At 73.0% G+C, this 113,420-nt stretch carries 102 protein-coding genes (1 of these 102 running past the window's edge); 56 read left to right on the forward strand and 46 right to left on the reverse strand.

Annotated features, from left to right (window positions below; translation table 11 throughout):
* Positions 1 to 95, reverse strand: partial view of an aldo/keto reductase gene (locus tag Aru02nite_RS04295; protein WP_203655044.1) — the 5' end (the start) only. 904 nt of this gene lie to the left of the window's left edge; 95 of the gene's 999 nt are visible here — the first part of the coding sequence; the start codon lies at positions 93 to 95; its stop codon lies beyond the left edge, outside the window.
* Between the two features lie 125 nt (positions 96 to 220).
* Here Aru02nite_RS04295 and Aru02nite_RS04300 point away from each other — a divergent pair, with 125 nt between their 5' ends.
* From Aru02nite_RS04300 to Aru02nite_RS04315, 4 genes are all read left to right on the forward strand, one after another.
* The gene (locus Aru02nite_RS04300) at positions 221 to 457 is read left to right on the forward strand and encodes a hypothetical protein (protein ID WP_203655045.1); all 237 of its coding nucleotides are present in this window, start codon (positions 221 to 223) and stop codon (positions 455 to 457) included.
* Positions 458 to 572: 115 nt separating this feature from the next.
* The gene (locus tag Aru02nite_RS04305) at positions 573 to 1,439 is read left to right on the forward strand and encodes a hypothetical protein (RefSeq protein WP_203655046.1); all 867 of its coding nucleotides are present in this window, start codon (positions 573 to 575) and stop codon (positions 1,437 to 1,439) included.
* A gap of 65 nt (positions 1,440 to 1,504) precedes the next feature.
* Complete coding sequence (locus Aru02nite_RS04310) at positions 1,505 to 3,745, forward strand: hypothetical protein (RefSeq protein ID WP_203655047.1); 2,241 nt, start codon at positions 1,505 to 1,507, stop codon at positions 3,743 to 3,745.
* Positions 3,742 to 4,620, forward strand: coding sequence for a hypothetical protein (locus Aru02nite_RS04315; protein ID WP_203655048.1), 879 nt, complete (start codon positions 3,742 to 3,744; stop codon positions 4,618 to 4,620). Before Aru02nite_RS04310 ends, Aru02nite_RS04315 begins: the two co-directional genes overlap by 4 nt.
* 411 nt (positions 4,621 to 5,031) lie before the next feature.
* Here Aru02nite_RS04315 and Aru02nite_RS36435 read toward each other — a convergent pair whose 3' ends face one another.
* From Aru02nite_RS36435 to Aru02nite_RS04335, 4 genes are all read right to left on the reverse strand, one after another.
* Positions 5,032 to 5,427 (reverse strand): NUDIX hydrolase, encoded by a 396-nt coding sequence (locus tag Aru02nite_RS36435; RefSeq protein WP_239076397.1) that lies wholly within the window; start codon positions 5,425 to 5,427, stop codon positions 5,032 to 5,034.
* A 394-nt stretch (positions 5,428 to 5,821) separates the two neighbouring features.
* Positions 5,822 to 6,040, reverse strand: a complete 219-nt coding sequence (locus Aru02nite_RS04325; RefSeq protein ID WP_203655050.1) for a hypothetical protein — start codon at positions 6,038 to 6,040, stop codon at positions 5,822 to 5,824.
* Positions 6,041 to 6,316: 276 nt separating this feature from the next.
* The gene (locus tag Aru02nite_RS04330) at positions 6,317 to 7,225 is read right to left on the reverse strand and encodes an aminoglycoside phosphotransferase family protein (RefSeq protein ID WP_203655051.1); all 909 of its coding nucleotides are present in this window, start codon (positions 7,223 to 7,225) and stop codon (positions 6,317 to 6,319) included.
* 28 nt (positions 7,226 to 7,253) lie between these two features.
* Complete coding sequence (locus tag Aru02nite_RS04335) at positions 7,254 to 8,474, reverse strand: GNAT family N-acetyltransferase (RefSeq protein WP_203655052.1); 1,221 nt, start codon at positions 8,472 to 8,474, stop codon at positions 7,254 to 7,256.
* Positions 8,475 to 8,548: 74 nt separating this feature from the next.
* Here Aru02nite_RS04335 and Aru02nite_RS04340 point away from each other — a divergent pair, with 74 nt between their 5' ends.
* Both Aru02nite_RS04340 and Aru02nite_RS04345 read left to right on the forward strand, forming a co-directional pair.
* Complete coding sequence (locus Aru02nite_RS04340) at positions 8,549 to 9,499, forward strand: ATP-binding protein (protein WP_203655053.1); 951 nt, start codon at positions 8,549 to 8,551, stop codon at positions 9,497 to 9,499.
* Positions 9,406 to 11,271: a helix-turn-helix transcriptional regulator gene (locus tag Aru02nite_RS04345; RefSeq protein ID WP_203655054.1), complete on the forward strand. Its 1,866-nt coding sequence runs from the start codon at positions 9,406 to 9,408 to the stop codon at positions 11,269 to 11,271. The genes Aru02nite_RS04340 and Aru02nite_RS04345 overlap by 94 nt, the downstream gene beginning before the upstream one ends.
* Here Aru02nite_RS04345 and Aru02nite_RS04350 read toward each other — a convergent pair.
* Complete coding sequence (locus tag Aru02nite_RS04350; protein WP_203655056.1) at positions 11,268 to 11,654, reverse strand: VOC family protein; 387 nt, start codon at positions 11,652 to 11,654, stop codon at positions 11,268 to 11,270. The two genes, Aru02nite_RS04345 and Aru02nite_RS04350, sit on opposite strands and share 4 nt — an antisense overlap.
* Positions 11,639 to 11,947, reverse strand: a complete 309-nt coding sequence (locus Aru02nite_RS04355; RefSeq protein ID WP_203655057.1) for an ArsR/SmtB family transcription factor — start codon at positions 11,945 to 11,947, stop codon at positions 11,639 to 11,641. The genes Aru02nite_RS04350 and Aru02nite_RS04355 overlap by 16 nt, the downstream gene beginning before the upstream one ends.
* Before the next feature lie 228 nt (positions 11,948 to 12,175).
* Here Aru02nite_RS04355 and Aru02nite_RS04360 point away from each other — a divergent pair, with 228 nt between their 5' ends.
* Positions 12,176 to 13,330 carry a serine hydrolase domain-containing protein gene (locus Aru02nite_RS04360; protein ID WP_203655058.1) on the forward strand — a complete coding sequence of 385 codons (1,155 nt, stop codon included), beginning with the start codon at positions 12,176 to 12,178 and terminating at the stop codon, positions 13,328 to 13,330.
* Positions 13,331 to 13,372: 42 nt separating this feature from the next.
* Here the strand turns inward: Aru02nite_RS04360 and Aru02nite_RS04365 are convergent, their stop codons facing one another.
* Both Aru02nite_RS04365 and Aru02nite_RS04370 read right to left on the reverse strand, forming a co-directional pair.
* Complete coding sequence (locus Aru02nite_RS04365; RefSeq protein ID WP_203655060.1) at positions 13,373 to 13,681, reverse strand: hypothetical protein; 309 nt, start codon at positions 13,679 to 13,681, stop codon at positions 13,373 to 13,375.
* A 176-nt stretch (positions 13,682 to 13,857) separates the two neighbouring features.
* Positions 13,858 to 14,385, reverse strand: a complete 528-nt coding sequence (locus tag Aru02nite_RS04370) for an SRPBCC family protein (RefSeq protein WP_203655062.1) — start codon at positions 14,383 to 14,385, stop codon at positions 13,858 to 13,860.
* Positions 14,386 to 14,495: 110 nt separating this feature from the next.
* Here Aru02nite_RS04370 and Aru02nite_RS04375 point away from each other — a divergent pair, with 110 nt between their 5' ends.
* The gene (locus Aru02nite_RS04375) at positions 14,496 to 15,059 is read left to right on the forward strand and encodes an ArsR/SmtB family transcription factor (RefSeq protein ID WP_203655064.1); all 564 of its coding nucleotides are present in this window, start codon (positions 14,496 to 14,498) and stop codon (positions 15,057 to 15,059) included.
* Positions 15,060 to 15,186: 127 nt separating this feature from the next.
* On the forward strand, positions 15,187 to 16,605 hold the full coding sequence (locus Aru02nite_RS04380) for an alpha/beta hydrolase family protein (protein WP_203655066.1): 1,419 nt from the start codon (positions 15,187 to 15,189) through the stop codon (positions 16,603 to 16,605).
* Positions 16,606 to 16,608: 3 nt separating this feature from the next.
* Here the strand turns inward: Aru02nite_RS04380 and Aru02nite_RS04385 are convergent, their stop codons facing one another.
* Positions 16,609 to 17,868: an erythromycin esterase family protein gene (locus tag Aru02nite_RS04385; RefSeq protein WP_203655068.1), complete on the reverse strand. Its 1,260-nt coding sequence runs from the start codon at positions 17,866 to 17,868 to the stop codon at positions 16,609 to 16,611.
* Positions 17,869 to 18,073: 205 nt separating this feature from the next.
* The gene (locus tag Aru02nite_RS04390; RefSeq protein ID WP_203655070.1) at positions 18,074 to 18,718 is read right to left on the reverse strand and encodes a CatB-related O-acetyltransferase; all 645 of its coding nucleotides are present in this window, start codon (positions 18,716 to 18,718) and stop codon (positions 18,074 to 18,076) included.
* A gap of 215 nt (positions 18,719 to 18,933) precedes the next feature.
* On the opposite strand from Aru02nite_RS04390, the gene Aru02nite_RS04395 reads away from it, so the two are divergent.
* Positions 18,934 to 19,506 carry a TetR/AcrR family transcriptional regulator gene (locus tag Aru02nite_RS04395; protein WP_203655356.1) on the forward strand — a complete coding sequence of 191 codons (573 nt, stop codon included), beginning with the start codon at positions 18,934 to 18,936 and terminating at the stop codon, positions 19,504 to 19,506.
* A gap of 426 nt (positions 19,507 to 19,932) precedes the next feature.
* On the opposite strand, the gene Aru02nite_RS04400 is transcribed toward Aru02nite_RS04395, so the two are convergent.
* Entirely contained in the window at positions 19,933 to 20,448 is a 516-nt protein-coding gene (locus Aru02nite_RS04400) for a GNAT family N-acetyltransferase (protein ID WP_239076398.1), read from the reverse strand.
* A 179-nt stretch (positions 20,449 to 20,627) separates the two neighbouring features.
* Between Aru02nite_RS04400 and Aru02nite_RS04405 the strand changes: the two genes are divergently transcribed.
* The 4 genes from Aru02nite_RS04405 to Aru02nite_RS04420 are packed head-to-tail and all read left to right on the forward strand — an operon-like array spanning position 20,628 to position 22,857.
* Positions 20,628 to 21,125: a VOC family protein gene (locus Aru02nite_RS04405; protein WP_203655072.1), complete on the forward strand. Its 498-nt coding sequence runs from the start codon at positions 20,628 to 20,630 to the stop codon at positions 21,123 to 21,125.
* Positions 21,122 to 21,463: a YciI family protein gene (locus Aru02nite_RS04410; RefSeq protein WP_203655074.1), complete on the forward strand. Its 342-nt coding sequence runs from the start codon at positions 21,122 to 21,124 to the stop codon at positions 21,461 to 21,463. The genes Aru02nite_RS04405 and Aru02nite_RS04410 overlap by 4 nt, the downstream gene beginning before the upstream one ends.
* A gap of 1 nt (position 21,464) precedes the next feature.
* A complete protein-coding gene (locus tag Aru02nite_RS04415) occupies positions 21,465 to 22,661 on the forward strand; it encodes an RNA polymerase sigma factor (protein ID WP_239076399.1) in 1,197 nt (398 codons plus the stop codon).
* Positions 22,662 to 22,710: 49 nt separating this feature from the next.
* Positions 22,711 to 22,857, forward strand: a complete 147-nt coding sequence (locus Aru02nite_RS04420) for a hypothetical protein (protein ID WP_203655076.1) — start codon at positions 22,711 to 22,713, stop codon at positions 22,855 to 22,857.
* Positions 22,858 to 22,990: 133 nt separating this feature from the next.
* Here Aru02nite_RS04420 and Aru02nite_RS04425 read toward each other — a convergent pair whose 3' ends face one another.
* The 4 genes from Aru02nite_RS04425 to Aru02nite_RS04440 all read right to left on the reverse strand — a co-directional run bounded on the left by Aru02nite_RS04425 (position 22,991) and on the right by Aru02nite_RS04440 (position 26,267).
* Positions 22,991 to 23,449 (reverse strand): dihydrofolate reductase, encoded by a 459-nt coding sequence (locus Aru02nite_RS04425; protein ID WP_203655078.1) that lies wholly within the window; start codon positions 23,447 to 23,449, stop codon positions 22,991 to 22,993.
* A complete protein-coding gene (locus Aru02nite_RS04430) occupies positions 23,446 to 24,243 on the reverse strand; it encodes a thymidylate synthase (protein WP_203655080.1) in 798 nt (265 codons plus the stop codon). The genes Aru02nite_RS04425 and Aru02nite_RS04430 overlap by 4 nt, the downstream gene beginning before the upstream one ends.
* A 1,389-nt stretch (positions 24,244 to 25,632) precedes the next feature.
* Positions 25,633 to 25,980 (reverse strand): YbaB/EbfC family nucleoid-associated protein, encoded by a 348-nt coding sequence (locus Aru02nite_RS04435; RefSeq protein WP_203655082.1) that lies wholly within the window; start codon positions 25,978 to 25,980, stop codon positions 25,633 to 25,635.
* Positions 25,977 to 26,267 carry a hypothetical protein gene (locus Aru02nite_RS04440; RefSeq protein ID WP_203655084.1) on the reverse strand — a complete coding sequence of 97 codons (291 nt, stop codon included), beginning with the start codon at positions 26,265 to 26,267 and terminating at the stop codon, positions 25,977 to 25,979. Before Aru02nite_RS04440 ends, Aru02nite_RS04435 begins: the two co-directional genes overlap by 4 nt.
* Before the next feature lie 524 nt (positions 26,268 to 26,791).
* On the opposite strand from Aru02nite_RS04440, the gene Aru02nite_RS04445 reads away from it, so the two are divergent.
* The gene (locus tag Aru02nite_RS04445; protein ID WP_203655086.1) at positions 26,792 to 28,255 is read left to right on the forward strand and encodes a hypothetical protein; all 1,464 of its coding nucleotides are present in this window, start codon (positions 26,792 to 26,794) and stop codon (positions 28,253 to 28,255) included.
* A 13-nt stretch (positions 28,256 to 28,268) separates the two neighbouring features.
* Here Aru02nite_RS04445 and Aru02nite_RS04450 read toward each other — a convergent pair whose 3' ends face one another.
* Both Aru02nite_RS04450 and Aru02nite_RS04455 read right to left on the reverse strand, forming a co-directional pair.
* A complete protein-coding gene (locus Aru02nite_RS04450; protein ID WP_203655088.1) occupies positions 28,269 to 28,451 on the reverse strand; it encodes a zinc ribbon domain-containing protein in 183 nt (60 codons plus the stop codon).
* Positions 28,452 to 29,009: 558 nt separating this feature from the next.
* Complete coding sequence (locus Aru02nite_RS04455; protein WP_203655090.1) at positions 29,010 to 29,594, reverse strand: TetR/AcrR family transcriptional regulator; 585 nt, start codon at positions 29,592 to 29,594, stop codon at positions 29,010 to 29,012.
* Positions 29,595 to 29,662: 68 nt separating this feature from the next.
* Here Aru02nite_RS04455 and Aru02nite_RS04460 point away from each other — a divergent pair, with 68 nt between their 5' ends.
* From Aru02nite_RS04460 to Aru02nite_RS04480, 5 genes are all read left to right on the forward strand, one after another.
* A complete protein-coding gene (locus Aru02nite_RS04460) occupies positions 29,663 to 30,778 on the forward strand; it encodes a serine hydrolase domain-containing protein (RefSeq protein ID WP_203655092.1) in 1,116 nt (371 codons plus the stop codon).
* A 231-nt stretch (positions 30,779 to 31,009) separates the two neighbouring features.
* Positions 31,010 to 31,708, forward strand: coding sequence for a class I SAM-dependent methyltransferase (locus Aru02nite_RS04465; protein WP_203655094.1), 699 nt, complete (start codon positions 31,010 to 31,012; stop codon positions 31,706 to 31,708).
* A gap of 6 nt (positions 31,709 to 31,714) precedes the next feature.
* Complete coding sequence (locus tag Aru02nite_RS04470; RefSeq protein ID WP_203655096.1) at positions 31,715 to 32,323, forward strand: chloramphenicol phosphotransferase CPT family protein; 609 nt, start codon at positions 31,715 to 31,717, stop codon at positions 32,321 to 32,323.
* 99 nt (positions 32,324 to 32,422) lie between these two features.
* Positions 32,423 to 33,367 (forward strand): ATP-binding cassette domain-containing protein, encoded by a 945-nt coding sequence (locus tag Aru02nite_RS04475; protein WP_203655098.1) that lies wholly within the window; start codon positions 32,423 to 32,425, stop codon positions 33,365 to 33,367.
* On the forward strand, positions 33,364 to 34,107 hold the full coding sequence (locus tag Aru02nite_RS04480) for an ABC transporter permease (protein WP_203655100.1): 744 nt from the start codon (positions 33,364 to 33,366) through the stop codon (positions 34,105 to 34,107). The genes Aru02nite_RS04475 and Aru02nite_RS04480 overlap by 4 nt, the downstream gene beginning before the upstream one ends.
* Here Aru02nite_RS04480 and Aru02nite_RS04485 read toward each other — a convergent pair.
* Positions 34,091 to 37,222 carry an ATP-binding protein gene (locus Aru02nite_RS04485; protein WP_203655102.1) on the reverse strand — a complete coding sequence of 1,044 codons (3,132 nt, stop codon included), beginning with the start codon at positions 37,220 to 37,222 and terminating at the stop codon, positions 34,091 to 34,093. The genes Aru02nite_RS04480 and Aru02nite_RS04485 overlap by 17 nt on opposite strands.
* A 281-nt stretch (positions 37,223 to 37,503) precedes the next feature.
* Here Aru02nite_RS04485 and Aru02nite_RS04490 point away from each other — a divergent pair, with 281 nt between their 5' ends.
* Together Aru02nite_RS04490 and Aru02nite_RS04495 are read left to right on the forward strand one after the other, a co-directional pair.
* A complete protein-coding gene (locus Aru02nite_RS04490) occupies positions 37,504 to 38,193 on the forward strand; it encodes a TetR/AcrR family transcriptional regulator (protein WP_203655104.1) in 690 nt (229 codons plus the stop codon).
* 26 nt (positions 38,194 to 38,219) lie between these two features.
* Positions 38,220 to 39,377 carry an FAD-dependent oxidoreductase gene (locus tag Aru02nite_RS04495; protein WP_203655106.1) on the forward strand — a complete coding sequence of 386 codons (1,158 nt, stop codon included), beginning with the start codon at positions 38,220 to 38,222 and terminating at the stop codon, positions 39,375 to 39,377.
* A gap of 22 nt (positions 39,378 to 39,399) precedes the next feature.
* Here the strand turns inward: Aru02nite_RS04495 and Aru02nite_RS04500 are convergent, their stop codons facing one another.
* Entirely contained in the window at positions 39,400 to 39,777 is a 378-nt protein-coding gene (locus tag Aru02nite_RS04500; protein ID WP_203655108.1) for an antibiotic biosynthesis monooxygenase family protein, read from the reverse strand.
* A 301-nt stretch (positions 39,778 to 40,078) separates the two neighbouring features.
* A complete protein-coding gene (locus Aru02nite_RS04505) occupies positions 40,079 to 40,252 on the reverse strand; it encodes a hypothetical protein (RefSeq protein ID WP_203655111.1) in 174 nt (57 codons plus the stop codon).
* Between the two features lie 296 nt (positions 40,253 to 40,548).
* On the opposite strand from Aru02nite_RS04505, the gene Aru02nite_RS04510 reads away from it, so the two are divergent.
* Positions 40,549 to 41,727: a winged helix DNA-binding domain-containing protein gene (locus Aru02nite_RS04510; protein ID WP_203655113.1), complete on the forward strand. Its 1,179-nt coding sequence runs from the start codon at positions 40,549 to 40,551 to the stop codon at positions 41,725 to 41,727.
* 15 nt (positions 41,728 to 41,742) lie between these two features.
* Here Aru02nite_RS04510 and glsA read toward each other — a convergent pair whose 3' ends face one another.
* Entirely contained in the window at positions 41,743 to 43,089 is a 1,347-nt protein-coding gene (glsA, locus tag Aru02nite_RS04515; protein ID WP_203655115.1) for a glutaminase A, read from the reverse strand.
* Positions 43,090 to 43,257: 168 nt separating this feature from the next.
* Between glsA and Aru02nite_RS04520 the strand changes: the two genes are divergently transcribed.
* Positions 43,258 to 43,893, forward strand: coding sequence for a maleylpyruvate isomerase family mycothiol-dependent enzyme (locus Aru02nite_RS04520; protein ID WP_203655117.1), 636 nt, complete (start codon positions 43,258 to 43,260; stop codon positions 43,891 to 43,893).
* Positions 43,894 to 44,096: 203 nt separating this feature from the next.
* On the opposite strand, the gene Aru02nite_RS04525 is transcribed toward Aru02nite_RS04520, so the two are convergent.
* Both Aru02nite_RS04525 and Aru02nite_RS04530 read right to left on the reverse strand, forming a co-directional pair.
* The gene (locus Aru02nite_RS04525; RefSeq protein WP_203655119.1) at positions 44,097 to 45,398 is read right to left on the reverse strand and encodes an FAD-binding oxidoreductase; all 1,302 of its coding nucleotides are present in this window, start codon (positions 45,396 to 45,398) and stop codon (positions 44,097 to 44,099) included.
* Positions 45,395 to 45,826, reverse strand: coding sequence for a nitroreductase/quinone reductase family protein (locus Aru02nite_RS04530; RefSeq protein ID WP_239076401.1), 432 nt, complete (start codon positions 45,824 to 45,826; stop codon positions 45,395 to 45,397). The genes Aru02nite_RS04525 and Aru02nite_RS04530 overlap by 4 nt, the downstream gene beginning before the upstream one ends.
* A 236-nt stretch (positions 45,827 to 46,062) precedes the next feature.
* On the opposite strand from Aru02nite_RS04530, the gene Aru02nite_RS04535 reads away from it, so the two are divergent.
* Both Aru02nite_RS04535 and Aru02nite_RS04540 read left to right on the forward strand, forming a co-directional pair.
* Positions 46,063 to 47,202 carry a sensor histidine kinase gene (locus tag Aru02nite_RS04535; protein ID WP_203655123.1) on the forward strand — a complete coding sequence of 380 codons (1,140 nt, stop codon included), beginning with the start codon at positions 46,063 to 46,065 and terminating at the stop codon, positions 47,200 to 47,202.
* The gene (locus Aru02nite_RS04540; RefSeq protein ID WP_203655125.1) at positions 47,199 to 47,864 is read left to right on the forward strand and encodes a response regulator; all 666 of its coding nucleotides are present in this window, start codon (positions 47,199 to 47,201) and stop codon (positions 47,862 to 47,864) included. The genes Aru02nite_RS04535 and Aru02nite_RS04540 overlap by 4 nt, the downstream gene beginning before the upstream one ends.
* Positions 47,865 to 47,897: 33 nt before the next feature.
* Here Aru02nite_RS04540 and Aru02nite_RS04545 read toward each other — a convergent pair whose 3' ends face one another.
* Entirely contained in the window at positions 47,898 to 48,281 is a 384-nt protein-coding gene (locus tag Aru02nite_RS04545) for a hypothetical protein (RefSeq protein WP_203655127.1), read from the reverse strand.
* Positions 48,282 to 48,584: 303 nt separating this feature from the next.
* Here Aru02nite_RS04545 and Aru02nite_RS04550 point away from each other — a divergent pair, with 303 nt between their 5' ends.
* Genes Aru02nite_RS04550 through Aru02nite_RS04565 form a run of 4 tightly spaced genes read left to right on the forward strand, consistent with a single transcriptional unit; the run spans position 48,585 to position 54,646 of the window.
* On the forward strand, positions 48,585 to 50,420 hold the full coding sequence (locus Aru02nite_RS04550; RefSeq protein ID WP_203655128.1) for a glycoside hydrolase family 15 protein: 1,836 nt from the start codon (positions 48,585 to 48,587) through the stop codon (positions 50,418 to 50,420).
* Positions 50,417 to 51,796 carry a glucose-6-phosphate dehydrogenase gene (locus tag Aru02nite_RS04555; RefSeq protein WP_203655129.1) on the forward strand — a complete coding sequence of 460 codons (1,380 nt, stop codon included), beginning with the start codon at positions 50,417 to 50,419 and terminating at the stop codon, positions 51,794 to 51,796. Before Aru02nite_RS04550 ends, Aru02nite_RS04555 begins: the two co-directional genes overlap by 4 nt.
* 54 nt (positions 51,797 to 51,850) lie before the next feature.
* Complete coding sequence (ilvD, locus tag Aru02nite_RS04560) at positions 51,851 to 53,590, forward strand: dihydroxy-acid dehydratase (protein ID WP_203655130.1); 1,740 nt, start codon at positions 51,851 to 51,853, stop codon at positions 53,588 to 53,590.
* 39 nt (positions 53,591 to 53,629) lie between these two features.
* Entirely contained in the window at positions 53,630 to 54,646 is a 1,017-nt protein-coding gene (locus tag Aru02nite_RS04565) for a C-terminal binding protein (RefSeq protein ID WP_203655131.1), read from the forward strand.
* Between the two features lie 362 nt (positions 54,647 to 55,008).
* Here the strand turns inward: Aru02nite_RS04565 and Aru02nite_RS04570 are convergent, their stop codons facing one another.
* From Aru02nite_RS04570 to Aru02nite_RS04585, 4 genes are all read right to left on the reverse strand, one after another.
* Positions 55,009 to 55,653, reverse strand: coding sequence for a nucleotidyl transferase AbiEii/AbiGii toxin family protein (locus Aru02nite_RS04570; RefSeq protein ID WP_203655132.1), 645 nt, complete (start codon positions 55,651 to 55,653; stop codon positions 55,009 to 55,011).
* Entirely contained in the window at positions 55,653 to 56,177 is a 525-nt protein-coding gene (locus Aru02nite_RS04575; protein WP_203655133.1) for a helix-turn-helix domain-containing protein, read from the reverse strand. The genes Aru02nite_RS04570 and Aru02nite_RS04575 overlap by 1 nt, the downstream gene beginning before the upstream one ends.
* Before the next feature lie 743 nt (positions 56,178 to 56,920).
* Positions 56,921 to 58,468 (reverse strand): carboxylesterase/lipase family protein, encoded by a 1,548-nt coding sequence (locus Aru02nite_RS04580; RefSeq protein WP_203655134.1) that lies wholly within the window; start codon positions 58,466 to 58,468, stop codon positions 56,921 to 56,923.
* Positions 58,469 to 58,521: 53 nt separating this feature from the next.
* Entirely contained in the window at positions 58,522 to 58,743 is a 222-nt protein-coding gene (locus tag Aru02nite_RS04585) for a hypothetical protein (protein WP_203655136.1), read from the reverse strand.
* Positions 58,744 to 58,889: 146 nt separating this feature from the next.
* On the opposite strand from Aru02nite_RS04585, the gene Aru02nite_RS04590 reads away from it, so the two are divergent.
* Positions 58,890 to 59,522: a TetR/AcrR family transcriptional regulator gene (locus tag Aru02nite_RS04590; protein ID WP_203655138.1), complete on the forward strand. Its 633-nt coding sequence runs from the start codon at positions 58,890 to 58,892 to the stop codon at positions 59,520 to 59,522.
* 16 nt (positions 59,523 to 59,538) lie between these two features.
* On the opposite strand, the gene Aru02nite_RS04595 is transcribed toward Aru02nite_RS04590, so the two are convergent.
* A complete protein-coding gene (locus Aru02nite_RS04595) occupies positions 59,539 to 59,946 on the reverse strand; it encodes a VOC family protein (RefSeq protein WP_308446253.1) in 408 nt (135 codons plus the stop codon).
* Between the two features lie 316 nt (positions 59,947 to 60,262).
* Positions 60,263 to 60,859 (reverse strand): hypothetical protein, encoded by a 597-nt coding sequence (locus Aru02nite_RS04600; RefSeq protein ID WP_203655140.1) that lies wholly within the window; start codon positions 60,857 to 60,859, stop codon positions 60,263 to 60,265.
* 148 nt (positions 60,860 to 61,007) lie between these two features.
* Here Aru02nite_RS04600 and Aru02nite_RS04605 point away from each other — a divergent pair, with 148 nt between their 5' ends.
* Entirely contained in the window at positions 61,008 to 61,319 is a 312-nt protein-coding gene (locus Aru02nite_RS04605) for a hypothetical protein (RefSeq protein ID WP_203655141.1), read from the forward strand.
* Here the strand turns inward: Aru02nite_RS04605 and Aru02nite_RS04610 are convergent.
* Together Aru02nite_RS04610 and Aru02nite_RS04615 are read right to left on the reverse strand one after the other, a co-directional pair.
* Positions 61,316 to 63,454: an FUSC family protein gene (locus tag Aru02nite_RS04610; RefSeq protein WP_203655142.1), complete on the reverse strand. Its 2,139-nt coding sequence runs from the start codon at positions 63,452 to 63,454 to the stop codon at positions 61,316 to 61,318. The two genes, Aru02nite_RS04605 and Aru02nite_RS04610, sit on opposite strands and share 4 nt — an antisense overlap.
* Before the next feature lie 585 nt (positions 63,455 to 64,039).
* The gene (locus Aru02nite_RS04615; RefSeq protein ID WP_203655143.1) at positions 64,040 to 65,692 is read right to left on the reverse strand and encodes a DUF8769 domain-containing protein; all 1,653 of its coding nucleotides are present in this window, start codon (positions 65,690 to 65,692) and stop codon (positions 64,040 to 64,042) included.
* 329 nt (positions 65,693 to 66,021) lie between these two features.
* Here Aru02nite_RS04615 and Aru02nite_RS04620 point away from each other — a divergent pair, with 329 nt between their 5' ends.
* The 3 genes from Aru02nite_RS04620 to Aru02nite_RS04630 are packed head-to-tail and all read left to right on the forward strand — an operon-like array spanning position 66,022 to position 70,730.
* A complete protein-coding gene (locus Aru02nite_RS04620; RefSeq protein ID WP_203655144.1) occupies positions 66,022 to 68,715 on the forward strand; it encodes a sugar-binding protein in 2,694 nt (897 codons plus the stop codon).
* Between the two features lie 57 nt (positions 68,716 to 68,772).
* On the forward strand, positions 68,773 to 69,744 hold the full coding sequence (locus Aru02nite_RS04625; protein ID WP_275408578.1) for an acetylxylan esterase: 972 nt from the start codon (positions 68,773 to 68,775) through the stop codon (positions 69,742 to 69,744).
* Positions 69,738 to 70,730, forward strand: a complete 993-nt coding sequence (locus Aru02nite_RS04630; RefSeq protein WP_203655147.1) for a beta-propeller domain-containing protein — start codon at positions 69,738 to 69,740, stop codon at positions 70,728 to 70,730. The genes Aru02nite_RS04625 and Aru02nite_RS04630 overlap by 7 nt, the downstream gene beginning before the upstream one ends.
* A gap of 4 nt (positions 70,731 to 70,734) precedes the next feature.
* On the opposite strand, the gene Aru02nite_RS04635 is transcribed toward Aru02nite_RS04630, so the two are convergent.
* The gene (locus Aru02nite_RS04635) at positions 70,735 to 71,874 is read right to left on the reverse strand and encodes a GntR family transcriptional regulator (protein ID WP_203655149.1); all 1,140 of its coding nucleotides are present in this window, start codon (positions 71,872 to 71,874) and stop codon (positions 70,735 to 70,737) included.
* Positions 71,875 to 72,145: 271 nt separating this feature from the next.
* Here Aru02nite_RS04635 and Aru02nite_RS04640 point away from each other — a divergent pair, with 271 nt between their 5' ends.
* The 3 genes from Aru02nite_RS04640 (at position 72,146) to Aru02nite_RS04650 (ending at position 75,308) form a co-directional block, all read left to right on the forward strand.
* A complete protein-coding gene (locus Aru02nite_RS04640) occupies positions 72,146 to 73,510 on the forward strand; it encodes an ABC transporter substrate-binding protein (protein ID WP_203655151.1) in 1,365 nt (454 codons plus the stop codon).
* 86 nt (positions 73,511 to 73,596) lie between these two features.
* Positions 73,597 to 74,442, forward strand: a complete 846-nt coding sequence (locus Aru02nite_RS04645; protein WP_239076402.1) for a carbohydrate ABC transporter permease — start codon at positions 73,597 to 73,599, stop codon at positions 74,440 to 74,442.
* Entirely contained in the window at positions 74,439 to 75,308 is an 870-nt protein-coding gene (locus Aru02nite_RS04650) for a carbohydrate ABC transporter permease (protein WP_203655153.1), read from the forward strand. The genes Aru02nite_RS04645 and Aru02nite_RS04650 overlap by 4 nt, the downstream gene beginning before the upstream one ends.
* Before the next feature lie 504 nt (positions 75,309 to 75,812).
* Here Aru02nite_RS04650 and Aru02nite_RS04655 read toward each other — a convergent pair.
* Positions 75,813 to 76,787 carry a GlxA family transcriptional regulator gene (locus Aru02nite_RS04655; protein ID WP_203655155.1) on the reverse strand — a complete coding sequence of 325 codons (975 nt, stop codon included), beginning with the start codon at positions 76,785 to 76,787 and terminating at the stop codon, positions 75,813 to 75,815.
* Between the two features lie 71 nt (positions 76,788 to 76,858).
* Between Aru02nite_RS04655 and Aru02nite_RS04660 the strand changes: the two genes are divergently transcribed.
* On the forward strand, positions 76,859 to 78,091 hold the full coding sequence (locus Aru02nite_RS04660; RefSeq protein WP_203655157.1) for an MFS transporter: 1,233 nt from the start codon (positions 76,859 to 76,861) through the stop codon (positions 78,089 to 78,091).
* 74 nt (positions 78,092 to 78,165) lie between these two features.
* Entirely contained in the window at positions 78,166 to 78,933 is a 768-nt protein-coding gene (locus tag Aru02nite_RS04665) for a hypothetical protein (RefSeq protein WP_203655159.1), read from the forward strand.
* A gap of 179 nt (positions 78,934 to 79,112) precedes the next feature.
* Here Aru02nite_RS04665 and Aru02nite_RS04670 read toward each other — a convergent pair whose 3' ends face one another.
* The 3 genes from Aru02nite_RS04670 to Aru02nite_RS04680 form a co-directional block, all read right to left on the reverse strand.
* A complete protein-coding gene (locus Aru02nite_RS04670) occupies positions 79,113 to 79,988 on the reverse strand; it encodes a hypothetical protein (protein WP_203655161.1) in 876 nt (291 codons plus the stop codon).
* The gene (locus tag Aru02nite_RS04675) at positions 79,985 to 80,494 is read right to left on the reverse strand and encodes a SigE family RNA polymerase sigma factor (protein ID WP_203655163.1); all 510 of its coding nucleotides are present in this window, start codon (positions 80,492 to 80,494) and stop codon (positions 79,985 to 79,987) included. Before Aru02nite_RS04675 ends, Aru02nite_RS04670 begins: the two co-directional genes overlap by 4 nt.
* Before the next feature lie 409 nt (positions 80,495 to 80,903).
* Complete coding sequence (locus tag Aru02nite_RS04680) at positions 80,904 to 82,115, reverse strand: cytochrome P450 (RefSeq protein ID WP_203655164.1); 1,212 nt, start codon at positions 82,113 to 82,115, stop codon at positions 80,904 to 80,906.
* A gap of 204 nt (positions 82,116 to 82,319) precedes the next feature.
* On the opposite strand from Aru02nite_RS04680, the gene Aru02nite_RS04685 reads away from it, so the two are divergent.
* Together Aru02nite_RS04685 and Aru02nite_RS04690 are read left to right on the forward strand one after the other, a co-directional pair.
* The gene (locus Aru02nite_RS04685; RefSeq protein ID WP_203655166.1) at positions 82,320 to 82,970 is read left to right on the forward strand and encodes a TetR/AcrR family transcriptional regulator; all 651 of its coding nucleotides are present in this window, start codon (positions 82,320 to 82,322) and stop codon (positions 82,968 to 82,970) included.
* 116 nt (positions 82,971 to 83,086) lie between these two features.
* Positions 83,087 to 84,031 (forward strand): phosphotransferase family protein, encoded by a 945-nt coding sequence (locus tag Aru02nite_RS04690; protein WP_203655168.1) that lies wholly within the window; start codon positions 83,087 to 83,089, stop codon positions 84,029 to 84,031.
* Positions 84,032 to 84,121: 90 nt separating this feature from the next.
* Here Aru02nite_RS04690 and Aru02nite_RS04695 read toward each other — a convergent pair whose 3' ends face one another.
* The gene (locus tag Aru02nite_RS04695) at positions 84,122 to 85,303 is read right to left on the reverse strand and encodes an ROK family transcriptional regulator (RefSeq protein ID WP_203655170.1); all 1,182 of its coding nucleotides are present in this window, start codon (positions 85,301 to 85,303) and stop codon (positions 84,122 to 84,124) included.
* Positions 85,304 to 85,603: 300 nt separating this feature from the next.
* On the opposite strand from Aru02nite_RS04695, the gene Aru02nite_RS04700 reads away from it, so the two are divergent.
* From Aru02nite_RS04700 to Aru02nite_RS04710, 3 genes are all read left to right on the forward strand, one after another.
* Positions 85,604 to 87,217 carry a sugar ABC transporter ATP-binding protein gene (locus Aru02nite_RS04700; protein WP_203655173.1) on the forward strand — a complete coding sequence of 538 codons (1,614 nt, stop codon included), beginning with the start codon at positions 85,604 to 85,606 and terminating at the stop codon, positions 87,215 to 87,217.
* Positions 87,218 to 87,290: 73 nt separating this feature from the next.
* Positions 87,291 to 88,319 carry an ABC transporter permease gene (locus Aru02nite_RS04705; RefSeq protein ID WP_203655175.1) on the forward strand — a complete coding sequence of 343 codons (1,029 nt, stop codon included), beginning with the start codon at positions 87,291 to 87,293 and terminating at the stop codon, positions 88,317 to 88,319.
* A gap of 55 nt (positions 88,320 to 88,374) precedes the next feature.
* A complete protein-coding gene (locus Aru02nite_RS04710) occupies positions 88,375 to 89,421 on the forward strand; it encodes a substrate-binding domain-containing protein (protein ID WP_203655177.1) in 1,047 nt (348 codons plus the stop codon).
* A gap of 3 nt (positions 89,422 to 89,424) precedes the next feature.
* On the opposite strand, the gene Aru02nite_RS04715 is transcribed toward Aru02nite_RS04710, so the two are convergent.
* Positions 89,425 to 91,785: a transglycosylase domain-containing protein gene (locus Aru02nite_RS04715; RefSeq protein ID WP_203655178.1), complete on the reverse strand. Its 2,361-nt coding sequence runs from the start codon at positions 91,783 to 91,785 to the stop codon at positions 89,425 to 89,427.
* Between the two features lie 1,175 nt (positions 91,786 to 92,960).
* On the opposite strand from Aru02nite_RS04715, the gene Aru02nite_RS04720 reads away from it, so the two are divergent.
* Positions 92,961 to 93,329 (forward strand): cupin domain-containing protein, encoded by a 369-nt coding sequence (locus Aru02nite_RS04720; protein WP_203655179.1) that lies wholly within the window; start codon positions 92,961 to 92,963, stop codon positions 93,327 to 93,329.
* Positions 93,330 to 93,567: 238 nt separating this feature from the next.
* Positions 93,568 to 94,374: an alpha/beta fold hydrolase gene (locus Aru02nite_RS04725; RefSeq protein WP_203655180.1), complete on the forward strand. Its 807-nt coding sequence runs from the start codon at positions 93,568 to 93,570 to the stop codon at positions 94,372 to 94,374.
* A gap of 12 nt (positions 94,375 to 94,386) precedes the next feature.
* On the opposite strand, the gene Aru02nite_RS04730 is transcribed toward Aru02nite_RS04725, so the two are convergent.
* Positions 94,387 to 95,769: a phenylacetate--CoA ligase family protein gene (locus tag Aru02nite_RS04730; RefSeq protein ID WP_203655181.1), complete on the reverse strand. Its 1,383-nt coding sequence runs from the start codon at positions 95,767 to 95,769 to the stop codon at positions 94,387 to 94,389.
* Positions 95,762 to 96,487 (reverse strand): TetR/AcrR family transcriptional regulator, encoded by a 726-nt coding sequence (locus Aru02nite_RS04735; RefSeq protein ID WP_203655182.1) that lies wholly within the window; start codon positions 96,485 to 96,487, stop codon positions 95,762 to 95,764. The genes Aru02nite_RS04730 and Aru02nite_RS04735 overlap by 8 nt, the downstream gene beginning before the upstream one ends.
* 302 nt (positions 96,488 to 96,789) lie before the next feature.
* Between Aru02nite_RS04735 and Aru02nite_RS04740 the strand changes: the two genes are divergently transcribed.
* The 3 genes from Aru02nite_RS04740 to Aru02nite_RS04750 all read left to right on the forward strand — a co-directional run bounded on the left by Aru02nite_RS04740 (position 96,790) and on the right by Aru02nite_RS04750 (position 103,207).
* Positions 96,790 to 99,933, forward strand: a complete 3,144-nt coding sequence (locus Aru02nite_RS04740) for a DEAD/DEAH box helicase (RefSeq protein ID WP_203655183.1) — start codon at positions 96,790 to 96,792, stop codon at positions 99,931 to 99,933.
* The gene (locus Aru02nite_RS04745; RefSeq protein WP_203655185.1) at positions 99,926 to 100,645 is read left to right on the forward strand and encodes an SWIM zinc finger family protein; all 720 of its coding nucleotides are present in this window, start codon (positions 99,926 to 99,928) and stop codon (positions 100,643 to 100,645) included. Before Aru02nite_RS04740 ends, Aru02nite_RS04745 begins: the two co-directional genes overlap by 8 nt.
* Before the next feature lie 102 nt (positions 100,646 to 100,747).
* Positions 100,748 to 103,207 carry a penicillin acylase family protein gene (locus Aru02nite_RS04750; protein WP_203655186.1) on the forward strand — a complete coding sequence of 820 codons (2,460 nt, stop codon included), beginning with the start codon at positions 100,748 to 100,750 and terminating at the stop codon, positions 103,205 to 103,207.
* Positions 103,208 to 103,270: 63 nt separating this feature from the next.
* On the opposite strand, the gene Aru02nite_RS04755 is transcribed toward Aru02nite_RS04750, so the two are convergent.
* On the reverse strand, positions 103,271 to 103,660 hold the full coding sequence (locus Aru02nite_RS04755; RefSeq protein ID WP_203655374.1) for a hypothetical protein: 390 nt from the start codon (positions 103,658 to 103,660) through the stop codon (positions 103,271 to 103,273).
* 112 nt (positions 103,661 to 103,772) lie between these two features.
* Here Aru02nite_RS04755 and Aru02nite_RS04760 point away from each other — a divergent pair, with 112 nt between their 5' ends.
* Positions 103,773 to 104,750 (forward strand): DUF2804 domain-containing protein, encoded by a 978-nt coding sequence (locus tag Aru02nite_RS04760; RefSeq protein WP_239076403.1) that lies wholly within the window; start codon positions 103,773 to 103,775, stop codon positions 104,748 to 104,750.
* Positions 104,751 to 104,813: 63 nt separating this feature from the next.
* Here Aru02nite_RS04760 and Aru02nite_RS04765 read toward each other — a convergent pair whose 3' ends face one another.
* Both Aru02nite_RS04765 and Aru02nite_RS04770 read right to left on the reverse strand, forming a co-directional pair.
* Entirely contained in the window at positions 104,814 to 105,626 is an 813-nt protein-coding gene (locus tag Aru02nite_RS04765; RefSeq protein ID WP_203655188.1) for a HEAT repeat domain-containing protein, read from the reverse strand.
* Positions 105,627 to 105,681: 55 nt separating this feature from the next.
* Positions 105,682 to 106,842, reverse strand: a complete 1,161-nt coding sequence (locus tag Aru02nite_RS04770) for an MFS transporter (RefSeq protein WP_203655189.1) — start codon at positions 106,840 to 106,842, stop codon at positions 105,682 to 105,684.
* Positions 106,843 to 106,888: 46 nt separating this feature from the next.
* Here Aru02nite_RS04770 and pdxR point away from each other — a divergent pair, with 46 nt between their 5' ends.
* The 4 genes from pdxR (at position 106,889) to Aru02nite_RS04790 (ending at position 112,222) form a co-directional block, all read left to right on the forward strand.
* Positions 106,889 to 108,298, forward strand: a complete 1,410-nt coding sequence (gene pdxR / locus Aru02nite_RS04775) for a MocR-like pyridoxine biosynthesis transcription factor PdxR (protein ID WP_203655190.1) — start codon at positions 106,889 to 106,891, stop codon at positions 108,296 to 108,298.
* A gap of 110 nt (positions 108,299 to 108,408) precedes the next feature.
* Positions 108,409 to 110,310, forward strand: a complete 1,902-nt coding sequence (locus Aru02nite_RS04780) for a S9 family peptidase (RefSeq protein ID WP_203655191.1) — start codon at positions 108,409 to 108,411, stop codon at positions 110,308 to 110,310.
* A 123-nt stretch (positions 110,311 to 110,433) separates the two neighbouring features.
* A complete protein-coding gene (locus Aru02nite_RS04785; protein ID WP_373324840.1) occupies positions 110,434 to 111,015 on the forward strand; it encodes an RNA polymerase sigma factor in 582 nt (193 codons plus the stop codon).
* Positions 111,008 to 112,222 carry a hypothetical protein gene (locus Aru02nite_RS04790; protein ID WP_203655192.1) on the forward strand — a complete coding sequence of 405 codons (1,215 nt, stop codon included), beginning with the start codon at positions 111,008 to 111,010 and terminating at the stop codon, positions 112,220 to 112,222. The genes Aru02nite_RS04785 and Aru02nite_RS04790 overlap by 8 nt, the downstream gene beginning before the upstream one ends.
* A 19-nt stretch (positions 112,223 to 112,241) precedes the next feature.
* Here the strand turns inward: Aru02nite_RS04790 and Aru02nite_RS04795 are convergent, their stop codons facing one another.
* Complete coding sequence (locus Aru02nite_RS04795) at positions 112,242 to 112,460, reverse strand: type 1 glutamine amidotransferase family protein (RefSeq protein WP_203655194.1); 219 nt, start codon at positions 112,458 to 112,460, stop codon at positions 112,242 to 112,244.
* 395 nt (positions 112,461 to 112,855) lie between these two features.
* On the opposite strand from Aru02nite_RS04795, the gene Aru02nite_RS04800 reads away from it, so the two are divergent.
* Positions 112,856 to 113,332, forward strand: coding sequence for a hypothetical protein (locus Aru02nite_RS04800; RefSeq protein ID WP_203655195.1), 477 nt, complete (start codon positions 112,856 to 112,858; stop codon positions 113,330 to 113,332).
* Positions 113,333 to 113,420 lie beyond the last annotated feature (88 nt).

The following is a 113,420-nucleotide window of genomic DNA, read 5'->3' on the forward strand; positions in this document are numbered from 1 at the left end:
CCGCCGATCGCCCAGCAGCCCATGCCCAGGGCGCTGACGGCGAGCCCGGACCGGCCGAGCCGACGGGTCGTGGTGACGGGGTGGTCGGTGGTCATGTCGCGCTCCTGTTTCTGGACGCCGTGTCGCCGCCATCGTGCAACCTGGACCCCGCTCCAGGTCAACCACGGCCCCACCGTCCGGCCGATTCCCCGGTACGCAAACAAGGTGCGACGATCGCCGAATGTTCCGCCGTTCGATCACCCCGTGGCGTACCACGTCCGTCGGCGTCGGCTGGTGTGTCATGGGTCTGTTCATGGAGGCTTTCAGCGTGCCCAACCTCGAACCGTGCGGCATCGTGGCCGGACTGCCGGCGTTGGCCGTCGGGGCGTTGGCGATCGTGCGCGGCGTCCAGCTGCGGCGGGCCGGGTTCGGGTGGGACGACTCCGTTCCGCCCGCCACGTTCTGGGACGAAGACTGAGCTGGGATCGCGTGCCACACAAGGGTTTCCGGCGCTCGACCCGGCACACCCGGCGGTACGCGGCGGGCAACGCCTACAGTGGTCGGGGAATGCTGGTCCGGCGACGGGGTGCGTGATGACTGGGACGGACGAACCGCTGGCGGCGTGGCGGCGGCAGATCTTCTTCCGCCTGATGTACCTGGCGGACGTGGCGCTGGACGGCGAGGACGTCGACCTGGACTTCGGCGCCGACTCGCTGCGCGCGCTGGGTCGGGTGCTGGTCGACCGGTTCGGCGCGGGGTCGGCGCTGCCGGAGTGGTCGTTCGTCGAGGCCGCCGCGACGTACGTCGGGGAGTCGCTGCTGCGGCTGGCGGGCGGATCCTGGGGCTGGGCGGACGATCCGGACGGCGGCGCGCCGATCGTACGGGCGGATCCGGCGCTGGGGCTGGCACCGGTGGCGCCGGTGGCGCTGGTGATGGCGGCGGCGGGTGACGGCGGGCGGCTCGCCGCGCAGTACGAGGAGTGGCGGCGGGCGGTGTCCGCGCGGGAGACGGCGCGGCCTGGCTGGCATCCGGTCAAGGAACCGACGAACGCGGACGCCCCGTCGTCGGACTCGGCGCACCTGCGCGGCTGGCTCGCCGAGCGGCGCGCGGCGTTCCCCGACTGGGCGCGGCGGTACCCGGAGGTGCGGTGGGACTTCTCGCCCGAGTCCCTCGACGCCCTGGAAACGGTGCTGCGGCGGGAGGTGCGGTCGCCCGAGGCCCTGCACGACCCGGCGGCGCGCGCGTTCCGGGACGGTGCGGCGTGGTACCTGGGCGAGGTGCTGCGGCTCGGCCTCGGCGGCGAGTGGTGCTACGACGACCGGCTCGCCGCCGACGAGACGTTCGAGTACGTGGAAGGGGTGGGTCCGACGGAGAGCGAGTCGATCCCGGCGGTGTGGCTGGAGATCGCCCTGACCGAGCCCGGTGCGCTGCGCGCCCACTACCTGGACTTCTCCTCCTGATTCATCCTTGACGTTCCGTTTTATCCTCGTCGGTGGAACCGCGTTCCTCATGACGGGAGAACGTCGTGTCGCTCACCTCTCGCCGGGTCTCCGCCGCGGGCCTCGTGCTGGCCCTCCTTCTCGCCGTCACCGGACTGGCCGCCCCGGCCGCCGCGGCTCCCGCCCTTCCGCCGGAGGTGCCGTCCACACCGGGCACGCACTTCGCGAGCGCGCCGCAGAACCCGTCGTACACGTACCCGTCGTTGCGGTTCTGGCGGACCGAGATGCCGTGGGACTCGCCGGACCTGTCGACCGCGAAGCTGGCGCCGATCAAGACCGGGCGCACCGCGTACCGCGGGCAGGTGGGGTCGAAGAACCACCTGCTCAGTCGCTGGAAGATGTTCGCGCGCAAGGCCGGCATCCCGCGCTGGGAGACGCTCACCGACGAGCAGAAGCGGGCGTACTGGGAGGAGTACCTGGACGACTACGTCACGGTGCTGGACAACAAGGCGCGCGGGAAGGCGTTCGAGGAGCACTTCGCGAAGCTGGTCGGCCTGCTGCGTAAGGGATACCTGCTGGACGAGATGCTGCGCAAGCACTTCGGCGGCGTGACGGGCAACAAGCGCGGCGACGCGTTCCGGGCGGGATCGGGCGGGGTGCTGTTCGAGCTGAAGTCGGGCAGCTCGCCGATCGACCGCACCCAGGCCCGCTACTACGCCGAGTTCGCCGCGCGCAACGGCAAGGCTCTGGTGTACGTGTTCGGCAGCGAGCCCGATCCGAACGACCTGGCGTTCCTCGACAAGCTGAACCGGGAGATGGCCGCGATCAGCGGCCACACCGCCAACGTGTACGTGCGGAGCTGGCCGTCGACCGCCGTCCCGGTGCGGCATCCGAACGCGCCGCCCCCGCCGCCGGGCGGCAGCGGCGCCAGCGGCGGCGGGAGTACCCCGACACCGTCCGGTCCGGCCGGATCCCTTGCCGCGAAAGGACAGTACGACGCGGGCGGCGCCTCCGACGACACCATCGCCGGCTCGCCGAGTTCGGCCGGTACCGCCGCGGCGCTGGCCGACCTCGACCAGACGCTCGCCGAGGACCTCGGGTACGACACCCCCGCGGACGCGAACCTGCCGGTGCAGCGGCCCGGCGGGGTCGACTTCTCCACCCTGGAGCTGCGGTACGTGTCGGACACCTACAGCGGCGGGTACGGTTCCGGTCTGCAGTACGCGTACCAGGTGAGCGGCAAGCCCGGCGAGAAGGTGTCGTACGGTGGGCGCGCCGCGGCGCAGCTCGCCACCGACTCGTTCTTCACCTGGCTCGCGCTGCCGCCGAGCGCGTTCACGGTCAACCTCAACCCGGACGAGCCGGACCGCATCCTGGACCGCAGGTTCGCCACCACCGACGCCGGCCGCGTCCTGCTGGAGGCCGACTTCCGGATGAAGAAGACGGTCGCGAAGCTGATCAACCCGAACACCTCGACCGGCACGCGCTTCTGGGCCGGGCTGCGCGGCGAACGCAAGTGCCTGTCCATGCGGCAGTGGATCGTGCCGAGCACCGCCGTGGTGCACGAGGAGGGCGACCGGCTGTTCATCCTCAAGGCGCCGCTGGACGTGAAGATGGAGACGCAGTACCTGAAGTCGAAGGGGGTCGGCGGCACCGCCGGCTGCGCCGGCCAACCGAGCAGCGACACGCGGTACAACGAGGACCTGTTCCGGCGCACGATCCTGCCGAAGGTGCGGGCGTCCATCAACGGCGCCTCCGAGTACGCGGACCTGCGCCGGGTGTACGCCAGCCGGGTCGCCGCCGAATGGTACCGGGAGCGCAGCCGGACGCGGGCCACTGCGTACCGGAGCATCATCGACTCGGGGGACGTCAGCGCCTGGCCGCTGCGGGTCAGGTGGAGCCCGCAGGACGTCTACCACGCGTACGTGAAGTCCTACCGGGACGGCGAGTTCCGGGTCAAGCGCACCACCCGCCGCGGCAACTACCTCGTCACCAACGTGTACGTCTACGGCGGCGTCGACTTCACCCGCGTGCCGCGCGATCTCATGTCGAGCGGGACGTTCCGGCGCGACCATCCACACCTCGCCTCGGCCGCCGACGCGGCGCGGGTCGGCCCGGTCGCCGACACCACCGGCGCCACCTGGCTCGGCGGCAGCTCGGCGCAGCGCCCGCCGTGGGATCCGCGCCCCGCGCCCACCTCGCCGCTCGGCAACCCGTGGTTCTACCTCGCCACCGCCCTCCCCGTACTCGTGTGGCTGGTGCTCGGTTTCCTGCTGCTCGGCCGGCGCCGCCGCCGCTCCGGCCCGCCGACGGGAGCGCCGTCGTGACCGCGCCCGCCGCGAGACCGGACCGGCCGGCGGCCGTGTCGCTGGCGGCGTTCCTGCTCTCCGGATCCGCGGCGCTCTGGGTGTCCGCCGCCGTCGCCACCCTCTTCGCCATCCCCCAGTACGCCTGGCACGCTGGGAACGTGGCGCGCGACCCCGCCGCCGGAGCCGTACCGACGGTGCTGCTCGTGCTGTTCGACTGCGTCGCTGTGTGCGCCGCCGCGACCGCCGTCCTGCTCGCCGTGTTCGACGCCGGCGGCCGCACCACCGCCCGCATCCTCACCTGGGTGTACGCCGGGATCACCGCACTCGTCGCCGCCCTCCTCCTGCTCACCGACCCGTTCGCCAGCGTGGGCTGGCACCACTGGCTGTCCACCGGCGTCGCCGCCCTCACCCTCGCCTGTACGGCCGCCGTGACCGTGCTGCTCGCCCTCCCCCCGACCAACCGGTACGTCCGCGCCGTCCGCGCGGTACGGCTCGCCGCCCGGCGCCGCTGGCACCCCGCCCCGGCCACGCCGCGCCACCCGTACCCACCCGTCACCCCGCCGTACCGGCCGTATCCGTCCGCTGCGCCGTACCCGTCCGCGCCGCCGTACCCGACCGCTGCGTCGTACCCGTCCGCGCCGCCGTACCCGCCGAATGTGGCCTGTCCGCCGGACTCGGCGCATCCGCTCGCGCCGACGCATCCACCGTTCCCGTGGGGCCTGCCGCCGCGGATGGTGCCGCCTCCCACGACAGCACCGGCTGGCCCTGGCCCGATGCCACCGCACGGCCCGATGGCGCCTCCTGGTCCGCGGTCTCCTGGTCCGCGGTCTCCTGGGCCGACGCCGGAGCCGCCGGTGCTTCCGCCTTCACCGGATCCGTCGTCGGATCAGTGACGCCGGTGCGCCCATCGTCCTGAGCGGGTGCCGGGTGAGCGTGGGTGTGTTCCGGGTCGGCGTCGCCGTCGCGGTCGACACACGAATCGTCGTGATCCCCCGTGCTCCCCGACGGTGGCAGCGGATTCCGTTCTGCCGCAAGGCTTGGGCGGACCCACGTTCCCCAGGCCGGCGGTCACTTCGTTGCGCCGCAGGGATCGGAGCGTAACCCGAGGAGCGGATTCCCCTGCCCCGCAACGATCCGAGCAGGCTCCCGTCGCCTCCGCCGAGACCGCTGTGGCGCTCGGGTCCGGCCCCCGTGCGGAGCGGATTCGTTGCCCGCACAGCGGCTCCTGCACCGCAGAGATCGGCAGTCCCGTTGCGGCACAAGGATCTCGGCGGGTTGCGAGCGCGCGACCGGTGCTGCCGTTGTCAGGTACTGAGGAGGGGCAGGAGGTGGCGGCGGGTGAGCGGGGCGACGTCGAGGCCGGCGGTGTCGCGCGGGTCGACCCACCGGGCCTCGGCGATCTCGGCGCTCGGTACGGGTGCGTCCCGGCCGACCACCAACTGGTACACGTGGGCGTGCACGCGGTGGCCGGGTTCGTTTGCGGCATCCTCGTCGTACACGCCGATCTCGGTGTAGTCGGCGCGGGCGGTGGTGAGGCGCAGCTCCTCGTACAGTTCGCGGCGGAGCGCGTCGAGCGGTTCCTCACCGGGCTCGATCTTGCCGCCGGGCTGCATGAACGCCGACGTGCCCCGCTTGCGTACGAGCAGGCAGGAGCCGCGGTCGTCGGTGGTGAGCGCCGCGGCGATGTGGATGACGGGCACGTCGGTCCCTCCGGTGTACTGGTGTGGCTCCGACGATACGTGCGGCGCGTCCGCCAGTGTGGGCGCGCCGGGCCGGCGACGCGTCGAGTACGCGGCACCGGGGCCGCGGCACGTGCGGACAGCGCGGCGTTCGTCACCGACCCACGCGCATCTCAACGGCACATCCCGCGGAGTGGACCACCAGCACGCCGGCCGGACGGGGAGCGGCGTTCGTGACCGGCCGACAGCGCATCTCGCGGACTGGGCCACCGCATCGCAGCACGCCGCCGGGAGCGGCGCGGCATCGGTGTTGCCGCGGCACGTCCAGGCATCGCGGCGTTCGGGACCGGACGACGGCGCACCTCGCGGAGGGGGCCACCGCCGCCAGCGCGCCGGCCGGGCGGGGCGCGGCATCTCACGGATCGGGGCTGCCGAACGTCTTCGGGAGGGGGCGGTTCCGGCCGTGCCCGTCGCCGCCCGACGAGTGTGAGGACACGATGCCGCCGTACCTTGCGTCCGCCGCCGGAACCGTCGCCACGATGCTGTTCGTGGCGGGCACCCTGCCGATGCTGTACAAGGCCGCCCGTACCAGGGATCTGGCGTCGTACAGCGGGGCGAACCTGGTCGTCGCCACGGTCGGCAACGTGCTCCAGGCGGTGTACCTGAGCACGTTGCCGGCGGGGCCGGTGTGGGCGCTGCACGCGTTCAACACCGGTGCGACCGGGCTGATGCTCGTCTGGTGGCTCCGGCACCGCGCCCGCGACCGCCGCGCCCGCGACCACCGCACCCGGCACAGCGTCCACGTCCTCCGTAGCCAGGACCGGGACCGCCGCGACCACGACCTCCGTAGCCGGGACGGGGACCGCCGTGGCCGGGACCGTGGCCGGTGCCGGCGCACGGGAGGCGGTGGTCAGCGGGACGTGCGGTGGTCGGTGAGTACCTCGGCGATGATGCGGCGGTTGACGGCGACCTCGGCCGGGTCGGTGTCGAGGCGGTCGGCCATCACGAGCGCGGCCTTCCACAGCGCCCAGCCGCGGGCGCGCGCCCACGTACCGGGGTCGGCGGCGACGGTGTCCCGGAACGCCTGGCGGCTGGCGCCGGCGAACATGCCCCAGGCGATGACCAGGTCGCAGGCCGGGTCGCCGACGCCGGAGGTGCCGAAGTCGAGTACGGCGGTGAGCTCGCCGCCGGACACCAGCAGGTTGCCGGGCGCGACGTCACCGTGGAACCACACCGGATCCCCGTCGTACTCCGACGCCAGCGCCGTGTCCCACACCTCGGTGGCGAGCGCGGTGTCGACGTGCCCGGCGAGTGTCGCGAGCGAGCGCCGCGTCTCGTCGTCGTAGTACGCCAGGGAGGCGCCGCGGTGGAAGCTGTGGTCGCCGGCGAGCGGGCCGCCGGTGGCGTCGCAGCGGTGCAGTGCGACGACGAACCCGCCCACCGAGCGCGCGAAGCGGGGCAGGTCGGCGATCCGTTCGGGAGGGGCGGTCTCGCCGGGCAGCCAACCCCGCACCGACCACGGGTACGGGTAGCCGGCGCCGGGCGCGCCGCGCGCCAGGACCGGCGGTACGGCGACGGGCAGGTGCGGCGCGAGTCGCGGCAGCCACTCGTGTTCCTTGTCCACGGCGGGGACGTACCCGGCGGCGGTGGGCAGCCGTACGGTCATCGTGTCGCCGAGCCGGTAGGTGCGGTTGTCCCAGCCGTCCACCGGTACCGGCGTCACGGGGAGGTCGGCCCACTGCGGGAACTGCGCGCGGAGCAGGCGCCGGACCAGGTCGGCGGTGATGCCGGCGCGGCCGTCGGGTGCCGTGGTCGTCATGTCGTTGCTCTCCAAGGGGTTTCGTGGCTCAGAAGGCCGGGAACGCCGCGCCCGACGGATGGTACGGCTCGCGTCCGCCCCGGAACGCGGCCGAGGCCACGGCCACCGCGCCGCGGCGCAGTTCGTCGACCCGGCCGGCGGCGGCGAGGGTGTCCAGCGTCGTCCCGCCCAGGTACGCGGCGCCCAGTTCGGTGGCGGTCAGCCGGACGTCGGCGCGCGCGCCGGTGCGCTCGTACGTGACGGTGTCGCCGTCGGCGGTGAGCCGGTGCCGCCCGGCGTTCCACGGGCAGAACGGATCCTCGACCTCCAGTACGACGTCGAGCGGGGTGGCGTAGCGGCGGGCGGTGAGGGCGCGGCCGGCGTCGACCAGGCGCACCCAGAGGTTGTCGACGACGGTGGTGCGCACCGCGCGCGGGTCGACGAGCAGGTGCGGCAGCGGCTCGTCCACCGCCGCGTCGTACGTGAGCCTGGTGTGCGCGTCCAGGTCGGCGAGGAACCGCCAGAGCGTCGCGTACGACCGGCGGGTGGTGGCGACCAGCTCGACCACCTCGACGGTGTCCTGCCGCGACCGGTAGAGCACGTACCCGGCGGGCGTGCCGTCGGGCTCGCGGTGGACGGCGAAGCGCAGCGCGGTCGCGCCGGCGCGGACGTGCTCGGCGTCGTACAGCCGGGCGGTCCAGAACCGTTCGGTGCGGTCGACCCAGCCGACCCCGTGCCGGCGGACCGCGTCGTACACCTTCTCCAGTACGGGACGGGCCTGCTCGGCGTCGACCAGCCGTACGGTCCCGTCGCCGACCTCGACGTCCGGCCGTACGGCCAGCAGCCGCTTGTCCGCGTCGAGCCGCGCGAGATGGCTCGCCACGCCGTACCCGAAGCGGCCGTAGATGGTGGCCTCGGCGGCGTTCAGGGCGGCGACGGCCTCCCCGCCCGTTTCGTACAGACCGGTGAACTCGCGGCGCATCATCGCGGTGAGCAGGCCGCGGCGACGGTGCGTGGGCAGGACCGCGACGAGCGTGACGCCGGCGACCGGGGTGACCCCGCCCGGAACCGTCAGGGACCGCCCGTAGACCGACATCCCGCCCACCAGTTCGGGCCCGTCGTACGCGGCGGTGGTCCGGGCCGGGTCGATCGACGTCCGCACGCTGCGGAGCGCGCCCTCGCGCCAGTCCTGCCCGTACGTGACGGTGATCATGCGGGCCCACGTCTCGATCTCGTCGGCGGCGATGGCGCGGATGTGGGGTGCTGTCATGCGTCGAGCGTCGCCGCCTGAACAGCGACCGCGCATCGTGCGATCCCGGTATTTAGAGGTCCTATGCTGGCGCGATGGCAACGGATCGGGTGGTCAGCCCGGTGTTCGTCGGCCGCGGCGCGGCGCTCGCGGCCCTGTCGGCGGCGCTCGGCACCGCTGTCGCGGACGGTCCCGCCGTGGCGCTCGTCGCCGGCGAGGCCGGGATCGGCAAGTCCCGGCTGCTCGCCGAGTTCGCCCGGACCACACCGACCCGGGTACTCCGCGGCACCTGCACCGAACTCGGCGGCGACGGCCTGGCGTACGCGCCGTTCGTCGCGGTGGTACGGCAGCTGGTCCGGGACGACACCGTGCCGCCCGGCCGGTACCGGGAGCTGGGGCGGTGGTTCCCGGAGCTGGGCGAGCCGACGGGCGACGGCGGCCGGCACCGCCTGTACGAGGAGGTGCTGGACCTGCTCGAACGGTCCGCCGGGCCCGGTCCGCTGGTCGTCGCGGTCGAGGACCTGCACTGGGCGGACGCCGCCACCCGCGAACTGTTCGGCTTCCTCGCGCGCAACCTGACCCGGCCGGGCGTGCTGCTGCTCGCCACGTACCGGCCGGGGGTGGCGGAGACCGGGCCGCTGCTGGCCGAGCTGACCCGGGGCCCGCGTACCACGACGGTGCGGCTGGACCGGCTCACCGAGGCCGAGGTCGGCGACCAGCTCGCCGCGATCCTCGGCGCAAAGCCCGATCCCGCCGCGGTACGCCGGGTGCACGCGCGCAGCGACGGCAACCCGCTGTACGTGGAGGCGCTGGCGCGGCGGGCGAACGTACCCCGGACAGCCTGCGCGACCTGCTGCTGTACGGTCCGCGCGCGCTGCCGGAACCGGCCCGCGCGCTGCTCGCGGCGGCGTCGGTCGCGGGCGGTCCGGTCGACCACCGGCTGCTCGCCGCGGTGGCCGACGCCGACGACGCGCTGCTGCGGCTGCTCGTCGACCGCAGCCTGCTGGTCACCGCCGGCGACGGGTACGACTTCCGGCACGCGCTGATCCGCCAGGCCGTGTACGAGGATCTGCTGCCCGGCGAGCGGACCCGGCTGCACGCCCGGTACGCCGAGGCCCTGCGCGACGCCGACTCCCCCGCCGATCTCGCCCTGCACGCCGCCGCCGCGGGCGACCACGACCAAACCCTGACCGCCGCGTACGAGGCGGCGCGGCGCGCGTACCGGTCGTACGCGTACGCGGAGCAGTTGCACCTGCTCGACCGGGTACTCGACGCCTGGGACCGGGTACCGGACGCGGCTGCCCGGCTCGGCGCCGACCGGGTCGACGTGCTGACCGCGGCGGCCGAGGCGTGCATGCTGACCGGCGAGTACGCCCGCGGCGTGGACGTGGCCACCGCCGGCCTCACCGCCGTCGAGGAGCGGACCGACCCGGAGCGGGCCGCGCTGCTGCTGGAACATCGCGGCCGGCTCACCATCCGGCTCAACGGCACCGGAATCCCCGACTTCGAACGCGCCCTCGCGCTGCTGCCCGACGACCCCGACCGGGTGCAGCGCGGCCGGCTGCTCGGGATGACCGCGATGGGCCGGCTGCCCGTCGCGGCCCCCACCGCGGCCGAGTTCACCGAGGCGCTGCGGATCGGCCGGGCCACCGGCGACCCGACCGTCACCGTACGGGGGCTGCTCGGGGTCGGCGCCCGGACCGGCGACCTGACCCTGCTCGCCGAGGCACGTACCCTCGCGGAACGGCTCGACAGCCCCGATCTGCTGCTCACCGTCCCGATGTACGAGGCGACCGTGCACACCCGCGCGGGCGACCAGGACCGCAGCGCGCGGGCCGCCCTCGACGGCGTACGCCGGGCGCGGCGGCTCGGGCTCGCCCGCAGCCGCGGCGCCGAACTCGCCCGGTACGCCGGACGCAGCCTGATCCTCGCCGGCCGCTGGGACGAGGCCGCCGCCGTCGTGACGGAGGCGCTCGGCGAGGACCCGCCGCCGGTGGCCCGCCAGTCGCTCCAGATCCTCGCCGGCCAGCTCGCCCTGCTGCGCGGCGACCTCGCCGCGGCGGCGCGCGCGGCGGCCGCCGTCGAACACGTCGAGACCCGCTCCAGCGTGAGCCTGTTCCCCCGGCACGAACTGTGCTGCCTGCTCGCCGTCGCCCAGGGCGACCCCGAACGCGCCGACCGGTACCTGGGGCGCGCGCTCGCCGATCCGGCCCTGCGCGAGAACCACGGCACCGACAGCCGGCCGCTGCTGGTCGCCGGCGCACTCGTCCAGCGCGTTCGGGCGGAGACCGCGCCGGACGACCGGATCGCCGAGCGCCGGGCCGAACTCGCCGCCGCCGACGCCGCGCTCGACGTCGACGGCCCGCTCGACCGGGCGCTGCACGAGACCCTGCGCGCGACGCTCGACGACGGCTGGGACGCCGCCGCGACCACCTGGTACGAGCTGGCCCAGCCGTACGAGCGGGCCCGCTGCCTCTACCACGCGGCCCGGGTGGCGCTCGCCGCCGGTGACCGCACGGGCGGTGCCGACCGGCTCCGTACCGCCGCCCGGCTCGCCGCGGACCTCGGCGCGACACCGCTCGGCCGCGCCATCTCCCGGCTCGGCCGCCCCGCGCCGGACGACCACGGCCTCACCGCCCGCGAACTCGACGTCCTCGCGCTCGTCGCCGAGGGCCACAGCAACCGGCAGATCGCCGACCGCCTCCACATCTCCCCCAGTACGGCCGGGGTGCACGTCTCGCACATCCTCACCAAGCTCGGCGCGACCACCCGTACCGAGGCCGCCGCGGTCGCCCACCGCGAGGGCCTCACCGCCTAGGCGTACTGGGTGAGTTGGATGAGGTTGCCGCAGGTGTCGTCGAGGACCGCGGTGACGACCGGACCCATCTCGACCGGGTCCTGGGTGAAGCGCACGCCGAGGCCGCGCAGCCGCTCGCACTCGGCACGGACGTCGTCGACGGCGAACGCGGCGACGGGGATGCCGTCCGCGACCAGCGCCGACCGGTACGGGTCGACGGCGGGGTGCTCGTCGGGCTCCAGCAGCAGTTCGGTGCCGTCCGGGTCGTCGGGCGAGACGACGGTGAGCCAGCGGTGCTGGCCGACCGGTACCTCGTGTTTCTTCACGAAGCCCAGCACCTCGGTGTAGAAGCGCAGGGCCTTGTCCTGGTCGTCGACGAAGACGCTCGTCAGGTTGATCCGCATGCCGTGCTCCCCGGTACGTCGGGCCTGAGCCACCGGTTCAGGATGCGCTCAAGCGGGGCGGTGTTCAGGTCGTGGAACTTGTAGCGGCCCTCGCGCCGGGTGCGGACGAGGTCGGCGGCTTCGAGGACGGCGAGGTGCTGGCTGACCGCCTGCCGGCTGAGGCCGAGACCGTGCCGGGTCGCCAGCCGGCCGCAGAGCTCGAACAGCGACTGACCGTCCCGCTCCGCCAGCTCGTCGAGGATACGCCGGCGGGTCGGGTCGGCCAGCGCCCGGAAGACGTCGTCGCCCACCACCCCACCATAGGCAAGTGAATGCTTGCATGACAAGTGGTAGCCACGATCGGTGGACCGCCGGCACGCCGCCGACCCGGGCGGCCGCCACCCGCGCGCCGGCACCGGCACGCTCGCATGCGCGTACCGGCAGGCGTGGCAAGGGAAACGCGGACGTCCACTGTGGACTTTCCGGAGCGGGGTTGCCGGCGGCGGTTAGGCTCGCGAATATCCACCTGGGGAGGACACACAGTGACGACACCGGAAGGCCAGGGACTCGTCCCGGCACAGCTCGCGGCCCTGGTACGCGCGGTCGAGCAGGACATCGACGCCGAGCGGTACGACGGGGCCGCGCTCGTCGTCACCCGCCACGGCGAGGTCGTACTCGACGAACGGATCGGCTTCGCCGAGCGGGCCACCGGCCGCCGGGTCGCCGCCGACGACGTGTGGTTCACGATGTCGCTGGCCAAGCACTTCACGAACGTCGCGGCGCTGCGCGCGGTGGAGTCCGGCCGGCTGGCGCTGACCACGCGGGTCGCCGAGGTGGTGCCGGAGTTCGCCGCCTGCGGCAAGGAGACCATCACGGTCGGCGACCTGATCGTGCACCGTGCCGGGCTGATGACGAGCTTCCCGCCGGTACCACCGGAGAAGATCGCGGACATCGGTGCGGTGACCGCGGCCGTCGCGGCGCTGCCGCCGGAGTCCACGCCGCACCGTACGGTCAACTACAGCATGGTCGCGGCGCACTCGGTGCTGGCCGAGGTGCTGCGCCGGGTCGACGGCGGGCACCGGCCGTACCGGCAGATCCTCGCGGAGGACGTGTTCGCGCCGCTCGGCATGCACGACACGGCGCTGGGCCTGCGGCCGGACCTCGCCGACCGGCGGGTACCGGTGGTGGCGCGCGACCGGTCGCCGGGGCTGTTCGATCCGGCCGCGCTGGAAGGGCTCGCCGCGACGCTGACCGAGGAGACCGAGATCCCGGCCGGCGGCTGCCTCTCCACGGCGCACGACCTCGTGCGGTTCGCGGAGGCGATGCGGCGCGGCGGCACCCTCGACGGGCAGCGGATCGTCAGCCCGGCCAGCCTCCGGGTGGCGACCACGATCCAGACCGGCGACGAACCCAACCAACTCTTCGTGTACGCCAAGGGTCTGCGCGGCTGGCCGGACTTCCCGGCGCACCTGGGCATGGGGTTCTGGGTGCGGGGCACGGGGATCTACCCGATGCCGTTCGGCACGCTGGCGTCGCCGCGCACGTTCGGCGGGCTGGGCGCCGGGTCGACGATGTTCTGGGTGGACCCGGACAGCGACGTCACGTTCACGTTCCTGTCCGCGGGCCTGATGGAGGAGAGCCGGTCGTACGAGCGGCTGCAGCGACTGTCCGACATGGTGCACGCCGCCGTCCAGTGACGTACGAGGGCCGGGTTCGCTTGGTGGACAAGCGGATCCGGCTCAGGTACGGCTGCCGGGGCCGACCCGGTCGGCGAGCCAGTCGGTCAGTTCGCGGACCAGCGCGGGCAGGTCGGTGGCGGTGGTGAGCCGCGGCTCCCGGCGGGCCGGGTCGCGCCGCTCCACCTCGTAGGTGCCGTCGGCGAGCAGCGACACCGAGGCGTACCAGTCGCGTCCGGCGGCGGGCGTGAGCGTGACGAACGTGTTGTGCTCGCGGTCGAGCGCGGCGAGCAACGCCAGCAGGGCCTCCGCGGACGGATCCGCGACGTGGTCGCCGTTCTCGCTGTCGGCGTCGTACCGGTCGGCAGCCATCGCGTCCGCCCCTCGTGCGCTGCGCTGTGGTTTCGAGCATCGCACGTCCGTGGCCGGGATCGGTCGACCGCCACACGACACCGGGAAGTACGGCAGGTTTCCCGAACCCGACGACGGTCGCCGGTGTCGCGGATCGGGCCGTTTCGGCCGCGGAGCCCCGGCATCCGGACCGCGGGTCAGTGCCGCGCGAGCGCCGCGATGCCGTCGAGGGTGGTCGCCATGGCGGCGCGGAGATCGGCGAGCCGGGTGGCGACGATCTGTTCCGCGCGGTCCGGCCAGCGGTCGATCGCCAGGTCGACGCCGCTGCGCGCGGGCCCGAGTACGACGGACTGGTGGAGCCGGGTGCCGCCGTCCTCGGGCGCCAGCTCGTACCGCCAGGTCGCCATCGGGCGCGCCGGGTCCGACGTGGGCGCGCCGTACCGGCCGTCGGCGTCGGTGACGGCCCAGGCGAAGACGCGCGGTTCGACCAGCTCCACCACGTACGAGACGGTGCGCCACTCGCCGAGCACGTCGTTGCGGTTGAAGCCCTCGAACCGGGCGTACGGCGCGGCCCGGTCGGCGCCGTCGAGCCACGCGACGCGGTACAGCTCCGGGCTGAGCCGGGCGGGCAGCGCGATGTCGGTGACCAGCTCCCACACCCGCGACACGGGCGCCGCGACGTGCACGGCGCACGACGTACCCGGACTTTCGACTCGATCGACCACGCGCCGATCATGCCCGTCCCGCCGGGCCGCGGCAACGGAGATCGTCGGCACACCCGCGGAGTTGCAAAGGTAGGTTGCAAAGACCCTTTGCAACTCGGTACGGTGAGCGCGTGACCGAGCAGCCGCCCGCCGAGGAGATCACCGACGCCGCCGCCCTGCGCCTGCTCGCGCACCCGATCCGCCGCCGGATCGAGGCGTGCCTGCGCGACGGCCCGGCCAACTCGGCGCAGGTCGCCCGCCAGCTCGGCGAGAGCACCGGACTGGTCAGCTACCACCTGCGCCAGATGGCCCGGCACGGCTTCATCGAGGAGGTGCCCGAGCTGGCCAAGGGCCGGGAACGGTGGTGGCGCCCGGTTCCCGGCGACCGCCGCATCCCGCCGTACAGCCGGCAGGACGCGGCGATGCGGGCGGCCAGCGCGCAGCTCGCCCGGCAACACCTCGCCGAGCTGATCGAGCAGTACGAGAGGTTCGAGGCGGGGGCGGCGGACCTCGGCGAGTGGGCGGACGCGTTCGTGTTCTCCCGCGCCACGATCCACCTCGAACTGCCCCGCATGAAGGAGTTCTTCGAGGAGTACATCGCCCTGCTCTACCGGTACTCGGAGCCGGCGGACTCGCCCGGCACCCGGGCGGTCGCGCTGCGGCTGTTCGGTTTCCCGCAGCCGCCGGACGACTGATCCACCGCCGCCGCACGGGGCCGGGCCGTCGAGTTGCAGCTCGACGGCCCGGCGGCGGAGGCCCGCACCACCACGCCCGCGGGCGTGTCCTCACGCGTACGACCCTCCACGCAAAGGAGAGCACACCGTGCTGTTCGGATTCAAACGGCTGGCCGCCGCCGTGGCGCTGGCCGTACCGCTGGCCGTGTTGGCACCCGTCCCGGGCGCTAGCGCGGCGCCGACCATGGACCGCGCGGTCACGTTCCGCGGCGCGGGCGGGCTGACGCTGCACGGCACGGTGGTCGCGCCGCGCGGCAGCCGTACGCCGACACCCGGGATCGTCCTGGTGGGCGGGTCCGGGCCCGGTCCGCGGGCCGAGTACCGGGCGGAGGCGGCGGCGTTCGCGCGCGCCGGCATCACCACCCTCGTGTACGACAAGCGCACCGCCGGGTACTCGACGCTGCACCGCGACTTCGGGCTGCTCGCGGACGACGCGGCGGCGGGGGTGGCGGCGCTGCGTCGGGTGCCGGGTGTCGACCCGGACCGGGTGGGGTTGTGGGGGTTCAGCGAGGGCGGCTGGGTGGCCCCGCTCGCCGCCGTACGCAGCGGGCACGTCGCGTTCCTGGTGACGCTCGGCGCGCCGGGACTGTCGCCACTGCGTACGCAGACGTGGTATCTGACGAACCTGTTGCGGCACAACGGAATCAGCGGTTCGCTGGTCGGCGCGGTCGCCGGTCCGGGGGCCCGACTCGTCGGCGGCGCGGGCCTGTTCCCCGAGGCGTCGTACGATCCGGTGCCGGTGCTCGCCCGGCTGCGGATGCCGGTGCTGGCGCTGTGGGGCGACCACGACGTGCAGGTGCCGCCCGCCGAGAGCGCCCGGATCCTGCGCCGCGCGCTGGCCGCCGACCCGTCCGTCACCATCCGGTTCGTGGCCGGCGCCGCGCACAACGGGCGGCGCACCGGCGACGGCTTCGACCGCCTCGGCGGCCCGACGGTCGCCGGCCACCCGACCGGCACGCTCGCCCCCGGGTACGTGCCGGCGATGACGAGCTGGGTGCACCGGGTCGTCGCCGGCCACCCGCCGGTCTCCAGCGCGCAACGGTTCCCGGCGCAGGCCGCGGCGAGCCGATCCCCCGGCCACCACCGGTACGACGACGCGCCGGTGCAGGTCGCGCTGATCGCCGTCCTCGTCGTGGCGTTCGCCGGGAGCCTGGTCGCGGGGCTGGCGCTGCGCCGCCGCCCGCTGCCCGTACCGGCGCGGCGGCTGTCGCGGTGGCTGGCCGGCTGCGGGCTCGCCACCGTGCTCGGCACCCTCGCGTTCGTCCTGTCCGTGTACGTGACCGGCGGGGCGGCCGCGGCACCCGCCGTCGCGGGCCGGGCCGTACCGTGGCTGGCGCTTCAGGTACTGGCGCTGGCCACCGCGGCACTGACCGCGAGCACTGCGGTGGTGATCGTACGCGGACGTGCCACAGTGCTTGGCGCGCAACGGATCCGCCTCACCGTGCTCGTCGCGGCCGGCGTACTGGTCGCGGTCTGGTCGGCGCGCTGGGGGCTGCTCACGCCCTGACCGTCAGGCGATCACCGTCGAGGTCGGGACCGCGACGACGCCGTCGAACGCGGCGCGCACCGGCGTGTGCACGTACGCGCCCTGGATGCGGATGCGGTCGGGGCCGGCGAGATCCGCCGGCACCGCCCGCAGATCGGCGTACGCGGGGCCGAGGCCGGCGTCGGCGAACGCGGCCTCCACGCTGCCCGGCTCGGGCGGCGCGAGCGGCGTGTCCTCGACGGTGAAGCCGAACGGCACCGCCTCGTCCCGCCGCATCTCCGCCGTCCGCCCACCGGTACTCGTCAGGGCGAGGCTGTGGTAGCCGTCGCCGAGCGCGCGCCGCAGGTACCGGCCCATCGGCAGCCCGGTGAGGCGCCCGCCGAACGAGATCGGTTCCTGCTGGATGTGCGCGTTGTGCGCGGCGAGCACGATCCGCGCGTCGGGGCCGAGCCGGTTCAGGTGCCACAGCACCGATCCCGCCATGTACGCGTCGCGCGCCGAGGTGTCGGCGGTCAGCCCGCCACCGGCGAACAGCTCCGCCATCGCGCGGAACCCGTACTCGCCGTGCCGGGCGCCCGCCAGCCGCCGTACGGCCACGTCGTAGCTGTCCTGGTCGCTGCGCTCGACGTACAACGGCTCCATGGCGCGGAAGCGGACGGCGAGCCGGGACAGTACCGCGGTGAGGGTGTCCTGTTCCGCGGCGGGCAACCGGGACCAGCGCGGTGCGGCCACCGCCGCCGACCCGCCAGCGAACGACCCGGCGATCCGCACTGCCTCCTCCAACGCCGGCACCACCTCCGGATCCACCAGCCGCAGGTACCGGGCGAGCGGGGTCAGCGCGGGCAGCAGCGAACCGCCGGCCGCGGGCACGTCGATCCCGGCGAACCCGACCGGCCGCGCCGCATCCCTGTTGTACGAACGGATCCAGCGCAGCGGCGCGTCGACACCGACCGGGATCGTACCGGCCAGGTGCGCGGCGAGGTCGTTGTCCGCGCCCTCCCCGCGCGCCCAGTCGTCGAGCGGGAACCCCTCGCTGAAGCCGTACTCGAACGCCAGCGCGGTGAAGCCGCAGCGTTCGACCAGGTACCGCAGGATCCGTTGGCGCAGCAGCGAGAACTCCTCGATGAAGTGCGAGTTCTCGCCGAGCGCGACGACCCGGGCGGTACCGGTCGCGGCGCCCAACGGCGCCAGGTCGTCCAGCGGCGCCGCGGGGTCGAGGTGGTCGAGCGGCACGGCGTGACCGCGCAGCCAGCCGGCGAACGGGTCGGTGGGCGCGAGAGGCATGCTGTCGTGTCCGTTTCTTCGGTACGGGGATGGGCGGTGCGGAGCGGACCGTCCACGGTGGACTGTCCTCGGTGGACTGCGTCGGGGACCGTCCTGGTGGACCGTGTCCGAATTGGACCGTCCACGATGGACGGTCCTGGATGGACGGTCCGTGGATGGACTGTGCTGGATGGACGGTCCTGGGTGGACGGTCCCGACGGAGTGATCAGGAGGCCGGCGCGGCGCGTTCCAGGTCGTCGACCGTGCCGGACATGACCGTGGCCAGGTGCCGGGTCAGGTGGTCGAGCGGCCAGTCCCACCAGGCGACGGCGAGCAGCCGCGCGACGTCCGCGTCGTCGTACCGGCGGCGGATCAGGCGCGCGGGGTTGCCGCCGACGATGCCGTAGTCGGGCACGTCGTCCACGACGACCGAGCCGGACGCGACGATCGCACCGTGCCCGATGCGTACGCCCGGCATGACCATCGCCCCGTAGCCGAGCCAGACGTCGTTGCCGACCACCGTGTCGCCGCGGCCGGGCAGCCCCGCGATCAGGTCGACGTGCTCCGACCACGACCCACCCATGATCGGGAACGGGAACGTCGACGGACCGTCCATCCGGTGGTTCGCGCCGTTCATCACGAACCGGACGCCCGTGCCGAACGCGCAGTACTTGCCGATCACGAGGCGTTCCGGCCCGTAGTGGTAGAGCACGTTGCGGGTCTCGAACGCGGTCGGGTCGTCGGGGTCGTCGTAGTAGGAGAAGTCGCCGACCTCGATCAGCGGCGAGGTGACCAGCGGCTTCAGCAGGACCACCCGCGGCTGCCCCGGCACCGGGTGCAGCACGGTCGGGTCGGCGGGAACGAGCGGCATGGCGGTGGGGCCTTCCTGGTCCGGTGCACGGGACGCGACCCGGACCAGGGGCGACGCCATTAGTGCGACAACTGCTGCATTAAGATGGTGACACGACTCCCCCCGCCGAGCAACCGGACTCGCCTGTGACGACCTCCTCACCTGCACCATCACCCGACGACACCCCGCCCGGGCCGCGCCGGCGCCCCGGCGGCCGTACCGCCCGGATCCGTGCCCTGGTCCTCGACGCCGTCCGCGCCGAACTCGGCGAGCACGGGTACGACGGGCTCACCGTCGACGCCGTCGCCGCCCGCGCCGGCGTACACCGGGCCACGGTGTACCGGCGGTGGACCGACGTGGGCGGCCTGCTCGCCGACGTACTCGACGCGGCCGGTGCCGACGACTGGCAGCCGCCGGACACCGGCTCGCTGGTGGGCGACCTGGCCGCGCTGAACCACGAGATCCAGGACTCGCTGCTCGCCGAACCGCCGGTCGTCGCCGCGCTGATCGCCGCCTCGTTCCGCTCCACCAAGGCGAACGAGGCGCAGCAGCGGCTCTGGGACGACCGGTACGCCCGCTGCGAGGTCGTCGTCGAGCGGGCCGTCGCCCGGGGCGAGCTGCCGCCGGACACGCAGGCGCGGCGGCTGCTGGTCGCCGCGACCGCGCCGCTCTACCACCACCTGGTGATCCTGCGTACGCCGACGGACCCGGACCTGCCCGACCACGCCGCCCGTACGGCCGCGCTCGCCGCGTACGCCGGCGCGTTCGCCACCCGGCCCCCGGAACCCCGCCCGCCGTCGACCCCCTGACCGTCCGACACCCGAGCCCGGAAACCCGTACCGGGCAAGGAAAGGCATGTCCTCCGAGCAGACGCCCTTGCCGGTCCACGCCTCCTTGCCGGGGTCGCGCAAGTCCCGATAGTCCGACGAGGAACGCCGGCCGGCAACGTCCGGTCGGGCCTTGAATCCCTTGCCGCTTCGTGTACGCCAGCGGATCCTCGACGCGGCTCCAACACCGCGCCACCTTCGTCAACGCCGGACTGGAGCAGGTCCTCGGCCAGCTGCCGGTCCCCCGTCACCAGGTACGCGAACCGGGTCAGCGCGGTCGAGCTGACCGCCACGAACTCGGTGAACCCCGCGGGCTCCGTCACACGCCCACCTCCCTCGACACCCTGTAGAGCGCGGCCGGCCCCGGAAAGGTTGGCACTCCGGCGAACGGGTTCGCGCGCGGTCGGGTCACGGCACGGGTGCGAGGTCGCGGCGCCAGCGGACCTCGCCGTCGTGCGACTCGGCGGTGGGGGTGAGGCCGGCGGCGGAGGCGACGGCGGCGGAGGCCCGGTTGTCGGGGTGGATGTGCGCGATGACCGCCCGTACGCCGCGGCCGGCGAGCCAGTCGACGAGTCCGCGGGCGGCCTCGGTGGCGATGCCCCGACCCTGCCACGGCGTACCGATCACCCAGGCGATCTCGGCGACGCCGTCCGGCCCGACCGTGGCCTGCACCGTACCGGTCAGGCATGATTCGGCGCGGAGCCGGACGACCCAGTTCAGCCAGGTGACGGCCGGGTCGGGCGAGCCGGCGGTCTGCCGCTCGTACCGGGCGCGCAACGCCGCCACGGACTCCGGCGCGCCCCCGAGGTACGTGTGCAGCGCCGGGTCGGAGAGCACGGTCGCCATCTCCGCGGCGTACCCGGCGTGCAGGGGGAGCAGATCGAGCCGCGTCGTGCCGATCGTCTCGGCCACGATCCGGTCCACGCCACCGCCTCCCACTGCCCGGTCGGCGGCCGGCGCCGCCTGTCCACCACGATCCCCCGCCGTGCGCGGGCGTACGCGGGCGGCCCCACTGATCGAGGGATTGGTCGCGGCGGTTGTCGGATCGTGGGCCGCGCCGGTCGTCTGTCTGGTAGGAGCAACAACGGAAGCGAGGGATTCCGATGGCGACAAAGAAGGCACCAGACCCCATACCGACCACGTACCGGCGGGTCACGCCCTGCCTGGTGGTGAACGACGCGGGCAAGGCGCTGGAGTTCTACGGCGAGGTGTTCGGCGCGACCGTACGGCTGCGGTTCCCGGGGCCGGACGGCAGCATCGCGCACGCCGAGATGGAGATCGGCGACGCGGTGGTGATCGTGGAGGACGCCAGCCCCTTCCTCGGTACGCAGGCGCCGCCGCCCGGTGGCCTGCCCGGCACCCCGGTGTTCCAGTACGTGTACGTCGCGGACGTGGACGCCGTCGTGGCGCGCGCCGCCGAGCTCGGCGCGACCGTACGACGGCCGCCGCAGGACCAGTTCTACGGCGCGCGCGACGCGTTCATCCTGGACCCGTACGGGCAGGCGTGGACGGTCGCGTCGCACATCGAGGACGTCAGTAGCGAGGAGGCGACCCGCCGGATGACGGCCATGGCCGCGCGGACCACCGAGGAGGACCAGTGAAGTACGTGCTGTTGTTCGTGGAGACCGAGGAGTTCGAGGCCGAGCTGGCGGCGCTGGAGGGACCGGACCGGCAGGCCGCGTACGCGAAGGTGCAGCAGTGGTTCGACGACCACCGCGAGGTGATCACCCACCACACCAAGCTGCTGGCCGGCGACACCGCCACCACGATGCGGCTGGACCGCGACGAGCCGCTGGTGTCCGACGGCCCGTTCGTGGAGGGCAAGGAGATCGTCAGCGGGTACGCCGAGATCGACGTCGCCGACCTGGACGAGGCGCTGCGCGTCGCCCGGTCCTGGCCGGCCTGCCCGGTCGTCGAGATCCGGCCGGCGATGGACTGACGTGACCCTGCCGACGCACGCCGAGCTGACCCGGGTGGTCCGCGACCACGCGGGCCGGCTCGCCGCGTCCCTGGTACCGCTGGTCGGCGACTTCAGCGCCGCCGAGGACCTGGTACAGGACGCGGTGGAGGCGGCGCTGACGCACTGGCCGGTCGAGGGCATCCCGGACCGCCCGGACGCCTGGCTGTACACGGTGGCGCGGCGGCGCGGCCTCGACCAGCTGCGCCGCCAGCACCGGTACCGGGACAAGCTGGCGCTGCTGGAGTCGCCGGCCGAGCCGCGGGCCGACGACCGGCTGAAGCTGATCTTCACGTGCTGCCACCCGGCGCTGCCGCGCGCCGCCCAGGTGGCGCTCACCCTACGGGTCGTGTGCGGGCTGACCACCGCGCAGCTCGCCAAGGCGTTCCTCGTACCGGAGGCCACGATCGGGCAGCGCATCACGCGGGCGAAGCGGAAGATCCGCGCGGCGCGCATCCCGTACCGGATCCCGTCGCCGGACGAGCTGGGCGACCGCACCGCCGAGGTACTCGCCGTGGTGTACCTGCTGTTCAACGAGGGGTACCTGTCGAGCGACGGGGCGCGCACCACGTCCCGGGACCTCACCGACGACGCCGAGTTCCTGGCCGCGCTGCTGCACCGGCTGATGCCGACCGAGCCGGAACCGGCCGGGCTGCTCGCGCTGATCCGGCTGCACCGCGCCCGCGCCACCGAACGCTTCGACGACAACGACGAGATCGTCCAGTTGCAGCGGCAGGACCGGTCGCGCTGGGACCACGACCTCATCGCCGAGTCCGGCCGGCTGCTCGCGCGCGCGGCGGCGCAGCGCCGACCCGGCCCGTACCAGGTGCAGGCGGCGATCCTGGCCTGCCACGCGGAGGCGCCGCGCTGGGAGGACACCGACTGGACGCAGATCCTCGTCCTGTACGACATGCTGCTGTACCTGGCCCCGTCACCCGTCACCCGGCTGCACCGCGCCGTCGCCCTCGGGTACGTGATCGGCCCGGTCGCGGCGCTCGCCGAGGTCGACGCGCTCGCCGCGGACCTCGACGGCTACCACCTGTACCACGCCACCCGGGCGCACCTGCTGCGCCAGCTCGGCGACCCGGCGGGTGCCCGCGCCGCGGACGAACGCGCGCTCGCGCGTACCGACAACCCGGCGGAACGTTCGCTGTTGCGGCACCGGATCGACTGGACCTGACCCACGGGGTGGCGCCGCCCTGCGACGCTCGGGGGTGAAGGAGGTACGCATGGGCATACGGGGATGGTGGCAACGGGTGTGGCGCCGCCTGCGCAGTACCGGCGACGGCACGACGACCGTGCGCGAGGCACAGCGGAGCAACCGCGAGCAGCTCACCAAGTACGACACGCGTCACCGCGGCGGCAGCCGCCTCTGACGTACGTGCAGGTACTCATCCGCCGGGGTGCCGGCCAGCCGTGTCCGAGCAGCGCGGCCCCGGCGTTCCACGCGCGGCGCGGCTGAGCGCCGGATCGGTTGCGGCGCAACGCTTTCCGTACCGGGATCGGTGGTCAGGTCCAGGTGTGGAAGCGGTAGTGCAGGCCGGTGGTGGACTCCTGCCAGGGGCCGACGGTGTCGGCGGGCCGGCCGACGTCCGGGGCGTACGTGTCGCCGTCGTACGGCTCGCGGATCTCGGTGACGACGATCCGGTCCGCGTACGGCAGGGCCGCCCGGTACACGGCGGCGCCGCCCATCACCCACACGTCGCCGGTGGCGGCGGCGAGGGCCTGCGGCAGGTCGGGGAACGTCTCCGCACCGTCCTGCGGAGTACGCGAGAGGACAAGGTTGCGGCGGCCGGGCAGGGGCCGGAACCGGGCGGGCAGCGACTCCCAGGTGCGCCGGCCCATCAGGACGGTGGCGCCGGCGGTCAGGGTACGGAAGTGCGCCATGTCCTCGGGCAGATGCCACGGCAGCGCGCCGTCGCGGCCGATCACCCCGGTGGACGACTGCGCCCAGACGAGGCCGATCACACCGCCACCGGCGCCTTGATGCCGGGATGCGGGTCGTACCCCTCGACGGTGAAGTGCTCGTACGTGTAGTCGAAGAGGCTGTCGGCGGGCGCGAGCCGCAGCGTGGGGAACGGGCGCGCGTCCCGGGCGAGCTGGGTGCGGACCTGCTCGACGTGGTTGTCGTACACGTGGCAGTCGCCGCCGGTCCAGACGAAGTCGCCGACGCGCAGGCCGACCTGGTCGGCGATCATGTGGGTGAGCAGCGCGTAGCTGGCGATGTTGAACGGCACGCCGAGGAACAGGTCGGCGCTGCGCTGATACAGCTGGCAGGACAGCTCGCCGTCGGCCACGTAGAACTGGAAGAACGCGTGGCACGGCGGCAGCGCCATGCGCGGGATGTCCGCGACGTTCCAGGCGGAGACGATGATCCGCCGGGAGTCGGGATTCTCCCGCAGGGTACGCAGCACGTCGGCGATCTGGTCGACGTGGCCGCCGTCGGGGGTCGGCCAGGACCGCCACTGCACGCCGTACACGGGGCCGAGGTCGCCGTCGGGCGCCGCCCACTCGTCCCAGATCGTGACGCCGTGCTCGCGCAGCCAGCCGACGTTGGCGTCGCCGCGCAGGAACCAGAGCAGCTCGTACGCGATCGACCGGAAGTGGACCTTCTTCGTCGTGATGAGAGGGAAGCCCTCGGACAGCCGGTACCGCAGCTGGTGTCCGAAGATCGACCGGGTGCCCGTGCCGGTACGGTCCGCCTTGTGGGCGCCCGTGTCGAGCACGTGGCGGAGCAGGTCCTCGTACTGCGTGTCCGGCATGCCGCCGAGCCTAGACGGTGCCGCGCGCGGCCGGGCGGTCGGCGTACCACCGTCCACAGTGGATGGTGACCCGGGTCAGATCGGCCACTCGGCACAGCCGTCGTCCGGCTCGGCGTCGCCCTCCCAGCGCTCCCGCTCCTCGCGCTCGCGTTCCGGCGCTGGTACAGGTCCCAGCTGCTGCGCACCGGTGGATCCTCGCGCTCCGCCTGCTCGCGCTCCCACCGCTCCGGCTCGTACCGCCGGCGGCCGTGCGCCGGATCCCAGCCGTACGGCCGGAGATCGCGCGTACCCATCGGACACTCCCGCATCGTCGAGACCGCACCCGCCCGTATCGGACCATCCGCCCGCGGCACCGTCAAGCCCGATCGCCCGGCCCAGCTGGCGTCGCGCCGCCGGGCCAGCTCGTCCGCGACGACGTTCTCCGGGATCGCCGGTACCGGGGACGGGCCGGACGTGGGCGCTGGTGCAGCGTCCTGGCGTGACGCGCCGTGCGCGGGCCACGTCGAATACGGCGGGTGGCTCGGCACCGGCGACCCGCCCCGCACCCGCGATCGAGAAGTACGCGTGCCGTGCTCGCCGCACAGGTCCAGCAGGTCCTGGTCGCCGATGCCGTACCGCTTCTGCACCGCGGTGGGTATCGCCCGCGCCTCGGCGAGCCGCCGCGCGTCCGCAACGTACGACTGGGCACTAGGCACCCGGACGGAGTCGTACGGGACGACTTTTCTTGCGTACCAGCCGGAAACGTCCGCGTGCGTCCACAGTGGACTGTTCCGACCGTGCACTGTGGAGCGCCGGATCGGCACCCAGCCGTGCCGACGGCGCGCATGCGTGCGCGACGAGTGGGAGGGAAGCGGTGTCCGTCGGAGCTGCTGCTCGGGCTCGCGACGGGCGGCCAGCGCCGCACCCTCACCGGCGACCGCCCGCGGGAGCGGCCGTGAACGCGCGCGGAGAACTGGTTCGCCTCGTCGTACCCGCTGCCGGGTGGGATCGCGGCGAATCGTCACCGACGCCGAACTCGCGCGCGCACCATCGCCGACGCCGCGGCGGGCGAGATCGACGTCAACCTGCGCGCAGACGAGGAGTCGCGGTCAGACTCGGGCACGATGTGCCGCGCTTCGACGCGGCGACCGGTGCGGCCCGTACCTGACGTGGCCGGCGGGTCGTCAACGGCTGGCTCGCGGAGATGGCCGTCGGCCACCTGCCCGACGGCCTCCTGTACGACCGACGCTCGCCACCGTCCGGCACCCGGCGTGACCCGACTCGAACGCGCCGCGGGCTTCCCCGTCGCCGACGGCGGGTGCAACGGGTCCGCGAGCACGCCTTCCGCGCCGCTGCCGTTGACCCCGCGCGGCGCCGTCTTCCCATGCACCGACCGCGGTCCGGCGGGCGTCAGTTGCGCAGGAGCGAGCCCATCAACCGGCGATACTCCGCGTACTCCGGCGGCAGCTCAGCGTCCAGCTTCTCCCGGTACCGTTCGGCGGCGTGCCGTTGCGCGGCCCGGCAGGTGTCCGCGATCCGCTCGGCCAGCGCGCACCGGTCGACCCCGCTCGCCGTGCCGGGCAGCAGGTGGACGTCGACGATGCGGCCGTGCAGCGTGGCGGTGACCCGAAGCGTGCCGTCGTCGGACGACACCTCGACGGTCTCCGCCCCGATCTCGGCGGCGCGGGCCCGGTGCTCGGCCAGCGCGTGCCGCAGCGTCGGGGGCAGCTGCCCGAGCCGCTCGGTGGACTCGGTCATGACGACTCTCCGTCCAGCCGGTCGCCGATGGCGTCGACGCGCAGGGCGTCCGCCGCGTCGATCGCCGCCACCACCGCGGCGCCCACCATCTCGTCCGGGACTCGCGCGACGACAGGGTCGAGTTCGAGCGAGCGTACGGCTCCGGCGCCGTCGATCCGCGCCCGCGCGATCCCTTCCGGGTCGACCCCCTCGTACTCGACGGACGGGGACGTCGCGTCCGTCAGCTCGGCCACCCGGGCTCGTGCCGCGGCGAGTGCGGCGCGCCGTGCCTCCGTGTCGAAGGCCATCGGTTGCCTCCTTCCGGCCCGGACCAACCGTCCGGGGCAGACCCCCAAGCCTATCGGTCCGCACAACCTCGGCCGACCCCACGCCCCGCCGATCATTGCCGTACGGCAGGCAACTCGACGAACGGTGCGCGAAAACGGCCGCGTACGGCCGAACGGGCGCGCCGACCGGCGACGAGCCCGACGCGTCGTGCGGCCGGCGCGGACACACCGCACGAACCGGGTGCGGGCGTGACGCGGAGCCCGGGGCGCGCACCGGGCCCATGTCGGGCACGGCACCCGGTCGCCGCGCCGGACGGCGGCGCACGCCGCGCGCCGCGCCGGTTCCGGGAGCCCGGGGCGCAGCCGGCGCGTACGCGACGAAGCGGCCACGAATATCGCCGGAACGCGGCACACCCGGCGCACCCCGCGGCACGCGCGGCGCCGGCACGTACCCGAACGGGTCGGCGGGTGGAGACGGTTGGCTACCGTCACCCGGATGGCGGAGGTGTTCACGCGATCGGCTCGACGCGGATCTCGATCAGCTGGTGCGCTCCCTGGTCGACAGCCACCCGGATCCGTACGCGGGATTCGGTGGTGTGATCGGCTTCTGGCGGCGGGTGGCCGAGACCCGGGACGCGCTGCCGGACGGCGGGGCCACCGCTGCCGGGTTCCTGTCGCTGTTGCGGCCGCTGGTCGCCGGGGTACGTGACGCGCACACGACGATCCTGCCGGCCAATCGCGCGTACGACGCGGAGCCGGCGGCGAGCCTGGGGCTGGAGTGGGACGTCGACGCCGACGGGCTGCACGTGGCCGCGGCGTACGAGGAGGGGAACCGGGGGCTGCTGGGTGCGCGGCTCCGCGCGGTGAAGGGGGTGCCGGCCGGGCGGCTCGCGGACCGGATGCGGGAGCTGACGGCCCGCGACAACGAGTACGGGAACCTGGTGAACCTCGCGCGGGCGCTGCGCGATCCGGCCCTGGTCGCCGAGCTGGCCGGCGACACCGACCCGGTGGTGGTGGCGGTCGAGCCGGGTGGGTCGGTGCCGTTGACGCCGCGGCGGTGGGCGGGGTCGGCGCGCATCGCCCGACCGTCCACTCTCGACCTGCCGGCGGTGGGGCCGCACGGCATCGCGTGGCGGATGCTCGACGATGTCGGATACCTGCGGTTCGGCCGGTTGCTCGGCTACCGCGAGGCTTTCGAGTACGCGAGGGCCGCGGGGATCCGGTGGCTGCTGGCCGAGCGGCTCCCGGATACGTTGCGGCGACTGGGAACCGACCCGATTCCCTCCACTGTGGACGACCAGATCGCCGCGGTACCGACGGCGTGCGGGACGATCGGTGCGCTGGTGTCGGCGATGGCGGCGGCCGGCAGCCGCAGGCTCGTCGTCGACCTGCGGCACTGTCCGGGCGGCAACTCCCTCGTCGCCACCGTGCTGGCCTTGCTGTTGTACGGCCGGGACGCGCTGCTCGACGTCGACGAGGGCTACCAGATCCCGCCCTACTCCCCGCTGTACGCGGCGACCCACGACGGCCGCTCCCCCGCGTACGGGTACGACTTCGGCGCGGAACGCGACTGGCTGCGCGCCCGTGCCGACCCCGCCGTACGCCGGCGTCGCAACGCGGCCGGGCTGGCCGAGCTGCGCGACGCGTCGCCGAGCCTCGCCGCGTACCCGGAGAGCCTTGCGGGACAACCACTCCGGCCGACGGTGGCGGTCGTGGTCGACGCGTTCACGTTCTCCGCCGGGGTGGACATCGCGCTCATGGTGCTGCGGCTGGGCGCGACGCTCGTCGGCGTCCCGCCCGCGCGGGCACCCAACTGCTTCATCGACACGGTGCCGTACCGGCTGGACCACACCGGACCGCACGGCACCGTGTCGTTCCGGTACAGCCTGGCGTTTCCGGCGGATCCGGCGCGCGGCCGAGTGCTCACGCCGCACCATGCGAAGGAGGCCGGCAACGACCCGGACGGCACCGTCCGCCAGGCGCTCCGCCACCTGGCGCGATCCGCCTGACGACGCGGAACCGTCAGTCGAAGTCGAAGATCGAGTGCCGGTCGTAGAAGTGCAGGATGTACCGGCAGCGGGTGCAGATCATCAGCGTCATCTTGTGCGAGGTCACGCCCCACTTGCTGTCCAGGCGCCCCTCCTCCTGCTGGAACTCCTGGTTACGGCACAGCGGGCACGCGAGTACGGGAATCTCGTTCGTCATGATCCTCAGTGTGCCGCTCCCCCGCCACCACCGGACCGCGTTCCCTCGTACGCCCCGCTCCGGCCACGCGACGCGCACCGCGCCGATACCTGGAATGGTTGCCGGGTAAGGGATCCGTCGGTGGGCACACCAACGCCCCGGACGAGCCGCAGACGTCCGGGGCGTTGCTGTCCCCCTTACTCGTGACGCGGGCGGCCGGCACACGGCCGACGCTCCTGGAACCCCCCGAGCGGCGGCGGTGGCCGCCCCGGCGTCACTCCAATCCGGTACCACAGGCCGCATCGCGGTGCCGTCGCACGCGGCGACCAGCGCCGTCTGCGTACCGGAGTGGCCGGTGTGTTGCTCGCCGGCCACGACCACCGCGGTGCACCCACCGGAACAGCATCACGATCGCGGGCCGCCGGGGACACCGCCGAACAGCTGATACCGGTCGTCCGAAGGACGATCCGGGCGCGCCCGTTCGGTGGGCCCGGCCGGCACGTACGGCCGCCGCACGGCCCGCGCCCGTTCCGGGTCGACAGCGGGAAACCCTTGTGCCGCAACCGAAAGCATCGACGGTCAGGTACGCCGGCGGCCCGCGGCGGTGGGCGTGAAGTACCGGCGGACCATGTCGACGAGCGCGTCGACATCGGCGTCGACCATGGGCCGACCGGTCATACCCATTCGATGCAGGAGGGTGCCGACGACGGTGTCGATGAGGAACAGGACGCGGTGTTCGGGTTCGCCGAGCGCGTCCTGCAACGCGATCCTGTACGGATCCTGGAAGCGGCTGGCGAGCAGGTCGCGCAGGGCGGGATCGCTGACGGCGTCGCTGAACACGCCGGCGAACGCGTCGCCGACACCCGGTTCGCCGATCTTGCCGGCGATCCAGCGGACGGCCGTGGAGATCACCTCGTCCCGGTCGTCGCCAGCCAGCGGTACGGGGCCGAACGCGTCGAGGAGGCAGTCGATGATCAGCGCGCCCTTGGACGGCCAGCGGCGGTAGACGGTGGTCTTGGCGATGCCGGCCGCGGCGGCGATGCGGTCGACGGTGGCGCGGGCGTACCCGATCTCGTGGACGGTGCGCAGGGTGGCGGCGAAGACGGCGTCGGTGACACCGGCGCGGGGGCGTCCGGGTGGCCGCCCGGCTGTGGTCGGTGTCATGTGCACACCCTACCCGGGGTTGCGCTACCTTGAGTATCGAAACCAGAGGTAGCGAAATGGAGTCGACCATGAGCACGCTCGACCCCGCGGCACTCGCGGCCGCCCTCGACGACGTCCACCGCGCCGGCATGCCCGGCCTGTTCGCGGAGGTACGCGACGGCGACGAGACGTGGCAAGGCGCCGCCGGCGTCGCCGACCTCGACACCGGCCGCCCCGCCACCGCCGACCTGCGGCACCGCGTCGGCAGCATCACCAAGACCTTCACCGCCGCCGCCGTACTCCGGCTCGTCGAGCACGGCGCGGTCGGCCTCGACACCCCGATCGGCCGGTACCTGCCGGCGCTGGTGCCGGGCGCCCGCGGCGACGCGGTGACCGTACGGATGCTGTTGAGCCACACCAGCGGCCTCGCCGAGTACCTGCCGCACGCGTACCCGTCGCTGCGGGCGTTCCCGGCGATCGGCGGTACGACGCCGGACAGCCTCGTGGACCACCGCCACACCCGGTTCGACCGTACGGAGCTGATCGCGCTGGGCGTCGCCGCGCCCGCCGTCGGAACCCCCGGCGGCGCGCCCGGCGTCTACTCCAACACCAACTACCTGCTGCTCTGCGCCCTCATCGAGCACGTCACCGGCGGCAGCGCCGAGGAGTACATCACCGCGGAGGTCATCGAACGGGCCGGGCTGCGCGACACCTCGCTGCCGACCGGCGCCACGATCGACGCACCGCACTCCCGCCTGTACGAGTCCTGGTTCGGGATGTTCGACCCGCCGCGCGACTTCAGCGAGTACGACATGTCCTGGGTGGGCCCGGCCGCCTCGCTGGTCTCGACCGTGGCGGACCTCAACCGATTCTTCGGCCTGCTGCTCGCCGGCCGGATCGTCGCGCCGTCGTCGCTCGCGGAGATGCAGCGGGCCGGGCCGGTGATCTCGTTCGAGGGCACCACGATCGACTACGGCCTCGGCCTGCACCGGTTCGAGATGCCCGGCCGCGGCACGTTCTGGGGCCACGACGGTACGGTCTGGGGCGGCGGCGCGATCACCATGACCAGCGCGGACGGCCGGCGGCAGCTGGCGGTCGCGGTCAACCTGACGCGACCGAACCCGCTCGGCGCCGACGGCCGACCCGGCCCGCACCCGCTCGACACCGCGCTGCCCGCCCTGTACCGGACGCTCTGCGGCGCCTGACCCACACCGACGTTGACGTACGGCAAACACTGGGTCGATGGAGTGGCGGGGCGATGTCGGACGGGACGAGCCGGCGCCGCTCACGTACGGCTCCCAGAACCACGCGCCGGCCGCGAACGGCTTCCACTCACCAATCAACCACGTGCGGGCCGCGGGTACAAGACTTGAATATCGCGCGGTGCGGTCGCAGGCTGGTACCGGCCGATCCGTTGGTGGGAAAGGGATGTGACGATGGGACCGCAGCGCGGGATGCCGAGCGTCGAGCGGGTGGCCGCGTGCCGGCGACGGCTGGCCCAGGACGGTCCACAGTGGACCCGCGGCCCGGCGGACGACGCCGAACGGGTCAGCGTACCGGCCCGCGACGGCGACGCCCTGCGCGACCTGCTGATCGCCGAGGGCGCCGGGAGCGTGGTCGAGATCGGCCTGGCGTACGGGAGTTCGGCGCTGGCGATCGGTGAAGCGCTGGTGTCGGGCGGCGTGCCGGGGCCGGCGCACGTCATCGTGGATCCGTACCAGGGCACGGTGTGGGCGGACGTCGGGTGGCGGCTGCTGCGTTCCGCCGGGCTCGACGCGTTCGCGATGCTCCTGCGGGAGCCGTCGTCGCAGGCGTTGCCGCGGCTGGTTGCCGCGGGCCGCACCGCCGACGCGGCGTTCGTGGACGGCAGCCACCGGTTCCACGAGGTGTTCGTCGACCTCTACTTCCTGCGTACGATCGTGCGGCCGGGCGGGGTGGTCGTCCTCGACGACCACCGGTGGCCGGCCGTCGCCACCGCCGCCCGCTACTACGAGACGAACCTCGGCTGGCGGGTCGTCCCCGACGCGCTCGCCGGCGGCACGGTCGACGCGGCGGGCCGGCCGCGGATGCGGGCGCTGCGGCTGCCCGACCCGCCGGTCGAGCCGGCGTTCGACGCGTTCCGGCCGTTCGGGTAGGGCGGCGTGGCGACGGTCGGCCGCGTCGTGATCCTGAACGACGCGCCGCGTTCCGGGAAGTCGAGCATCGCGCGGGCGATGCAGGACCACGTTCCCGGCGTCTGGCTCAACCTGGGCGTCGACCGGTTCAAACACGCGACGCCGCAACGGTTCCAGCCCGGTATCGGGTTGCGGCCCGGCGGTGAACGCCCCGACCTCGAACCGCTCGTGGCCACCCTCTGGACCGCCCTGTACGAGTCGGTCGCCGCACACGCGCGCCTGGGCGTGGACGTGGTCGTCGACGCCGTGCACCACGACGACTACTCGGTACCGCTGGGCATCCTGCCGGCCGCCGCCCGTACCCTCCACGACCTTCCGGTACTCCTCGTCGGCGTCCGGTGCCCGGTGGACGTCGTCCGGGCGCGGCGCCGCGAGACCTGGGGCGGCGCCGGGTACCGGCGGGAGGGCACGGTGGTGGACCCGGTGGAGCGGTGGCAGCGCGCCGTCCACACACCCGGCCGGTACGACCTGGAGGTCGACACCGCGCTGCTGAGCCCGGACGAGTGCGCCGACCGGATCGCCCACCGCCTCCGGTACGGCCCGCCGCCGGCGGCGATGCGGCGGCTCGCGGACTGACCGCGTGCGGGACATCCCCGGCCCGCGGGCCTCGTACCTGGGGGGCGGTGTCAGAGGCGTGTCAGGTGGGTGTCAGACGGCGCGCCGAACCTGGTCGACGTGAGTACTTCAGCGATCGCGGTGTCCGGGTTGCGGAAGTCGTTCGGGGACAAGAAGGTCCTCGACGGCATCGACCTGGACGTACCCGAGGGAACCATCTTCTCCCTGCTCGGCCCGAACGGGGCGGGCAAGACGACAACGGTCAACGTGCTGACCACGTTGACGCGGGCCGATGCCGGCACGGTACGGGTCGCCGGGCACGACGTCACCACCGACACCCGTGCGGTACGCGCGGCGATCGGCGTGACCGGACAGTTCGCCGCCGTGGACGAGATGCTGACGGGTCGGGAGAACCTCCAGCTGATGGCGGATCTCCGGCACGTCGGCGGCGCCGCGGGACGGCGGCTCGTCACGTCCCTGCTGGACCGGTTCGACCTGGCGGACGCGGCGGGCAAGCCCGCGTCGACCTACTCCGGCGGGATGCGCCGCAAGCTGGACCTGGCGATGACGCTGGTCGGCGACCCGCGGATCATCTTCCTGGACGAGCCGACGACCGGCCTCGATCCTCGCAGCCGCCGGACGATGTGGGACATCGTCCGCACGCTGGTCGCCGACGGCGTGACCATCTTCCTGACCACCCAGTACCTGGACGAGGCCGACCAGCTCGCCGACCGCGTCGCCGTACTGGACCGGGGCCGGCTCGTCGCGGAGGGCACCCCGGCCGACCTCAAGCGCCGGATCCCCGGCAGCCACGTCGAACTGCGGTTCGCCGACCTCGCCGACCTCGACACCGCCGCCCGGGTACTGCCCGGCGCCGTGCGCGACGACGGCGACCTGACTCTGCGGGTACCGGATGCGGGTGGGTCGGCGGCGCTGCGGGGGCTGCTGGACCGGCTGGACGAGCACTCGATCAGCGCCGAGGAGTTCGCCGTGCGTACGCCGGACCTCGACGACGTCTTCCTCGCCCTGACCGGGCACCCGAACGCGGAGGTGGTGGCACGATGAGCGCCGACTCGATGGTTCTGTTGCGCCGCAACGTGAAGCACACGGTACGGAACCCGGTCGCGGTGTTCAACGCGGTCCTGTTCCCGGTCGTCCTCATGGTCATGTTCGTGTACGTGCTCGGCGGCGCGTTCAGCGTGGGCGAGCGGTACATCGACTACGCGACGCCCGGCATGATCCTGATGGGGATCAGCTACGGGCTCAGCGCCACCGCGCTGTCGGTGAACACGGACATGACGAAGGGGATCATCAACCGGCTGCGGGTCATGGACGTCTCCCGCGGCGCCGTCCTCACCGGCCACGTCGTCGTCACCGTCCTGCGCAGCCTGCTGGCGATCGGTGCCATCGTCGGGGTGGCGTTCGCGCTGGGGTTCCGGCCGGCGGCGGGCCTCGTCGACTGGCTCGGCGTCGCCGGACTCGTGCTGGCGGTGGGCATCGCGCTCAGCTGGCTCACCGTCGCGCTCGGCCTGGCGGCGAAGTCCGCGGAGACGGCCGGCATGCTCACCGTGCCGCTGGTCATGCTGCCGTTCCTCAGCAGCGCCGTCGTACCGGCGGAGAAGATGGGGCCCGGCGTACGGCAGTTCGCCGAGTACCAGCCGTTCACGCCGATCATCGAGACGCTGCGCGGGCTGCTGGCCGGCACCCCGTCGACCGGTACGGCGCTCGCCGCACTCGCCTGGTGCGTCGGCATCGGCCTCGTCGGGTACGTGTGGGCGCTCACCACGTTCAGGCGGCGAGCGTGACCTCCACCAGCTGAGTCCACTCGGCCGTCGTACCCTCCCGCGTCGCCTCGGCGAACACCGTGTCGCCGAGGCGGCGCCGTACCGTGTCCTCGATCCGCATCAGGTCCGGGTTCGCGTGGTCGGTCAGCCCGTGCAGCGCGGTACTCGCCGCGATCAGCCGCGCCGCCTCCGCGTACTCGTCGCGGCGCAGGGCCAGGTCCGCGACGCCGACGAGGACCTGCGCGATGATCAGCGGGTTGCCGCCCTCGGCCGCCGCCCGGGAGGCCGCCACCCGGTGCATGTGCGCGTCCCGCGGATCGTCCGCCAGGTAGCCGAGCAGGTCGTGCCGCGCGGCCCGGACGTTCGCCCGGTCGGCCTCGTCGCCGAACAGCGCGGTCGCCACACCGAGCTGCCGCTGCGCGGTGTCCGGGTCGCCCGCCAGCCGGGCCAGCACCGCCTTCGTGAACGCCAGCTCGGCCAGCGCCGCCGGCCAGGTGACCCGCTCCGCGCCGCGTTCGGCCTCGGCGAGCGCGGCCGCGCTGGCGTCCCCGTCCCCGAGCAGCTGGTACAGCTGGGCCTGGCGCGAGCGCATCGGGATCACGTCGTCCAGCGCGCCCAGCTCCGTGACCGCCGCGATCGCCTGCTCGTAGTACTCGCAGGCGTCGGTGAACTCGCCGCGCGACGCGACCCGTTCCGCCAGCTCGGTCAGCGCGAGGGAGATCCCGAACCGCTCACCCAGCACCCGGAACTCGGCCAGCGCCGCCGCCAGGTACTCGTCGGCGTCCCGGCCGCCGTGCCCGAGCTGGATGCGCATCTTGCCGAGGTGGAACCGGGCCAGCGCCCGTACCCAGGGGTCGTCGTGGTCCAGCAACGTCTCCCACGCGGGCAGGAACTCGTCCGGCCCCTGCCGCAGCATCCGCTCCAGCGGCGCGGAGAACGCCAGCCGCTGGTCGCGCGATCCGCTGCGCTGACCCAGCCGGTACGCCTCGTGGATCCACTCCGCGGCCCGCTGCTCGTCGCTGCGGCCGGCGCTCGCGTAGTGCGAGACCAGCGCGTACAGCACGGCGCGGATCTCGTCGTCGACCTCGCCCGGGGTCTCCGCCGCCGCGGTCAGCATCTCGACGCCCTCGGCGCGGTGCCCGGCGAGCCACCAGTACCAGCCGGCGCCGGCGGCCAGCCGCGACGCGCCCACCGGCTGCCCCGCCGACAGCGCCCAGCGCAGCGCGGCGGCGATGTTGTCGTGTTCGGTCTCCACCGCGGCGAGCCATTCGAGCTGCTCGGCCCGGCGCAGGTGCGGGTCCGCGGCCTCGGTCAGGTCGACGAAGTACTCCAGGTGCGCCAGGCGGGCCAGCTCGGTCTCCCCCGCCTCCGCGAGCTTGAGCGCCGCGTACTCCTTGATGGTGCCGAGCATCCGGTACCGCGGGGCGCTGTCGCCGGCGGCGACCAGCAGTGACTTCTCCACCAGCGCGGTGAGGACGTCGAGCACCTCGTCCCGGTCGACGGTGTCGCCGGCGCAGACCCGTTCGGCGGCCTCCAGGCCGGCACCGCCCGCGAACACCGACAACCGGCGCAGTACCAGGCGTTCGGCGTCGGTGAGCAGCTCCCAGCTCCAGTCCACGACCGCGCGCAGCGTACGGTGCCGCGGCAGTGCCGTACGGCTGCCGCCGGTCAGCAGGCGGAATCGGTCGTCGAGCCGGTGCGCGAGCTGGTCCACGGACATGCTGCGCAGCCGGGCCGCGGCCAGCTCGATCGCCAGCGGCATCCCGTCCAGCGCCCGGCAGACCCGGGCCATCGTCGCCAGCGCGGCGGGGTCGTCGGCCGGATCCCGGCGTACCGCACCGGCCCGGTCGCGGAGCAGCTGGACGGCGGGCGACGCCTCGATCTCGCCGGCAGCGGCGTCCTGTCCGGGCAGCGCCAGCGGCTCCACCGGCCACAGCTCCTCGCCGGTGATACCGAGCGGTTCGCGGCTGGTGGCGAGGATCCGCAGCCCCCGGCACTCCCCGAGTACGCGGTGGGCGAAGGTCGCCGCCGACTCGACCAGGTGCTCGCAGTTGTCCAGGATCAGCAGCGCCTCGCGGTCGCGGATCGCGGCGATCAGCCGGTCGACCGGGTCCGCGTTCGGCGCGTCGCCGAGCAGCGCGTCGCGCAGGCCCAGCGCGGCCAGCGTCGCCTGCGCCACGTCGCCGTCGGCACCGATGGCGGCGAGTTCGACCAGCCACACGCCGTCCGGCAGGTCGCCGAGCAGGGTACGGCCGGTCTCGGTGGCCAGCCGCGTCTTCCCGGCCCCGCCCGGCCCGATCAGCGTGGTGAGCCGGTGTCGCGCGACGAGGTCGCGTACCGCGGCGGCGTCGGACTCGCGGCCGACGAAGCTGGTCAGCTCGGCGCGCAGGTTCGTCCGGCGGGTGGTGTCGCGCCGGCCCAGCTCGCCGCGCAGCAGCGACACGTGCAGCGCCGCCAGCTCCGGCGACGGGTCGACGCCCAGCTCGTCGGCCAGCATCTCCTTCGTACGCTGGTAGACCTTCAGGGCCTCGGTGTCGCGGCCGGTGGCGACGAGCGCCCGCATCAGCGCGGCGACGAACCGCTCCCGCATCGGGTACGCGGTGACCAGGTCGGTCAGCTCGGTGACGACCTCGGCGCCGTGCCCGAGGGCGACCTCCGCGTCGTACCGGTCCTCCAGCGCGGCCAGGCGCAGCCCGTCGAGCCGGGTCACCGCCGCGTCGAACGCCGTACTCTCCCGCAGGCCGACGTCCTGCATCGCCGCCCCGCGCCACAGCGCCAGCGCCTCCCGCAGCCGCCGTACGTCCTCGCCGCCGCGCGCCTCCGTCACGAGCCGCTCGAACCGTACGGCGTCGACGGCGTCCGGCTCCACGCGCAGCCGGTACCCCTCCGGGTGGCCCTCGACGGCCCCGTCCGGCAGTACCTTCCGGAGCCGGGACACCAGGCGCTGCAAGGCGTTCGCCGCCTCGGCCGGCGGCGCCTCGCCCCAGATCCAGTCGACCAGCGTCGCCTTCGGCACCACCCGGCCCGGTTCGAGCGCCAGCGCGATCAGCAACCCCCGCAGCCGGGCACCCGGCACGTCGACGGGACCACCGTCGTCGACACGAACCTCGAACGGCCCCAGCATCCCGATCTGCACCCGGCGATTTTGCCACGGGTACGGCGACCCGCCGAGCGCTGGCGCGTCCCGCCGTCCCTTACGTACCGGTCCCGACCGGGTCGTACGCCTCGCCGCCGAACGCGCGGGTCCGGCCGGCGACGGCGCCCGGCGCGTTCGGAGCCGGCGCGTTCGGTTCGGGGCGCTGTGGTCCGCACCGGGCTGGATCGCGCAGGGCGAGCGCGACGCCGGTGTGGTGGACCGTGACCACCGTTACCGCTGACGAACGTGTTCGTTACGAACATGTTCGTTAGACTGGAGGCATGGCGAAGCACGCAGGCAGCCGGCGCGAGCGGCCGGCGAAACCGGCACTGTCCCGCGAGTGGATCATCGCGGCGACCATCGAGATCGTGCGTACGGAGGGCCTGGAGAAGGCGACGATGCGCCGGGTCGCGCAGGCCCTCGACACCGGCCCCGCCTCGCTGTACGTGTACGTCGCGAACACGGCGGAGCTGCGGGCCGCGGTGCTCGACGAGCTGATCGGGCAGTTGCCCCTCGGCCGCGGCCGCAGTGGCTGGCTGGCGCGGATCGAGTCCGCGCTGTCCGCGTACCGGGAGGTGCTGGTGACGTACCCGGGGCTGGCGCGCTCGGCGCTCGTGCTGCGCCCGACCGGGCCGAACGTGCTCCGGCTGTACGACCGGATCCTGGGGCTGCTGATCGAGGGCGACGTGCCGGCGGACCGCGCGGCGTGGGGCGCGGATCTGTTGGTACAGCAGGTGACCGCGAGCGCGGCCGAGCACGGGGCCGCGGCGCCGGGCGACGTCGACACGCCGGCGGACCCGGAGACCGCCCTGACCCGTGCCGTACGGGACGCTGACCCGGAGACCGCGCCACACGTCCACGCGCACGCCGACACCGTACTCGCCGGGCCGCCGGAGGCCCGGGCCAGTTGGGCGATCCGCGCGCTCGTCGCCGGGATCGCCGCCACGCCGGTGCCGCGGTCCGGGCACTGACCGGCACGTACCAAGGGGGAACGGGCATGACCACGCATCATCCGATCGTCATCCTCGGGGCCGGGCCCGGCGGGCTCGCCGCCGCCCGCGTCCTGCACGTGCACGGCATCGAGGCGGCGGTGTACGACCTCGACGCCGACCGGCACGCCCGAGTACAGGGTGGGATGTTGGACATCCACGACGACAGCGGCCAGGTCGCGATCCACGCGGCCGGGCTCTGGGACCGGTTCGCCGCGATCGTCCACCGCGGCGGCGAGGCCATGCGCATCCTCGACCACACCGGCGCGGTGCTGCACGAGGAGCCGGACGACGGTCGGCTCGGCCGCCCGGAGGTCGACCGCGGGCACCTGCGCGACCTGCTCCTCGACTCGCTGCCCGACGGCACCGTCCACTGGGGACACAAGGCGACCGCGGTACGGCCGGTCGCGGGAGTACCGGGGCGGCACGAGATCGTGTTCGGCAACGGGGAGCGGGTCACCACCGACCTGCTCGTCGGGGCGGACGGCGCGTGGTCGACGGTGCGGCCGCTGGTGACCGACGCGTGGCCGGAGTACACCGGGATCTCGTTCGTGGAAGCGGACCTGTTCGACGCGGACGCGCGGCATCCGGCCGAGGCGGCGGCGATGGGCGCGGGGATGCTGTTCGCGTTCCGGGGCGACACCGGCGTTCTCGGCCACCGGGAGATCGACGGCAGCCTGCACGTGTACCTGGGCCTCCGGGTACCGGAGGGGTGGGTCGACACCGTCGACTTCACCGACACGCCCGCCGCGAAGGCCGCGATGCTCAACCGGCTCGACGGCTGGGACGGTGCGCTGCGCGGGCTCGTCGCGAACGCCGACACGCCGCTGGTTCCCCGTCGTATCAACGCGTTGCCGGTCGGCGTCCGGTGGGACCGGGTGCCGGGCGTGACGCTGCTGGGCGACGCGGCGCACCTGATGTCGCCGTTCGCCGGCGAGGGAGCCAACCTCGCCCTGTACGACGGCGCGCAGCTCGCGCTCGCCCTCGCCGCCCACCCGGACGACCCCGACACCGCGCTCGCCGAGTACGAGGGGGCGCTGTTCCCGCGGTCGGCGGGATCGGCCGGCGAGTCCGCGGCGAGCCTGGAGCTGCTGTTCCGCGCCGACTCGCCGCGCGGCCTGGTCGAGATGTTCCAAGGTTTCGCGGACACCCGCACCGCGTCGTGATTCCGGTTCGGGAGGCCGACCCTCACCGGTACGGCGGGGCGCCGAGTGGATCGCCGCGCCGCCAGGCGTACTCCCGCTCGACCCGGCAGATCCGCGCCCGGTACGCCCGGTAGAAGCGCTGCCGTCCGAGCAGCTGCACGCCCAGGTGTTCGGCGTGCTCGCGCCAGGCGCGCAGCGCGTCCAGATCCCGCCAGTACGACACGGCGACGCCCACCCCGTCCGCCCGCGCGTACTCCAGCCCCAGGTAGCCGTCCATGGACCGGGCCAGGTCCAGCATGCGTTCGGACGCGGCGTCGTAGCCGGCCAGGTCCTCCGGATCGGTGGCGAGGACGGTGGTGAGGATGGCCGCGTAGTAGGGCGGGACCGTGTCGCCGACGATCCCGGCCGTGTCGTTGCTCATCCTCCGATGATGCCGCCCCGCCCGCAGCGCCGCGCGGCGGCGAGCCGGAACCGTTGCGGCGCAGGCAGATCAGGTCAGGTCGAGGGTCCGGCGCTGCCCGGCCGGTACGTGGTGGTGCGGCCCGGTGGGCGTGACGACGCGTACTGGTACGTCGCGGTCGTACTCGGGATGCCTTGTCCGGCAAGGTATCCCGGGTCCGCGCCGCGCTTCCCGTGCGGCGGTGCGTCTCCGGCGCGGAGTCATCGGCGTGGTCGACGGTTGGTGTCTGATCGAGGAAGGCCGGGCCGAGATCGCAGTGCAGTCATTTCACGATGACCTTGCCGAAGAGGGAAGCGAAGGCCAGCAACAGGCCCATCGCAACGAAGATCGGGCCGAGAACGCATCCCATGCCGCGGCCGAAACGCGGTGCGAAGCCCTCGACCGCGCGGGTCCGTTGGAGTTCCTCGTCGATGGCGGACGGTTTCACGATCGCCACGACTCCGATCCCGATGAGCAGGGCGGCCCCCAGCAAGCCGGTGCGCAATCATCGGTTGTCCCGCCATTCATGGCGCCCCGGCCGACAGGCGCGCCGGACCGTGCCGCGAGATCCGGCGCGGAGGACTATATCGGAGGTTCCGGCTCGACGGTTCGTCCTGTCGGCACCGGTCCGAGGACGTACCCGGTGGCGAGGCGGTCGTGGGAGGTCATGACCGGGAGCGGCTGTGGCAACCGAATGCCCCTGGCCATACTCGGCGGCGGTGGCGGGTGGTAGGAAGGCTGGCGGGGGGACGGATGCGGCTGATCGACGACGCGGAGCGGCGGGCCCGGCTGGCGCGCCGGCACGCGCTCGCGCCACGGCACCGGGTGGCGGACGTACCGGCGGCGGTGCGGGCGATGACGGCGCTGCACGGCACCGAGGCGGCCACGCCGTACCTGTCGTTGTTGGCGCGGGTCGACGGGTTCACCCGCGCGGACCTCGACGACGCGCTGTACTCGTCGCGGTCGCTGGTGAAGCAGCTGGCGATGCGCCGCACCCTGTTCGTGTTTCCGCGGGAGCTGCTGCCGGCGGCGGTGAGCGCCCCGTCGGCGCGGGTCGCCGAGCAGGTGGCCGGCCGGCTGGTCAGGGACCTGGAGGCCGGCGGGGTGACCGACGACGGCGCGGGCTGGCTGGCCGCCGCCCGGGAGGCGGTGCTGCGGCGGCTGGCCGGCGGCGCCGAGCTGAGCGCGAAGGACCTGCGGGAGGGCCTGGCCGAGCTGTCCGGCCAGCTGTCCTGGTACGAGCACAAATCGTACGGTGGGGTCGTGCACGTGGCGCCGCGGGTGCTGACCTGGCTGTCGGCGACCGGGGATCTGGTGCGCGGCAACAACTCCGGGCGCTGGCGGGTGTCCCGTCCACTGTGGACACGGATGGACGACTGGCTGGGCGCGCCGCTGCCGCGCTGCGAGCCGCCCGCGGCGTACGAGGTGCTGGTCGAGTCGTACCTGCGGACGTTCGGGCCGGCGACGGAGCGGGATCTGGTGTGGTGGTTCGGCGCGACGAAGGCGGCGATGCGGCGGGCGCTGTCGGACCTGGCCGCGGTGCGGGTGCAGCTGGAGCGTGACCAGACCGGCTGGGTACTGCCGGACGACGTGGCGCCCGAGCCGCCGGTGGAACCGTGGGCGGCGCTGCTGCCTGCACTCGACCCGACGACGATGGGGTGGAAGGACCGCGACTTCTACGTCGACCCGGGGTTCGCGCCGGCGATCTTCGACCGCGCCGGCAACGGCGGCACCACGGTGTGGTGGGACGGCCGCATCGTCGGCGCGTACGTACCGGATGAGGACGGTCGGATCGAGCTGGTCGTGCCGGACGATCCGGGCCGGGCCGCGCGGTCGGCGCTGCACGCCGAGGCCGAACGGTTGGGCGACTGGCTCGACGGCGAGAAGGTCAGCGCGCTGTACACGTCTCCGCTGGTCACCTGGGGCCGCTGAACCGGCGGCCGGCGGTCAGTCGCTGGTGGCGTCGAACTCGACGAGGCCGGCCAGGCACCAGGCGAGCGCGGCCTCCGCGGTCACGAACCGTTCGGCGGGCGGCAGGTGCTGGTGGCCGACCACGGCGGCGCGGTGCCCGGCCGCGGTCAGTTCGGCGAGGGTACGCCGCAGCATGGTCGCCGCGACCGGGTCGAGGTGCCGTACCCGGCTGAGGTCCAGCACGATCCAGGTCGGCGGCGGGGTCGGCGCGGTGAGCGCGTGGACGACGCGTTCGGCGCTGGTGAAGTCGAGGCGGCCCTGCGCGCCGACGAGCCGTACCCGGTCGCCGGCGCGGGCCACGGCGGTGCGTTCGGCGTCGTGCCGGGCGATGCGCCGCAACGTGTCGCCGGCCGCCCCGTCGGTACGGACGGTCGGCGCGGCGGTCGTGGCGTGCATGAGGTGCAGGCCGAAGCGGGACGACACCTCGCGCAGCGCCGCCACCCCGCGTACCGAGTTGCCGGTGGTGTCGAGCGGCGGGCTGAACGCGGCGACGCCGAACCGGCCGGGGCTGACGGCGATGATCCCGCCGGACACGCCGCTCTTGGCGGGCAGCCCGACGCGGACGAGCCAGTCGCCGGACGCGTCGTACATGCCGCAGGTGGCGAGCACCGACAGGACGGCGACCGCGACCGGTTCGGCGACCACCCGTACGCCGGTCACCGGGTTGACCCCGCCGTTGCCGAGCGTCGCCGCCATGACGGCCAGATCGCTTGCGGTGGCGCGGATCGAGCACTGCCGGAAGTACGTGTCGACGCTGTCGTCGACCTCGCCGGGCAGCGCGTCCGCCGCCTTCATCAGGTACGCCAGCGCCCGGTTCCGGTCACCGGTCGCCGCCTCCGAGGCGTACACCTCGGGGTCGATGTCGAGGTCCCGGCCGGCGAACGCGGACAGCACCGCGCGGATGCGCTCGTACCGCTCGGCCGCGTCGTCGCCGGCCACCAGCGCCGTCGCGCAGATCGCGCCCGCGTTGATCATCGGGTTGGCGGGGCGGCCCGTCGCCCGGTCCAGGCTGATCGCGTTGAACGCCTCGCCGCTCGGTTCGGTCCGCAGCCAGCGCGACACCTCGTCGACGCCCCGGTCGGCGAGCGCCAGCGCGTACACGAACGGCTTGGACACCGACTGCAACGTGAACGCCACGTCGGCGTCGCCGGCCTGGTACCGGTGGCCCTCGGTGCTGGCCATCGCCACCCCGAACAGCGTCGGATCGGCGAGCGCGAGCCGCGGAATGTAGCTGACGATCTCGCCGGCCGACAGGACGCCGACCTCCGCGTGCACCTCGGCGAGCGCGCGCGTCACCGCGCCGGCCGTACTCCGCCCGGTCATGAGCCCCCTCCCGCACCACGTCGTGCAGCGATTCCCGCCCTATCCTGACCCATCGGTCGTACCGGGCGGTGTGCGGCTCCGGCAACCGACGTCGGCCCGGCGACTTGCGGTCCACCCGGGCCGGTGGTACCCACGGGGGTCCGTCGTCGAGAGTGGGGTCCGGAGCGCATGCCCGATGTGATGAGCCTCGCCGGCGACGAGCGGCGCGACCTCGCCGACTTCCTCGCCACGCTCACCCCGGAGCAGTGGGAACGCCGGTCGCTGTGCGCGGACTGGACGGTCCGCGAGGTCGTGGTGCACGTCGTCAGCTACGAGGAGCTGGGGCCGCGCGGCACCGTCGCCCGGCTGGTACGCGGGCGGTTCAGCCTGGACCGGACGAACCCGATCGGCGTACGCGCCGGTGCCGACGCCTCGCCCGCCGAGGTGCTCGACCACCTCCGGGAGCACCTGCGGCCGCGCGGGATCACCGCCGCGTTCCGTGGCCGGATCGCCCTCACCGACGGGCTGATCCACCACCAGGACATCCGCCGCGCGCTCGACCTGCCCCGCGAGGTACCGGCGGAGCGGCTGCTGGTGACGCTGCCGTTCGCGTTGCGGGCGCTGGCGTTGCCGAGCCGGCGCGACGCCCGCGGGCTGCGGCTGGTCGCGACCGACCTCGACTGGACGCACGGGAAGGGCCCCGAGGTACGCGGTACCGGCGAGGCCCTGCTCATGGCGATCGCCGGGCGGCGGGCCGCGCTCACCGACCTGGACGGCCCCGGCGCCCCGCTGCTCGCCCGGCGCGTCGCCGCCCGCCTCGCCTGATTCCCTTGTACTCCAACGGTTCCGGCGCGTGCCGCGGTTAGAGGTCCGGACAGAAGGGCGTCGGATGGCTGGCGAGGCTCGGGGCGGGGCTGCCAAGGCGGAGGTGCAGTCGCACACCGGTGTTGGATGCGACTGCTGCCGACAACGTCGGCAGCGTCGTCCTGAGCCCGCCAGGCGCCGACAGTCCTTTCTGTCAGGACCTCTCAGTCCGCGGGGGTGATGTTGTAGTTGCGCCGGAACACGTTGCCGGGGTCGTACGTGCGCTTCACCGCGGCGAGCCGCCGGCGCGTGGCCGCCGGGTACATGGCCGCCACGTCCGCGGGCCGGTCCGTACTGGCGAAGTTGGGGTAGGCGCCGGTCACGTACGGGTCGATGCGCCGCATCAGCTCGTCCAGCAACGGTTCGCCGTGCGCGACGGCCAGCTCGTCGCCCATCGCCACGGCGGTGACCAGCGCGGCGTGCCCGCGGTGCGCGAACGCGGTGGCGTCCGGCGCGACGCGGTCGACGGCGCCGCCGAGCGCGCGGACGTTCACCGCCACCATGGGCGCGGCGGACGCCGCGACCAGCGCCTCGATCAGCGCCGGGGTGAACTCGCGGACGAACGTGCTGCGCACCGCCATCCGGAAGCCGGGCGGCAGCCCCGGCAGCTCCGCCAGGATCTCCGGGTACGGCACGGGTCGCAGGTCGTCGCCCAGCTCCGGTACGTCGGGCCGCAGCGGTCGTACGGCGGTCTCGGCGGCGGCCGGGTCTCCGCCGGCGTAGCAGACCGACAGCATCGCGGGGCCGTCGCCGGGCGCCAGGTCCACCGCGCTGGTCAGCTCGTCCGGCGCGGCGGCGGCGTGCCGGGCCCAGTGCCGGAGCACGTCCGCGGCCCGCTCCCCCGGGTACCGGACGGTCCCGTACACGACGTCGGTGACGGGCTGCGCGACCAGCTCGAACGCGGTGACGACGCCGAGGTTGCCGCCACCGCCGCGCAGCGCCCAGTACAGGTCTTGGTGTTGGGTGGCGCTGGCGCGTACCGGTGTGCCGTCGGCGAGGACGACGTCGGCGGCGACCACGGCGTCCAGGGCGAGCCCGTACCGGCGGGTGAGCCAGCCGATGCCGCCGCCGAGCAGCAGCCCGCCGACGCCGACGTTCGCGGTGTCGCCGGAACTCAGCGCCAGCCCGTACCCGGCGAGGGTCTTCGACACCCGGCCCCAGGTGGCGCCGCCACCGATCCGCACCAGCCGCCGCGCGGGATCCACCACCTCCACCCCGTCCAGGTACGACAGGTCGAGCACGATCCCGCCGTCGTTGGTGGCGAAGCCGGCCGTGTGGTGCCCGCCGCCGCGTACCGAGACGGTCAGCCCCTCGGTACGGGCGTGGTCGAGTGCCGCCGCGACGTCGCCCGCGCCGCGGCACCGGACCACCAGCGCCGGCCGGCCGGCGTGCACGAACGTGCGCCGCAGCTCGTCGTACCCGGTGTCGCCCGGTGTGAGGACCTCGCCGTCCAGTCGCCCGATCATGCCTGCCTCCCCGTCTCGATCACGACCACCGGCAGCTCCCGTACGGTGCGTGCCTGGTAGCGCGCGTAGCCCGCGTACGTCCGGACGATCCGCGACCACAGCTCGGCCCGTTCGGTACCGGACGCGACCCGCGCCACCATCCGGCGGGTCACCCCGCGGAACGTCACCCGGACCGCCGGCTCGGCGCGCAGGTTCAGGTACCAGGACGGGTTGCGGTCGTCACCGCCGAACGACGCGACGAGCACGATCCGGTCGGCGTCACTCACCGGTACGGCGAGCATCGTGGCCCGCTCCACCCCGGTACGCCGGCCGACGGTGACCAGTTCGGCGACCGGCATGCCCATCGCCCGGCCGAGCAGGCGGCCCTTCGTGGCGCGGAAGACCCGCCGGTGCATCCCGGTCGACAGGCGGAACAGCCGGTCCTTCACCCGCGGTCCCCGTGTTGTGTGGTCGGCCCGGGATCCGCCCGGCGCCGCGTGCATCCCTGCTGTGTTCATGCCGTCGATGCTGGTGCGGCCACTGCGCCCCGTCGTCGGTCACCGGATGACACCTGGCGTTGCCACCGCCGTGACAGACGGTGGCGGCGACTACCACGTGGGGCGCAGTCCACACCTCCGTACCGGGTAGGACGCGGTGGCCCGGACGCTCGGCTAGCGTTCCCGGTATGAGACGAGCGGGTGCCGCCACGGGGCGTCTCCGGGAGGCGGGGCTGGTGGTGGGGGTCGCCGCGGCGGCGACACTCGCGGGCCTGATCGCGCCGGTCGACCGCACCCACCTCGACCCCCTCGGGTACGCGGTGCCGCTGGTGGGCGCGCTGTCGCTGCTGGCCCGGCGGCGCGTGCCGAACGTGGTGGTCGTGGTGACCACGGTCTGCGTCGCCGTCTACTACGACCTCGGCTACCCCGGGTACGGCGCGTCCCTGCCGCTGATCGTCGCCCTGTACACGGCGGTCCTGGCCGGGCACCGGCGGATCGCGCTGGTACCGCTGGCCGGGCTGCTGGTCGGCACCGTCACGCGGGTCGTGACCGGCAGCCCGCTGCGGGAGTCGTCGCAGAGCGCGTTCCTGCTCGCCGGGTGGCTGGTGGCCGCGGTGGCGATGGGCGCCGGCCATCGTCAGTGGCGGGCGTACGTGCGGCAGCTGGAGAAGCGCGCGCTCGACGCGGAACGTACCCGGGAGGAGGCGGCGCGTCGCCGCGCCGCCGAGGAACGCCTGCACATCGCCCGCGAACTGCACGACTCGCTGACCCACAGCATCTCGGTCATCACCATGCAGGCCGGCGTCGCCGTACACCTGGCGAACAAGCGCGGCGAGCCGGTACCCGAGGCGCTGACCGCGATCCAGGCCGCCGGCCGCGACGCCAACCGCGAACTGCGCGCCACGCTCGGCGTCCTGCGCGCCGAGTCCGACGACCCGGTCACCGGCGTCGACGCGCTGCCCGAACTCGTCGCCCGCTCCGCCACCGCCGGCATGCCCGCCACCCTCACCCGCTCCGGTACTCCGGTGGCGCTGCCGGCCGCCGTCGACCGCGCCGCGTACCGGATCGTGCAGGAGGCGCTGACGAACGCCGGGCGGCACTCGGGCGCCGCGGCCGCCACCGTCGAGGTACGCCACCTGCCGGACGCGCTCGTCGTCGAGGTGTGCGACGACGGCGGCGCCACCCCGGACTCGCCGCCCGTACCGGGGATCGGGCTGCTCGGCATGCGCGAGCGGGTCACCGCGCTCGGCGGCACCCTCGACGCCGCGCCCCGCCCCGAAGGCGGCTTCCGGGTACGCGCCGAGCTGCCGCTGCGGGTCACCGCGTGATCCGGGTACTGCTGGTCGACGACCAGGCGCTGATCCGCGGCGGGCTGCGCGCGCTGCTGTCCGCCGAGTCCGACATCGAGGTCGTGGCGGAGGCCGCCGACGGCCGTGCCGGTGTCGCGCTCGCCGCCGAGCACCGGCCCGACGTCGCGCTGCTCGACGTCCAGATGCCGGTCATGGACGGGATCGAGGCCACCCGCCGGATCGTCGCCGACCCGAGCCTCGCCGACGTGCACGTCGTGATCCTGACCAACTACGGCCTCGACGAGTACGTGTTCACGGCGCTGCGCGCCGGCGCGAGCGGCTTCCTGCTCAAGGACACCGAACCCGCCGACCTGATCACCGCGGTACGGGTCGCGGCCCGCGGCGACGCGCTGCTGTCCCCCGCCGTCACCCGCCGGCTCATCGCCGAGTTCGTGGCGCGGCCGGCGGAGATGCTGCCCCCGGCCGGGCTCGACGTCCTCACCAACCGGGAACGCGAGGTCGTCGAACTCGTCGCGTACGGGCTGAGCAACGACGAGATCGCCGCGCGCATGGTGATCAGCCCGGCGACCGCCAAGACGCACGTCAGCCGCGCCATGACCAAGCTCGGCGCCCGCGACCGCGCCCAGCTCGTCGTCGTCGCCTACCGCACCGGCCTCGTCACCGCGTCCCCACCTCGCTGACCCGGAAACGGTGCGGTTGAGCCGATCCGCGACTCACACGTCCCGGCCGTACTGGAGTTCGGTGCCGCAGGCGCGGTAGCCGAGCCAGGTGAGATCGAGCCGGGAGTACCGGAGGTCGCGGGTGTGGGTGCGGCCGCGCCGCTCGTACCACCGGACGCTGCCCGGGTCGTCGACGGCGCGGCCGCGGAGCCGCTCCGCGCCGCGGTCGCGCAGGTGCGCCAGGATCGCGTCGTACAGCCGGTTTCCGCCGTACGGCGTGCCCGCGGCCCCGGTGTCCGGTACACGCCGGCCCGGATGCGTTGCGGCGCACCGCGGTCCCGCGGGCGACGGCGCCCACCGGCACCGCGGCGTTCGTACCCAGGGGCGGGAAAGGCAGGCGCTGCAACGGTCTCCGCCCTGCCGCGCGGGATGTCGCAAACTCCCGTCCTGTCATCCCTGATTCCCCGCCGCGGGCCGGACAGCCGGCCTAGTCTTCGTGGGGAGGCAAGGTGGGCCCCGGCGGTGGGAGCCGTGGTGTCGGCGTGTGACGGCACGTCGACGGTTCCGGGCGCCGTCGTGACTCGCCCGTGGCCGCGCACCGGCGCGGTCGCCAAGTTCCTTGTGTACCAAGCGATGCGGGCCGCGCGCGGCGGTCGGGCCGGCATCGGAACCGGGCGACGAGCAGGTGGCCCGGGCGCAACGGCACCGTTCCGCGATGCGACGGCGGAAAGGGAACGGACAATGCTTGATCCCGATCCACCGTTCCGGCGGATCCGGCGCCACGACGGCTACCTGCCGTTGACGGACCTCGGCCTGATCGGCGACGGTGCGACGGCGGCGCTGGTGGGGCTGGACGGGTCCATCCCGTGGATGTGCCTGCCGCGCTTCGATTCCCCGCCGCTGTTCTGCGGGCTGCTCGACCAGGCCGACGGCGGCGCGTTCACCGTCGCGCCCGAGGGCGCGGTCGAGGCCCGCCAGCGGTACGAGCCGGACACCGCGGTCCTGGTGACCGAGCTGGCGAGTACGACCGGGAAGGTGCGGGTCACCGACGCGCTGGCGTTGCGGTCCGGCGCGGACCTCACCGACGACGCCCCGGCCCAGCGCGCCGAACTCGTCCGTTCCGCCGTCGTACTCGACGGGGACGTGCGGCTGCGCGTGGACGTCCGCCCGCACGGCGGGGTGCACGTGCGCGCGCTGTTCAGCGGGCTCGAACTCCAGGTGCCCGGCCGGCCGGACCTGCGCCTGCACCTGCGGTCGAGCCGGCCGCTCGACGGGCCGACCACCACGTACGACCTGCGCCGGGGGGACCGGGTGGACCTGGTGTTGTCGTGGCGGCGGCAGCACCGGCACCACCGGTTCGACGCGACGACGCTGCTGCGCGACACGGCCGACGCGTGGCGCCGGTGGATGCGGCGCTGCACGTACGAGGGGCCGGAGGAGGCGCTGGTCCGGCGCTCCGCGATCACCCTGAAGCTCTGCGACGACTGGGTGAACGGCTCGGTCGTGGCGGCGCCGACGTCGTCGCTGCCGGCACCGATCGGCGGCGTACGCAACTGGGACTACCGGTACGTGTGGATCCGGGACGCCGCGTTCGCCGTGTTCGCGATGCGCCGGATCGGGTTCGGCGACGAGGCCGACGCGTTCCTCGGCTGGGTGCTCGACGCGTTCGAGCGGAGCCGCACCCCGCGCATCATGTACGACCTCGACGGTGGCCGGGTGCCCGACGAGGTCCAGGACGCCGCGCTCGCCGGATACCGGAACTCCGCCCCCGTACGGTGGGGCAACGGCGCGGCCGACCAGCGCCAGCACGACGTGTACGGCGAGGTCCTGGACTGTGCCGACCAGTGGCTGCGCGCCGGCGGCGACCTGGAGCCGGGGCTCTGGGCCGGCCTGGCCGGGCTCGCCGACACGGCACGGCACGCGTGGCGGCAACCCGACCAGGGCATCTGGGAGGTACGCAGCGAGGGCCGCGTCTTCACGTACTCGGCGGCGATGTGTCAGGTGGCGCTGGACCGCGCCGCGGCCATCGGCGAACGGCTGCACCTGTCCGGGCCGGTCGACACCTGGCGCGCCGCCGCGGACAAGCTGCGCCAGTCGATCCTCGACCAGGCGTGGGACGAGGACGCGCGCACCCTCCGCGAACACCTCGACGGTACGGGTGGCCTGGACGCGAGCCTGCTCGCGCTGCCGCCGAGGCTGGTCGTACCCGCCGACCATCCGCGGATGATCGCCACCACCGCGGCCGTCGCCGACCGCCTGTCCGCCGGCAACGGCCTGCTCTACCGGTACCTGCACGACGAGTCGACGGACGGGCTGCCCGGTGACGAGGGCGCGTTCCTGCTGTGCAGCTTCTGGTTGGTGGACAACCTCACCGGCCAGGGCCGGATCGAGGAGGCCGAGCAGCTGTACGCGTCGCTCTGCGCCCGGGCGAGCCCGCTCGGGCTGCTGTCCGAGCAGGTCCATCCGACGACCGGCGAGTTCATGGGCAACTTTCCGCAGGCGTTCAGCCACATCGGCGTGATCGCCAGTGGCGTGAACCTCGCGCGGGCGAGGCAACGGAGAGCGGGGACCAGATGATCGACCGACTTGCCATCGTGGGGGCGACCGGCGACCTCACCGCCCGCTACCTCCTGCCGGGACTGGCCGCCCTGTACGCGGCGGGTCAGCTCGGCGACGACTTCGAGCTGGTGTGCACCGACCGCAAGGACTGGGACACCGACACGTACCGGTCGTGGGCGGGCGCGCAGCTCGACCGGCTCGGCAGTACGTGGCCGGAGCACGCCCGCAAGCAGGTGGTGTCGGCGGCCCGGTTCCAGCAGTGCGACATCACCGACGTCGCCGCGGTGAAGGCCCTCGTCGGCGGTACGGCACCGCTGGCGGTGTACCTCGCGCTCCCGCCGGCCGTGTTCGCGCCCGCGGTGTCCACATTGGAGCGTGCCGTACTCCCGTCGGGCAGCCGGATCGTCCTGGAGAAGCCGTTCGGTGAGGACCTGGACAGCGCGGTACGGCTGAACCGGCTGCTGGCCGAGGTCGTACCCGAGGAGGCGGTGTTCCGGGTCGACCACTTCCTGGCCATGTCGACGGTGGAGAACATCCTCGGCAGCCGGCTCGCCAACCGCGTCCTGGAGGTCATCTGGAACAGCGCGAACATCGCGGCCGTCGACATCGTCTGGGACGAACGCCTCACGCTGGAGGACCGCGCCGGCTACTACGACGGCACCGGCGCGCTCAAGGACATGCTGCAGAACCACCTGCTCCAGATCCTGTGCCTGGTGGCGATGGAGCCGCCGGTCAGCCTCGGCGAACGCGACCTGCGCGACCGCAAGATGGACATGCTGCGCTCGATCCGGCCGTTCACCGACGCCGACGTCGCCCAGCGCAGCCGGCGCGCCCGGTACCTCGCCGGCCGGATCGGCGACCGCACCGTGCCCGCGTACGTCGACGAGAACGGTGTCGATCCGACGCGGCGCACCGAGACCTTCGCCGAGATCGAGCTGGAACTCGACAACTGGCGGTGGGCCGGCACGCCGTTCCGGTTGCGTACCGGGAAGGCGTTGGGGCGGGACCGGATGGAGGTGGCCGTACGGTTCCGCGACGTCCCGCACATGCCGTTCGGTCACGCCGGCGAGATCCTGCCCAACGTGCTGCGCTTCGGTCTCGTACCGGAGACGCTGAGCCTGGACCTGATCGGCAACGGGCCGCAGGCGTTCTCGTTCGCGCCGCTGCGGCTCGCCGCGCAGATGCCGCCGCCCGACCTCCCGCCGTACGGGCGGCTGCTGCAGGAGGTACTCACCGGCAACGCCGCGCTGTCCATCCGCGGTGACGAGGCGGAGCAGGCGTGGCGCGTGGTCGAACCCGTACTGGCGGCGTGGGACGAGGGGCGCGTCCCGCTGGAGGAGTACCCGGCCGGGTCGGACGGGCCCGCACCCCGGCGCCGGCCGGACCCGGACTGACCGAGCCCGACGGACCGGCCGAAGGCAAGGGGCGCAACAGAAAGGCGAGAGGCGATGGACCGGGACCGACCGCAGCTCCGGAGCCAGCGGCTGCGCCTGGTGAACCACCAGGGCGACGCGCTGCGCCTCGGCATGAACTGGACCGAGGAGGATCTCGGCAAGCCGCAGGTCCTCGTCGACTCCGCGTACGGGATGGGCCACCCCGGCACGTTCCACTTCCGGGAACTCATCGAGGAGGTCAGCAACGGCGTGTACGAGTCCGGCGGCAAGCCGGGGGTGTTCGCGGTCAGCGACATCTGCGACGGCGTCGTCCAGGCCACCAGCGGCATGAGCTACTCGCTGATCTCGCGCGACATCATGGCCGCGATGGTGGAGATCCACGCCCTCGGGCACCCGCACGACGGCATGGTCCTCATCTCCGGCAACGACAAGTCGGTCCCCGCGCACCTGCTTGCCATCGCCCGCTGCAAGCTCCCGGCCATCCACCTGCCGGGCGGTACCCAGCTCAACGCGCCCGACTACGTCACCTCGAACAAGATGTGGGAGATGGGCGCCGCGGTCGAACGCGGCGAACTGCCCCGCGAGGACCTGGAGAGCGCGCAACGCGGCGCCTGCCCCACGTGCGGCGCCTGCCAGTTCATGGGCAGCGCGAGTACCGGGCAGGTGTTGGCGGAGGCGCTCGGGTTGGCACTGCCCGGATCCGCGCTCGTCCCCGCGCCCCTGACCAAGCTCCTCCGGTACGCCCGCGCAACCGGCAAGCAGCTCGTCGACATGATCGAGCGCGACCTGACGCCGCAACGGATCCTGACCCGCGAGGCGTTCGAGAACGCGATCGTGCTGCACGCGGCCATCGGCGGATCCACCAACGCGCTGCTGCACCTGCCCGTCATCGCGCGGGAGGCGGGCGTGGACATCGGGATCGACGACTTCGACCGCATCCACCGCCGCGTACCGGTGCTGGCCAACGTCAAGACCACCGGCCGCTACCCCGTCGAGTACTTCTGGTACGCGGGCGGGGTGCCGGCCGTGATGCTGGAACTGCGCGAGATGCTGCACCTGGACTGCCTGACCGTCACCGGCAAGACGCTCGGCGAGAACCTGGACGAGATCGAGCGCGACCCGTTCTTCTTCGCCGAACGGTTGGGATACCTCAACAACTTCCGGATCGACAAGGAGGAGATCATCCGGCCGCGGTCCGAACCGTTCGCCACCGACGGCGGACTTGCCATCCTGTACGGCAACCTCGCACCCGAGGGCGCGATGATCAAGACCTTCTCGGTACCCGAACAGATGCACGTGCACACCGGACCGGCCCGGGTGTTCGACTTCGAGGACGAGGCGATCCACGCGCTGCTCCAGCGCCAGATCTCGCCCGGCGACGTGCTCGTCATCCGGTACGAGGGCCCGCGCGCCAACGGCATGCCCGAGATGTACTACGCCGCCGCGATCCTGTCGTCCGACCGCGTCCTCAACACCACCACCGCGATCGTCACCGACGGCCGGTACTCCGGCGCCATGCGCGGACCGTGCATCGGCCACGTGGCGCCCGAAGCACTCGACGGCGGCCCCATCGCGCTGGTGGAGGAGGGCGACCTCGTCTCCATCGACGTACCGGAACGCCGGCTGGACATCGTCGGCGTCAAGGGCGAACACCGCCCACCGGACGAGATCGACGCCGTACTCACGCAGCGACGCGGCATCTGGCGGCCGCAGGCATCGCGCCACGACACCGGAATCCTCTCCCTGTACTCGCGGGTCGCCCGCAGCAGCAGCGACGGAGCCTCCATCACGTAGCCGCATCCACCGCCGTCCTCGTCGGGAAGGTGATCGAGAATGACGCAGCACAACGGGTACACGGTCGTCATCGCCGACTCCGACTTCGGCGACGCCGACATCGAACGCGCGATCGTCGAGGGCGCCGGGCACCGGCTGGTCGCCGCGGACTGCCGTACCGAGGACGACGTGATCGCCGCCGCGCGCGACGCCGACGCCGTCCTCGCGCAGTACGCGACGGTCGGGTCACGTGCCATCGACGCGTTCACCCGCTGCAAGGTCATCGCCCGGTACGGCACCGGTACCGACATCGTCGACGTGGATGCCGCCACCCGCAACGGAATCCTGGTCACCAACGTCCCCAACGACTGGTGCCAGAACGAGGTCGCCGACCACGCGATGGCGCTGCTGCTCGCCGCCGTACGCAAGGTCTGCACGTACCACGGCGCCACCCGCACCGGCACGTGGCGGTGGCAGACCGGCGAACCGATCCACCGCATGCAGGGCCGTACTCTCGGGCTGTTGTCGTTCGGCGCGATCGCCCAGTCCATCGCCGCGCGGGCGCACGCGTTCGGGATGCACGTCGTCGCGCACGACCCGTACATGCCGGGCGACGACGTGATCGCGCACGGCGCCATGCCCGTGACGTTCGACGAGCTGATCGAGGAGTCCGACTACCTGGTGATCCAGGCGCCGCTCACCAAGGAGACGCACCACCGCATCGGCGCGGCCGAACTCCGCCGGATGAAGCCCACCACGATCCTCGTCAACACCGCCCGCGGCCCCATCGTCCGCGACGACGCGCTGTACCAGGCGCTCACGGAAGGCTGGATCGCCGGCGCCGGGCTCGACGACATCGAGGAGGAACCGGCCAAGGTACGCGACTGGCGGCCCACCAACCCGCTGTTCGGCCTGGACAACGTCCTCATCACCCCGCACGCCGCCTACTACTCCGAGGAGGCGATCCGCACCGTCCGGGACTTCGCCGCGCACGAGGTCGTCCGGGTACTCGGCGGGCAGCCGCCGCTCTCCCCCGTCAACGCCGCCCAACTCGCCAGCATCCACCTGCACCACTGAGTACGCCCGGCCTCCCCGTCTGGTCAGCCCGATGTACGCGCAGCCCGCACCGAGCTTCGGGATCTCCGAGTCGTGCTTGTCCAACTGGCTGCGTACCGCGGACGTGGAAGACGGCCAACGTCCCGGGCGTGACCCGCGCGATCGGCAACCCCGACACACGACGGCTTCTCGACGCTCTCGACCAGGCCACCGGCGACGCTGAGCCACGCCGGCTGAGATCGCGGCAGCAGGTCCGCCGGCATCGTCGGCAGAAACCGTGACAGATACCCCTGGCATGTCATGGAATCTGTCGGCAATCCACGTCGACACACCGCAGCTCCCAGCGGAACGACTTCTGAAGGATGCGATGGGGAGGGGCCGCCTCAGATGTTCGTCGAGCACTCCTTGGCCCAGTCAGCGAAGAACACCCGGGTTGCGGCAACATCGGCAGGCGGCAGCGGGATCTCATCGTCTCCGTACCGGGCGATCATCCGCATCGTCTCGCCGAGAACGCCCACATCGAACCCCGGGTCGATCTGGGCCGCGCGCCGCAGCAGGGTGTCTTTCCCGAACCGGCGCGCAAGGCGGTACACGTCGGCGAAGTCGCGGCGTTCCGCCCGCCCGAACAGGGCGAGTAGTTTCCGGCCGGCAAGTTCTTCAGCCTCCAGCGTCGGGCCGAGGACCGTGACAATCGGCGGCTTGAGCGGCTGGGAGTCGATGGCGATGTCGACAACGGTGTGGGCGTCGCGGCTGGACACGAGCAGGCGGCAAAACGTTGCGCTCTCGCGCCCGACCTGGACCCCGAAACCGCGGTCTTCGAGTGCCACGACCAGCGACGTTTTGGCTGGCGACACCGACTCGATGGGCGTGGAGGCGAACAGGTCGATGTCGTCGGTCGTCCGGTCGATGAGGTTGGAGGCCAGCAGTGCTGCGCCACCTGAGACGACGTATCCGCGTGACTCCGGCATCTCGAAGAAGATCTGCGCGACGGTTACCTGGATGTCGGTGAGGTTGCTGCTGTCGCCCACTACGCGACCTCCCGGTCGCCGGGCTCTCCTGTGACGACTGGGTTCCACGCGTCGCGTACGGCGATCGGCAGGACGAGTTCGTCCCACAGGTCTGCGAGTAGCGCGCCGTCGATGTAGGTGAGGACGTCGTTGGGGGTGCCTTCGCGGAGAACGATCTCGTACACCCATGCGCGGTCTCGGCGGTTCCGCATGTTGAAGCTGCGGCCGGTGTCGGACCAGTTCAGCGACAACGGCAGCACGACCGTGGCGAGCGCCTTCTCGACGGGAAGTCGCGGCAGCACGTTCGGGACCTCGACGGGCAGCCCACGATAGGTGGCGACCTCTCGAAACTCGACCTTCGGCGCGATGGACAGTTCGTAGCCAGCGGCGTTGAGGATGCGGCTGGCGACGGCCAGGGTTGGGGAGATGCGGCCGTGTTCGTAGGCGGACAGGTTGGGGCGTGCGGTTCCTGCGGCGGCGGCCACGGCGGCCTGGGTGAGCCCGGCTGCCTGGCGGGCTTGGGTCAGGAGCGTTGCCGGATCCATACCCCGAGCGTAGCGGAACATATACCTACCGGCTAGCCGACCGGCCCGCCCCCTCTCGACGCCCGCGCCGCGTCCACGACCGCCGGGCCATCACCAGGCCACGGGGCCGTGGCAGCGGAGTGCAGCGACAACGCTGAATTATCGATCGTGTCCGACACGATGACGGATACGACACGAACATTGACGACCGAGACGATTGAGGCCGTACTGGCAATGATCGACGCTCTCAACGCCGAGCAACAGCCGTCGAGGGCGACGATCGGCCCGGAACCAACGGACTTGGGAGCGGGCGGACAGGTTCCCCCGCGTACGAGGTGCCGGCGCGTGAGAAGCGCGCATACGTCGTGCCGACCCAGCGGGCCCACTGACGTAGCCACCTGGCTCGGGGCACCGGATCGGCTCGACCGGGCGCGATTGCCGGTCCGGCACACGATGGCATCGCGGTACGCCTGGCGCCACGTGGCCGCGACGCGGATCCCACCGACACTCCGGTACCGACGACAACCGTTGCCGTCAGGCAAGGACGGCCGGGCGCGACCGGTGCACCGCAGCCACCTGTACGAGGGTTGGCCGGATTCCTTGCCGCGCCGCCGATCCTCGGGCGATCCGGCTGGTACGTGTGACCGCGTCCCGCCTCGACGATCCATACCGCCGGTCGGTGACCGCGAACCGGGGGCGGTGGCGCGCCTCGTCTCCCTGTCGCCGGATCCCTGGTGCGGATCGGATCCGTGTCCCACAGCGGGTCACGCCAGTCCAGGACGTACGTGGTCCGGCGGTGGCCAGAGACCGCAGTGGTGTGCGGTCTTCACGTCGACCGGCCGGATGGCGCCCGGAGCGAGTGCGAGTGCGGTGTTCGCCGCGCCGAGACGGGGCCACCTCTTCCGGTGCGGACCGTTCGGGTCGCCGGTTCTGACGAACCGGGTCCAGTAGGCGATGAGGTGGTCGGCGAGGTGGCGCTGGGCGGCGGTGAGCCGGGGGCCGTCCGGGAAGTCGAAGAGGGAGAACGTGTCGGCGCCGTGCGCGGTGGCGGGCCGCACGCGGGCCGGCAGGGGCTGTCCGCTGGGGGTGGGCGCGGACGGGTCGTCGAAGACGTACGCGTAGGTGCGCGCCGTCCTGGCGTGCTCGCGGCCGGACCTCCAGGAGGGGCAGATCCAGCCGCTGTCGGTGAACACCCGGCTTGCGGCTGCGGTCGGCGAGGGGAACCGTGCCGCCGGGTACCGCCGCTGCACGCTCGGGGCGTCCGGCCCGAAGGCGGTCCGGAGTATTGCCGCGTACTGGCGGGCGGTGATGCCGTCCGGGTGGACCGCGAGGGTGAACTCGACGTGCTCGTCGTGGGTGTTGCCTTGCACGAGTGGCACGGCCGCTTCCCGACCGGCGGCGAACACCGCGGCCGGCTCCCGCGGTACGAGGCCGGTGCCGTAGGCGATGAGCGGGAACAGCGTCGTGTACGGCAGCAGTTCGGCGGCGGTCTTGCGGCGCAGGCAGGCCACGTCGGGGCAGGACAAGTGGCTGGCGACGGCCCGGCCGGTGGCCCGGATCGTTCCGATGGGATGCCAGGACGAGATCGCGCCGACGCCCTCGCCCATCGCTCCGGCCGGGTGCCGGGTCGAACACGACCCGCTCTGTACGATCGCGCGCTGGAACAGGCCGCGAGCGGCGGGTGCGGTCATCAGGGTGCACGTACTCATCGCGCCGGCCGATTCGCCGGCCAGGGTGACCGTGCCGGGGTCGCCACCGAACGCGGCGATGTTGGCGCGTACCCAGCGCAGCGCCGCGATCTGGTCCTGCAGACCGAAGTTGCTGCTGTCGCCGAGGTCGGGATGGGCGAAGAAGCCGAACACGCCGAGCCGGTAGTTGACCGTCACGACCACGATGTCCCCGGTGCGGACCAGCCGGGACGGGTCGTGGATCGAGCCGGCGCCGGTGATGAAGCCACCGCCGGGCACCCACACCATGACCGGCCGTCCCTCGCCGTGCCGGGTCGGTACGGCGGGCGTGGTCACCTCCAGGGTCAGGCAGTCCTCGCTCTGCGGGGTGCCCTTCGGCATGTCGGGCGCCTCGGGTTGCAGGCATGCCGGGCCCGCCGTCGTCGCGTCGCGGGTTCCCGTCCACGGGACCACGGGCTGCGGCGGGCGCCAGCGTCGCGCCCCGACGGGCGGGGAGGCGTACGGGATGTCGCGGAACCGGCGCACCCCAGCGTGGACCGCTCCTCGTACGGCGCCGGACGCGGTCCGGACGACCGGGTCGGCGGCGTCGTGCGCGGAGGTTGACGTGCCCCCTGGCACTGCCATGGCCACGCTCGCCAGTACGGCGAGAGCGACGGTCGTCGCCGTTGCGCGGCCGCTCATTCGCCGCGCCCGCCCTGCTTGGCCCGCACGCTGCCCCAGCCGGCCAGGAGTACGCCGACGGCGGCCACCACCGCGTAGCACGCCAGCCGCACCGGGAACCCGCCTGGCAGCCAGCCGAGGAGCCCGGCGTTGGCGTGGTCGGCCAGTAACCGGATACCGCCCTGCACTCCCAGCGCGAGCAGGACCATGCCGGCGATCAGGCCCGTGATGCGTTTCATGAGTCGACTCCCCGCCCTGACGAGAGGTGATCGCGGAGGGCCCTGGTTCCTCCGCGGTTTATGGTTCGATCGAACCATAACACGTGTTGATACGATCGCACCACGACGTACCGCGGGCTCGCCGCACGAGGAGAGACAGGCCGAACATGCCCCGCCAGGTGGACCACGACGCGCGCCGCCGCCAGATCGCGGAGGCCGTGTGGCGCCTGGCCGCGCGCGGCGGACTGGAAGACGTGACACTGCGCCAGGTGGCCGCCGAGGCCGGGGTCTCCGCGCGACTGCTGCAGTACTACTTCGGAACCCGCCCCCAACTGCTGCTCGGCGCGCTGGAGATCCTCAACACCGAGGGCGAGCAGCGCGCGCGGCAGCGCATCGAGCTCCTCGGCGACGATCCCGGCACGCATGCGATCGTGCGCGGCGTACTCCTGGAGTTGCTCCCCCTCGACGAGGAGCGACACGACCGGCACCTCGTGTACGTGGCGTACTTCGTGCGGTTCCTGTCCGACCCCGACCTCGCCCCGGCCGCACGCCAGGCGCCACCCGCGTTGGAGAACCTGGTGACCGGCCTACTGACCCACGCCCAGGAACTCGGCGAGGTACGCCCAGACGTCGACGCCCCGGCCGAGGCCGCGTACCTGGTGGCAGGAGCCGAGGGCCTGCAGTCCCGCATGCTGCTCGGGCAGTACACGCCGGAGCAGGCCGTGGCACTGATCGATCACCAGCTCGCCCGCGTCTTCAACGCCGAGACCGGCGAGCGCCCTCAGCCCGACTCGGCCTGACCACGGCCCCGACCGGTCACTCTCCCGCGTAGCTGCTGAAGGTCCACACGTGCCGCTCCGGATCGACACACGAGTACTCGCGGACGCCGGCCGGGGAATCGTGCACCGGGTTCACGATCCGTGCGCCGGCCGCCTCGGCACGAGCCTGATGCGCGTCGAGCCGTTCGTCGGCGACCCGGACACACAGGTTCTGACTGCCGCCCTTCAGTACGAGGGGGCTGTGCAGCTCGTACCCGTCGTCGTCGCGGTCGCGGCTGACGAAGATCAGGTCGGAGCCGGCCCGCAGCTGGGCGTGCTCGACTTCCCCGTCCGCTCCGGTGACCACGAAGTGCCGTACGAAGCCGAAAGCCTCGGTGAGAAAAGCGACGGCGGCACCCGGCTGCGCGTACCTGAGGTTCGGGAAAACGCTCTGCTGCGAGGGCATCTCGGACACGCGGCCAGGTTACCCCGACTGCGGGCAGGCCGGTTGTGATGCCACACGTTCGCGGGTGGATCCGGCCGGCAGCCGGCAACGAGCGGCCGCTCGGGCACAGACCGGCACGCGACATCGCGACGCGGGCCCCCGCCGCCCAGTCGCCGCGGCCGGACTCGCACCGTCCACAGTGGATACAGGAGTCGCCGCGAGGCCGGCTGCCCCTTGGCGCGCAGGGCATCGACGGCACCGCCGCCTCGGCACCGCCCGGCGCACCGCACGCCCCGCGCCGGGCAGCACCGCCGCTGGGGAATTTTCCAACGCCGCGTCAGTGATGGAAGGGGCGGGGAACGAACCGGCGGCGGCGCGGCCGTACCGGGGACTCGATGCCCAGCGCCCGGCGTCCCCGGGCGGTGGTGGCGACGAGGTACACGGATTCGGCGGAGCCGTCCGTGCCGTCGGCGGCACGCCACCAGTTGAGCGGTTCGCGTACGGCGCGGCGCGCGTCGGGTTGCCCCAGCAGCAGGAGCGTCGGGCTGTGCAGGTCGTCCTCGTACACGTCGACGAGGCGGCGGGCGAGCAGCGACTCGACCGCCGCGGACAGTACCGGGACGGTGGGTTGGGGCTGTTCGTCGTCGCGGCACCAGCGGACGAGCAGGTCGACGAGTTGCGGGTGTTCCAGGGCGCGGTTGAGGACGAACAGGTCGGGTTCGGGCCGCTCCGCGAAGACCTGGAAGCCGGGCGTGGCGGGGTGGTGGCAGACGCTGCCGTACGCCCCGGGCATCGGGCCGGGGCTGATCATCCGGAAGCCCGCCCGGCCGGCGCCGAACGGTCGCACGAGCCATCCGGCGGGCTTCATCGCCAGGATCTCGTCCGCCGACAACCCGGCCATGGAACGCGGATTGGCAAAGTCCCTGTCCGGCATACGACGCAGTATCCCCGGCGCGCGCCACCCGCAGCAGACTCCGAACTCCCGATTGCGCGGACCCGGCATCGCCGGTACCGGCCGTTCGGCAGTCGGCGGTCGCGAATCCGCCCAGAAACCGCCCGGCCACGGCGATCCGGAGGCAGCCATGACCACCACCGAGCCGGTTGCCCCGGCACGTCCCGGCTCCGAGCGGCACGTCATCGAGGCCGACGTACTGCGCCGGCGGCAGCTCCGTGCGGCGCTGCTGCACGGCTCGGACCGTACGTGGCGGGACCGGCGCCGCATCTGGCCGGCGGTCGTCGCGGGGATGGCGGCGGTCGCGGTCATCGTCGCCGCCATCGCGGTCGCTGGCGCGTTCGCCAAGCAGCGCAGCGAGGACGCGAAACAGGACCACGCCGTCGGCCGGTACCTGCCGGCGCGCCACGTGCCCGGACCCCCCCAACCGTCGGATTCCTAGCGCCACCACGGGATCCGGCGCAGCCGGGCGACCTCGCCGGCCGGTTCGACGAGCGTGTCGAGCGCGGGGCGGATGTGCTGCAGGTGCTGCTCGACCCACAGCGTGCACGGCAGGGTGGCGGTGGAGGCCGCGGCGGCGACGGGCATCAGGGTCGGGATCCGGGTCGCCACCGCCGGCATCCGGGACGGTCCGGTCGCGCCGGGCCGGACGAGCAGGTCGGCCAGATCGTCGAACCAGTCGGCGACCTGCGCCGCCTGGCCGCTCAGCGCGTCGCCGACCGGATCCGGCCCGGCGTCGGGCGACGGCAGGCTAGCCAACGACTGGGCGGTCAGCCGCAACCGGATCGTACCGCCGACCAGGCGCCACAACTGCTGGGTGGCGAGATGCTGCCGGCCGCGTTCGGCGAGCAGCCCGCGTACGCCGTCGTCGAGTCGCAGTCCCGCCGCGACGGCGCGCGCCGGCTCGGGTTCCTGGTGGCGCAGCCCGAGCGCCCAGTTCACCGACTGCGCAAGGTATCTGCCGCCCTCCCGGAACGCGTCGGCCACGTCGTCGCCGACCACCGCGCTCGCCCCGCGCGGCCAGAACAGCGCGCCGACGGCGAGGCTCACCGCGCAGCCGATCGCCACGTCCTCGATGCGTACCACGCCGATCGACCAGCCCACCGGTACGAGGAGGTTGAACAGCACGGACACCACGACGGTGAACGCCGCCTGCCCGGCCGCGAACGGCAACGTGCCCGGCGCGTACGCGGCGACCAGGACGGCGATCGGCAGCGCCACCCAGAGCGCGGCCGGGCCGGTGCCGACCACGAGCAGCAGCGCGGCGCCGACCACGAACCCGAGTACCGTGCCCAGCAGGGCACGCAGCGCCGTGGAGCCGGTGCCGGCGGCGTTGGTCCGCAGGACGGAGAGGGTGCCGAGCACGACCCAGAACGCGTGCTGCACACCGACCAGGTCGGCGACGAGGACGGCGGCGGCGAGGGCGAACGCGCCGCGCACGCTGTTCACGAACCACACCGAACGCAGGTTCGCGTGCCGCCACGCCAGCTCCAGTACGGCGAAGCGGTGCGCCCGCGCCGCCGGCAGACCGTACCAACGGCGCGCCTGCTCCGCCGCGGTCGCCGGATCCGCGCGGCGGGCGGCGATCAGGGCGTCCACCGCGGCCGCCCGTACCGTCAGGGCACCGGTCTGCGCGTGGAACGCCAGATGTACCGCGTCGGCGAAATCGCCGTCACCGGCGGGCATCCGGCGCAGCGCGGCCACGCTGGCACGGATCGCGCCGTGCAGTTGAGCCAGATCGGGCTCCGGCCCGCCGGTGTGGAGCGTCGCGATCCGCCGCAGCGCGTCCCTGGTCGCCGCGAACAGGTCGCGCTCGACCGGCGGCACCGCGCGCAGATCCGGGTACTCCCGCAGCCCGTCGCCGATCACCGCGGTCGCCCACTCCAGCATCCCGACCAGGCTGGCGAGCGCCTGGTCCGCCACGGTCAACCCGGTCGGCCGGTACGGCGTGGCCGTGAACGCGGCGAGCAGTTCGTGTTTCGCCGTCGCCGCCGCGTCGCGGTCCGCGTCGGTGCCCGCGCCGCGCAGCGCCGCGTCGAGCCGGTCCGCCAGCGTGGCGGCGCTCGTCGCGACCGCGGCACGCAGCCGGTCGCCGGGCGGACGCGGCGAGAGCAGCAGTACGGCCAGGGTGCCGACGACGCTCGCCAGCCACCACCCCGCCAGCCGCGAACCGACCATGTCCATCGTGCCCGGCGACGCCGCCGGCAGCACGTACGCCAGCAGCGCGGCCGTACCGCCCGCCGCCGCGTTGGTTCCGGCGATCCCGGCGAACAGCACCACGAACACCACCGGAAGGGTGACTGCTGCGGCGATCCACGCCGACGAGTTCACCGCCGTGCCGACCACCAGCAGCGCGCTGCCCGCCACCGCCAGGCCGCCGTGCGCGACGACCTTGTCCCGCCTCGTACCGGAGAACGACGCCAGCACGAGCGTCGCGAACCCGCCGAACGCGGCGAACGTGGCCATCTGGAGGTCGCCGATCACCGTGTCCGTGAGCGCGAACAGGCCGGGCACGACCACCATCGCCCGCACCGCGCGCATCGCCGCCGCCGGCGACCACCACCGCCCCCGCGCCACCACCGGAGCATAACGAGCCGCCCGCCCCGCGACCCGTCTTCCTCCGGTACTCGTCGGGTGACGACTGCGGGCCGGTGCAGCGGCCGGGGCGCCGATGGGACGCGGTCGTCCCGGACAGCCGACCTCGCCGCCAGTTCGTCGAAACGCTGCGGTGCGCACGTCTCAGATTCCTCCAGGAATCGCGCCACTACCTCCACCGCGTCAGCCGAGCCCGGGTCGGGTCGCACCGATCGCGAGCCCCGCACGGCGTCGTCGACGCCATAACCGCGGGCAGGCTGTCCCTCCGCCGGGCCCACAGATCAGAGTCGACCCGGGGTCCGAGCCGAGCATCAGCACGAACCGCGCGAACGGTGCAAGTAGCCGCGACAGGTGCCGGGTCGCGGGGAGCCGATAGGTCTGCAGTGCCCGAGTCGCCGGCACAGCCCGCAGCCGGCACCTGATCGGATACCGGAACCCGGCAGAAACGCAAGCCGGGCCCGGCAGAGCACGAAGCGGTACTGGTGGCCGATTCCGGATGCGTCTGCGGCACATGCCGGCTCCGGCGTTCGGCGCGCGCGGTCTTCGGCACCCCGGGCTGCTCGTCGATCAGGCGAACGGGGTCGGGCGCGCCGGGGTGTCGACGGCCAGATCGGCCCAGCGCCAGGCGATCGCGTCCGCGCCGTCGTCCCTTCGTACCGGTGCGTCGGTGTGCGGCTCGGTGGCCGCGTGCAGTTCGACGGCGAACCCGGCCCGCAGTACGGCGTCGTGGAAGTCGACGGTGCGGCGTTCCCCGGAGTACAGGACGGCCTCGGCCGCGACCTCACCGTCCACCTCGGACAGTGTCCATTCCGCTTGCGTACCAAGGAAGTCGGCCTGTCCGGTGTGGACGGTGGCGTGCCGTTCGCCGGCGGCGAGGGTGAATGTGTCGGCCCCGTTCGCGCGGCCGGAGACGCCGGTACCGCGCAGGCTCACCCGCAGGCGCAGGTCCTCGACGGCGAACAGGCTGTCGGCCGGCTTGTCGAGGTTCGGGTGGAAGTCGCCGGAGTCGTAGCTGAGCCACCAGGCGGACAGCACGCGCGGCCCGTCCTGCACCTGCCGGCACCAGGCGGCGGTGAGGTCGTGGCCGTTCAGCAGGATCCGGGCGCGCAGCACGACGGCCGGATCCGTTGCGGTACGCCAGTATCCGAGCAGCGGGCGGCGCTGCGTCCACGCGAACTCCTCGTTCGTCGTACCGAGGCAGGCGTCCGCGGTCAGCCACGTCGTACCGACGAGCTCGACGCCCCGGTTGCCGATCCCGAATCCCGTCCGTACGACGTGGGGATCCGTTGGGAGACAGGCGAAGCGGGGCGCGAGGTGTGGCGGGCAGGGCAGCGCCGGGGCCACCCGCGGCGTGGGGTCCTCCGGCACACCGGCGTGCGGCTCCACCGGCGCACCGGTCTGCTCCGCCAGGTACTGCGCGATCCCCGGCCGCAGCCAGTCCTCGTACGCGCGCGCCTGCGGACCGGCGAGCTGCCCGGTGCCCGGGTGGAAGCGCTCGGCCAGCGCCTCCCACGCCCGCACACGTACCTGTTCGACCAGCGCGGCGACCTCGGCATCCGCGACGATCACCGCGCTGCGCTCCGCGATGTCGAGCAGGAACGGGCTGTACGTCGGCGAGTTGTACTCCGCGAACCCGCCGTCGGCGTCCAGCCGCTCCAGGATCCGGGTGAGCCGGATCCGCGCATAGCCCACCAGGTACGGCATCGCGAGCAGTTCGCCGGCGGCGGCACACGTGACCGCGCCGAGCAGCGCGATGTTGGTGTACGCCGCGCCGACGTTGCGCCGGAAGATGGCCAGCGCCGCGTGCCGCAACCCCTCCTCGACCCTGGTACGCACCGGCGGGTCGAGCGCCGCGGCGTGTGCGGCGAGCACCTGCGCGAGGCGTACACCGATGAAGTCGGCCCAGTTCCAGTCGGCGGGCGCCATCTGCTCGGCCGGCTCCTCGCGGAAGTAGCCCCACAGGCCGTAGTGCTCGGCGGTCGGATCGGTGTTCTGCAGGTCCAGCAACGCATCCAGTACGTCGTGGGCGCGGCGGATCCGGTCCGGCGCACCGTCGGCGAGCAGTACCAGCGCGTAGTCCGCGGCGCCCCGCGTCTCGTGCACGCGGGTGCCCGCGGGGATCCGGGTGTGGTAGCCGTTGCTGCGCGACACGCTCCACGGCAGCCGTACGTCGGGCTCGTAGTGCTCGTCGCTGTCCGCCAGAAAGCGCTTGTCCTTCATCGTCCGTCCACTTCGGATAGTCGGTCGCCGGTTCGGCGTAGCGGCACGGGATTCCGCGCTGATCGGTGAGCACTGTCGGCAGCTACCGCGGCGTGGTCCGCGCGCGACCCCACCGGCGGCGTCCGCCCCCGTCCCGCTGTCCCCTCTGTCCCGCGTTCGTCGAGTTGCGCAGCTGCATTAAAGCGTTAATGCTGCTCATCGCACAAGGGTCGATCGGTAGCGAACCCGGGGAAAGCGGTTGCCCGTTGACACTTTAATACGCTATTGCTAGCGTCCGCCGGCAGCGGCCCGCCCACCGGGCAGGCGTTCCCCACAGGGAGGTCGGAGACATGCAGCTTCGGCACGGACGAGCCAGATGGGGCGCGGTGCTGGCCGCCGCGCTCGCCCTCGCTGCCAGCGGTCTGGCCGCGGCGACCGCACCGGCACACGCCGCGGCGACCCTCACACTCACCAGTCCGGTCCTCGTGTTCGACCAGGGCAGCACCAGGATCAGCCTCACCACCGACCAGGCGTCCGTGTCGTACCGGGTGACCGACGAGGCCGGCGCGTCGGTGACATCCGGTACCTCGGCGGTGTCCGGCGGTGCCGGCGCTCTCGACCTCAGCTCGCTCGGCCCCGGCTACTACCACCTGTCCGTCACCGCCGGCACGACCACGGTGCCCACCGAGATCGGCGTACTCGGCGGCTTCGCGCCCGGTACGGCCACGCGCGACCAGCGGTTCGGCATGGATGTCCACTTCGGACACCAGCCGAACGACGCGACCCTGTTCGCCCTGATGGGTCGGATCGGCTTCACGCACACCCGTTCCGACCTCAACTGGTCCGCGATCGAGCAGTCCCCCGGCGAGTACTCGTGGGGCGGTTACGTCACGGACAAGGACGTGCCGCTGGCCGCGCAGAACGGGCTGACGCCGCTGCTGGTCGCCGGCTACAGCAACAAGAACTACGACGGCGGGTACACGCCGTACACCCAGGCCGGGTGGGACGCCTTCGGACGGTTCATCGACGCCGGGTACGAGCACTTCTCCGGGTACACCAAGGATGTCGAGGTGTACAACGAGTTCAACGGCGGGTTCGACACCGCGCAGGCGTGCGCCCGGACGGTCGGCGACAAGGTCCGGTGCTACCTCGGGATGCTGAAGGCGGCGCACCAGGCGGTCAAGGTCGACGGCGGGCACGCCGACGCGAACCTGATCGGGCCGGTGTCAGCCGGCATCGACCAGCCGTGGATCACCGGGCTCCTGGACGGCGGCGCGCTCGACTACCTCGACTCGTTCAGCTTCCACCAGTACGCGGGGGCGAATCCGGAAACCGCTTACGCCGCCGTGCCGTGGCTGCGGCAGCAGATCCGGGATCACCATGGCGGCAAGGACATGCCGCTGTGGATCACCGAGACCGGCGACACCGTGATGCCCGGCGCCGTCACCGATGCCGACCAGGCCGACTTCGCGGTACGCCTGCCCGTGCTCGCGTTCGCCGCCGGCGTCGACCGTTACTTCTGGTACGACTTCCTCAACGACGGCAGCGATCCCACGAACAAGGAGCACAACTTCGGCCAGCTTCGGCAGCCGACCACCGGTGTCGTCGGCAACGCGCCCAAACCGTCGCTGGTCACCCAGGCGACCGTACTGCGCCAGATCGGCGGGCTACCACTGACCGGCAGCGACGACCTCGCCGCACCCGCGTACTCCTACCGGTTCGGCACCACCACCCGCGTCATGTGGGCCACCACCCCGACGACGGTACGGGTCGCCGCGACGAAACCGCTTACCGTCACCGACGAGTACGGGCGGGCGTCGACGTACACGCCGGTGGGTGGCTCGGTCACGCTCGGGCTGGACAAGCACCCCGTGTACGTGCGCGGCGCGTCCGGGGTCTCGGTCACCACGAACCCGGGCGTGACCGCGACGGTGCCCGGCACCTCCAACACCGCCGAGACGATCCCGGTGACGGTCACCAACCACGAACGCCACCCGGTGAACGGCACCGTCGGGCACACCGGCTTTACGGTGGCGGCACGCGCATCCACGACCGTACAGGTGCCGACGACCGGCAACACGGGCGAACGGAACCTGGTCGCCTCGGCCGGCGTCGGTCCACTTCGGACGGTGCGGATCCCGCTCAGTACCAGCGTCGTGGCGGCGACCCGGGTCACCGTGGCACCGAAGGTCGCCGGTACCGATCCGGTGCGGAACCAGCTCGCCGTCACCGTCACCAACAACCGCCGTGCCACCGCTCTCCCGGTCGCCTCGGTGTACTGGCAGCTCACCGACGGCAGCACGTACCTGGGGCGGGGCACCGAGACCGGCGTGCCGGACGTGGCGCCCGGCAGGAGCGTCACGGTCACCGTGGACGTACCCGCACTGTCCACTTGGGACCAACACTGGTACTACACGAAGGTGACGACCGGCGGCGGCGCCGAGGTGGCCGCGCAGGGCTGGACGGGGTGGAGTCCGGTCGAGGCGGACGGCGCCGCGCACGCCCCGCCGATCGATCTCGGCCGCCAGGTCGCCCGCACCTATCCCGGCGGGTACGGTGGCGCCGCCGACCTGTCCGGGACGCTGCGCCCGTCGTACACGGCGGACGGGTTGGTGGTGACCGCGGACGTGACCGACGACGTGTTCCGCCAGGCGGCCACCGACCCGAGCCAGCTCTGGTCCGGTGACAGCATCCAGTTTGCCGTGACACCAACGCTTCCCGGTCTCTCCACCCAGCGGGTCGAGGTGGGTGCGGCACTGCTGCCGAACGGTCCCGCGGTGTACACGTGGTCGCCGCCGCCGGGTCAGTCGGCGGGCACGACCCCGGGCGCGACCGCGACCGTGACCCGGGACGGCACGACGACGCACTACCGCATCGCCGTACCGTGGGCGTCGCTCGGGCTCGCGGCGCGGCCGACCGCACCGTTCGGGATGTCGGTGGTGGTCAACGACAGCGACGGTGCCGCGCGCAACTGGGTGACGTGGGGCGACGGCATCACCACCACCAAGTCCAGCGTACTGCTGCGTCCGGTCCAGATCGTCTGAGCCATCGGGGATCCCGGACATCACGGTCCGGGATCCCTTGACGTGAAAGGAGTTCCCTTGAGCGACCTGGGGTTGGACGCGCTGCGGGAGTACCGGCCGGAGATCCGCGAGCCGGACGACTTCGACGCGTTCTGGGCGGAGACGCTGGCGGTGACGCGCCGGCACCCGCTGGACGCGCGGTTCGAGGAGGTGGCCACGCCGCTGTCCGGCGTCACCACGTACGACGTGACGTACGCCGGGTTCGGCGGGCACCCGATCAAGGGCTGGCTCACCGTACCGGCGGGCGCGAGCGGCCCACTGCCGACCGTCGTGCGGTTCCACGGGTACGGCGGTGGGCGCAGCCTCCCGCACTGCTGGGGCCTGTGGCCGCTGGCCGGTTGCGCGCACCTGGTCGTCGACGTACGCGGGCAGGGCAGTGGCGGAAACGTCGGCGACACAACGGATCCCGTCGGCTCCGGTCCGTCGCAGCCGGGCTTCCTCACCCGCGGCGTCCTCGACCCCGGGCAGTACTACTACCGCCGCGTCTACGCCGACTCGGTCCGTGCCGTCGAGGCCGCGCGCGCCCATCCGCTCGTCGATCCGGCCCGCGTCGCGGCCGTCGGCGACAGCCAGGGCGGCGGCCTGGCCCTCGCCGTCGGTGGCCTGCTGCCGGACCTGGCCGCGATCGCCCCGGATGTACCGTTCCTGTGCCACTTCACCCGGGCCGTCGAACTCGGCCGCACCGGGTACGCCGAGATCGCGCGGTATCTGGCTGCACACCGCGGCAGCGAGGCGACGGTGTTCCGTACCCTGTCGTACTTCGACGGGGTGCACTTCGCCGCACGCGGCACCGCGCCCGCGTCGTTCTCGGTGGCGTTGCGCGACGAGAGCTGCCCGCCGTCGACCGTCTTCGCCGCGTACAACGCCTATTCGGGCAAGAAGACCATCCGGGTCTACCCGTACAACGGGCACGAGGGCGGCGGACCGTTCCAGGAGGCGGTGCAGCTGGGCTGGGTGCCGACGATGCTGAAGGGCGGACGGTCGTGCTGATCGCCGCGGGCGCACACCTGACGTACCCGCACTGTTCGGGGTTCCACGGGAGCGACCGCGTTGCGGTGGTTCGCTACGACCGCGACGCGACCCGGATCGTCAGCGTACCGTGGCGTGGCAGTGGTTCGCCCGAGGTGCTGCATTCCCTTGCGCCGCAGGCGAAACCGTTCTGGTTCGACGTGTCGCCGACCAACCGCATCGGGTACGTCAGCGGCGGCGCGCTGCACGTCGGTGACCTCGGTGGCGCCGTGACACCGGTGTGGCGCCACGACACCATGACGCTTGACGACGACCTGACCGGGCTGTCCGCCGACGGCCGCCGGGCCCTCGTCGCCGCGCACGACGGCCCCCGGTACGCCGGCTTCGAGGTCGACGTCGCCACCGGCACCGCCACCACCCTGTACGAGGTCGACTGGTGGGCCAACCATCTCCAGTACTGCCGGCACGACGAGCGGTGGATCGGCTTCAGCCACGAGGGACCGGCGCTCGACGTACCGGACCGGGTGTGGTCGTGGCACGGCGGCCGGATCGCCTGTGTTCTCGACCAACGCGCGGTGTCCGAGGACCGGTCGAGGTTCGTTGCCGTGGGGCATGAAGTGTGGTGCCGGCACGACGCCGCGGTCCTGGCCGTCGCGTACGGGGACAGCGCGGCGGGGCCGCGCGGGCTGTGGCTGGCGTACCCGGACGGCCGGCCGGCGCGGCTCGTCAGCCCCGGAAACCGTTACTGGCACTGCGATGTCAGCCCGGACGGCCGGTACGCGGTGGCGGACACGACCGGGCCGGCGGACGCTCCCGGCCGGGGCTGGCGGAACGCCGCCGGCGTCTCCGACGTGCTGCTGGTCGACCTGGCGGACGGGTCGACGCGCCACCTTGCCCGTACGACGGCGGCGAACCATCCGTGGCACCCGCACCCGGTGTTCAGCCCGGACGGCAGCGCCGTGTTGTACAACCATCTCGGCCGAGGGACCGTGGTCTGTCCACTGTAGAGGGTCAGGTGGTCTCGCCGCCGACCGCCCGGAGGTATCCGGATGTCGCGTCCCGGGTGTGCACGCCGGTCGGCAACGTGACGTGGCGCGGCCCGTCGGTCGTGCCGGCGATGCGTTCGGCGAGCAGCCGCATCGCCGTCGCGCCCATCTCGTTCGACGGCAGCTCGGCCGCCACCGTCGTCAACCCCAGCAGGTCGAACGGTCCCGCGTCGTCCATCCCCGCCAGCTCCACGTCCCCCGGTACGGTGCGCCCCAAGGAGACGAGGTCCTTCGCCACGTTCGCCACCACGTATCCGTTGGCGCACAAGGCGGCGGTTGGCGGCTCGGCCGAGTCCAGCGCCGATTGCAGCAGTGCCAGCCTGACCGACTCCGGCTGCTCCCCGTACGGCCGGAGCGCGGTGAGTGCGGGGATGATCGGCAGGCCGCGCTCGCGCAGTGCCTGGACGTGGCCGGTGAGCCGGTCCTGGACGCTGGTCACCTTCGTCTCGCTCCACAGCGTCAGGATGCGCTCGTGCCCCGCGTCGATCAGGTGTCGTGTCAGCTGGTACCCGATGGCGAAGTTGTCCACGACCACGGCGTCGGTCGGGATGTCCGTGCGGTACCGGTCGACCAGGACGAGCGGGATGCCGCGACGCTGCACCTCGCCCAGCAGTTCCATGTTGTGCTGTCCCTCCACCGGGTACAGCACGATGCCGGCGACGTCGGAGTCGATCGCCTCCTGCAGCGCGCGGGCCTCCCGTCCGGGCGAGGCGTGGACGTCCCGCCGCGCGGTGTCGGCGAGGTACATCCGGTATCCCAGCTCGGAACAGACCGACTCGACGCCGCTGACGAGGTTCGAGACGTGCGCACCGGGCAGGCCGTGCACGATGCACGCGACCGCGCTCGGCGCACCGGATCCCGCCGTACGCTCGGCCTGCTCCGCGACGAACGTGCCCCTGCCGCGCCGGCGCACGAGCAACCCCTCGGCCACGAGGTCGTTGAGCGCCTTCACCGCCGTCGTCGTACTCACCCCGTACCGCTCGCACAGTTCGCGTTGCGTCACGAACGGACTGCCCGGCTCGTACTCCCCGCGGCCGACGGCGGCGCGTAACTCGGCCTTGATCCGCTGGTACAGCGGGGCACCGCCGTGGTCGTCACCAGTCATGGACTCGCCGACTCATGCTGTGCTCCTCACCGGGTTTGACACGCAAAATTGGGGCCGTAGCGCCGCGAGTATGTCCCAGCGCCCCCACCGGCCACCAGTCCTTGACATGTTAACACGACGTTACTAGTGTTCGGCGCACTGCGGCCGGCGGCACATATACCGGTCAGCAATCCATGAATCGACTGCCTGCGCCCTCGCGTCGAGGCGAGCGCGCGCCCGCCACATTCCGCTCCGCGCCCGGCGCGCGGAGCCTCGGAGAGGTAGTGCCGAAGTGGACAGTCAGCTCTCGCGCCGCGGCTTCCTGGCGATGGCGGCCGGTGCCGCCGCCGCACCCGCGCTCGCCGCGTGCTCGTCCGGATCCGGCTCGGACGGCAAGGTCGAGATCACCGTGATGGGCATGCCCCCCACCACCCAGCAGGTCGCACGCAAGCGGTACCAGGCCCGGGTCAAGGAGTTCGAGAAGCTCAACCCCACCATCAAGGTCACGCCGTCCGACGAGCAGTGGGACGCCCGTACCTTCGCCACAAAGCTCGCCGGCGGCACCGCCACCGTCGTCATCGACGTACCGATGACCGAGCCGCCCGGCCTGATCGACCGGGGCCAGGTCGCCGACATCACCGCCGAGGCCAGGAAACTCTCCATCTTCTCCTCGTACGATCCGCGCGTGCTCGGCATCGTCACCCGCGCCGGCAAGGTGTACGGGCTGCCCCGCGCGGCGTACTCGCTGGGCCTGGCGTACAACCGGGAGCTGTTCACGAAGGCGGGGCTGGACCCGGACGCGCCACCGTCCACATGGGACGATCTGCGCGCCGCGGCGAAGACCATCACCACGAAGACCGGTGTACCCGGGTTCGGGGAGATGAGCACCAACAACACCGGCGGCTGGCACCTCACCGCGGCGACGTACACCCGCGGTGGGGTGATGGAACGCAAGCAGGGCAAGGGATACGTGCCCGCGTTCAACGACGCGCCGACCCGGGACGCGCTGTCGTTCCTGTCCTCGATGCGGTGGGACGACAAGTCCATGGGCACCAACCAGCTGCGCAACCAGCCCGACCTGATCAAGGCGTTCGCCAGCGGCAAGGTCGCCATGTTCGTCTCCGCGCCCGACCTGTACGGCCTCTATCTCCAGCAGTACAAGGGGGATCCGAAGGTACTCGGGATGGGTTCCATGCCGCAGGGCAACGGAAACGCCACCCTGCTCGGCGGTTCGGTGATGATGGTCAACTCGCGTGCCACCCCGCAGCAGCAGGCGGCGGCCATGAAGTTCATCGACCACATGTCGCTGCGCCCGCTGTACGACACGACGATCGCGGCCGAGAACGCGAAGGCCGACGCCGCGGACAAGTCGCCGGTCGGCGTGCCCGCCGTGCCGATCTTCAGCAAGTCGGTACAGGCCAAGGTGGACGCGGCAATCAAGCCGTACGTCAACGTGCCGCTGGCGAACTTCGCGCCGTACGTGGCCGGCGACGCGAAGCTCAACTACCAGGCCGAACCGCCGGTCGCCGCGCAGGATCTGTACGCGGCGCTCGACAGTGTGGTGCAGGCGGTCCTCACCAAGCGCGGCACCGACGTCGCCGGCGCGCTCAGCGGCGCCGAGGCCAAGGTCGCCGCGGTACTCAAGAGGCAACAGTGACCACCGACGTACGCCCGGAGCGTGTCGGCGCACCCGCGCCGGCCGCTCCGCGGCGCCGGTTCCGGAAGGTCAGTCAGCGGAACACGGTGGCAGGACTGGTGTTCCTGCTCCCCACCCTGCTGATCTTCCTGTACTTCTCGTGGGGCCCGATCGTGCGCAGCCTCGTGATGAGCCTGCAGCACACGAACCTGATCGGCCCGGCGCGGTGGGTCGGGCTCACCAACTTCACCGACCTGTTCGACGACCCGATGCTGTTCACCGCGGTACGCAACTCGGTCTGGTTCGCCCTGCTGGCACTGGTGATCGGGTTCCCGGTGCCGTTGCTGCTCGCCGTCGCGATGTCGACGCTGCGCCGGCTCGGCGGACTGTTCCGGGTCCTCGTGTACCTGCCCGTCGTCCTGCCGCCGGTCGTCTCGGTACTGCTGTGGAAGTGGTTCTACGACCCGGATTCCGGGCTGTTCAACCAGGCGCTGCACGTTGTCGGACTTGGTCCGTACCCATGGTTGCAGTCCGGCACATGGGCGATGCCGAGCCTCGTCCTCGAAGCGACGTGGGCCGGCGCCGGCGGCACGGTCCTCATCTACCTCGCCGCTCTCACCTCGGTGCCCGCCGAACTCTACGAGGCGGCCGAACTCGACGGCGCGTCCATCCGCCGCCGCGTCTGGCACATCGCCCTGCCCCAGCTGCGCGGCATCATCCTCATCATGCTGCTGCTGCAGGTGATCGGCACGCTCCAGGTCTTCACCGAGCCGTACGTGATGACCGACGGCGGCCCGAACGACTCGACCGTCACCGTGCTCCTGCTCATCTACCGGTACGCCTTCATCGACGGCAACTTCGGCATGGCCACCGCCCTCAGCGTGCTGCTCGCGGTCGTCCTCGCCGGCCTGTCCGTCGTGTACCTTCGCGCCACCCGGAGGTGGAGCTCATGACCGGCCTCGTCACCGCGTCGGACCGCCGGCGCCCACGCATCCGGCTCGCGCTCGGCTCGGTACAGGCGGCGCTGCTGCTGGCGGTCGTCGTCGAAGGCGCCGGCCCGATCCTGTGGATGGCCAAGGGATCCGTCACCGGTACGCAGGAGTTGCTGCACCACCCGCTCGCGCTGCTGCCGACGAGTCCACAGTGGAGCAACCTGGCGCATGCCTGGACCGACCTGCAGATCGGCCACTACCTGTTCAACACGGTCGTCCTCGTCGGCGGATCCTGGCTGGTACAACTGATCGTCGCCACCACCGGCGGGTACGCGCTTTCCGTCCTGCGCCCCTGGTTCGGCCGGTACGTCTACGGCGCGATCCTCGCGACACTCTTCATCCCGGCCACCGTCACGCTGATCGCGCAGTACCAGACGATTCTGCACCTGCCCGTGCTCGGCCTGAACCTGGTGAACACGCCCGCCGCGGTGTGGCTGCCCGCCGGCGCAAACGCTTTCAACATCCTGCTGGTGAAACGCTTCTTCGACGCCATCCCCCGCGACCTGTACGAGGCGGCCCAGGTCGACGGAGCCGGCCCGTTCGCCGTGTTCTGGCGGATCGTCCTGCCGATGTCCACGCCGATCCTCGCCGTCGTGTCGCTGCTGACCGTCATGGGTGCGTGGAAGGAGTTCCTGTGGCCGATGCTCGCGATCAGCGACCCGGCGAAGCAGCCGCTCGCGGTCGCATTGCCGCGGCTCGCGCAGTCGTCCGACCAGGCACTGCTCATCGCCGGCCTGTTCATCGCGTCGCTGCCACCGCTCATCGTGTTCCTCATCTTCCAGCGGTACATCATCCGCGGCGTGGCGTTCACCGGCGTCAAGGGGTGACGGTGTCGCGGGGCGGGCCCGCCCCGCGACCGGTTGTACGGCCCCGAACCTTGGACGCCGAGCCGGATCCCGCCGCGCCCGGCGGGGGCGTACCGACCGGAAGAGCAGACGCCGAGCCGGATCCGCGCGGCATGGTCGAGTCATTGCTGCTGGGCTGGCGGCGGCTCGTGGACGTTCGCCGCCGGCTCGTCCCGGGTACGGGCGCCGGGGCGAGCGCGGCAACGCTGGCCGCTCACATATTGTTCAATTGTTGAATTGTTCAACAATTGAACAATTCAACAATCGGGGCTCAAGATCCACTCGGCGCGAACTCGCATCATCCCACGAAGAACGGTGCGGTTGAGCCAAAGCAGCTCCCCCACCGGCACGCCCGGGATCAGGGACCGGCCTCCATCGCCGCCGCGCTCACCGTTGACACCGTGGTCGACCTCGCCGAGTGCCCGTCCGGCGTACTCGACTCGGCGTGTGCGCTGCTACGGATCGAGCCCGTATCCCGATTGCGCGTCACCCCGGGCTGGGCTGCCGCCACGTAGCGGGCTTGTCGGCCGCGAACGTCCGGCGGTACGCGTCCGGCCCGGTATCGAACGTGCGGCGGAAGTGTCGCCGCAGCGCCGCGGCCGTCCCGAAGCCGGCGCGTTGCGCGACGAGATCGACGCTGAGGTCGGTGCGTTCGAGGAGGTGCTGGGCCCGGCGGAGCCGCTGGGTGTGCAGCCACTGCAACGGGTTGGTGCCGACCCGGGCGTGGAAGTGCCGGTTGAGGGTACGGGTGCCGAGGTGGGCGCGCGCGGCGAGGTCCTCGACGGTGATCGGGTGGTCGAGATGGTCGAGCGCCCAGTCGAGTACGGGGGCGAGCTGGTCGTACGACGAGGTCGGCTCGGTGGTCGCCACGTACTGTGCCTGGCCGCCGTCGCGGTGCGGCGGGGTGACGAGCTGGCGGGCGATCTGGTTGGCGACGGCGGCCCCGTGGTCCCGCCGTACGACGTGCAGGCAGAGGTCGGTGCCGGCCGCCTTGCCGGCCGAGGTGAGCACCCGGCCCTCGTCGAGGTACAGCACCGCCGGGTCGACGGTGGCCGCCGGGTACCGCGCGGCGAGCGTCGGCGCGTGCCGCCAGTGGGTGGCGGCGCGCCGGCCGTCGAGCAGGCCCGCCTCGGCGAGGACGAACGCGCCGGTGCAGATGGACATCACGCGGGCGCCGTTGTCGTACGCGGTGCGGACGGCGGCGACGAGGTCCGCCGGTGGGCGCAGGTCGCCGTCGTGGCAGGCGGGGACGACGACCGTGTTTGCGCCGACCAGGTCCTCGTACGTGTGCTCGGTCGCGGCGCGGAACCACCGGTCGACCCGTGCCCCGGCCGGGCCGCACACGCGGAAGTCGTACCAGGTGGTGGCGGTGTCGGGGCGGGGGGCGCCGAAGATCGCGCAGGGCGCCGCCAGCTCGTACAGCGGGACTCCGTCGGAGAGGGCGAGGGCCACGGTGTGCATGTCCGAAACTGTACGCAGGTCGACTGATCAGACACTCGTTCGGGACGCGGCTCTCGACCATCGTGGTCCGCATGGTTGTCACCGAAGCATCGACCCGGGTGGCCGTGTCGCCGCGGGCCTGGTGGGGAGCCGGGTTCGCCCTCGCCACCGTCGGCTGGGGCGCGAACCAGTTCCCGCCGCTGATCGTGCTGTACCAGTCGCGGCTCGGGCTGTCGGCCACCGTGCTCGACGCCATGTTCGGCCTGTACGCGCTGGGTCTGGTGCCCGCGCTGCTGGTCGGCGGCCGGCTGTCCGACCGCGTCGGGCGCCGGCCGCTGGTCCTGCCGGCGCTGGTCGTGTCGTTCGTGGCGAGCTGCCTGCTGGCCGTCGGTGGCGCCGGCCCCGGCTGGCTGTACGCCGGGCGGCTGCTCGCGGGCGTGGCCAGCGGCCTGGTCTTCGGTACCGGCGCCGCCTGGGTCAAGGAACTGTCCGCGGGCGCCGGCGACGCCGGGGTCGGGCCGCGGCGCGCGACGGTGGCGATGACCGTCGGTTTCGCCGCCGGACCGTTCGTGGCAGGCCTGCTCGCCCAGTGGGCGCCGGCCGCCACCGTGACCGCGTACCTGCCGCACCTGGTACTCACGGCGGCCGGCACCGTACTGGTCTGGCGTACCCCGGATCCGGGTGCCGGCAACGGTTCTGGCCCCTCGACCGGGACGCGCTCGTCGTTGGCACGGCACTTCCTGCTGGTGATCGCGCCGTTCGCGCCGTGGGTGTTCGGCACCGCCGCGGTCGGCGTCGCGTACCTGCCGGCGTTGGCGGCCCACCACGCCGGGCGGCAACCGCTGCTGTTCACCGCCGTCACCGTCGCGGTGGGCGCCGCGGTCGGCATCGTGGCCCAACCGCTCGCCAGGGCCGCGCACCGCCCCGGCACCAACCGCCTCCTGACGACCGCCATGCTCCTGGTACTCGCGGGCCTCGGCTGCGCCGCCTGGGCCGCCCACGTACTCTCCCCCGCGCTGGTGGTCGCCGCGTCCGTGATCCTCGGCGTCGCGTACGGGGTGAGCCAGTTCTGCGGTCTGCTCTCCGTGCAGCAGCTCGCCGACCCGCGCTCGCTCGGCACCGCCACCGCGACCTACCAGGTACTCACCTACGTCGGGTTCGGGTTCCCGTTCGGGATGTCGCTGGCGCAGACGCACCTGCACGCGACCCCACCCGTACTCCTGCTGATCCTGGCCGGGCTCGCCGCCGTGGCGACCGGCTGGCTCGTCGTGGTGACGTCCCGCCGCCGCACCGACACCCGGGTCGGGTCGGCCGGACCCGACTGACGCCGCCCGCCTGACCGGCACGCCGATGTCCGGTTTCATGACGAGTTCATCGCCGGTACCTACACTCCGCCCGCGTGACGGACAGTACGACGCCGGGCCCCGTCGGCAGCCCCGCGCAGCCGACGCCCCACCGCCCCCACCCCACCGCGGCAGCGACCACGGCGCCGCCCCAACCGGCCGGTGCACCACCGCCGGGCCAGTACCAGCAGGAGCCGGTTCCGCCGCCGCGCCGGCGCATCCCGCGGTGGTGGCTGTTCGGCGGTGGCGGGGTCGTGGTGGTGATCGCCGCCGCCGTCGTCGTGGTACTCGCGGTCTCGCTCGGCGGAGTACGGCTGCCCGCGAACGGCTGCGAGCTGATCTCCTCGTCGGCATTGGCCACGTATGCACCGGGCGCCCGGTGCGAGCGCCACGCCGGCAACTCGCAGGGCGGCGCGACGTCGCGGCTCGCCGGCTGGCAGGGCCGGTCGAGTTCGGGACGCTTCAGCCAGGTGACCGTCGACGTGGTCGCGACGGTGTTCCCCACGTCCGCCAAGGCGTCCCAGGACTTCACCGGGTTCCGCCGGATCCTGCTCGACGGCGTGGACGATCCGAACTCGCGGTTCACCACCCCGGACCACCGCGACATCAGCGGCCCCGGCGACCGCGCGTTCATCATCTACCAGGTGGACCGGAGCTTCACCGACTTCGCCGGCGGCCAGCTCATCGTCCAGTACGGGACGGCGGTGTTCCAGGTCAGCTACTTCGCCACGCTCGCCCGGCACGACGGCACCGCCATCGGGCAGAAGCAGGCCGAGGACGGCGTCATCGCCCTCGCCAACGACGTACTCGACCAGGTGGACTGACGGCAGCGGTGGCCATGCGTGGTGGTCCCGTCCGGCGCCCGAGGTGTCCGCGCGCCGCCCGCCACGGTGCCGGCGCCGGTGGAAACGGCACGTGGCAGTGCGCCGGGCCGCCGACATCGTTGCCCCGCAACGGATGCGGCGGGGCGCGTGGCCGTCGCCGGCCGCACGCCCCGGCCGCGTCAGGGGTGGCCGATGGTGATCGGGTGCCCGAAGTGCGACAGCAGGGTCACCGTCGGGGACGCGTGGTGGATCGGATCGGTCGGGGCCTGCCACGACCAGATCTGCTCCACGTAGCCGGACGAGACGCGCACCCAGGTCTGCGTGGTGTCGTAGCTGCCGTCACCGACGACCGGCCGGGTGCTCGTCACCTGGTAGACGTCGTACGCGATGCCGTCCTTGTCCCGGCGACCGACGTACCTGACGGGCCCCTCCTTCTTCATGTCGTCGAGGATCCCGCTCATCGTCGCGGTGTCCGCACCGCACAGGAACGCGTCGCGCCCGCCCGCCGCCTTCACCTCGGCCGGACTCATCCGCTGCCAGCCGTGCGGGTCGGCCGTACCGGCCGGTGCCCGCGTGTAGAAGTCGTCGCCGAACACCGCGTTCATCGGGCCCGAGTACCGGTCACCCTCGTGGATGCCCATCCAGCCGGTGCGGGTCTTCGGATCCCAGCTGCCATCGCAGTAGTTGTCCTTCACACGCCAGTCCGACCACTGCGCGACGCGGAAGCTCGCCTCGGCGGTCTTGTCGAACGCCGCGACGAGCCGCATCGGCGGCCCGGTCGGCGTGGCGCGGTGCGGTGCGGGCGAGGTGGTGGCGTGCATGGTCGGCGACTCCGCGACGACGGCCGTCCCCCGGTCGCCGGCCCCGGCCGTCAGACCGAGCGCGGCACCGACGAGGGCGAGCACGCCAACCCCGGCCAGTACGGACCGGCCGATGGCACGGTTGCGGACGGTACGGCGACCGGAGCGCACCAGCTCGTCGAGTGGTGGCGTACCCGTCGGTGCGCTGGCGAGTCGGCGCATCGCGGCGGACAGCTTCTCGTGGTCGGTGTTCATCGGACTCCTTGGCTGTCGGTGGCCAGCAGGCCACGGAGCCGGTGCAACGCGCGGGAGTTCTGCGTCTTGACGGCGCCGACCGAACACCCGAGGACCGCGGCGACCTCGCGTTCGGGCAGATCGGCGTAGTAACGCAGCACCATGACCGCCCGTTGCCGGCGCGGAAGGGCGAGCAGCGCCCGGCGCAGCTCGTCGTCGTGATGGGACACCGGCGACGGGCCGATCCGCTCGGCGGGCTCGGCGACCAGGCTCTCCCGGCGTCGCCGACGCCACCAGCTCACGTTCCCGTTGACCAGCATCCGTCGCAGGTACGCGTCCGGGCTCCCCCTGCGGGAGACCGCCCGCCACCGTGCGTACAGCCTGACCAGGCAGTCCTGCAACAACTCCTCGGCCCGGTGCGGGTCACCCGTCAACAGCCTGGCGACCCGCAGGTACCCCTCCCAGCTCCGGGAGACGAAGTCCGCGTACGACTCGTCGGCCGAGCTCCGTTCGTTGTCGTCGGTCACGATGCTTCCACGTCGTACCCACCGCGAAAGGTTGACCTAGCCCACCGCTCGCTCACACGATCCGGGAGCGGTACGCGGACGACCGGCGGCGCCGCGACCGGTGACGGCAGCCTGCCGCCTCCGCGTGCCGGGGTGTCAACGGCGGCCCGCCGCGCGCGGCCAGCGCGGAACCGCCGAGGTGGTACGACATGGACCGACAACCGTCCGCAGACAGGGGCCACGGGGCCATGGGGCGGATCTCGCCTGCCGACCGCACCGACGCGGCGTGCTGATGCGCGCGGGTGTGCAGAACCCGCTCTGCCTACCACGACGCATCACGGGCGCCGTCATCGCCGGCCGCCGCGCGGGAAACCGCGGAACCCGCCGGGCCGGATCGCACCGGCGGGTACTCGGTGCGATCCGGCGCGGGTCACCAGGTGACGGGGAGCCGGGTGAGGCTGCCGGTGAGGGTGGGCGTGACTTCCAGTTCGTCGAGGCCGCAGGCGAGGCGGAGGTCCGGCAGCCGCCGGGCGAGCGTGGCGAAGACGATGCGCAGCTCGATGCGCGCCAGGCTGGCGCCGATGCAGAAGTGCCCGCCGTGCCCGAACCCGAGGTGGTTGCGTTCCGTACGGTCGGGGTCGAAGCGCTCCGCGTCGGCGTACACGGTGGTGTCGCGGTTGGCGGCGTTGATGGAGAGGATGACGGCGTCGCCGCGGCGGATGGTGACGCCGGCGACGTCGAGGTCGGTGTGCGCGTACCGCAGGAGGCCGAGGTCGCCGGGTGCGCCGAGCCGCATGATCTCCTCGACGGTGGCGTTGACGCGGCCGGCCGGGTCGGCGGTCAGCGCCTGCCACTGGTCGCGGTGGGTGAGCAGGAAGAGGGTACCGAGGCCGATGCGGTTGACGGTCGTCTCGTGTCCGGCGAACAGCAGCCCGACGCACAGCCGTACCATCTCGGCGTAGTCGAAGGACGCGTCCTCGGCCTGGGCGCGGACCAGGTCGGTGATGACGTCCTCGCCGGGCTCGGCGCGCTTCGCCTCCACCAGCCCCGTCATGTACTCGCTGAACTCGGCCCGCGCACGCGCCGCGTCGTCGCCGATGGCGTAGTTGGCCATGCGTTCGGAGAGTCCGTGGAAGCGTTCGCGGTCGTGTTCGGGGGCGCCGAGCAGCCGGCAGATGACGGCGACCGGCAGCGGGAACGCCAGCCCCGCGCGGAGGTCGACGACACCGTCGGCCGCGGCGGCGTGGTCGGCGACGAGCCGGTCGACGTAGGTGTCGACGAGGCGCTGGACGTGGTCGGACAGCATCCCCATCCGCTTGGCGGAGAACGCGGGCGTGAGCAGCCGGCGCATCCGCGTGTGGTCGGCCTCCTCGGTGTCGTAGTTGCCCGACGGCCCGTTCTGTACGGCGGCGGTGGTGATCCGGGCGGCCAGCTCGGGATGCGGGTGGGAGCGGCCGAGCCGCTTGTCGCCGAGCAGCTCGCGTACCTCGGCGTAGCGGGTGACGAGCCAGGCCGGGTCTCCGGCGGGTGTCGTGGCTGCGGTGATCGGCGCTTCGCGGCGCAGCACCTCGTACAGCGGGGCGAGGTCGAGCACGTTCGGCCGGGCGATGGGCAACTGTACGGGTTCGGCGGCAACGCTCATGGGACTCCTCCGGTCATATCCGACAACTCGACCGTACAATTTGTTGGCACTGCCTGACAATAAAGAGTGCGGATGTCGCCAGAACCGGACTCGTGAATCCATCGCCGGACGCAGACCCCGACCGGTACGGAGATGGTGCGGATGTCGCCGGAACCCGACTCGTGGTTCCATCGCTGGACGCCGAACGGTACGGAGATGGTGCGGATGACCGGCACGGACGAGACGCCCCGACGCGGCCGGCCGCCGGTGAGCGACCGGCAGCGCCAGCGACAGCGCCTCGACATCTCCCGCCACGCGGTACGGCTGTTCGCCGCGCAGAGCGTCGCCGCCACCACCGGCGAACAGATCGCGCGGGCCGCCGGCATCTCCGAACGCACCCTGTGGCGTCACTTCCGCAGCAAGCAGAGCTGCGTGGAACCGTTGCTGACCACCATGGTCGACGCGTTCCAGACCGCGCTGCGCGACTGGCCGCCCGGCGTCCCCCTCGCCGAGCACCTGCGCGCCGCGTACACCCCGGCGCCCGGCTCGGCCTCGGACAACGACCTTGACGCGATACTCCAGGTCGTACGGATGACGTGGCGCGAGCCGGCGTTGCGCGCCACGTACCTGATGCTGCGGGAGCGGGCCGAGAGCACCCTCGCCGAGGTGCTCGCCGACCACCTCGGGCTGCCCGTCGACAGCCTCGACCTCCAGGTACGCGCCGCCACGGTCAGCGCCGTACTCCGGGTCGCCACCGACCGCCTCGCGCACGCCGCCGGTACCCGCCCCACCCGCGAAGCCCTCGACCAGCACCGCGAACAGATCGCCGACGCGCTCGGCCGGATCACCGGCGCCACCACCGAACCCGCCCCGTAACCGCACCGTCCCGGGTCGCACCGGCGACGCCGCAGCCGGCGACCGGACCGTCGGTGCAGTCCCGCCGGGCCGGACGACCATCGCGGCGCGCGGGTATGCCTGGCATGGTGTCGGGTATGGAGGGGCGATCGGATCGCCGGCCCCGCGCGGTCGGGCGACGCATCGGCTACGCCGAGTTGCCCGCCGCCGTACGCCGGTGGGTGGAGTCGCGGTTCGGGCCGGTGCTGCTCATGCGCGACCACGTCGGCGGCATGTCGCCGGGATGTGCGTGCAGCCTGCGCACCGCCGACGGGCCGGCGCTGTTCGTCAAGGCCGTCGGCACCGAGCTCAACGAGCACACGGTGACGCTGTTCCGCCACGAGATCGGGCTGCTGCACCTGCTGGCGCCCGTGCCGTACCGGCCGGAGGTGCGTGGCGTGTGGGACCGCGACGGCTGGGTGGCGATCGTGCTGGAGCACGTCGACGGCCGGTTCCCGGATCTCGCCGCCGATGCCGACTTCACCGCGGTCGCCCGTACGATCACCGCGCAGGTCGCCGAGCTGACGCCACCGCCGACCGCGGTGGCCGCCCCGTCCCTCGCCACCACGGCCGAACGCTGGCTGCACCGGTGGACCGAGCTGCGGGCACGACCGGCGTGGTACCTGCCGGGCTGGGCCGCCGCCCGCGTCGACGACCTGCTGGACCGCGTACGCGAGCTGCCGCACCAGGTGCCCGCGACGACCCTGTGCCACTTCGACATCCGGGACGACAACCTGCTGGTACGCGGGGACGGCCGGGCCGTGGTGCTCGACTGGGGCATGGCGCGGCTGGGCCCGGCCTGGACGGACCTGGTACTCCTCGCCGCGCAGCGGCCGACCGCCGCCGAGGCGCAGTACTGGCTCGAACGCTGGGTTGCGCCGGCCGACCAGGACGTGGTCACGAGCTTCCTCGTCGCGTTCGGCGGCTCGCAGGCGTGGAACGCCCGGCAGCCGACCCGGCCGTCGCTGCCGACGTACGGGGAGTTCTGCGCGGAGGACATGCGTCGACTGCTCGCCCTCGCCCGGCTGCGCCTGGACCGGTGAGCCGGTGACGGGCGCCGCCCACGCCCGACCCATCCACCGTCCAGTGTGGACAGACGGCGAGGGCTGGCAGGACAACCGATCCCGCGCCGGTCAGGCCGCTCGGTACAGGTGGTCGCTGGCGAGGCGTACGGCGCCGACGACGCCGGCACGGCCGCCGAGTTCGGACAGGGTGATGGGCAGGTTGCCGGTGGCCAGCGGCAGCGACGTGCGGTAGACGGCGCCGCGGATCTCGGCGAGCAGCGCGTGGCCGATGCTGGCGACGCCACCGCCGATCACGACGAGTCCCGGGTTGACGAAGCTGACCAGGCCGGCGAGCGCGTGGCCGAGCCGCTGGCCGCCCTCGCGGATCATCGCCACGGCCACCCCGTCGCCGGCGCTGGCCGCGTGCGTCACGTCGACCGCGCTCAGGTCGCCCGCCTCCGCGAGCCGCCGCGCGAGCACCGCGGACCGCCCGGTACGCGCCGCGGTCAGGGCCTGGGTGCGCAGCGCGGCACCGCCGAAGAACGCTTCGAGACAGCCGATGTTGCCGCAGGCGCAGACCGGCCCGTGCTCGTCGACGGACATGTGCCCGATGTCGCCGGCGCAGCCGTTGACGCCCCGGTACACCTCGCCGCGGACCACGATGCCGCAGCCGATCCCGGTACCGATCTTGACGAACAGGAAGTCGTCCACCGATCGGGCCACGCCGGCGTGCTTCTCGCCCAGCGCCATGATGTTCACGTCGTTGTCGACGAGTACCGGGCAGCCGAGGGCGGCGGCGAACGTGTCGCGCACCGGGAAGCGGTTCCAGCCCGGCATGATCGGCGGCGAGACCGGCACCCCGTCGGCGAACGACACCGGCCCCGGTACGCCGACGCCCGCACCGGCGAGCGGCGCGTCGTCCTCGTCCCGCAGTTCCCCGAGTACGGCCAGGGCGCGGGCGATCACCGCGTCCGGCCCGTCGCGTACGTCGACCGGCGCGGCGCGGTGCGACAGTACGTGGAGTTCGCCGTCGGTCAGGGCGACGTCGACGGACGTGGCGCCGATGTCGATGCCGGCGAAGCGGATCCGCCGCCCGACGCGGACGATCGCCGAGCGGCGGCCACCGCGCGAGTCCGCGTACCCGTCGGTGTCGAGGAGGCCGCGGTCGACGAGCCGGTCGATCTCGGCGGCGAGCTTGGAACGGGACAGGGCGACGGCGTCGCCGAGTTCGGCGCGGGAGCGGGGACCGTCGTCCCGCAGTCGCCGCATCAGCCGGGCCTGGTGCACGTTCTCGGGGCGGACCACGGTCATCTCACCTCCGCGCCGGGGCGCACGCCCGGATCCGGGAGTACGCGTCGAGCCGGGCAGTTCGTCCACTCAGCGTCGAAAGTACCGCACGGGGTGACACGAATTCGCCTAGAGAAAGGATGGCTTTCGCCTGAGCCCGGCGTTACGCTGCCGGTCTGAGAGAGTTCGCCGGCCTCGGGCCCGTACTCCCCTTCCGGCCCCGGGGTCACGTTCGACGCCCACCGGTCCCCTACTGCACCCCGGCTCGACGGCGCCCCGGGCTGCCCTCGGCCGCACGCACCCCAGCGCGTGAAGGAGGAGCAGATGCGTACCCGAGGCTTCCCGCCCCCGGACACCGACCCGGCCGGTGCCGGCGCGTTGTTGTCGGTCGACGGGTTGGTCAAACAGTTCCCCGGGGTGCGCGCGCTCGACGGCGTCACCCTGTCCGTACGGCCGGGCGAGGTGCACTGCCTGCTCGGGCAGAACGGCGCCGGCAAGTCGACGCTGATCAAGGTGCTGTCCGGGGCGCACACCCCGGACGCGGGCATGATCCGGTGGCGCGGCCGGCCCGTCGCGTTCCCCACCCCGCTCGCCGCGCTGCGCGCCGGGCTGGCCACGATCTACCAGGAGCTGGATCTGGTCGACGGGTTGACCGTCGCGGAGAACGTGTTCCTCGGCCACGAGCGCTCCCGGTTCGGCTTCTCCTTGCGTACCAAGGGAAACGCGGAAGCGGCGGCGTTGCTGCGCCGGCTCGGGCATCCGGACATCGCGCCGGGCCGGCCCCTCGGTACGCTGCCCGCCGCGGGTCGGCAGATCGTCAGCATGGCCCGCGCCCTGTCGTACGACGCGCGGCTGATCGTGATGGACGAGCCGTCCGCGGTGCTGGACGCGGGCGAGGTCGACACCCTGTTCCGGGTGGTACGCCAGCTCACCGCGGACGGCGTCGCCGTCGTGTACATCTCGCACCGGCTCGACGAGATCCGGCAGATCGGCGACCGGGTCACGGTGCTCAAGGACGGCCGCACCGTCGCCGCCGGGCTGCCCGCGCGCACCACGACCACCGCCGAGCTGGTACGGCTGATGACGGGCCGGACGGTGGAGTACGCGTTCGGCGAGCGCGCGGGTCCGGCGCGACGGCGGGAACTGTTGCGGGTCAACGGGTTGGGCCGGGCCGGCGAGTTCGCCGACGTGTCCTTCACCGTCCACAGTGGAGAGATTGTGGGACTGGCCGGGCTGGTCGGCTCCGGCCGTACCGAGATCGTCGAGACCGTGTACGGCGCGCGCCGCCCCACCACCGGCACCGTCACCGTCGACGGCCGGCGGCTGCGCCCCGGCTCGGTACGCGCCGCGGTCCGCGCCGGCCTCGGCCTGTGCCCGGAGGAACGCAAGAGCCAGGGCCTGTTCGGCGAGGATCCGGTGTACCGCAACGTGTCCGTGGCGAGCCTGGCCCGGTACGCGACCGCCGGGTTCGTCGCGCCCGCCCGCGAGCTGGCCGCCGCCGCGCGCGCCCTCACCGACCTCGACGTACGCCCGGGCGACCCGCGCCGGCCGGTGCGTACCCTCTCCGGTGGCAACCAGCAGAAGGTGGTGCTCGCCCGCTGGCTGGTCCGTGGCTGCCGCCTCCTCGTACTCGACGAGCCAACCCGCGGCGTGGACGTCGGCGCGCGTACCGAGCTGTACCGGCTGATCCGGCGGCTCGCGGCGGACGGCGTCGGCGTCCTGCTGGTGTCCAGCGAGATCCCCGAGGTACTCGGCCTCGCCGACCGGGTACTCGTCGTCGCCGACGGCCGCGTCGTCCACGAGGCCCCCGCGGCCGACCTCACCGAGGCGGACGTCCTCGACCTCGTCCTGGCGGAACGCGACACGAGCGGCTGGCAGCGAGCGAATCAGGGGCACAGCGCGGTCGTGCCTCATGACCGGAGCGAGGAGCCGACGTGAGCGGGCGGCAGCGAGCGAACCGGGGCCACAGCGCGGTCCTGCCGCACCGGACGGAGCGGAGCGAGGAGCGGACATGAGCGACGAGGTTGCGGTTCCGCCGGTGGACGAGCACGCCCGGGTCGAACGGAGCGGCGGCGCGGGATCGACGTGGGGTGGCCGGCTCGCGGCCGTACGCGGGTTGGGACTGGTCGGCGTGCTCGTCGTACTCGGCGTGGTCGGTGTGGTGACCACGCACGGCCGGTTCCTGACCGGCGGGAACCTCGTGAACATCCTGACGTCGTCGTCGATCGTCGGCGTGGTGACGGTCGGGATGACGTTCGTCATCATCGGCGGCGGCATCGACCTGTCCGTCGGCGCGCTCGTCGCGCTGGCGTCGGTGTGGGCGACGACGCTCGCCACGCAGTCCCTCGCCACCTCGTACGGCGCGTGGGTGATGGTGTTCTGCGCGATCGCGGTCGGCGTCGGATCGGGTCTGTTCAACGGGATCCTCATCGCGTACGGCAGGCTCGTGCCGTTCATCGTCACGCTCGGCATGATGGTCGCGGCGCGCGGACTCGCCCAGTCCATCTCCGACCGCAAGACGCAACTCGTGACGGTACAACCGATCAACGCGATCGCGAGCGGCGAGCTGTTCGGCATCCCGCTGATGGTGTACCTGTTCGCCGCGGTCGTCGCGGTGGGCTGGATCGTGCTCAACCGCACCACGTTCGGCCGGCGTACGTTCGCGGTCGGCGGCAACGCGGAGGCCGCCCGCCTCGCCGGCATCGACGTACGCCTGCACACCGCTCTGCTGTACGTGGTGTCCGGGCTGTGCTGCGGCATCGCCGCCATCATGATCATGGCGCTCACCACCACCGGCTCCAGTACCCACGGCGACCTGTACGAGCTGGACGCCATCGCCGCGGTCATCATCGGCGGCACCCTGCTGACCGGCGGGCGCGGCACATTGGTCGGCTCGATCCTCGGCGTCCTCGTCTTCACCACCATCACGAACCTGTTCGTACTCAACAACCTGCCGACCGAGGTCCAGAACATCGCCAAGGGCCTGATCATCTTCGCCGCGGTCCTGCTGCAGCGGCGCGGCCGCGCCAGTTCCGCCTGACAGACTCGATCCCCGATCCCCGATCCCCGATCCCCGATCCCCGAAGGAGCGCACCATGACCGACCTGAACCGGCGGCGCCTGCTCGCGGGTGGCGCGATCATCGGTACCGGCGGACTGCTCGCCGCCTGCACCGGCAACACCCCGAAGGAGAACGCCGGCGGTGCCGTCGACGCCGCGCGCGGCGACAACGCCAAAGCCGGAAAGCACGTCACCATCGGCTTCTCCGCGCCGCAGGCCGACCACGGCTGGGTCGCTGCCATCTCCAAGAACGCCGCCGCCGAGGCCAAGCAGTACTCGGACGTGACGTTCCAGCCGGTGGAGGCGACCAACGACGTCACCAAGCAGATCTCGTCCATCCAGACGCTGATCGACAAGAAGGTCGACGCGCTGGTCGTACTTCCGTTCGACGGCAAGGCGTTGACGGCGGTGGCGCGCAAGGCGATGGACGCCGGCATCCCGGTCGTGAACCTGGACCGGGTGTTCGACACGCCGCTGGGATACCGGACGTGGATCGGCGGCGACAACTACGGCATGGGCCAGTCCGCCGGGGAGTACGTGGGGAAGCGGCTCAAGGACGCGGGCGTGGCCAAGCCGGTGATCGGCGAGGTGGCGGGGATCGACAACCTGGCGCTGACCCAGGACCGCAGCCGGGGTTTCAAGGAGGCGCTTGCCAAGTACGGCTACCGGGTGTCGATCCGGCAGTCCGCGCAGTTCACCGTCGAGTCCGGGCAGCAGGTCATGTCGAACATCCTGCAGGCCCGGCCGAAGCTCGACGCGGTGTGGAACCACGACGACGACCAGGGTGTGGGCGTGCTCGCCGCCGTCACGCAGGCGCACCGGTCCGAGTTCTTCATGGTCGGCGGCGCCGGTTCGGCCAACGCGATGCGCCTCATCAAGGCCGACAAGTCGGTACTCAAGTGCACGGTCACGTACCCGCCGACGATGGCCGCGTCCGCGGTGTCGCTGGCGCGGCTCATCGCGCAGGGCCGCGGCATGAGCGACCTGACCGAGCGCGAGGTACCGGCGTACATGGTGCTGGCGTCGGCCACCGTCACCAAGGACAACGTCGACCGGTACCTGCCGCTCGGCTTCGAGTCCTGACGGTCACCCGGGTGCCGCTGGGTTGTCGTTGCGGCGGTTGCAGGCCGGATCCGTGGCGTTGCAGGAACTCTGGCCCGGGTCCGGCGTGCCCGTGTCGCCGGGCGGACCCGGCACCGAGTACGACGGCGACGGCGTGGTCTGCGCCGGGGTCGGCGACGGCGGCGTACCCGTGGTCGGCTGCGCCGGCGGGCTCGGCGCCCCGTACTGACCGGTCAGCGTGCCGGCGAACGTCGGCGTCGGGAAGTCCTGCGGCGTCTTCTTCAGGTCCCGCAAGGCGTTGCTCATGAACCGCGACCAGATGTCGGACGGGAACTCCGATCCGTACAGCGGTTGCATGCGCTGGTTCCAGATCGGCCCGTCCTGGTCCTTGCGGCCCATCCACACGGTCGAGGCGAGCTGCGGCACGTAGCCGCACATCCAGGCGTGCGCGTTCTCGTTCCGGTTCTCCTTGTTCGGGAACTCCCAGGTGCCGGTCTTGTTGGCCTGCTGCCGGTACGGGTGGATCATCTGGTGGTCGTCGGTGGCGACCTTGCGCAGCACCCAGTCGATGTCCGCGGCGACGGTCCTGCTGAACACCGTCCGCTGCACCTTCCTCGGCACGTACCTCGTGGTGCCGTCCGCGTTGACGAGCCGCGTGACGAAGTGCTGCTCGGTGTAGACGCCGTTGTTGGCAAAGGTCGCGTACCCGTTGGCGTGGTCCAGCGGCGTCACCGGGTACTGCCCGAAGCCGATCTCGTTGCCGAACGCGCCCTTGTCGACGACCTCCTGCGCGGCCTGCTCGGTGTCCACGCCCGTCAGGTCGTACTTCGTGGCCCGGCCGGTGTGGCCGTCGCTGGTGATGCTGGTGATCCCGGCGTTGCGGGCGAGTTCGAGCACCTTCGCCTTGCCGACCTTCTTCGCCAGCGCGTAGAACACCGTGTTCAGCGACTCCGCGGTCGCCTCGTACAGCGTGCAGACCTCGTGCCCGTCGGTGTAGCCGGCGTCGTGGCAGTGCTCGCCGTCGGAGTTGTGCACCTTGCCGTCCGCGCCACGGTCGTCGAACGGCTCGGTCTCGTCACCGTTCCAGTACGACTTGACGGAGTAGCCGTCTTGTACTCCCGCCGCCAGCGTGTACACCTTGAACGACGAACCGGGCTGGTGCGGGTTGCCGGCCATGTCGTACCCGGTGCCGTTGTCGCCGCCGTAGTACGCGAGGACGTTGCCGGTGCCCGGTTCGACCGCGACCAGCGCGGCCGCGATCTTCTTGTTGGTGGGCCTGGCTTCCCTGATGCCGTAGTGGGCGGCCTCGACGGCGTCGTCCTGCACGGTCTTGTCGATCGTCGTGACGATCCGGTACCCACCGGTCTCCAGCGCCTGCTTGGTCCGGTCCCGGCGCTGGTCGTAGTCCGGCTCCTGGCTGAGTACCTTATGGTCGGTCAGCTCGTCGATCACCTGCGACACCACGAAACCCGTCGGCTTGTCGAGGCCGGACGTGGCGCCGTGGCTGTTCGGGTCGTCCGGCTTCACCGTCGGATAGTTCGACAGGCTGATGGGCTTGTCGTACACGCCGAGCTTCTTCATGCCCGCCAGCACGTACTCCCAGCGCCCCTGCGCCGCCTTCCGGTCGGACTGCGGGTCGAAGTGGGTCGGGTCCTTGATGACGGCGGCGAGCACCGCCGCCTCCTCCGGCGTCAGCTTCGTGGCGTCCTTGCCGAAGTACGCCCGCGCCGCGGCCTGGATCCCCGTCGCCCCGCGGTTGAAGTACACGAGGTCGAGGTAGAAGCCGAGGATCGTGTCCTTGTCGTACTTCTGGTCGAGCTTCATCGCGATGACGGTCTCTTTGAGCTTCTCCGTGTACGTCCGGTTGCTCTGCAACCGGTCCTGGATCAGCTTCGCGTACTGCATCGTGATGGTCGACGCGCCGCCGGCGTCCTCGTTGCCGGTCACGTGACCCCAGGCGGCCCGCAGGATGCCCTTGAAGTCGACGCCGGAGTTCTTGTAGAAGCTGCGGTCCTCCGCCGACACCACCGCGTACTTCACGTACTTCGGCAGCTTGCTGACGTCCACGTGGCTGCCGTTCGACGCGCCCAGCTTCGCCAGCTGCGTCTTCCCGTCGCTGTAGTAGAACGTGCTGGGCACCTGCGCCCTGATCTCGCTCGGCAACGGCACCGACGTGAAGTAGTACGCCCCGCCGATCGTGCCGATTCCCGCCAGCAGCAACAGGATCGCGATGCTCGCGACGATCCGCCGGCGCCGCCTCCGCTTCCTCGCCCGCGGCGTACCGGACGTGCGGCGGCGCTCGGCGCGCTCGCGACGTTCGACATCCTCGTAGCTGTCGGAGAAGAAGTCGCTGGCACCGTCGCCGACCGGGCTGGCCGGCCGCACCGAAGCACTGCCGACCGACGCGCTGCCGACCGATGCGCGCCCGGTTGAGCCGCGTCCGGTTGTGGCGCGCCCGGTTGAGTCGCCCACCGACGCGCTGCCCACGGAGGCGCGTCCGGTCGAGCCGCCGACCGACGCGGTGGCCACCGGCGCCCGACCGGTGGACTCGCCAGCCACCGGCGCCCGACCGGGCGGTACGTTGCCGACCGACGCGCGACCGGCCGGTGCGCTGCGCGTACCGAGGGGGCCTCGGGTGTCGGACGGGCCGACGCGAGCGCTGCCCGTCGCACCACCGCTGCCCGTCGCACCACCAGGAACGCCGTGCCGGCCACCGGCGCCGTCCGGTACCGAATGGCGACCCGTCGTCGGCTCGGGCGGCCCCGCGCCGTGCCGGCCCGTGGACCCGCGACCGGCCGGAGCCCCGCGCCCCGTGTACCCCGGCGTGGGGCCACCGTGCCGCCCGGTGCCGTCGTCACCGCCGCGGCCCGACCGGTCGTGACGGCCGGACGGCTCACCCGGCTCCCGGGGGCCGTCGGGAGCCGGCCCGGGGACGCGGGCCGAACCACGCGGGCGGTTCGGAGGGCTCGTCATGCGTCACACCCTGCCGCCGGGGACGCGACGTGCCAAGTCACGAATTCGTGACCTCCACCGCAAGGGTGTAAGACGGGCACCGGGCTCGCGTACCGCGCGCGAGGTGGTCGCGCGGCACGGCGCGCCCGGCGTCCTTGCCCGTACCTGCGGTGTCGTGGCGCGTGGCCGAGCCGGGGCGGTCCGGGACGCGGGCCGGCGCCCGCCACCGACGCGGCCGTGTCCCGTTGCGGTTGTCACAGACTGCAACCATCGGCGGGGTTGGCGCATGGCCCGGGATTGTCGGTGTCTGGTGCCAAACTCGCGGCTATGCGCGGAGAGGTCCAGCTTTTCGCTGTTCCGCCAACACGAACCGGCCCGCCCGCGTACGCCGGGGCCACCGGACCGTTGCGGCTGCTGGAGAAGCTCGGCGCGCGAGCACGTCATCCTCGGCCCAGACGTACGAGGGGGCACGGTGGTTCGGCCGATGGCGGGTGAGCCGGACGGGTGGCCGGATCGGGCGGGACGGTCCGCCGGACCGCAGCGGTGCCGGACGTAGCCTGACCTGAGGGCGCTCAGCCGGAGCGAGCGGACCAGGTGAGGTGGGATCCATGCAGGCACTGGCGAAGAAGTCGTTCCAGGAACCGGACGAGGTGCGCACACCCCCACTCACGCGCGTCGAGGTGGTCGCCCTCGGCAACGCCAAGGCGGCCCGCATGACGATGCAGCCCGGATGGCACTGGAGCGAACACATCAAGCCCGTCGCCGGTACGCCGACCTGCCAGCTGCACCACGTCGGCACCGTACTCTCGGGCCGGTTGCGGGTGAGTCACCCGGACACCGGTGAGATCGAGGTCGGCCCCGGCGACGCGTACGAGTTCCAGCCCGGGCACGACGCCTGGGTCGTGGGCGACGAACCGTACGTGGGGCTGGAGTTCGAGTCGACCGCGGCGGAGGAGTACGCGAAGATGGCCCGGTGAGGTCGGCTGGTTTGGTTGCGCCGCAACGGGTTTGCGGTCACGGTCGCGGCCGTGACCGCCCGGACCGGCATTGACCGACGCGGGCAGGGGACCTGACGGCTGCCCCTGTCCCCGGCCGGCTCAACGTGTCGTCGGACCACGCCACGCCGTGCACCGCCGGATCGTCGGTCGCGGGACACGACAGGGCGGCGGCGAAAGCGTGCCGTGCGGTGTGGCGCCGACCGGGTTGGATGGCGGCATGACGTTGCCCGAGACCGCCGAGCTGTCCGTCCGCGACAACCGCATCCTCCGGTACTGCCGGTACGGCCCGCCGGACGGCGTTCCGGTGGTGGTGCACAACGGAACCCCGAGCAGCCGGTGGAAGTGGCCGCGGCTCGTCGACGCGATGGACCGCAGCGGCCTGCGCCTGCTGGTGTACGACCGGCCCGGGTACGGCGGGTCGAGCCGGCAGCCGGGGCGCACCGTGGCCGACGCGGCGGAGGACGTACGGGCGCTCGCGGACGCGCAGGGCTGGGCACGGTTCGCGGTGTTCGGCGGCTCCGGTGGCGGCCCGCACGCGCTGGCCTGCGCCGCGCTCCTCGCCGACCGGGTCACCCGCTGCGCCGTGGTGTCGGGCATCCGGCCGGCCGAGGATCCCGAACGGGCGCGGGACGAGCCCGCGCTGCGGTCCCGGCTGGCCGAGGTAGCGGCGGACATCCTGCGCGCCGTGGACGCCGGAGGTCCTGAGCTGCCAACGGAACCAGGGCCGCCGGCCCGTACGGACCCGGACGCGATGGCGCGCATCCGCGCCACGTTCGTCGACGGCATGGACGGTTGGGCCGACGACAGCATCGCGCTCGCCCGGCCGTGGGGATTCGCGCCCGACGCGGTCGGCGTACCGGTCGGCATCTGGCGCGGCACCGACGATCCGCACGTATCCGCCGAGCACGCCGACTGGCTGCTCGCCCACGTTCCCACGGCAGAGCCCCACGTGTACGCCGGGGGCCACCTGCCCGGCCCGGACGTGTACGACCGGATCCACGCCTGGCTGCGCGCCGGCACGTGACCGCTCCCCGCGTCACCGGTGTGGGATGACCGCCCGGTACTTGCCGCCGCCCGGTTCCTGGCGCGGTGGTTCCGCGGCGCGTTCGATCGTGACGGTGTCGAGGGTGTGGTCGGTGAGCAGGCGGCGCAGCTCCGTCTCCACGGTCCGCCACACCCGGTCGGCCTCGGCGCCGTCGGCGAGCAGCATCCGTACGCGGAGGGTGGTGGGTGTGGTCTGTTCGATCTGGAACAGCTCGATGCCCGGCGTACGGTCGAACAGCGTGCTGACGGCCATGGGCGCGACCGTCACGGCGTCACCGTTGCCGGTGGGGAACGACAGCGTGTCGCCGGCACGCCCGCGTACCCGGATCCCCGGGAGCGGGTTGCCGCACGGGCACGGGTCGGGCCGCAGCTGCACGGCGTCGCCGAGGTCGTAGCGCAGGAACGGCTGGACCCGGTTGGCGAGGTTGCTCAGCAGCACGGTGTGGGACAACTGCCCGGGCGGGGTGGGCCGGTGGTCCGCGTCGACCGGTTCGAGCACCGCCCAGTCGCTGTTGACGTGGTACCAGCCGTGGGCGCAGCCGTTGCTGAGGTAGGTGCACTCGGTGCAGGAGTAGATGGGGCGCACGGTGGTGCCGAACGCGGCCGCGATGCGGTCGAGGTCGCGGGCCGTCATCGTGTCGCCGGCGGGTTGGACCAGGACGGGGTCGATGCGCAGCCGGCCGGCCTCCTGTTCGGCGGCGAGCAGCCGGATCACGCTGGCGTACCCGATGACGGCGGCGGGACGGAAGGCGTTGAGCCGCGCGACGAACTCCGGCATCGGTGTGTGCACCGAGAACGCCCGCAGGATCCTTCTGCGCCAGGCGCTCTCCCGGGTCGCCTGGGTGTACCCGGCGAAGCTGACGTAGTGGCCGCCGGTCGCCCCCACCAGCGCGAGGCGGAACCCGCGGGTCAGCATCCGCAGCACGGTTCCGACGCCGAGCGAGCCGTACGCGACGAGGCCGAGCGCTCCGGCGACCCTCTGGTACCGGTCGTCGAGTACGAACACGCCGCGGTGGCCGCTGGTACCGGAGGTGGTGGCGATCGAGTACCGGTCGAGGAAGCGGCGGCCGATCATGTCCGGGTCGTCGACGAACGCGGTCACGTCGGCGAGCGTGATCCGGCGGTCGGTGACCCAGTCGTCGAAGTGGCCCATCAGCGTCTTCTTGTCGGTGACCGGCAGCAGCGTCGGGTCGTCGACACGGTCCGGCAGCCCGTCGTAGAGCCGCGCGTAGTAGGGCGACCGGGCGCGGGCGTGCGCGACGATGTCGGCCAGCCGCTCGCGCTGCCGGCTCTCGATCGGCGCCATCCCCTGCCCTCGGGCCTGCTTCCGGGCGTTGCGGGCGTCGCGCCGCAACCACGACACGCTCTCACTCATGGTCGCCGGCCTCCCCCGCCCGGTCCGCGCGGCGGTACCGGGCCGCGAAGTCGGCGCGGGCCCGGTCCACGCCGTCCAGCAGGATCGCCTTGCCTGCGGCGAGGTCCGCGCCGCTCGGCGGGGTGAGGGTGCGGTCGAGGATGTCCACCAACGCCTCCAGTACCTGCTCGGATGTGGGTCGGTCGTCGTCGTCGGGCCCGTCGTCGGCGCGCTCGAACGTGCGCCGGATGGCCGGGGTCAGCGCGTCGGCGATGAACGCCATGGCGCGGGTGTCGACGTCGCGGCGGATCGCGCCCGCCGCCTGCATCGCGTCGAGGAACTCGCGCGTCCTGGTCGGCTTCGGCCGCTGCTGGAAGTGGCTTCCCGCCTTGCGCAGGTACCGGCCGAAGACCTGCTCGTCGCGGGCCACGATCGCCGAGGCGAGCGGCAGCGTCTTCAGCGCGCCCGTCATGGCGCGCGCCATGCTCCCCATGCTGCCGCCCTCGGGGTCGGCCGCCACCAGGTCCCGCCATGCCAGGGCGTACCGGTCGAGTTCGCGGGCGACGACCGCGTCGACGAGGTCGTCCTTCGACGTGAAGCGCAGGTACACCAGGCCGCGGTGCAGGTCGACGGCGTCGGCGACGGCACCCATCGTCAGCTTGTGGTAGCCGTACCGGATCAGCAGGTCGGCCGCCGCGTCGAGGATCGCCTGTTCTCGCTCGTACTCGTTCACAGCCACGGTTGTCAGTTTGACATTCTCCGACAGATTGTCAAATCACGAGCCACAGCGAAGCGGAAGCCCCAGGTCGGGCCAGCCGGTTCGGGCCACGGGGTACGGCGGGGCCGGCGCCAGGGCGTGTCGTCACAGGTTGCTGGCCGGCTGCGCCGTGCCCACTGGCCGCGTTGTCGGTCCGAGCGCATACGACACCGGCGTGCACTCGCACGACGCCTTGCGAGACAACGAACGGGCTCCGGCTCACTCGACCGAACCTGCGAAGACGCGCCCTAGGATTGGAGGCTCCTCGCCAGAAGGGAACGCGGGTGCTCGCGCTGCACGGCCTGTGGACGTCCGACCACCGTCTGGCGCTGTGGGCGGAGGACGCCCGACTTCTGGGCGAACCGGCCCGGCTGACCGATCCCGGCGGCCCCGCGCCGCACCCGTACGCGTGTCCCGCGCCGGTACTGGCGGAGTTGCTGTCGGCGGTCGGCCCGTCGCTCGAATGGCTCGCCGCGCGGGCCCGGCACGGCCGCGTCGTCCTGCGGATGCCGGTGCAGGGCGGTGCGCCGGTACCGTCGCCGGATCTCAGTACGTTGGGGATGCGGGCGCCGGGGGCGGGGCCGCCGCAGCGCGACCTGGTCCGGTTCACGGTGCCCGCGTTGCTGTTCGATCCCGCCGAGGCGGCGCAGTTGCTGGGCGAGCTGTCCGAGCCGGCCTCCGCCGTACTGCCGACCGAGTCGCCGGCGGGCACCCCCGTGGAGCTGCCGTGCGGTACCTCGCTGCTCTGGCTGATCCTGGTGCACGATCTGGCCTGGCGCCTGGTGGGCCGCGGCCGCGTCCTCCCGACGGTACGGACCGGCGGTGGTGCGCCGGAGGCCCGCTGGGTGCCGGTGTCCGACGCGACGGCGTGGGCGGAGATCCGCCGGCTGACCGCGTGCTGCCCGCCGGTCTGCCGGGCCGAGTGGACGCCGCACGAGCCGGCCGGGCGCGCCGCGGCGGACCTGGTGGCGGACCTGCTGGACTGTCTGGTCGACCGCGAGGTACGGGCCGCGGCACGGGATCGCGCGCCGCTGCTGGGATCCGCGCCGGACACGGCCGCCGCGGCGTGGTTGCGGGCGCTGACCGCGCCGGACGGCCGCATCGGGGATGCCGACCCGGACGGGATCGTGGCGCTGGCGGATGCGCTCGACGGGTGGCGCCGGTCCGGCGAGCCGCGTACCGGACCGTTGCGGTTGTGCTTCCGGCTGGTAGAGCCGATCGGCCCGGAGGACGACGACGACCCGTCCGGTTCGTCGGTCGAGGACCGGTGGCGGCTGGAGTTCCTGGTGCAGCCCGTCGACGAGCCCTCCCTTCTGGTACGCGCGGCCGACGTCTGGTCGGACGGCCCGTCCCGCGAGGCGCTGCGCCGCAGCGCGCACCGGCCCGCCGACGTCCTGCTCGCCGAACTCGACCGGGCCGCCCAGTACTTTCCGCGCCTGCGCGACGTGGTGCGCACGTACATGCCGGGTGAGGTGGTGCTGGACCGCGCCGGGGCGCACGAGTTCCTGCGCGACGTGGCGCCGCAGCTGTCCACCGCCGGCTACGGCGTACTGCTGCCCGCGTGGTGGCGGCGGCCGCACCGCTTCGGGCTGGCGCTCCACACCAGTACGGTGTCGGGGCGGGATGCCCGGCGGCACCGGTTGGTGGACCGCGACGCGCTCGTGGCGTTCCAGTGGCGGGCGGCGATCGACGGGGTGCCGCTCTCCGGCGACGAGTTGCGGATGCTCGCGTCGGCCAAGGAACCGTTGGTACGGGTGCACGGCCGGTGGCTGGCGGCCGATCCGGAGCAGATCGCCGCGGCGGCGGCGTTCCTGGCCCGGGCCGACGGCGGGACCATGTCGAGTGCCGAGGTGCTGCGCCTGGCCGTCGACCCGGACGCCGAGGTGGCCGGGCTGCCGGTGACCGGCATCGCCACCGACGGCACCCTCGCCACCGTACTGTCCACACCGGACAGCGATCGGGAAACCGTTGCGCCGCAAGGGTTTCGCGCCGAGCTGCGACCGTACCAGCGGCGCGGGTTGGCGTGGTTGGGGTCGATGTCGCGGCTGGGGGTCGGCGCGGTGCTGGCCGACGACATGGGGCTCGGCAAGACCGTGCAGGTCCTCGCGCTGCTGGCGGCGGAAAAGGCCGAGCGGGACGAGCCCGCCGACGCCGAGCCGACGCTGCTGATCTGCCCGATGTCCGTGGTGGGCAACTGGCAGCGGGAGGCCGCACGGTTCGCCCCCGACCTGACCGTGCACGTACACCATGGTGCGCAGCGGTTGGGTGGACGCGCGCTGGCCGACGCGGTCCGGGGCTGCGACCTGGTGGTGACCACGTACGGGGTGGCGCACCGCGATGTGGCGCAGTTGCGGGAGATCGGGTGGCGGCGGGTCGTCGTCGACGAGGCCCAGTACATCAAGAACAGCGGGACACGGCAGTCGGCCGCGATCCGCAGCCTGCCGGCGCGCCACCGGGTCGCGCTGACCGGTACGCCGGTGGAGAACCGGCTCACCGAGCTGCACGCCATCCTCGACTTCGCCAACCCGGGGCTGTTCGGTTCCCGGGCCGCGTTCCGGGAACGGTACGCGATCCCGATCGAGCAGGGCAACGAGCGGGCCACCGCGGCGTTCCGGGCACGGATCCGGCCGTTCGTCCTGCGCCGGCTGAAGACCGACCCGGCCGTGGCCGCCGAGTTGCCCGACAAGGTCGAGCTGACGGTGCTGTGCAACCTCACCGCCGAGCAGGCCACCCTGTACCAGGCGGTGGTGAACGACATGCTCGCGAGAATGAAGGGGGCCAAGGGAATCCGGCGTCGCGGCGTGGTCCTGTCGACGCTCACCCGGCTCAAGCAGATCTGCAACCATCCGGCGCACTTCCTCCAGGACGGTTCCGCGTTCCCGGGGCGTTCCGGCAAGCTGGCGCGGTTGGAGGACATCCTGGAGACCGTCGTCGCGAACGGGGAGCGGGCGCTGGTGTTCACGCAGTACGCGCAGTTCGGGGCGATGCTGCAACGGCACCTGCGGCACCGGCTGCCGCAGGACGTGCTGTACCTGCACGGCGGTGTTCCGCAACGCCGCCGCGACCACCTCGTCGAACGGTTCCAGCAACCCGACGGCCCCGCCGTACTCGTGTTGTCCGTCAAGGCGGGCGGCACCGGGCTGAACCTCACCGCCGCCAACCACGTGATCCACGTGGACCGCTGGTGGAATCCCGCGGTCGAGGAGCAGGCGAGCGACCGCGCGTTCCGGATCGGGCAGCGGCGGGATGTCCAGATCCGCAAACTGGTCTGCGTCGGTACCGTCGAGGAACGCATCGACGCGCTGATCGAGGGCAAGCGGGCGCTGGCCCGTACCTCGGTCGGCAGCGACGACGGCTGGCTGACCGAGCTGTCCACCGACGCGCTGCACGAGCTGGTCACGCTGTCCGCGGAGGCGATCGGTGGGTAGCGACGGGTACTGGTCCGGCCGGTTCCTCGCCCGCGTGGGCCTCGCCGACGATGAGCCGTACCCGCGGGACCGGGTGTCCGCGGTCGACCTGTCCGCCGGCTCGGCGAGCGCCCGGGTGCGCGGCTCGCACGCCCGGCCGTACGAGGTGTGGGTGGAGATCCCGGTGTTCACGCCGATCCAGTGGGCGCGCATCGAGGACGCGCTGGCCGCCGGCGGCACCGTCGCGGCACACCTGCTCGGCGGTACGGTGCCGGCCACGGTCGAGGACCGGCTCGCCACGGTCGGCGTGACGCTGTTGCCGGACCGTACCGAGCTGGCGATGGAGTGCTCCTGTCCACAGTGGTCGGTGCCCTGCCGGCACCTCGCCGCGACCCTGCGCGCGCTGGCGGAGTCGTTCGACGACGACCCGTTCCGGATGATGCTGTGGCGCGGCCGCAGCCCCGAACGGCTCCGTGCCCGCCTGACGAAGCTGACCGCCGCCCGGCCACCGGCCGCCGCGCCGGCACCGGACGCGACCGCGGCACCGCTCACGAGTTCGCCGCGCACGTACTGGCTGGGCGAGGATCCCGGGCAGCTCGCCTGGCCCGACGAGCACCCGCCGCAGGACCCCGATCCGGCCATCCGCCACCTGGCCACCCCGGGCATCGTCATCGGCCGCCGCAACCTCGCCGACCTGCTGCGCCCGCTGTACGACGACCTCACGTCCTGGTAGCGCCCCGGGTACTTCCCCGATTTCAAGGGGATTTCATCGCCCACCGCTAGCGTGTGGCGCCGCCGTACGGGCGGTACGTGGACGGTGGGGAGGCACGACTCGATGGCGCGCAGACACAGGCCGCGGAGGCAGGTACTGGCGGCCGCGGTGGCGGTCGTCGTCGCGACCGCGACGCTGACGACGGCGGCGACGGCGCGGCCGGACACCGCGCAGGGGCCGGACAAACCCACGATCCGGTACACCGAGTACGGCATCCCGCACATCATCGCGTCGACCTTCGAGGGCCTCGGCGAGGGCTACGGGTACGCGGCGGCCAAGGACAACATCTGCACCCTGGCCAGCACGTACCTGATGGTCGAAGCGCGGCGCTCGAAGTACCTGGGGCCGGACGGGCACGCGGACACCGGCACCTCGGGTGGCACCACCAACCTCAACAGCGACCTGTACTTCCAGCGCATGAACGACGACCACGTCGTCGAGAAGCTCGTCGCCAAGCCCGCTCCCGACGGCCCCGAACCCGAGGTACGGCAGGCGATCCACGGCTACGTCGAGGGATACAACCGGTACCTGGCGGAGACCGGGGTCGGCAACATCACCGACCCGGCCTGCCGCGGCGCCGCGTGGGTGCAGCCGATCACCGACCTCGACGTGTACCGGCACGTGCACGCCGAGGTCATCATGGGCACCTCGCAGTACCTGCTGGACGGGGAGGTCGGCGCGGCACCCGCGGCCGTACCGGCGGATTCGCCGAAGGCACGGCCGGCCGCCGACACGGGCCGGAAGATCGTGCAGGCCATGGCAAAGGGCCACCAGAACGGCATCGGCAGCAACGCGCTGGCCGTCGGCGCGGACGGTGTCTCCGGCGGCGGCAGCATGCTGCTCGGCAACCCCCACTTCCCCTGGCAGGGCAAGAACCGGATGTGGGAGACGCAGCTGACCATCCCGGGGAAGTTCAACGTCGCCGGGGCGAGCCTGCTCGGGTTCCCGGTGGTCAACATCGGGCACAACGACGACGTGGCGTGGAGCCACACGGTCGCCACGGTGGCCCCGTTCGGGCTGTTCGACCTGCAGGTGGATCCGTTGCACCCCACCAGATACCTGGTGGACGGGACGTGGCGGGACATGACCTCGCAGCGGGTCAGCGTCGAGGTCCGCAACGCCGACGGCTCGACGGGCACCGTCACCAGAACCCTCTGGTCCACCCGGTACGGGCCGGTCACCACGTCGCTCGCCGGCGTGCCGCTGCCCTGGGTCGTCAGCGCGCACGCGGTACGCGACGCGAACATGGACAACCTGCGCGCGGTGAACACGTGGTTCGGGCTGGACCGGGCGAAGGACACCGACGACGTCGTACACACCCTGGAAAGTACGCAGGGCAGCCCGTTCTTCAACACGCTCGCCACGGACCGCAAGGGCCACGCCCTCTACGCCGACATCCAGGCGGCGCCGAACATCACCGACGCGCACGCCGAGTCCTGCCTGACGCTGACCGGCCGGGCGACGTTCTACGGGCTGCGGATGCCAGGCGTACCACCGGTTTCCATCCTGGACGGCAAGCGCAGCGCCTGCGACTGGCCGGACGATCCGAACGCGGTGGCGCCCGGCCTGCTCGACCCGAAGGTGCAGCCGCGGTTGATCCGGACCGACTTCGTCGGCAATGCCAACGACAGCCCGTGGCTGGCCAACCCGGCCGAACCCCTGTCGTACCCGCGGGTCATGGGCGACACGGACAGCACCCGCACGACCCGCACCCAGCAGCTGATCCTCACCGCGCAGCACCGCATCGACGGTACGGACGGCTTGCCGGGCAAGGGATTCACGCCCGAGACGATGCGCGAGTCGCTGTTCGCCGACCGCAGCCGTACGGCGGACCTGGCCCGCGCGGCGACCGTACGGATGTGCAAGGGCTTCGTCGGCGGGCTCGCCCCGTCCAACGGGGGTCTGGTCGACGTGCACGACGCCTGCCCGGTGCTCGCCGCCTGGGACGGTACCTTCACGCTGCACAGCCGCGGCGCGTGGCTGTTCGAGAACTTCTGGAACAGCCTGCCCGTACCGGATGTCGGGGTGGCGGGTGTCGAGACCGCGCCGTGGAAGGTGGGGTTCGATCCCAAGGAACCGCTGACCACACCGAACACGCTGGACACCGACCGGCTCGACGTGAAGCTGGCGTTCGGCAACGCGGTCGCCGCCCTCCGCAAGGCCGGAATCCCGCTAGACGCAACGGTGTCGGACGTCCAGACCGTCACCCGCAACGGCGAGCGCATCCCGATCCACGGCTCGCTGGGCAGCCTCGGCGTCCTCAACGTCATCGACCCGGCCGCGGACGCGCAGGGAAACCCGGACGTCGTCTGGGGATCCAGCTTCATCCAGGAGGTACGGTTCGGCGCCGACGGGCCGCCGCAGTCGTCCACGCTGCTCACGTACTCCCAGTCCGCCGACCCGACGTCACCGCACTACGCCGACCAGACGACGCTGTTCTCCGCCGGGAAGTGGGTGACCGACCGGTACACCGAGGACCAGATCGCCGCCTCCCCCGTACTGGAGACCAAGGTCCTCGACTGAGCGGTGCGGGCGGGGACACGCACCCACACGATTCCCTTGGTACGGAAGGGATCCGGGTACGAGTCACCGAGCGGGTCGGCGGGGGTTCCGGGGTCGGCGGTCGTGCCGTTCGGCCAACACGGTGCACGCGCCGAACAGGACCGCGACCGGGATGCCCGCGGCGAACAGGACGACCTGCACCCGGTGTTCGAACCGGGCCTGCCGCTCGTGGGCGGCGACGAGCTCGTAGTAGGTGTCGGTGCGGGTGCCCGACGAGCTGAGGGTCGTGCAGATCTCGTCGGGCTCCATCGGGGCGTCGTCACACGTGGGGACGTACCCGCGGTCCGGCCGGTACGACAGCGTGGGCGCGAGGATGGCCAGCGACCCCACGATGCCGAGGGTGACGAGGGCCAGCTTGATGCCGGTTCCGGAGCGTGGCACCAGCGCCCGCAGTACCGACCTGATCGTGTCCATCAGCGCTCCCAACCCGACGGCGTACCCGGCAGCTGGACCGTACCGCGGGGGAACGGGACCGCTCCCGCGGCTGTCCACAGTGGAAGTACACCTGCCCGGGTACGGTGTGGGTGTGCCGGAACGGGAGATCACCGAACCTGTCGCGTTGTGCACCGGTCGTGGCCGGCTGAACCCGGCCGCCGTCGGCTGGACCCGCACCCCGTTGCACCGCGCCAACCTGCGCGGCTGGGGCCGGACGAAACGCTGGGAGTACTGGGGGGTCGTGACGCCGCGGCACCTGGCCGCGCTGACGGTCTCGTCGCTCGACTACGCCGCGCTGCACGAGGTGTGGATCCTCGACCGGGACACGGGCCGGGAGTACGGGAAGCAGGCGGTGGTGCCGTTCGCCCGCGGGGTCGCGCTGCCGGACCGCTGCGGCGTCGGCACGGCGGTCGGTCGGGCCGGCGCGCTGACGGTCCGGATCGACCAGGACGCCACCGGCGCGACGCTGACCGCCCGGATGCCCGGTGTCGCCGTCGATCTGACGGTGCCGATGCCGGCCGGTCACGAGTCGCTCGGTGTGGTGGTGCCGTGGAGCGGGCGGCGGTTCCAGTACACGGTCAAGGATCTGGGGCGGCCGGTGCACGGGACGCTGCGGATCGGCGACACCGAGCACCGGGTCGACGCGGCCGACTCGTTCGCGGTGCTGGACCACGGCCGGGGCCGCTGGCCGTACCGGATCACGTGGAACTGGGCGGCCGGCTGCGCGCCCGGCCGGGCCCTGCAACTCGGCGGACGGTGGACCGACGGCACCGGCAGTACCGAGAACGCGCTGTTCGTCGACGGCCGCCTGCACAAGATCGGCCAGGACCTGGCCTGGGAGTACGACCGGGGCGACTGGTCGGCGCCGTGGCGGATCCACGGCGACCGCGTCGACGTACGCTTCACGCCGTTCCACGTGAAGGCGTCCGGTACCAACCTGGGTGTGGTCGCCTCGTCCACGCACCAGTGTTTCGGCCACTTCGAGGGGTGGGCCTCGACCGACGACGGCACCCGCGTGGCCCTCACCGACCTGACCGGCTGGGCCGAGGAAGCCCACCAGCGCTGGTGACGCACCGTCCACAGTGGACATCCATGGCGCGTCGCGCGACCGACCGGTCCGGGACGCCGGGCGTCACGACCCGGCGCGGGCGGCGATCGCGGCCTGGATCCGCCGGAGCGTACGCAGCGCTTTCTTCGCGGCGGCGCGGACCTCACCGTCGAACACGGTCCGGCCGCGGTCCGTGGCCTGCAACCGTTCGAGCGTCGGTACGGCCCGGTCGTCGCCGGTCGAGCCGAGCGCCACGGCCGCCCAGTACCGCCGGTCGGGGTCGTCGCTTCCGGCCATCGCGGTCAGCCGCGGGATCACCACGTCCGGTGGGAACCGCGCGAGCGCGCTCGCGACGTGACCGATCCGCTGGTACCGGCGGTGCTCCAGCTCCGCCCACAGCGCGGCCAGCGCCGCGTCGCCACCGACCATGGCCAGCGCCTCCGCCGTACGGTTGCGCATCCAGTCGGCGGGGTCGTGCAGCAGCGGGATCAGCGCCGGGACGACCGATTCGTCGCCCAGTTCGCCGAGCCCGATGACCGCCTGCTCGCGCGCCATCCACTGCTCGTGTTCCAGCAGCGGCAGCAGATCCGGTACCGCCGCGCGGATGCCGAGGGCGGTGCAGCCCATCGCCGCCCACGCCTGGCAGTTGTACCGGGTGTCGGTCAGGGCGGCCCGCAGCGGTACTTCGAGGCTGTCGTCGCCGAACACCGCCGCCCGGTTCATCGCCCGGCAGAACAACGTCCGGTGGTACGCGGGATAGTCACGGACGAGCGCGCGCAGGGTGTCGGCCGCGGACTCGTCGCCGTGCGTACCGGCGCGGTCGAGGAGGCGGGACAGGCGCTCGGTCCGGGAGTCGAGGTCACCGTCGCGGAGCGAGCCCAGATCAGCGGGATTCACCGGGCCAACGTACCGCCGGCCGGTGCGGTCGACGCGGCGGTACGGCGGCCCGGGGTCACCGTGCGCGGCGGTCGCGGAGGGCCGGGGCGAGGGCGACGAGCATCAGGACACCGGTGAGGGCGAAGCCCGGCGCGTACCCGACGGTGCCGACGACGGCGCCGAACCCGAGCGCGCCGGCCCCCATCCCGGCGTCGTACGCGACGTTCCACAGGGCGCTGACGGTGCCGTACCCGGAGGTGGGGACGCGGGAGTACATGAGGGTGAGGGTGGCGTTCTGGGCGACGCCGAAGCCGAGGCCGAACAGGGTCACGCCGGCGACGAGCGCGAGCGGGCTGCCGAGCAGCGCGGTGAGCAGGATGCCGGCGGCGGAGGCGAGCAGGCCGGGCAGGACCAGCCGCCCCGCACCGTACCGGTCGCCGTACCGACCGGCGAGCCACCGCGCGACCGTCGCCGCCGCCGGCTGTACCAGCAGCGCCAGGGCGACCGTGCCGGTGGCGCCGCGCGGTGCCGCGAGGGGCAGGAACGTGACGAGCACGCCGGCCGCCGACGCGGTCGCCGCGAACACGACGGCGGGCCGGGCCAGCGCGCCCGTACGCAGGCCGGCGACGATTCCGGTCGCCTTCGCCGCCGCGGGCCGCCGGTCGGGCAGTCCCGGTATCGCGGCGATGGAGGCCAGCGCGGCGACGCCCGCCGCGACCGCGACGACGGTGTAGCCGACGTGGCCGGCGAGCCAGACACCCAGCGGCAGCGCGGCCAGCGACGGCGCCGCGGACACCACACCGACCAGGGCGAGCCCCTCGCCGCGACGTTCGGCCGGGACGAGTTCGGCGGTGAGGGCGCCGCCGGCGACCACGGTCACCGCGTACCCCAGGCCACGGACCAGGCAGACCGCCACGATCCACGCCATCGAGTGCGCGACGGTCAGTACCAGGGCGGGGGCGCCGAGCAGGACGAGCCCGGCGACGAGCACCCGCCGGTACCCGTGGCGCGCGACGAGGCGCGGGCAGGCCAGTTCGCCGGCGACGGTGGCGACCATGAGCGCGCCGGTGGCGATGCCGGCCGCACCGTCACCGGCGTGCGTGGCGGTCGCGTACAGCGGGGCGACGGACAGCAGCAGGTAGAAGCTGAGCGAGGAGCCGACGATGGACACGCACCGCAGCAGCAGGGCCCGGGACAGCAGGGCCGGGCGGGCCGGGGTGACGCAGGCAGTGGTCATGCGTCGAACCTAGGAACCGATCGGATCACCGGTAAGCTCCAATTCCATGCCGCTGGAGTGGACCGGTTTGTCGCCCGAGGTACTGCTGAGCGTGGACCGGACCGGTGCCGAGCCGCTGCGCGCCCAGCTCGAACGGCAGGTACGCGAGGCGATCCGGTCCGGTCGGCTGGACGTCGGCGAGCGCCTCCCGTCGTCGCGCGAGCTGGCCGGCGCGCTCGGCCTGTCCCGCGGCCTGGTCCAGGACTGCTACGCGCAGCTCCAGGCCGAGGGGTACCTCGTGACCCGGGTCGGCTCGGCCACCCGCGTCGCCGCCGGGGCCTGCCGCCAACCCGCCGCCACCCCGGCCACGCCGGCACCCGCGCCCCGGCTCATCGCCGACTTCCGTTCCGGCGTACCGGATCTGCGGTCGTTCCCGATGGCCGACTGGCTGTGGGCGCTGCGCGAGGCCGGCCGCGCGGTGCCGACCGCGGGGCTCGACTACGGCGACCCGCGCGGCGCGCCGCGGCTGCGCGAGGTGCTCGCCGGGTACCTGCGGCGGGTCCGGGCGGCGGCGGCCGAGACCGACCGGATCGTCGTCTGCTCCGGCTACCAGCAGGGCCTCGACCTCGTACTCCGGGCGCTCGCCGACGGCGGTGCCCGCATCGTGGCGTACGAGGATCCGGGGTCGCCGGAGACCGCCGCCTCCGCCGCGGCACGGGCCGGGCTGACCGCGGTACCGGTGCCCGTCGACGAGACGGGCGTGGACGTGGACGCGCTCGCCGCGACCGGTGCCGACGCGGTGATCGTCACCCCCGCGCACCAGTCCCCCACTGGGGTCGTCCTCGCGCCCGAACGCCGGCTGGCGCTGCTCGACTGGGCCGCGCGTACCGGTGGGACGGTCATCGAGGACGACTACGACGCCGAGTTCCGGTACGACCGCGACCCGGTCGGCGCGCTCCAGGGCCTCGCCCCCGACCGCGTCGTGGCGATCGGCACGGTCAGCAAGTCGCTCGTACCGGCGCTGCGGCTCGGCTGGCTGCTGTGCCCTGCCGCGATCGCCGACCGCATCATGACGCACAAGTACCTGAGCGACCGGGGATCGCCGGCGCTGGACCAGATCGCGCTCGCCACGATGATCGAGTCCGGCCGGTACGACCGGCACCTGCGGCGGATGCGCACCCGGTACGCGGCCCGCCGCGACGTGCTGGTGGACGCGCTCGCCACGCACGCGCCCGGCGTACGGCTGACCGGGCTCGCGGCCGGGTTCCACGCCGTCGCGCACCTGCCCGACACGGCCGACGAGACCGCCGTCGTCGCCGCCGCGCGTACCCGACGGGTCGGCCTGTACGGCATGAGCGCGCACCGCTCGTCCCACGCGACCACACCGCCAAGCCTCGTACTCGGCTTCGGCAACCTGTCGTCGGACGACGTGACCGCCGGCATCGCCGCCGTCGCCGACCTGCTCACCGCCCCCTGACGCCTCGCGCGGGAACCGCGGACGCAACGACGCGCCGCGGGTAACCCGGGGAGGTCGCGACGCGGATATTCGGTGGCGGGGCGGGCCGGTGCCGCGGGAAGACTGGGCGGATGACAGGTCTGACCGCCGAGCACGTCGTCGACGGCCGCGCGCCGCAGTCCCCGACCCTCGCCCCGGACGGGCGGCTGCTCTGCCACGTCCTCGTGCCGGCCAGCCGGACCACCGACCACGACGACACCGAACTGTGGCTCGTCGACGTCGAGGGCACCGCCGCGCCGCGCCGGCTGACCGCCGACACCGCAACGGAGTCCCGGCCGCGCTGGTCTCCCGACTCCGGCACGCTGTACTTCCTGTCCGACCACGCCGAGCGCGGTACCGCCCAGTTGCACCGGTACGCGCTCGCCGACGGGGCGGTGGCGGCGGTGACCGCGTGGCGCGCCGGCATCGTCGACCACCTGCCGCTCGCCGACGCCGACCTGGTCGTGCTGCTCGCCGAGGACGAACCGACCGAGCAGGACGCGCGGCGTACCCGGGACCGCGACGACGCCGTCGTCGCCGGCGTACGCGAACCGCGCGCCCGGTTGCGCCTGCTCGACCTGCGTACCGGCCGGGTCGACACCCCGGACGTGTTCGGCGACCGGCACGTCGTGGAGGTACGCCAGCGCCCCGACGGCGGCCCGCTCGCCGTCCTCACCCAGGCCAGCGCGGACAGCGACTACGGCCCGCGTACCGGACGGCTGCACGTGTTCGACCCGGCGACCGGGACCGCGGAGGAGCTCGGACCGGTCGGGGCCGACGCCCGGTCGCTGGCCTGGTGGTACGACGGGGACGGCTGGCACGTCGGCCACATCGCCCTCACCCCACCCGTACTCCAGGCCGGCACCGCCGTGTTCGACCTGGCGCTCGGCACCGGGGTCCTCGCCAACCGGACGGCCGGACTGCCCTGGTGCCCGACCGACCTGCACCAGACCGACGGCGCCCCGCTGGTGGCGTTCGCCGACGGCCTCGACTCGATCCTGGCCCGCCTCGATCCCAGCGGTCCCACCACGCTGTCGCGGCACCCGGGACGGTTCGACGACCTCACGGCGACGCGTACCGGGGCAATGGTCGCGGCGCTGACCGGTGGCCGGTACCGGCCCGCGGAGGTCCACGTCGGCCCGCCGGCCGGGCCGCTGCGGCGCGTCACCGACACCTGCCCGGAACTCGACGGCGTCGTTCTCGGTACGCAGCAACCGTTCACGTACCGTGCCGCCGACGGCCTCGACCTCGACGGCCTTCTCGTACTGCCGGCCGGGAAGGACGCGTCGGACGGCCCGTTCCCGCTCGTCACCATCGCGCACGGCGGCCCGTACGACCGCTACGCCGACGGTTTCCAGCTCGTCTGGGCGCCCAGCGCGCAGTGGCTCGCCACCGCCGGGTACGCGGTGTTCCTGCCGAACCCGCGCGGCGGCCAGGGCCACGGCCACGAGTTCGCCGCCCGCGTCGCCGGCCGGGTCGGTCGGGAGGAGTGGAGCGACATCCTGACCGGCATCGACCTGCTCGTCGCCGACGGCATCGCCGACCCCGACCGGCTCGGTATCGCCGGGTGGAGCCACGGCGGGTTCCTGTCCGCCTGGGCCGTCGGGCAGACCGACCGGTTCCGCGCCGCGCTCGTCGGCGCCGGCGTCACCGACTGGGGAATGCTCGCCGCGACCGGCGAGAACGGCCAGTTCGAGGTCGCGCTCGGCGGCAGCATCGGCTGGTCCGGCATCGGCCCGCACCCGCACGACGCCGTCAGCCCCATCTCGTACGCCAGCCGGATCCGTACGCCGGTGCTCATCCTGCACGGCGTCGAGGACACCAACGTGCCGCTCGGCCAGGCCGTGTACCTGCACCGGGCGCTGCGCCACTTCGGCGTCGAGCACGAGTTCGTGAGCTACCCGCGGGAGGGCCACCTGATCCGGGAACGCCGGCACCAGCTCGACGTGCTGCGGCGTACCCGGGCCTGGTTCGACCGCTGGCTCCGCCCCTGACCGCCGCACCGTGCCGCGGGCGTACCACCGGATCGGTGTCACGACGCGACGAGCCGGTGCCGGGCTGCAACCTGGCCGCCACCCCGGACGTGTCAGAGCCCGACATGGCAGTACGGATGCTGGATGGTGGCGATGGCGCTGGCGTCGGGTACGCAGGGGCGGACGCGGCCCCGGAACGCGCCGTCCCCGTCAGGACGGTCGGGGTTGCGGGTGGCGCAGACGTTCGAGGAGTTCTACGCGGCGCACTACCAGGCGGTCGCCGTCCAGATCTACGTGGCGTTCGGGGACCGGGCCGAGGCGCAGGACATCGCGCAGGAGGCGTTCCTCCGGGCGCTGAGCCGCCGGGACCGGCTGGTCGCGGGCGGCGATCCGGTGGCCTGGGTACGCCGGGTGGCGTGGAACCTGGCGATCAGCCGGTGGCGCCGGCTGCGTACGGCGTTCACGTTCCTGCGCCGGCAGCGGGACGAGCACGTGCCCGAGCCGAGCCCGGATCACGTGGCGCTGTCCGGCGCGCTGGCCACGTTGCCGGAACAGCAGCGGCGCGCGGTCGTCCTGCACTACCTGGCCGATCTGAGCGTCGCCGACATCGCCCGGCAGGAGGGCGTCGCCGAGGGCACCGTCAAGTCGTGGCTGCACCGGAGCCGCAAGGCCCTGGCGCTGCTGCTGCGCGACGAGGCCGTCGAGGGGGAGGTGCGTGATGCCTGACCGGGACCAGTACGACGAGCTGCTGCTGCGCGACACCTTCGAGCGGTACCGCGCCGACGAGCTGCCGGCGATGGTCGCGCCCGGTGCCGCGGCGGCGCGGCGCACCCTCGCGTACCGGCGGCGGCGCCGGACGGCGGTGGTGGCGGCCGCGGTCGTCCTCGCGCTGGCCACCGGCGGTGGCGCGGCGCTGGTGGCGATCCGGCCGGACCACCACGCGCACCGCGTACCGCCGGCCACCAGTCACCGCCCGTCCCCGGACGCCACCAGCCACAGCCCCACCCTGAGCCCCCGGCGCAGCGCGCGCAAACACGTACCGGACGGGCGGATCGGCGCGACGGACCTCGCCGGCGCCACCCTGGACATCCCCGGCTGGCAGTCCGGCGGTGTCTGCGCCGGTGGCACGTACACGTTCCGGGGCGGCACGGGCACCGGCGACGGCTTCGACGTGTACCTCCCGGGCAACGGCCGGGTCGTGCTGCCGGGGCCGGCGTACGCGGACGTCGACGGGGACGGGGCGGACGAGACGGTCGCGCTGGTCGCATGCGGCGCGCAGGAACTCAACTACCAGGCGGTCGCGTTCGACCGGGACGACGCCGGCCGGATCGTGACGCTCGGATCCGTGGCCCGCACCCCGTTCGTACCGATGCCGACGGCGAGGATGGACGGCCTGCGCACCGACCCGGACGGTACGGTCGAGGTGCGCTGGACCCAGGTCCGCGAGCTCTCCCCGATCTCGCAGTGGCGCGGGTACCGCTGGTCCGGCGGCGCGTTCACGCAGGTCGGCGGCCCGGCCGCGCTACCCGATCCGCCGGTGGTGCGGGTGACGGCACGCGCCACGATGTCGCCCACCGACGGCGGCTACGCCGGCACCCTCACGATCGTGGTCACCAACACCGCCGCGTCGCAGAACCCCATCGGGTACGCGAACCTCAAGGTCGCCCTGCCCGCGGGGGTGACGGTCCGGTCCGCGAGCCCGGCCGGGCAGTGCTCCGCGGCCGACGGCGCGTGGTGGTGCACCGACGACACGCATCCGATCGGGCCCGGTACCTCGTGGACCGTGACGCTCGCGGTGACCAGCACCGCACCGCACCAGCCGGCCGACCGGACGCTCCCGGGCACGCTGACTCTGTATCCCGTGCCCTCGTCGTTCTGCCGCGGCGACACCGGAGACACGCCGTACTCGATCACGCTGCCCGCGGCGGACTGACCCGGCGCGCGTGCGCGGGTCAGTGGATGATGCCGTCGCGGCGGGCGAGGATCACCTCGGTGCCGGCGCGGGGCGCCCGAGCGGGCGCCCCGGCCCGGTACGGCGGCCGCGGATCGTACTCGTGGGCGAGCTGGATCGCTTGCGCGGCACCGTTCCCGGCGATCCGACCGGCCAGCGCGAGCGCCATGTCCAGCCCCGCCGGCACCCCGGCCGCCGTCGCGTACTTGCCGTCGAACACCACCCGCTCGTGCGTCGGGCGGGCCGAGATCGTCGTGCCGCAACCAGTGCGTGGTGGCCCGGCGTCCGCGCAGCTTGGCCGCCGCGAGCAGCAGCGATCCGGTGCACACCGACGCCGTCCGGCTCGTGACAGTGTCCACAGTGCACAGCCAGTCCAGGACCGGACCGCCGGGAAGGTGCGCGGCGCGCGACCCTTTGGCGCACAGGCATCTGTGCCCGCGGGGCCGGTTTCTGACCACGCCACCACCCACCACCGCCACGGGTAGACACTGTCTACCCTGGTGCGCAGTGCCGGTGTCCGGTAAGCGCCCGCGCACAGAGGCCGACCGGCACACCGTCGTCGCCCGCCCGGGTCACCGGTTCGCGTCCCCGCCCGCGCCACGTTACGGTCGGGCGATGAAGGTCTTCCTGGTCCTGCTCCTGGCGCTGGTACTGCTGGTGATCCTCGCGCTGGTGTCGTACGGGTGGCTCATGGTCCGCAGCCAGCGCAGGGCTCTCGCCGAGCTGCGGCAGAACGGCCTCGCGTTCCTGTGCCGCCCCACGATGGGCATGCAGAGCGTCGCCGGATTCGTCCTCAGCGTCGACCGGAACGCCGTCGCGCTGTGGAAGGTCGGACTCGGCCGGCCGGTACGGAAGCACTCGTTTCCCAGTAGCGGCGCCACCGTCGCGCCAGCCACCGTGAAGGTCAACCTGGCGCGGAGTTCGCCCGGGCTCTCCGTGCTCTCCCCCGCGGCGGCGCGCATCGACGTCGCCATCTACCCGGACCCGACCATGTCGTACTCGGCGCCCATCGACGGCGCGTCCCTCGTCGTCGTGTGCGAGAAGATCCAGGAGACCCTGACCGGCGGCGGACGACCCGACCGGCCGAGGTGAATCTCGACGATCCGGGCCGAACATGCCGGCGGGTCCGGGCCGCGATGAGTTCGCGGGTACCCGCTGGTCATACCTCGCGACAACCGGA

Source organism: Actinocatenispora rupis, assembly GCF_016861975.1.
Taxonomy (GTDB): domain Bacteria; phylum Actinomycetota; class Actinomycetes; order Mycobacteriales; family Micromonosporaceae; genus Actinocatenispora; species Actinocatenispora rupis.

Excerpts from the sequence above, each read along its gene's own strand:
- Aru02nite_RS04420 (WP_203655076.1), top strand. The coding sequence starts at position 22,711 with ATGGGCATACGGGGATGGTGGCAACGGGTGTGGCGCCGCCTGCGCAGT.
- Aru02nite_RS04680 (WP_203655164.1), bottom strand. The coding sequence starts at position 82,115 with ATGAGCGTTGCCGCCGAACCCGTACAGTTGCCCATCGCCCGGCCGAAC.
- Aru02nite_RS04495 (WP_203655106.1), top strand. The coding sequence starts at position 38,220 with ATGACCACGCATCATCCGATCGTCATCCTCGGGGCCGGGCCCGGCGGG.
- Aru02nite_RS04790 (WP_203655192.1), top strand. The coding sequence starts at position 111,008 with ATGCCTGACCGGGACCAGTACGACGAGCTGCTGCTGCGCGACACCTTC.
- Aru02nite_RS04595 (WP_308446253.1), bottom strand. The coding sequence starts at position 59,946 with ATGCCCTCGCAGCAGAGCGTTTTCCCGAACCTCAGGTACGCGCAGCCG.
- glsA (WP_203655115.1), bottom strand. The coding sequence starts at position 43,089 with ATGACCGGGCGGAGTACGGCCGGCGCGGTGACGCGCGCGCTCGCCGAG.
- Aru02nite_RS04660 (WP_203655157.1), top strand. The coding sequence starts at position 76,859 with ATGGTTGTCACCGAAGCATCGACCCGGGTGGCCGTGTCGCCGCGGGCC.
- Aru02nite_RS04300 (WP_203655045.1), top strand. The coding sequence starts at position 221 with ATGTTCCGCCGTTCGATCACCCCGTGGCGTACCACGTCCGTCGGCGTC.
- Aru02nite_RS04350 (WP_203655056.1), bottom strand. The coding sequence starts at position 11,654 with ATGCGGATCAACCTGACGAGCGTCTTCGTCGACGACCAGGACAAGGCC.
- Aru02nite_RS04670 (WP_203655161.1), bottom strand. The coding sequence starts at position 79,988 with ATGAACACCGACCACGAGAAGCTGTCCGCCGCGATGCGCCGACTCGCC.
- Aru02nite_RS04510 (WP_203655113.1), top strand. The coding sequence starts at position 40,549 with ATGCGGCTGATCGACGACGCGGAGCGGCGGGCCCGGCTGGCGCGCCGG.
- Aru02nite_RS04525 (WP_203655119.1), bottom strand. The coding sequence starts at position 45,398 with ATGATCGGGCGACTGGACGGCGAGGTCCTCACACCGGGCGACACCGGG.
- Aru02nite_RS04770 (WP_203655189.1), bottom strand. The coding sequence starts at position 106,842 with ATGACCACTGCCTGCGTCACCCCGGCCCGCCCGGCCCTGCTGTCCCGG.
- Aru02nite_RS04705 (WP_203655175.1), top strand. The coding sequence starts at position 87,291 with ATGAGCGACGAGGTTGCGGTTCCGCCGGTGGACGAGCACGCCCGGGTC.
- Aru02nite_RS04655 (WP_203655155.1), bottom strand. The coding sequence starts at position 76,787 with ATGCACACCGTGGCCCTCGCCCTCTCCGACGGAGTCCCGCTGTACGAG.
- Aru02nite_RS04620 (WP_203655144.1), top strand. The coding sequence starts at position 66,022 with ATGCAGCTTCGGCACGGACGAGCCAGATGGGGCGCGGTGCTGGCCGCC.
- Aru02nite_RS04335 (WP_203655052.1), bottom strand. The coding sequence starts at position 8,474 with ATGACAGCACCCCACATCCGCGCCATCGCCGCCGACGAGATCGAGACG.
- Aru02nite_RS04435 (WP_203655082.1), bottom strand. The coding sequence starts at position 25,980 with ATGACCGAGTCCACCGAGCGGCTCGGGCAGCTGCCCCCGACGCTGCGG.
- Aru02nite_RS04465 (WP_203655094.1), top strand. The coding sequence starts at position 31,010 with ATGGGACCGCAGCGCGGGATGCCGAGCGTCGAGCGGGTGGCCGCGTGC.
- Aru02nite_RS04710 (WP_203655177.1), top strand. The coding sequence starts at position 88,375 with ATGACCGACCTGAACCGGCGGCGCCTGCTCGCGGGTGGCGCGATCATC.
- Aru02nite_RS04365 (WP_203655060.1), bottom strand. The coding sequence starts at position 13,681 with ATGGCTGCCGACCGGTACGACGCCGACAGCGAGAACGGCGACCACGTC.
- Aru02nite_RS04565 (WP_203655131.1), top strand. The coding sequence starts at position 53,630 with ATGACGCAGCACAACGGGTACACGGTCGTCATCGCCGACTCCGACTTC.
- Aru02nite_RS04520 (WP_203655117.1), top strand. The coding sequence starts at position 43,258 with ATGCCCGATGTGATGAGCCTCGCCGGCGACGAGCGGCGCGACCTCGCC.
- Aru02nite_RS04700 (WP_203655173.1), top strand. The coding sequence starts at position 85,604 with ATGCGTACCCGAGGCTTCCCGCCCCCGGACACCGACCCGGCCGGTGCC.
- Aru02nite_RS04460 (WP_203655092.1), top strand. The coding sequence starts at position 29,663 with ATGAGCACGCTCGACCCCGCGGCACTCGCGGCCGCCCTCGACGACGTC.
- Aru02nite_RS04725 (WP_203655180.1), top strand. The coding sequence starts at position 93,568 with ATGACGTTGCCCGAGACCGCCGAGCTGTCCGTCCGCGACAACCGCATC.
- Aru02nite_RS04650 (WP_203655153.1), top strand. The coding sequence starts at position 74,439 with ATGACCGGCCTCGTCACCGCGTCGGACCGCCGGCGCCCACGCATCCGG.
- Aru02nite_RS04730 (WP_203655181.1), bottom strand. The coding sequence starts at position 95,769 with ATGAGTGAGAGCGTGTCGTGGTTGCGGCGCGACGCCCGCAACGCCCGG.
- Aru02nite_RS04385 (WP_203655068.1), bottom strand. The coding sequence starts at position 17,868 with ATGCCTCTCGCGCCCACCGACCCGTTCGCCGGCTGGCTGCGCGGTCAC.
- pdxR (WP_203655190.1), top strand. The coding sequence starts at position 106,889 with ATGCCGCTGGAGTGGACCGGTTTGTCGCCCGAGGTACTGCTGAGCGTG.
- Aru02nite_RS04590 (WP_203655138.1), top strand. The coding sequence starts at position 58,890 with ATGCCCCGCCAGGTGGACCACGACGCGCGCCGCCGCCAGATCGCGGAG.
- Aru02nite_RS04685 (WP_203655166.1), top strand. The coding sequence starts at position 82,320 with ATGACCGGCACGGACGAGACGCCCCGACGCGGCCGGCCGCCGGTGAGC.
- Aru02nite_RS04405 (WP_203655072.1), top strand. The coding sequence starts at position 20,628 with ATGGCGACAAAGAAGGCACCAGACCCCATACCGACCACGTACCGGCGG.
- Aru02nite_RS04430 (WP_203655080.1), bottom strand. The coding sequence starts at position 24,243 with ATGCCGGACACGCAGTACGAGGACCTGCTCCGCCACGTGCTCGACACG.
- Aru02nite_RS04500 (WP_203655108.1), bottom strand. The coding sequence starts at position 39,777 with ATGAGCAACGACACGGCCGGGATCGTCGGCGACACGGTCCCGCCCTAC.
- Aru02nite_RS04755 (WP_203655374.1), bottom strand. The coding sequence starts at position 103,660 with ATGGACACGATCAGGTCGGTACTGCGGGCGCTGGTGCCACGCTCCGGA.
- ilvD (WP_203655130.1), top strand. The coding sequence starts at position 51,851 with ATGGACCGGGACCGACCGCAGCTCCGGAGCCAGCGGCTGCGCCTGGTG.
- Aru02nite_RS04550 (WP_203655128.1), top strand. The coding sequence starts at position 48,585 with ATGCTTGATCCCGATCCACCGTTCCGGCGGATCCGGCGCCACGACGGC.
- Aru02nite_RS04490 (WP_203655104.1), top strand. The coding sequence starts at position 37,504 with ATGGCGAAGCACGCAGGCAGCCGGCGCGAGCGGCCGGCGAAACCGGCA.
- Aru02nite_RS04455 (WP_203655090.1), bottom strand. The coding sequence starts at position 29,594 with ATGACACCGACCACAGCCGGGCGGCCACCCGGACGCCCCCGCGCCGGT.
- Aru02nite_RS04480 (WP_203655100.1), top strand. The coding sequence starts at position 33,364 with ATGAGCGCCGACTCGATGGTTCTGTTGCGCCGCAACGTGAAGCACACG.
- Aru02nite_RS04605 (WP_203655141.1), top strand. The coding sequence starts at position 61,008 with ATGACCACCACCGAGCCGGTTGCCCCGGCACGTCCCGGCTCCGAGCGG.
- Aru02nite_RS04600 (WP_203655140.1), bottom strand. The coding sequence starts at position 60,859 with ATGCCGGACAGGGACTTTGCCAATCCGCGTTCCATGGCCGGGTTGTCG.
- Aru02nite_RS04750 (WP_203655186.1), top strand. The coding sequence starts at position 100,748 with ATGGCGCGCAGACACAGGCCGCGGAGGCAGGTACTGGCGGCCGCGGTG.
- Aru02nite_RS04390 (WP_203655070.1), bottom strand. The coding sequence starts at position 18,718 with ATGCCGCTCGTTCCCGCCGACCCGACCGTGCTGCACCCGGTGCCGGGG.
- Aru02nite_RS04635 (WP_203655149.1), bottom strand. The coding sequence starts at position 71,874 with ATGACTGGTGACGACCACGGCGGTGCCCCGCTGTACCAGCGGATCAAG.
- Aru02nite_RS04450 (WP_203655088.1), bottom strand. The coding sequence starts at position 28,451 with ATGACGAACGAGATTCCCGTACTCGCGTGCCCGCTGTGCCGTAACCAG.
- Aru02nite_RS04575 (WP_203655133.1), bottom strand. The coding sequence starts at position 56,177 with ATGGATCCGGCAACGCTCCTGACCCAAGCCCGCCAGGCAGCCGGGCTC.
- Aru02nite_RS04785 (WP_373324840.1), top strand. The coding sequence starts at position 110,434 with ATGGTGGCGATGGCGCTGGCGTCGGGTACGCAGGGGCGGACGCGGCCC.
- Aru02nite_RS04555 (WP_203655129.1), top strand. The coding sequence starts at position 50,417 with ATGATCGACCGACTTGCCATCGTGGGGGCGACCGGCGACCTCACCGCC.
- Aru02nite_RS04800 (WP_203655195.1), top strand. The coding sequence starts at position 112,856 with ATGAAGGTCTTCCTGGTCCTGCTCCTGGCGCTGGTACTGCTGGTGATC.
- Aru02nite_RS04695 (WP_203655170.1), bottom strand. The coding sequence starts at position 85,303 with ATGACCGTGGTCCGCCCCGAGAACGTGCACCAGGCCCGGCTGATGCGG.
- Aru02nite_RS04305 (WP_203655046.1), top strand. The coding sequence starts at position 573 with ATGACTGGGACGGACGAACCGCTGGCGGCGTGGCGGCGGCAGATCTTC.
- Aru02nite_RS04780 (WP_203655191.1), top strand. The coding sequence starts at position 108,409 with ATGACAGGTCTGACCGCCGAGCACGTCGTCGACGGCCGCGCGCCGCAG.
- Aru02nite_RS04585 (WP_203655136.1), bottom strand. The coding sequence starts at position 58,743 with ATGAAACGCATCACGGGCCTGATCGCCGGCATGGTCCTGCTCGCGCTG.
- Aru02nite_RS04615 (WP_203655143.1), bottom strand. The coding sequence starts at position 65,692 with ATGAAGGACAAGCGCTTTCTGGCGGACAGCGACGAGCACTACGAGCCC.
- Aru02nite_RS04330 (WP_203655051.1), bottom strand. The coding sequence starts at position 7,225 with ATGACGACCACGGCACCCGACGGCCGCGCCGGCATCACCGCCGACCTG.
- Aru02nite_RS04535 (WP_203655123.1), top strand. The coding sequence starts at position 46,063 with ATGAGACGAGCGGGTGCCGCCACGGGGCGTCTCCGGGAGGCGGGGCTG.
- Aru02nite_RS04720 (WP_203655179.1), top strand. The coding sequence starts at position 92,961 with ATGCAGGCACTGGCGAAGAAGTCGTTCCAGGAACCGGACGAGGTGCGC.
- Aru02nite_RS04690 (WP_203655168.1), top strand. The coding sequence starts at position 83,087 with ATGGAGGGGCGATCGGATCGCCGGCCCCGCGCGGTCGGGCGACGCATC.
- Aru02nite_RS04340 (WP_203655053.1), top strand. The coding sequence starts at position 8,549 with ATGGCAACGGATCGGGTGGTCAGCCCGGTGTTCGTCGGCCGCGGCGCG.
- Aru02nite_RS04440 (WP_203655084.1), bottom strand. The coding sequence starts at position 26,267 with ATGGCCTTCGACACGGAGGCACGGCGCGCCGCACTCGCCGCGGCACGA.
- Aru02nite_RS04580 (WP_203655134.1), bottom strand. The coding sequence starts at position 58,468 with ATGGCAGTGCCAGGGGGCACGTCAACCTCCGCGCACGACGCCGCCGAC.